Annotated in this window: 102 protein-coding genes (2 of these 102 cut by a window edge); 57 read left to right on the top strand and 45 right to left on the bottom strand. The window is 66.3% G+C overall.

What is annotated here, in order from left to right:
- The 5 genes in view from AC1DUN_RS19745 to glnE are tightly spaced (at most 48 nt apart) and all read right to left on the bottom strand, a layout consistent with a single transcriptional unit that may run on beyond the window.
- On the bottom strand, positions 1-512 hold the start of the coding sequence (locus AC1DUN_RS19745) for an efflux RND transporter permease subunit (protein WP_477715450.1). It extends 2596 nt beyond the left edge of the window; 512 of the gene's 3108 nt are visible here — the first part of the coding sequence; it begins with the start codon at positions 510-512; its stop codon lies off the left edge, out of view.
- 11 nt (positions 513-523) lie between these two features.
- Complete coding sequence (locus AC1DUN_RS19740; RefSeq protein ID WP_477715449.1) at positions 524-1693, bottom strand: efflux RND transporter periplasmic adaptor subunit; 1170 nt, start codon at positions 1691-1693, stop codon at positions 524-526.
- Between the two features lie 48 nt (positions 1694-1741).
- A complete protein-coding gene (locus tag AC1DUN_RS19735) occupies positions 1742-3271 on the bottom strand; it encodes an efflux transporter outer membrane subunit (RefSeq protein ID WP_477715448.1) in 1530 nt (509 codons plus the stop codon).
- Complete coding sequence (locus tag AC1DUN_RS19730) at positions 3258-4016, bottom strand: CerR family C-terminal domain-containing protein (RefSeq protein WP_477715447.1); 759 nt, start codon at positions 4014-4016, stop codon at positions 3258-3260. The genes AC1DUN_RS19735 and AC1DUN_RS19730 overlap by 14 nt, the downstream gene beginning before the upstream one ends.
- A 44-nt stretch (positions 4017-4060) precedes the next feature.
- On the bottom strand, positions 4061-6823 hold the full coding sequence (gene glnE, locus AC1DUN_RS19725; RefSeq protein WP_477715446.1) for a bifunctional [glutamate--ammonia ligase]-adenylyl-L-tyrosine phosphorylase/[glutamate--ammonia-ligase] adenylyltransferase: 2763 nt from the start codon (positions 6821-6823) through the stop codon (positions 4061-4063).
- A gap of 73 nt (positions 6824-6896) precedes the next feature.
- Here glnE and AC1DUN_RS19720 point away from each other — a divergent pair, with 73 nt between their 5' ends.
- From AC1DUN_RS19720 to AC1DUN_RS19705, 4 genes are read left to right on the top strand one after another with little or no spacing between them, the layout of a single operon-like run.
- Positions 6897-11141 (top strand): YhdP family protein, encoded by a 4245-nt coding sequence (locus tag AC1DUN_RS19720; protein WP_477715445.1) that lies wholly within the window; start codon positions 6897-6899, stop codon positions 11139-11141.
- Positions 11142-11143: 2 nt separating this feature from the next.
- Positions 11144-11950, top strand: coding sequence for a carbon-nitrogen hydrolase family protein (locus tag AC1DUN_RS19715; RefSeq protein ID WP_477715444.1), 807 nt, complete (start codon positions 11144-11146; stop codon positions 11948-11950).
- 13 nt (positions 11951-11963) lie between these two features.
- Positions 11964-14036 carry a two-component system sensor histidine kinase NtrB gene (locus tag AC1DUN_RS19710; RefSeq protein ID WP_477715443.1) on the top strand — a complete coding sequence of 691 codons (2073 nt, stop codon included), beginning with the start codon at positions 11964-11966 and terminating at the stop codon, positions 14034-14036.
- 12 nt (positions 14037-14048) lie between these two features.
- On the top strand, positions 14049-14675 hold the full coding sequence (locus AC1DUN_RS19705) for a response regulator transcription factor (protein WP_007870111.1): 627 nt from the start codon (positions 14049-14051) through the stop codon (positions 14673-14675).
- Positions 14676-14690: 15 nt separating this feature from the next.
- Here AC1DUN_RS19705 and AC1DUN_RS19700 read toward each other — a convergent pair whose 3' ends face one another.
- The gene (locus AC1DUN_RS19700; protein WP_477662099.1) at positions 14691-14834 is read right to left on the bottom strand and encodes a hypothetical protein; all 144 of its coding nucleotides are present in this window, start codon (positions 14832-14834) and stop codon (positions 14691-14693) included.
- Between AC1DUN_RS19700 and mltA the strand changes: the two genes are divergently transcribed.
- Both mltA and AC1DUN_RS19690 read left to right on the top strand, forming a co-directional pair.
- A complete protein-coding gene (gene mltA, locus AC1DUN_RS19695) occupies positions 14782-16029 on the top strand; it encodes a murein transglycosylase A (protein ID WP_477715442.1) in 1248 nt (415 codons plus the stop codon). The genes AC1DUN_RS19700 and mltA overlap by 53 nt on opposite strands.
- Before the next feature lie 17 nt (positions 16030-16046).
- A complete protein-coding gene (locus tag AC1DUN_RS19690) occupies positions 16047-16373 on the top strand; it encodes a hypothetical protein (protein WP_477715441.1) in 327 nt (108 codons plus the stop codon).
- Between the two features lie 8 nt (positions 16374-16381).
- Here the strand turns inward: AC1DUN_RS19690 and AC1DUN_RS19685 are convergent, their stop codons facing one another.
- On the bottom strand, positions 16382-17026 hold the full coding sequence (locus tag AC1DUN_RS19685) for a hypothetical protein (RefSeq protein ID WP_477715440.1): 645 nt from the start codon (positions 17024-17026) through the stop codon (positions 16382-16384).
- A 144-nt stretch (positions 17027-17170) separates the two neighbouring features.
- Here AC1DUN_RS19685 and AC1DUN_RS19680 point away from each other — a divergent pair, with 144 nt between their 5' ends.
- Positions 17171-17596 (top strand): hypothetical protein, encoded by a 426-nt coding sequence (locus tag AC1DUN_RS19680; RefSeq protein WP_477715439.1) that lies wholly within the window; start codon positions 17171-17173, stop codon positions 17594-17596.
- A gap of 62 nt (positions 17597-17658) precedes the next feature.
- Here AC1DUN_RS19680 and AC1DUN_RS19675 read toward each other — a convergent pair whose 3' ends face one another.
- Positions 17659-18132 (bottom strand): Lrp/AsnC family transcriptional regulator, encoded by a 474-nt coding sequence (locus tag AC1DUN_RS19675; RefSeq protein ID WP_477715438.1) that lies wholly within the window; start codon positions 18130-18132, stop codon positions 17659-17661.
- 183 nt (positions 18133-18315) lie between these two features.
- Here AC1DUN_RS19675 and AC1DUN_RS19670 point away from each other — a divergent pair, with 183 nt between their 5' ends.
- From AC1DUN_RS19670 to AC1DUN_RS19650, 5 genes are all read left to right on the top strand, one after another.
- Positions 18316-21882: an indolepyruvate ferredoxin oxidoreductase family protein gene (locus tag AC1DUN_RS19670; protein ID WP_477715437.1), complete on the top strand. Its 3567-nt coding sequence runs from the start codon at positions 18316-18318 to the stop codon at positions 21880-21882.
- Between the two features lie 209 nt (positions 21883-22091).
- Positions 22092-22433: a preprotein translocase subunit YajC gene (gene yajC, locus AC1DUN_RS19665; RefSeq protein ID WP_036839126.1), complete on the top strand. Its 342-nt coding sequence runs from the start codon at positions 22092-22094 to the stop codon at positions 22431-22433.
- A 108-nt stretch (positions 22434-22541) separates the two neighbouring features.
- Positions 22542-24419, top strand: a complete 1878-nt coding sequence (gene secD / locus AC1DUN_RS19660; protein ID WP_477715436.1) for a protein translocase subunit SecD — start codon at positions 22542-22544, stop codon at positions 24417-24419.
- 45 nt (positions 24420-24464) lie between these two features.
- A complete protein-coding gene (secF, locus tag AC1DUN_RS19655; RefSeq protein WP_477715435.1) occupies positions 24465-25418 on the top strand; it encodes a protein translocase subunit SecF in 954 nt (317 codons plus the stop codon).
- Positions 25419-25445: 27 nt separating this feature from the next.
- Positions 25446-28112 (top strand): DUF1631 family protein, encoded by a 2667-nt coding sequence (locus tag AC1DUN_RS19650; RefSeq protein ID WP_477715434.1) that lies wholly within the window; start codon positions 25446-25448, stop codon positions 28110-28112.
- A gap of 37 nt (positions 28113-28149) precedes the next feature.
- Here the strand turns inward: AC1DUN_RS19650 and AC1DUN_RS19645 are convergent, their stop codons facing one another.
- The 3 genes from AC1DUN_RS19645 to AC1DUN_RS19635 form a co-directional block, all read right to left on the bottom strand.
- Positions 28150-28665: a Smg family protein gene (locus AC1DUN_RS19645; protein WP_477715433.1), complete on the bottom strand. Its 516-nt coding sequence runs from the start codon at positions 28663-28665 to the stop codon at positions 28150-28152.
- An 88-nt stretch (positions 28666-28753) separates the two neighbouring features.
- Positions 28754-29860, bottom strand: coding sequence for a DNA-processing protein DprA (gene dprA / locus AC1DUN_RS19640; RefSeq protein ID WP_477715432.1), 1107 nt, complete (start codon positions 29858-29860; stop codon positions 28754-28756).
- Positions 29861-29917: 57 nt separating this feature from the next.
- Positions 29918-31141, bottom strand: coding sequence for a LysM peptidoglycan-binding domain-containing protein (locus AC1DUN_RS19635; RefSeq protein WP_477715431.1), 1224 nt, complete (start codon positions 31139-31141; stop codon positions 29918-29920).
- 230 nt (positions 31142-31371) lie between these two features.
- Between AC1DUN_RS19635 and def the strand changes: the two genes are divergently transcribed.
- The 6 genes from def to pyk all read left to right on the top strand — a co-directional run bounded on the left by def (position 31372) and on the right by pyk (position 36910).
- Positions 31372-31893 carry a peptide deformylase gene (gene def / locus AC1DUN_RS19630; RefSeq protein WP_477715430.1) on the top strand — a complete coding sequence of 174 codons (522 nt, stop codon included), beginning with the start codon at positions 31372-31374 and terminating at the stop codon, positions 31891-31893.
- An 84-nt stretch (positions 31894-31977) separates the two neighbouring features.
- Positions 31978-32964 carry a methionyl-tRNA formyltransferase gene (gene fmt, locus AC1DUN_RS19625; RefSeq protein WP_477715429.1) on the top strand — a complete coding sequence of 329 codons (987 nt, stop codon included), beginning with the start codon at positions 31978-31980 and terminating at the stop codon, positions 32962-32964.
- A 55-nt stretch (positions 32965-33019) separates the two neighbouring features.
- The gene (locus tag AC1DUN_RS19620) at positions 33020-33715 is read left to right on the top strand and encodes an AzlC family ABC transporter permease (RefSeq protein ID WP_477715486.1); all 696 of its coding nucleotides are present in this window, start codon (positions 33020-33022) and stop codon (positions 33713-33715) included.
- A complete protein-coding gene (locus tag AC1DUN_RS19615) occupies positions 33712-34047 on the top strand; it encodes an AzlD domain-containing protein (RefSeq protein ID WP_477715428.1) in 336 nt (111 codons plus the stop codon). The genes AC1DUN_RS19620 and AC1DUN_RS19615 overlap by 4 nt, the downstream gene beginning before the upstream one ends.
- Positions 34048-34166: 119 nt before the next feature.
- A complete protein-coding gene (locus AC1DUN_RS19610) occupies positions 34167-35360 on the top strand; it encodes a phosphoglycerate kinase (RefSeq protein WP_477715427.1) in 1194 nt (397 codons plus the stop codon).
- 116 nt (positions 35361-35476) lie between these two features.
- On the top strand, positions 35477-36910 hold the full coding sequence (gene pyk, locus AC1DUN_RS19605; protein ID WP_413326612.1) for a pyruvate kinase: 1434 nt from the start codon (positions 35477-35479) through the stop codon (positions 36908-36910).
- A 135-nt stretch (positions 36911-37045) separates the two neighbouring features.
- Here the strand turns inward: pyk and AC1DUN_RS19600 are convergent, their stop codons facing one another.
- A complete protein-coding gene (locus AC1DUN_RS19600) occupies positions 37046-37786 on the bottom strand; it encodes a phosphatase PAP2 family protein (RefSeq protein WP_477715426.1) in 741 nt (246 codons plus the stop codon).
- Positions 37787-37915: 129 nt separating this feature from the next.
- On the opposite strand from AC1DUN_RS19600, the gene AC1DUN_RS19595 reads away from it, so the two are divergent.
- The 5 genes from AC1DUN_RS19595 to AC1DUN_RS19575 all read left to right on the top strand — a co-directional run bounded on the left by AC1DUN_RS19595 (position 37916) and on the right by AC1DUN_RS19575 (position 42591).
- A complete protein-coding gene (locus AC1DUN_RS19595) occupies positions 37916-38611 on the top strand; it encodes a response regulator (protein ID WP_477715425.1) in 696 nt (231 codons plus the stop codon).
- Positions 38608-39945, top strand: coding sequence for a histidine kinase dimerization/phospho-acceptor domain-containing protein (locus tag AC1DUN_RS19590; protein ID WP_477715424.1), 1338 nt, complete (start codon positions 38608-38610; stop codon positions 39943-39945). The genes AC1DUN_RS19595 and AC1DUN_RS19590 overlap by 4 nt, the downstream gene beginning before the upstream one ends.
- A 145-nt stretch (positions 39946-40090) precedes the next feature.
- A complete protein-coding gene (gene fba, locus AC1DUN_RS19585) occupies positions 40091-41155 on the top strand; it encodes a class II fructose-bisphosphate aldolase (RefSeq protein ID WP_477715423.1) in 1065 nt (354 codons plus the stop codon).
- Positions 41156-41267: 112 nt separating this feature from the next.
- On the top strand, positions 41268-42176 hold the full coding sequence (locus AC1DUN_RS19580; RefSeq protein ID WP_477715422.1) for a phosphoribosylaminoimidazolesuccinocarboxamide synthase: 909 nt from the start codon (positions 41268-41270) through the stop codon (positions 42174-42176).
- Between the two features lie 25 nt (positions 42177-42201).
- Positions 42202-42591, top strand: coding sequence for a hypothetical protein (locus tag AC1DUN_RS19575; protein WP_477715421.1), 390 nt, complete (start codon positions 42202-42204; stop codon positions 42589-42591).
- 12 nt (positions 42592-42603) lie between these two features.
- Here AC1DUN_RS19575 and trxA read toward each other — a convergent pair whose 3' ends face one another.
- Positions 42604-43494: a thioredoxin gene (gene trxA, locus AC1DUN_RS19570; RefSeq protein ID WP_477715420.1), complete on the bottom strand. Its 891-nt coding sequence runs from the start codon at positions 43492-43494 to the stop codon at positions 42604-42606.
- Between the two features lie 179 nt (positions 43495-43673).
- On the opposite strand from trxA, the gene purE reads away from it, so the two are divergent.
- The 4 genes from purE to AC1DUN_RS19550 are packed head-to-tail and all read left to right on the top strand — an operon-like array spanning position 43674 to position 47111.
- Complete coding sequence (gene purE / locus AC1DUN_RS19565; protein ID WP_007870044.1) at positions 43674-44180, top strand: 5-(carboxyamino)imidazole ribonucleotide mutase; 507 nt, start codon at positions 43674-43676, stop codon at positions 44178-44180.
- Entirely contained in the window at positions 44177-45418 is a 1242-nt protein-coding gene (locus tag AC1DUN_RS19560) for a 5-(carboxyamino)imidazole ribonucleotide synthase (protein WP_477715419.1), read from the top strand. Before purE ends, AC1DUN_RS19560 begins: the two co-directional genes overlap by 4 nt.
- Positions 45419-45428: 10 nt before the next feature.
- Positions 45429-46427, top strand: coding sequence for an L-threonylcarbamoyladenylate synthase (locus AC1DUN_RS19555; RefSeq protein ID WP_477715418.1), 999 nt, complete (start codon positions 45429-45431; stop codon positions 46425-46427).
- 60 nt (positions 46428-46487) lie between these two features.
- Complete coding sequence (locus AC1DUN_RS19550; RefSeq protein ID WP_477715417.1) at positions 46488-47111, top strand: LysE family translocator; 624 nt, start codon at positions 46488-46490, stop codon at positions 47109-47111.
- Between the two features lie 8 nt (positions 47112-47119).
- Here the strand turns inward: AC1DUN_RS19550 and cutA are convergent, their stop codons facing one another.
- Both cutA and dacB read right to left on the bottom strand, forming a co-directional pair.
- Positions 47120-47509: a divalent-cation tolerance protein CutA gene (gene cutA, locus AC1DUN_RS19545; RefSeq protein ID WP_477715416.1), complete on the bottom strand. Its 390-nt coding sequence runs from the start codon at positions 47507-47509 to the stop codon at positions 47120-47122.
- 168 nt (positions 47510-47677) lie between these two features.
- The gene (dacB, locus tag AC1DUN_RS19540) at positions 47678-49195 is read right to left on the bottom strand and encodes a D-alanyl-D-alanine carboxypeptidase/D-alanyl-D-alanine endopeptidase (protein WP_477715415.1); all 1518 of its coding nucleotides are present in this window, start codon (positions 49193-49195) and stop codon (positions 47678-47680) included.
- A 112-nt stretch (positions 49196-49307) separates the two neighbouring features.
- Between dacB and tsaB the strand changes: the two genes are divergently transcribed.
- From tsaB to AC1DUN_RS19525, 3 genes are read left to right on the top strand one after another with little or no spacing between them, the layout of a single operon-like run.
- Entirely contained in the window at positions 49308-50060 is a 753-nt protein-coding gene (gene tsaB / locus AC1DUN_RS19535; RefSeq protein ID WP_477715414.1) for a tRNA (adenosine(37)-N6)-threonylcarbamoyltransferase complex dimerization subunit type 1 TsaB, read from the top strand.
- Positions 50057-50536, top strand: a complete 480-nt coding sequence (rimI, locus tag AC1DUN_RS19530) for a ribosomal protein S18-alanine N-acetyltransferase (RefSeq protein ID WP_477715413.1) — start codon at positions 50057-50059, stop codon at positions 50534-50536. Before tsaB ends, rimI begins: the two co-directional genes overlap by 4 nt.
- Positions 50533-51315 (top strand): uracil-DNA glycosylase family protein, encoded by a 783-nt coding sequence (locus AC1DUN_RS19525; RefSeq protein WP_477715412.1) that lies wholly within the window; start codon positions 50533-50535, stop codon positions 51313-51315. The genes rimI and AC1DUN_RS19525 overlap by 4 nt, the downstream gene beginning before the upstream one ends.
- 7 nt (positions 51316-51322) lie before the next feature.
- Here AC1DUN_RS19525 and AC1DUN_RS19520 read toward each other — a convergent pair whose 3' ends face one another.
- Positions 51323-52210, bottom strand: coding sequence for a DMT family transporter (locus tag AC1DUN_RS19520; RefSeq protein ID WP_477715411.1), 888 nt, complete (start codon positions 52208-52210; stop codon positions 51323-51325).
- A gap of 81 nt (positions 52211-52291) precedes the next feature.
- Between AC1DUN_RS19520 and pyrF the strand changes: the two genes are divergently transcribed.
- Positions 52292-53116: an orotidine-5'-phosphate decarboxylase gene (gene pyrF, locus AC1DUN_RS19515; protein WP_477715410.1), complete on the top strand. Its 825-nt coding sequence runs from the start codon at positions 52292-52294 to the stop codon at positions 53114-53116.
- Between the two features lie 39 nt (positions 53117-53155).
- Complete coding sequence (locus tag AC1DUN_RS19510; protein WP_477715409.1) at positions 53156-53686, top strand: hypothetical protein; 531 nt, start codon at positions 53156-53158, stop codon at positions 53684-53686.
- A 16-nt stretch (positions 53687-53702) separates the two neighbouring features.
- On the opposite strand, the gene AC1DUN_RS19505 is transcribed toward AC1DUN_RS19510, so the two are convergent.
- Genes AC1DUN_RS19505 through AC1DUN_RS19485 form a run of 5 tightly spaced genes read right to left on the bottom strand, consistent with a single transcriptional unit; the run spans position 53703 to position 59640 of the window.
- Complete coding sequence (locus tag AC1DUN_RS19505; protein ID WP_477715408.1) at positions 53703-54524, bottom strand: amidohydrolase family protein; 822 nt, start codon at positions 54522-54524, stop codon at positions 53703-53705.
- Between the two features lie 42 nt (positions 54525-54566).
- Positions 54567-55574, bottom strand: coding sequence for an NAD(P)-dependent oxidoreductase (locus AC1DUN_RS19500; RefSeq protein ID WP_477715407.1), 1008 nt, complete (start codon positions 55572-55574; stop codon positions 54567-54569).
- 32 nt (positions 55575-55606) lie between these two features.
- Positions 55607-56656 carry a LacI family DNA-binding transcriptional regulator gene (locus tag AC1DUN_RS19495; protein WP_477715406.1) on the bottom strand — a complete coding sequence of 350 codons (1050 nt, stop codon included), beginning with the start codon at positions 56654-56656 and terminating at the stop codon, positions 55607-55609.
- A 33-nt stretch (positions 56657-56689) separates the two neighbouring features.
- Positions 56690-58609: a TRAP transporter large permease gene (locus tag AC1DUN_RS19490; protein WP_477715405.1), complete on the bottom strand. Its 1920-nt coding sequence runs from the start codon at positions 58607-58609 to the stop codon at positions 56690-56692.
- A 2-nt stretch (positions 58610-58611) separates the two neighbouring features.
- On the bottom strand, positions 58612-59640 hold the full coding sequence (locus AC1DUN_RS19485) for a TRAP transporter substrate-binding protein (RefSeq protein ID WP_477715404.1): 1029 nt from the start codon (positions 59638-59640) through the stop codon (positions 58612-58614).
- A 441-nt stretch (positions 59641-60081) separates the two neighbouring features.
- Between AC1DUN_RS19485 and AC1DUN_RS19480 the strand changes: the two genes are divergently transcribed.
- The 8 genes from AC1DUN_RS19480 to AC1DUN_RS19445 all read left to right on the top strand — a co-directional run bounded on the left by AC1DUN_RS19480 (position 60082) and on the right by AC1DUN_RS19445 (position 67803).
- Positions 60082-61686, top strand: a complete 1605-nt coding sequence (locus tag AC1DUN_RS19480; protein ID WP_477715485.1) for an ABC transporter substrate-binding protein — start codon at positions 60082-60084, stop codon at positions 61684-61686.
- Between the two features lie 14 nt (positions 61687-61700).
- Complete coding sequence (locus AC1DUN_RS19475; protein ID WP_477715403.1) at positions 61701-62795, top strand: ABC transporter permease; 1095 nt, start codon at positions 61701-61703, stop codon at positions 62793-62795.
- Complete coding sequence (gene nikC, locus AC1DUN_RS19470; RefSeq protein ID WP_477715402.1) at positions 62792-63706, top strand: nickel transporter permease; 915 nt, start codon at positions 62792-62794, stop codon at positions 63704-63706. The genes AC1DUN_RS19475 and nikC overlap by 4 nt, the downstream gene beginning before the upstream one ends.
- Complete coding sequence (locus AC1DUN_RS19465) at positions 63703-64551, top strand: ABC transporter ATP-binding protein (RefSeq protein ID WP_477715401.1); 849 nt, start codon at positions 63703-63705, stop codon at positions 64549-64551. Before nikC ends, AC1DUN_RS19465 begins: the two co-directional genes overlap by 4 nt.
- A 23-nt stretch (positions 64552-64574) precedes the next feature.
- On the top strand, positions 64575-65339 hold the full coding sequence (locus AC1DUN_RS19460; protein ID WP_477715484.1) for an ABC transporter ATP-binding protein: 765 nt from the start codon (positions 64575-64577) through the stop codon (positions 65337-65339).
- Between the two features lie 73 nt (positions 65340-65412).
- Entirely contained in the window at positions 65413-66384 is a 972-nt protein-coding gene (locus AC1DUN_RS19455; protein WP_477715400.1) for a dipeptidase, read from the top strand.
- A gap of 28 nt (positions 66385-66412) precedes the next feature.
- Positions 66413-66859, top strand: a complete 447-nt coding sequence (locus AC1DUN_RS19450; protein ID WP_074579169.1) for an acyl-CoA thioesterase — start codon at positions 66413-66415, stop codon at positions 66857-66859.
- A gap of 23 nt (positions 66860-66882) precedes the next feature.
- A complete protein-coding gene (locus tag AC1DUN_RS19445) occupies positions 66883-67803 on the top strand; it encodes an EamA family transporter (RefSeq protein WP_477715399.1) in 921 nt (306 codons plus the stop codon).
- On the opposite strand, the gene AC1DUN_RS19440 is transcribed toward AC1DUN_RS19445, so the two are convergent.
- A complete protein-coding gene (locus AC1DUN_RS19440; protein WP_477662921.1) occupies positions 67778-68716 on the bottom strand; it encodes a LysR family transcriptional regulator in 939 nt (312 codons plus the stop codon). The two genes, AC1DUN_RS19445 and AC1DUN_RS19440, sit on opposite strands and share 26 nt — an antisense overlap.
- A 103-nt stretch (positions 68717-68819) precedes the next feature.
- Here AC1DUN_RS19440 and AC1DUN_RS19435 point away from each other — a divergent pair, with 103 nt between their 5' ends.
- Entirely contained in the window at positions 68820-69464 is a 645-nt protein-coding gene (locus AC1DUN_RS19435; protein WP_477715398.1) for an NAD(P)-dependent oxidoreductase, read from the top strand.
- Between the two features lie 696 nt (positions 69465-70160).
- Here the strand turns inward: AC1DUN_RS19435 and AC1DUN_RS19430 are convergent.
- Together AC1DUN_RS19430 and uvrA are read right to left on the bottom strand one after the other, a co-directional pair.
- A complete protein-coding gene (locus tag AC1DUN_RS19430) occupies positions 70161-71087 on the bottom strand; it encodes a DMT family transporter (RefSeq protein ID WP_477715397.1) in 927 nt (308 codons plus the stop codon).
- 69 nt (positions 71088-71156) lie between these two features.
- Positions 71157-74225: an excinuclease ABC subunit UvrA gene (gene uvrA, locus AC1DUN_RS19425; protein WP_477715396.1), complete on the bottom strand. Its 3069-nt coding sequence runs from the start codon at positions 74223-74225 to the stop codon at positions 71157-71159.
- A gap of 208 nt (positions 74226-74433) precedes the next feature.
- Between uvrA and AC1DUN_RS19420 the strand changes: the two genes are divergently transcribed.
- Together AC1DUN_RS19420 and ssb are read left to right on the top strand one after the other, a co-directional pair.
- Positions 74434-75657 (top strand): MFS transporter, encoded by a 1224-nt coding sequence (locus AC1DUN_RS19420; RefSeq protein WP_477715395.1) that lies wholly within the window; start codon positions 74434-74436, stop codon positions 75655-75657.
- Positions 75658-75711: 54 nt separating this feature from the next.
- A complete protein-coding gene (gene ssb / locus AC1DUN_RS19415; protein WP_074580455.1) occupies positions 75712-76212 on the top strand; it encodes a single-stranded DNA-binding protein in 501 nt (166 codons plus the stop codon).
- Between the two features lie 69 nt (positions 76213-76281).
- On the opposite strand, the gene AC1DUN_RS19410 is transcribed toward ssb, so the two are convergent.
- The 3 genes from AC1DUN_RS19410 to AC1DUN_RS19400 form a co-directional block, all read right to left on the bottom strand.
- Positions 76282-76677 (bottom strand): nuclear transport factor 2 family protein, encoded by a 396-nt coding sequence (locus AC1DUN_RS19410; RefSeq protein WP_477715394.1) that lies wholly within the window; start codon positions 76675-76677, stop codon positions 76282-76284.
- Positions 76678-76681: 4 nt separating this feature from the next.
- Positions 76682-77581, bottom strand: a complete 900-nt coding sequence (locus tag AC1DUN_RS19405; RefSeq protein ID WP_477715393.1) for an MBL fold metallo-hydrolase — start codon at positions 77579-77581, stop codon at positions 76682-76684.
- Between the two features lie 63 nt (positions 77582-77644).
- Positions 77645-78283, bottom strand: a complete 639-nt coding sequence (locus AC1DUN_RS19400; protein ID WP_477715392.1) for a DsbA family protein — start codon at positions 78281-78283, stop codon at positions 77645-77647.
- Positions 78284-78358: 75 nt separating this feature from the next.
- On the opposite strand from AC1DUN_RS19400, the gene AC1DUN_RS19395 reads away from it, so the two are divergent.
- Complete coding sequence (locus AC1DUN_RS19395) at positions 78359-79318, top strand: LysR family transcriptional regulator (RefSeq protein WP_477715391.1); 960 nt, start codon at positions 78359-78361, stop codon at positions 79316-79318.
- A gap of 3 nt (positions 79319-79321) precedes the next feature.
- Here AC1DUN_RS19395 and AC1DUN_RS19390 read toward each other — a convergent pair whose 3' ends face one another.
- The 3 genes from AC1DUN_RS19390 to AC1DUN_RS19380 are packed head-to-tail and all read right to left on the bottom strand — an operon-like array spanning position 79322 to position 81925.
- Positions 79322-79783 carry a DUF2917 domain-containing protein gene (locus AC1DUN_RS19390; protein ID WP_477715390.1) on the bottom strand — a complete coding sequence of 154 codons (462 nt, stop codon included), beginning with the start codon at positions 79781-79783 and terminating at the stop codon, positions 79322-79324.
- 30 nt (positions 79784-79813) lie between these two features.
- Positions 79814-81640, bottom strand: coding sequence for an AfsR/SARP family transcriptional regulator (locus AC1DUN_RS19385; protein ID WP_477715389.1), 1827 nt, complete (start codon positions 81638-81640; stop codon positions 79814-79816).
- Positions 81641-81649: 9 nt separating this feature from the next.
- Positions 81650-81925: a DUF4242 domain-containing protein gene (locus tag AC1DUN_RS19380; RefSeq protein WP_477662908.1), complete on the bottom strand. Its 276-nt coding sequence runs from the start codon at positions 81923-81925 to the stop codon at positions 81650-81652.
- A 213-nt stretch (positions 81926-82138) separates the two neighbouring features.
- On the opposite strand from AC1DUN_RS19380, the gene AC1DUN_RS19375 reads away from it, so the two are divergent.
- Positions 82139-83557, top strand: a complete 1419-nt coding sequence (locus AC1DUN_RS19375; RefSeq protein ID WP_477715388.1) for a MipA/OmpV family protein — start codon at positions 82139-82141, stop codon at positions 83555-83557.
- Here the strand turns inward: AC1DUN_RS19375 and mnmA are convergent.
- Positions 83536-84774: a tRNA 2-thiouridine(34) synthase MnmA gene (gene mnmA / locus AC1DUN_RS19370; RefSeq protein ID WP_477715387.1), complete on the bottom strand. Its 1239-nt coding sequence runs from the start codon at positions 84772-84774 to the stop codon at positions 83536-83538. The two genes, AC1DUN_RS19375 and mnmA, sit on opposite strands and share 22 nt — an antisense overlap.
- A 261-nt stretch (positions 84775-85035) precedes the next feature.
- On the opposite strand from mnmA, the gene AC1DUN_RS19365 reads away from it, so the two are divergent.
- Positions 85036-86583 carry an OpgD/OpgG family glucan biosynthesis protein gene (locus AC1DUN_RS19365; RefSeq protein WP_477715386.1) on the top strand — a complete coding sequence of 516 codons (1548 nt, stop codon included), beginning with the start codon at positions 85036-85038 and terminating at the stop codon, positions 86581-86583.
- Here the strand turns inward: AC1DUN_RS19365 and AC1DUN_RS19360 are convergent.
- Positions 86577-87101 carry an NUDIX hydrolase gene (locus AC1DUN_RS19360; protein ID WP_477715385.1) on the bottom strand — a complete coding sequence of 175 codons (525 nt, stop codon included), beginning with the start codon at positions 87099-87101 and terminating at the stop codon, positions 86577-86579. The genes AC1DUN_RS19365 and AC1DUN_RS19360 overlap by 7 nt on opposite strands.
- A 61-nt stretch (positions 87102-87162) precedes the next feature.
- On the bottom strand, positions 87163-88125 hold the full coding sequence (locus tag AC1DUN_RS19355; RefSeq protein WP_477715384.1) for a LysR family transcriptional regulator: 963 nt from the start codon (positions 88123-88125) through the stop codon (positions 87163-87165).
- A gap of 162 nt (positions 88126-88287) precedes the next feature.
- Between AC1DUN_RS19355 and AC1DUN_RS19350 the strand changes: the two genes are divergently transcribed.
- From AC1DUN_RS19350 to AC1DUN_RS19320, 7 genes are all read left to right on the top strand, one after another.
- Positions 88288-89823, top strand: coding sequence for a CoA-acylating methylmalonate-semialdehyde dehydrogenase (locus AC1DUN_RS19350; protein ID WP_477715383.1), 1536 nt, complete (start codon positions 88288-88290; stop codon positions 89821-89823).
- A gap of 236 nt (positions 89824-90059) precedes the next feature.
- Complete coding sequence (locus AC1DUN_RS19345; RefSeq protein ID WP_477715382.1) at positions 90060-91175, top strand: Re/Si-specific NAD(P)(+) transhydrogenase subunit alpha; 1116 nt, start codon at positions 90060-90062, stop codon at positions 91173-91175.
- On the top strand, positions 91172-91882 hold the full coding sequence (locus tag AC1DUN_RS19340; RefSeq protein ID WP_477715381.1) for a hypothetical protein: 711 nt from the start codon (positions 91172-91174) through the stop codon (positions 91880-91882). The genes AC1DUN_RS19345 and AC1DUN_RS19340 overlap by 4 nt, the downstream gene beginning before the upstream one ends.
- Before the next feature lie 6 nt (positions 91883-91888).
- Positions 91889-92215 carry an NAD(P) transhydrogenase subunit alpha part 2 gene (locus AC1DUN_RS19335; protein ID WP_074580127.1) on the top strand — a complete coding sequence of 109 codons (327 nt, stop codon included), beginning with the start codon at positions 91889-91891 and terminating at the stop codon, positions 92213-92215.
- Positions 92212-93636: an NAD(P)(+) transhydrogenase (Re/Si-specific) subunit beta gene (locus AC1DUN_RS19330; RefSeq protein ID WP_477715380.1), complete on the top strand. Its 1425-nt coding sequence runs from the start codon at positions 92212-92214 to the stop codon at positions 93634-93636. Before AC1DUN_RS19335 ends, AC1DUN_RS19330 begins: the two co-directional genes overlap by 4 nt.
- Positions 93637-93800: 164 nt before the next feature.
- The gene (locus tag AC1DUN_RS19325; RefSeq protein ID WP_477715379.1) at positions 93801-95489 is read left to right on the top strand and encodes a long-chain-fatty-acid--CoA ligase; all 1689 of its coding nucleotides are present in this window, start codon (positions 93801-93803) and stop codon (positions 95487-95489) included.
- A 97-nt stretch (positions 95490-95586) separates the two neighbouring features.
- Positions 95587-96363, top strand: coding sequence for a 5'-methylthioadenosine/adenosylhomocysteine nucleosidase (locus tag AC1DUN_RS19320; RefSeq protein WP_477715378.1), 777 nt, complete (start codon positions 95587-95589; stop codon positions 96361-96363).
- Positions 96364-96379: 16 nt separating this feature from the next.
- Here AC1DUN_RS19320 and AC1DUN_RS19315 read toward each other — a convergent pair whose 3' ends face one another.
- Entirely contained in the window at positions 96380-97210 is an 831-nt protein-coding gene (locus AC1DUN_RS19315) for a YecA/YgfB family protein (RefSeq protein WP_477715377.1), read from the bottom strand.
- A gap of 94 nt (positions 97211-97304) precedes the next feature.
- On the opposite strand from AC1DUN_RS19315, the gene AC1DUN_RS19310 reads away from it, so the two are divergent.
- Positions 97305-99032 carry an FMN-binding glutamate synthase family protein gene (locus AC1DUN_RS19310; protein WP_477715376.1) on the top strand — a complete coding sequence of 576 codons (1728 nt, stop codon included), beginning with the start codon at positions 97305-97307 and terminating at the stop codon, positions 99030-99032.
- Positions 99033-99047: 15 nt separating this feature from the next.
- Here AC1DUN_RS19310 and AC1DUN_RS19305 read toward each other — a convergent pair whose 3' ends face one another.
- The 8 genes from AC1DUN_RS19305 to argS form a co-directional block, all read right to left on the bottom strand.
- Positions 99048-99473, bottom strand: coding sequence for a putative toxin-antitoxin system toxin component, PIN family (locus AC1DUN_RS19305; protein ID WP_477715375.1), 426 nt, complete (start codon positions 99471-99473; stop codon positions 99048-99050).
- Positions 99470-100876 carry a THUMP domain-containing class I SAM-dependent RNA methyltransferase gene (locus AC1DUN_RS19300; protein WP_477715374.1) on the bottom strand — a complete coding sequence of 469 codons (1407 nt, stop codon included), beginning with the start codon at positions 100874-100876 and terminating at the stop codon, positions 99470-99472. The genes AC1DUN_RS19305 and AC1DUN_RS19300 overlap by 4 nt, the downstream gene beginning before the upstream one ends.
- A 140-nt stretch (positions 100877-101016) precedes the next feature.
- The gene (locus AC1DUN_RS19295; protein ID WP_477715373.1) at positions 101017-102555 is read right to left on the bottom strand and encodes an RNA polymerase factor sigma-54; all 1539 of its coding nucleotides are present in this window, start codon (positions 102553-102555) and stop codon (positions 101017-101019) included.
- 187 nt (positions 102556-102742) lie between these two features.
- A complete protein-coding gene (gene lptB / locus AC1DUN_RS19290; RefSeq protein ID WP_477715372.1) occupies positions 102743-103525 on the bottom strand; it encodes an LPS export ABC transporter ATP-binding protein in 783 nt (260 codons plus the stop codon).
- Between the two features lie 15 nt (positions 103526-103540).
- Positions 103541-104170 (bottom strand): lipopolysaccharide transport periplasmic protein LptA, encoded by a 630-nt coding sequence (gene lptA, locus AC1DUN_RS19285; protein ID WP_477715371.1) that lies wholly within the window; start codon positions 104168-104170, stop codon positions 103541-103543.
- A 151-nt stretch (positions 104171-104321) separates the two neighbouring features.
- Positions 104322-104981: a thiol:disulfide interchange protein DsbA/DsbL gene (locus AC1DUN_RS19280; RefSeq protein ID WP_477715370.1), complete on the bottom strand. Its 660-nt coding sequence runs from the start codon at positions 104979-104981 to the stop codon at positions 104322-104324.
- Between the two features lie 128 nt (positions 104982-105109).
- On the bottom strand, positions 105110-105739 hold the full coding sequence (locus AC1DUN_RS19275) for an SPOR domain-containing protein (protein WP_477715369.1): 630 nt from the start codon (positions 105737-105739) through the stop codon (positions 105110-105112).
- A gap of 54 nt (positions 105740-105793) precedes the next feature.
- On the bottom strand, positions 105794-107479 hold the full coding sequence (gene argS / locus AC1DUN_RS19270) for an arginine--tRNA ligase (protein WP_477715368.1): 1686 nt from the start codon (positions 107477-107479) through the stop codon (positions 105794-105796).
- A gap of 134 nt (positions 107480-107613) precedes the next feature.
- On the opposite strand from argS, the gene AC1DUN_RS19265 reads away from it, so the two are divergent.
- Entirely contained in the window at positions 107614-107904 is a 291-nt protein-coding gene (locus AC1DUN_RS19265) for a PsiF family protein (protein ID WP_477715367.1), read from the top strand.
- Between the two features lie 70 nt (positions 107905-107974).
- Here AC1DUN_RS19265 and AC1DUN_RS19260 read toward each other — a convergent pair whose 3' ends face one another.
- Positions 107975-108898: an HTH-type transcriptional regulator ArgP gene (locus AC1DUN_RS19260; RefSeq protein ID WP_477715366.1), complete on the bottom strand. Its 924-nt coding sequence runs from the start codon at positions 108896-108898 to the stop codon at positions 107975-107977.
- A gap of 122 nt (positions 108899-109020) precedes the next feature.
- Here AC1DUN_RS19260 and AC1DUN_RS19255 point away from each other — a divergent pair, with 122 nt between their 5' ends.
- Positions 109021-109653, top strand: a complete 633-nt coding sequence (locus AC1DUN_RS19255; protein WP_477662887.1) for a LysE/ArgO family amino acid transporter — start codon at positions 109021-109023, stop codon at positions 109651-109653.
- A 135-nt stretch (positions 109654-109788) separates the two neighbouring features.
- Positions 109789-112089, top strand: a complete 2301-nt coding sequence (locus AC1DUN_RS19250; protein ID WP_477715365.1) for a tetratricopeptide repeat protein — start codon at positions 109789-109791, stop codon at positions 112087-112089.
- A 3-nt stretch (positions 112090-112092) separates the two neighbouring features.
- On the opposite strand, the gene AC1DUN_RS19245 is transcribed toward AC1DUN_RS19250, so the two are convergent.
- Together AC1DUN_RS19245 and AC1DUN_RS19240 are read right to left on the bottom strand one after the other, a co-directional pair.
- A complete protein-coding gene (locus AC1DUN_RS19245) occupies positions 112093-112542 on the bottom strand; it encodes a DUF2214 family protein (protein WP_007872710.1) in 450 nt (149 codons plus the stop codon).
- Positions 112543-112571: 29 nt separating this feature from the next.
- On the bottom strand, positions 112572-112820 hold the final stretch of the coding sequence (locus AC1DUN_RS19240; RefSeq protein WP_477715364.1) for a LysR family transcriptional regulator. Its footprint extends 684 nt past the window's final position; 249 of the gene's 933 nt are visible here — the last part of the coding sequence; the start codon falls outside the window, past its right edge; it ends in the stop codon at positions 112572-112574.

The raw sequence follows: 112820 nt of genomic DNA, 5'->3' as shown, positions 1-112820 counted from the left end.
ACGCCGCGCACGGCCAGCAGCTTGCGCGAAACGTCGTTGTCGACGAACCAGGACAGCGCCTCCTCGTCCATGCGCGGCGAGCGGATGGTAAAGGCCAGCACGGGCTGGCCGGCCAGGTCCATCTTGGAGACTACCGGTTCGCGCACGTCGGCGGGCAGTTCGCTGCGCACCTTGGACACCGCGGCGCGCACGTCGTCCACGGCTTCCTGCACGGGTTTTTCGAGCCGGAACTCGGCCGTGATGGTGGCGCCGCCGTCCTGCACCTTGGTGTAGATGTGCTTGAGGCCCTGCACCGTGGCGATGGAGTTTTCCAGCTTGCGCGCCACTTCGGTTTCAAGCTGGGCGGGCGCCGCGCCCGGCAGCGAAGCAGACACCGTCACCGTGGGCAGGTCGATGTCGGGAAAGTTCTGCACCTTCATCGCCTTGAAGGACAGTATGCCGGCGAAGGTCAGCAGCACAAACAGCATGACCGCCGGAATCGGGTTCTTGATCGACCAGGAGGAGACATTCATGAGCCTGCTCCTTACTTGCTGGCGGCCGTCGCCGGCCTGGCGGAGGCCGCGGCCGGTGCGGCGGGGACGGCATCGCTGACCCTGACCAGGTCGCCGTCGTTCAGGAAGCCCGCGCCGCTGACGATGATGCGCGCGTCCGCGGCCAGGCCGGACGTGATCTCGACCCGGTCGCCGGCCAGCCGGCCGGTCTGCACCTTGAGCTGGCTGATGCGGTTGTCGGCATTGAGGCGAAACAGGTAGTTAAAGCCGTCGCGCACCACCAGTGCCGGCTGCGGCACGGTCAGCGCGGGCGTCTCGCCCAGCTCGAACTCCCCGCGCGCGAACATGCCGGCCTTGGCCGGTGACGCCATGCCGGCGGAAACCGGCAGGTCCACATAGACCAGCGCCGCGCGGGTTTGCGGGTCCACGCTGGGGGCGATCATGCGCACCCGGCCCTTGAGTTCGGCGCCGCTGGCGGCCACCACCCTGGCCGTGGTGCCGGCCTTGATACGGCCCAGCTCGGCCGAGGTCACCTCCGCGCGCCACTCGAGGCGACCGCCGCGTATCAGGCGGAACAATTCGGTGCCCTGGGGCACCACCGAGCCCACCGTCGCGGTGCGTGCCGAGATCACGCCGCTGTCGGGCGCCAGCACCTGGGTGTTCTTGCCGCGCAGCTGCTGCGCGTCAAGCACGGCCTTGGCCGCCTCGACACGCGCCTTGGCGGTCTGCTCGGCGGTGTTGTACTGGTTGATCTGCTGGTCGCTCAGCGCGCCCGAGCTGGCCAGGGTGCGCGCGCGCGCCGCGTTGTCGGCTGCGTCGGCCGCGTTGGCCTGCGCCTCGATCAGACTGGCGCGGGCCTGCGCGGTATCGGCCTGCACGCTGTCGCCCGAGAACACCGCGAGCACCTGTCCGGCCTTGACCTGGTCGCCGACGTTGGCCTGCACCTGCACCAGCCGCAAGCCGTTGGACTCGGAGCCGATCACGGCTTCCTGCCAGGCCGTGATGTTGCCGTTGGCGCTGAGCTTGACCGGCAGGCTCATCTGCCGCGGCAGCGCCGTGGCGACGGTCAGGGCCGGCTTGGCGGTGGGCGGGGCATCGCCTTTGGCCTCCGAGCGGGAAAGGAAAAAGGCGGCGCCTCCCGCCACCAGCACGGCAGCGGTGATCAAGGCAATGGCAAAAGGGGTGGGCTTGAGTTTGGGCATGGTGTGCAAGGGCTCTGTCAAAGGTGGCGGAGTGATGGCGTGGCGGCCTCAGGGCGCGGTGATGGCGGCGGGGGTGAATGGGGCGGGCACGTCCGACACCAGGGGCGGCACCGGCGGCTCGGCCGTCGTCCAGCCGCCGCCCAGCGCGCGGTACAGCGCGACCCAGGCGCTGCGGCGCTCGCGCTGCAGCGTGACCACATTGCTTTGCGCCGCCAGCAGCGTGCGGCGCGCGTCCTCGAGTTCGACCAGGCTGGCCAGCCCGCTCTTGTAGCGGGCCTCGGTGCCGGTGAAGGAGGCGCGGTAGCCTTGCGCGGCGACCAGCGCGTCGTCGTTGCGCTCGGCGGTGCTTTGCAGTTTGACCAGCGCTTCCTCCACCTCCTGCACGGCTTTGCGCACGCTGGCGCGGTACTGGGCCACGGCGTCCTCGTAGCGGGCCTTGGCGGCCTCCACATTGGCCTCGCTGGCGCCGCCGTCAAACAGCGGAACCGTCAGCTGCAGTGGCCCGACCGTCCAGGTGTCAAAACGCTGCGTGGAGGCGCTGGTGCGCGACTTGGTGGTGAACACCGAGCCGCTCAGGCTGAGCCTCGGAAAGCGTTGCGCGCGCGCGCTGCCCACTTCCAGGTGGGCCGCGTCCACCTCGCGCGCCGCATTGAAGATGTCGGGCCGCTGGGCCAGCACCTCGGCGGGCACGCTGATGACGGGCGCCATCGACTCGCGCGCCAGGTCGGCGGGCGCAGCGGCGAGTTTTTGCCGCAGGGCGGGCTCTTCGAGGGCCGTGAGCGCCACCAGTGACTTGATGTCCAGGTCGCACAGCGTGCGCTGCTGGATGGCGTTGCCATGCCCTTCCGCGGCGCTGGCGCGGGCCAATGCCGCCGTGGCGGGGGCCTGGAAGCCGGCCTTCGTGCTGAGGTCCGACAGCCGTGCGGTTTCGGCCCGCGAGGCGGCGTCGGCGCGCGCGACCTCCAGCAATTTTTCGCAGGCGCGCAGGCTGTAATACTGCGTCGCGACTTCGGCGGCAACCGAGACGCGCGCCGCGTGCCACAAGGCCTGCGAGCCTTCAAAGCGCTGCTGGTCGGCATCCCGGCTGGCCGCGTACTGGCCGAACAGGTCGATTTCCCAGGACGTCTGCAGGCCCGCCTCCAGCGTCGTGGCGATCGGCGGCGTTGCCCGGTTCACCGGAGCCGAGCGCCCGCGGCTGGCGCTGCCGATGGCGTCCAGCGTGGGCAGCATGGCCGCGCCGGAAGCCACGCGCGAAGCCCGCGCCTGCTCGATGTTGGAGCGCGCCGTCGAGACGCTGGGGCTGGCGGCCTCGGCCGCCATGATCAGTTCCACCAGCAGCGGGTCGTTTTGCTGCTCCCACCAGCGGGACAGCCCGGCCAGGCTGCCGCTGTGGGGCAGGGCTGCGGTGGTGCCCGCCGCCGCGGCCGGCAAGGGCGCCTGCCACTGCGTGGGCACGGGGGCGGCCGGTGTGTTGTGGGGCAGGTCCGTGGCGCAGCCGGCCAGCAGCAGTGCGCAGGCGGCCAAAAGCCCCAGCGCCGGCAGGCGGGACGGCGTGCGCCGGGAATCAGGTTTTTTCATGGCTTGCGGTTTTCAGGTGCGGCGTGTCCGCCGCGGGAAGGTCGGGAAGGTGTTTGCGCCGCGCCGCTTCGACGGCGACCATGGCTTCGGCATAGGCCACCAGGCTGGCGGCCCACTGCTCCACGGCGTCGGGCGTGCCGAACAGCTGGGGCCGGATCGCGTCCACCACCTCGCGGCTGATGAACATGTGGATGGCCAGGCCGGTGATGGAAAAAGCCAGCCTGTGCAGCTCGTCGTCGGCCTTGGCGAGCCTCAGGTGGCGGCACAGCACCTTCACCAGGGCCGCATGCGCGGGCTTGATGCCGTTGTCGATTTCTTCGGCCCACAGGCCCGTGGGCTCCAGCATCTCGCGAAAATGCAGCCGGGTCGACAGCTGTACCAGTTCCCCCTGGCGCAAAGGCTCCAGGAAACCCGAGAAAAAGCCTTCCAGCGACTGGTGCAGCGTGAAGTGCGGCTGGTCGTACAGCGCGATGTCGTCGCGCGCGCTGCCCAGCGGTTCGGTGAACACGGCGCGGTACAGCCCCGCCTTGTCGCCGAAGTAATAGCTGATGGCCGCCACGTTGGCGCTGGCGGCCTGGGCGATGTCGCGTATCGAGGTCTTGGCAAAACCCTTCTCGGAAAACAGGCGCAGCGCCGCGTGCAGCAGGTGCGCCCTGGCGTGGGCGCCGTCGGAGCGCTGCTTGCGGGTTTCGCCTTCAGTGCCGGCGGCGCGCGAAACTGTTTTGGGGCGTGGATCGGCATTCATGTGCCGCATTAGAGCACATGAGTCAAACAATTGATTGAATTAAATCAATCGTTTGATTTGAAAGTGGATATCCACAGCTGCCGGATGGCGTCGCACTCGGCCTGCAGTGCCGGCGGGCTGACCTGGGTCGGCTCCTCGTTGAGGCGCGCGCGGTGCTGCACACGCCGCAGTTCGCGGTAGGCCGCGGCCGCGCGCTGGCCCACGCCGGGCGGCAGCAAGCCGGCGGCCTCGGCGCGCTGCAGCAGGGAGATGTTGCCCACGTTGGCGACCAGCTCCGGGTGCCGCGCGGATTCGGACAGCACCAGGAATTGCACGGCGAACTCGGCGTCCACCATGCCGCCGGGGCTGTGTTTCACGTCGAATTTGTCGCCCCGCACCGGGCGCGCGCTGCGCACCTTCTCGCGCATGGCAACGATTTCCCCGCGCAGCGCCGCGGTGTCGCGCGGGGCGGTGATGACGGTCTCGCGCACCTGGTCAAAGCGCTGGCGCAGCGAATCGCCACCGAGCACGCAGCGCGCGCGCGTCATGGCCTGGTGTTCCCAGGTCCAGGCGGTGTTGCTGCCGCGCTGCTGCTGGTAGCGGGTGTAGGCCTCGAAGCTGGTGACCAGCAGGCCCGAATTGCCGTTGGGGCGCAGGGCCGTGTCGATCTCGAACAGGTCGCCTTCGCCGGTCTTGATGGTCAGCCAGTTGATCAGCTTGCGCACAAAGGCCGCATAGACCTCGGGCGCGCGTTCGTCCTCGTCCTCGTAGACGAAGACGATATCCAGGTCGCTGCCGTAGCCGAGCTCCTTGCCGCCCAGCTTGCCGTAGGCAATGATGGCGAACTGCGGTGTTTCGCGGTGGCGGTTTTTCAGGCGCTGCCAGCACCAGCGCGCGGTGATGTCCAGAATCGCCTCGGCCAGCGCGCTCAGGTCGTCGGCCACCTGCTCGACCGTGAGCACGCCTTCGAGGTCGCGCGCCAGCGTGCGAAAAACCTCGGCATGGTGGGCGCGGCGCAGCAGGTTCAGGCAGGTTTCCTCGTCGTCCTCGCCGGTGCTGCGCAGGGCCGCCAGCCGCTGCTCCACATCGCGGGCGAAGGCCGCGCCGTCAAAGCGTTCCTTGAGCAGCTCATCGCTGGCCAGCTCGTCGATCACGCCGGGGTGCTGCAGCAGGTAGCGCGCCGGCCATTTGGCCGCGCCCAGCAGGCGCAGCAGGCGTTCATGCACGGCCGGACGCTCCAGCAGCAGCGCCAGGTAGCTCTCGCGCCTGAGCAGGGGTTCTATCCAGTCGATGATGCGCACCGCGGCTTCTTCCGTCACCACGCCCTCGGCCAGCCAGGCGGCGGTGCGCTGCACCAGCCGCGTCAGGCGCGCGCGCGAATCCTCGCGCAGGCCCAGCACGCGGGGATGCTGGCGCCACAGCGCCAGGCGGGCACGGAACTGCTCGGGCCATTGTTCCGAGAGCTGCTCCAGCAGGTCGTCAAGCTGCTGCGGCGCGGCCTTGGCCTTGCCGCCGCAGCCCTTGCAGTCGGCCTTGCCGCCCAGCAGCTTGTCGAACTCGCCGGCCACCAGCTCGCGGTGCGCGTCGAGCTCGCTGAGAAAGGGGCAGCAGTTGCCGTAGCCCAGTGTTTCCGCGATCCAGGCGAGGTCGTCGTCGCGCGTGGGCAGCACATGGGTCTGCTGGTCGTCCAGGTACTGGATGCGGTGCTCAACCCGGCGCAGGAAATCGTAGGCCCGCGCCAGCGCATCGGCCGTTTCCTGCGGCATCAGGCCCGCGCGGGCCACGCGCTGCAGGGCGTCCACCGTGGGGCGGGTGCGCAGCTCCGGAAACTGCCCGCCGCGCACCACCTGCAGCAGTTGCACGGTGAATTCGATTTCGCGTATACCGCCGCGCGACATCTTGACGTCGTTGGCGCGTTCGGGATGGCCGGCGCAGCGTTTGGCCGCATGCTCGCGGATCTGCCGGTGCAGGGTGCGCAGCGCGTCGAACACGTTGTAGTCGAGGTAGCGCCTGAACACAAAGGGCAGCACCGGGCCGCGCAGCGCTTGCGCGGCGCCGCTTTGCACGCACGCCAGCGGTGCCACCACGCGGCTCTTGAGCCAGGCAAAACGCTCCCATTCGCGGCCCTGCGCCTGGAAATATTCCTCCAGCGCGCTGAGCGAGACGGCGGCGGGACCGGAATTGCCGTTGGGCCTGAGCGCCAGGTCCACCCGGAAAACAAAGCCGTGCTCGGTGGCGTCGCCGATCAGGCTGAAGACGGCCTTGACCTGGTGCGCGAAGTATTCGTGGTTCGAGATCTGCCCGCGACCGTCGCTGCGCCCGGCGGTCTCGCCGTGGTGGTCGTAGACATAGATCAGGTCGATGTCGCTGGAGACATTGAGCTCGCGCGCCCCGAGCTTGCCCATGCCGACCACCCACATCCGGGCGCGTTCCCCGCCGGGGGCTTGCGGCGCGCCGTGCTGGGCGTCGAGCATGCGCGCCGACTCCCGCATGGCCACGTCGAGGGCCAGTTCCGCGAGCTCGGTCATGGCGCAGGTCACGACTTTCAGCGGCGCCTGGTCTGCGCTGGCGCCGTCGCAATCGATCACCACCAGCCTTTCCATCACGAGCTGGCGCAGCACCCGCAGCGCGGCGCCGGTTTCCAGCCCTTGCGCCAGCAGGGCGTCCAGGGCGGTCTGCATGCTTGCCCGAACTGGTGCGCCGGGAGGCAGCAGCGGGAGCCATTCGGCATAGCGGCGGCGCACGCGCTGCACAAAGCGGGAATAACCCGACGCGGCCGGCCCGGCGGCGGAGGGAGAGTCAGGGCTGGCGGTCAGGGCAACGGTCATCACACTACTTCACAAAACTTCATGGTCCCCCGCCGGGCGGACAAGCGCCCCGGCGGTCATAATTCTCTGGTCAATGGAGCCAACGATTCCCAGCCTGTCCACCCTGCCGCCGCGCCGCCTGCACTGGCTTGCCTTGATCCTGCGCATCCTGTTGTGGCTTGTCGCCGCGGCCTGGCTGCTCTTTGGCCTGAGCTGGTTCGTGCTGCATGGCTGGATTGTGCCGCGAATCGGCGAATTCCGTCCGCGCCTGGAAATAGAGGCCAGCAAGGCCTTGGGGGTGCCAGTGCGCATAGGCGGCATCACCGCGCACTCCCAGGGCATGATCCCTTCCTTCGAGTTGAGCGACGTCACCCTGCTGGACGCGCAGGGCCGCGAAGCCCTGAGGCTGCCGCGCGTGCTGGGCGCCCTGTCGCCCTCCTCGATCTGGGGGCTGGGCTTTGAGCAGATATACATCGACAAGCCCGAACTGGACATACGCCGCGCCGCGGACGGGAAAATCTATGTGGGCGGGCTGGACGTCTCACAGGACCGGGCCGGCGGCCAGAGCGCCGCGGCCGACTGGTTTTTTTCGCAAACCGAATTCGCCATACGCGGCGGCACCGTGCGCTGGACCGACGAATTGCAGCGGGCGCCGCCGCTGGCGCTCACGCAGGTCGACTGGGTCATGCGCAACGCGCGCCGCCGCCACCTCTTGCGCCTGGACGCCACGCCACCCCCCGAATGGGGCGACCGCTTCACCGTCAGGGGCATATTCCGCCAGTCCCTGCTGTCCGGCAGCGCCGGCGACTTCGACGCCTGGACCGGGCAGCTGTTCGCCGAATTCGTCCGTGTGGACGCGTCGCGCATCCGCCAATACCTGAACATGGACACACTGGGCGTGGAGCTGGCGCGCGGCAACGGCGCGCTGCGCGCCTGGGCCGACGTGAGCAAGGGCCGCATCACCGGTGGCACCGCCGACGTGGCGTTGCAGGACGTGGATGCGCGCTTCGGCGCCAAGCTCCAGCCGCTGGCCTTCGAATCCGTCGCGGGGCGCGTAGGCGGCGGTCAGCGCGCCAACGGCTTTGACTTCAGCACCGAGGGCCTGCGCTTTCGCACCCGTGACGGCCTGCAGTGGCCGGGCGGCAATGTGGCCCTGGCGCACACCGGCGACGAGGCAGGCGTGCCGCAGCACACCGAGCTCAAGGCCGACAAGCTCGATCTGGCCGCGCTCGCGCAGATTGCCAACCGCCTGCCGCTCGATGCCGCCACGCACGGTTTCATTGCCTCCTTCGCGCCCAAGGGGCTGGTGGAGACCGTCGAGGCGCGCTGGCAAGGGCCCATCGCCGCGCCCAGCACCTATGCCGCGAAAGGCCGGGTGGCCGGCCTGAGTGTTGCGGCGCTGCCGGCACCCCAGCCGGCGGCGGCGGCCGCTCCCGCACCCGCTGCGCCGCATGCCGCGGTGCATCCCAGGACCGGCAGGCCGGGCATCAGCGGCGCCGCGATTGACTTTGACTTCACCCACGAAGGTGGGCAGGCCAAGGTCAAGATCGCCAACGGCGCGCTCGACCTGCCCGGTGTTTTTGAGGATCCGCTGGTGCCCTTCGACCAGCTGGCCGTCGAGGCCCAATGGAAGTTCTCGGGCCGCAAAATCGAGGCGCAGCTGCGCAACCTGCAGTTCGCCAATGCCGACGCGCAGGGCCAGGCGCAGGCCAGCTGGCGCACGGAGGACGTGGCCGGCCCGGCGCCCGCCGCGGGCGCACCCGACCTGCGTTTTCCCGGCGTACTCGACCTGCAGGGCAGCCTGAGCCGGGGCGACGGCGCGCGGGTGCACCGCTACCTGCCGCTGGTGCTGCCCGAGCAGGTCCGCCACTATGTGCGCGATGCGGTGGTGCAGGGCCAGGTCAGCGACGTGAAGTTCAAGGTCAAAGGCCCGCTGGAGCACCTGCCCTTCACCAACCCGGCGCAGGGGGATTTCCGGGTGTCCGCCAAAATCCGCGGCGGCCACTTCGCCTATGTGCCCAAAACCATACAGCCGGCCGGTGCGGCGCCCTGGCCGGCCCTGACCGAGCTGGGCGGCGAACTGGTCTTCGACCGCGCCTCGCTGGAAGTGAACGGCGCCAGCGGCAAGGTCGCCGGCCTGCCGGGCCTGCAATTGGCCAAGGGCGAGGCGCGTATTCCGGACCTGACCCATGATTCGACGGTCCACGTGAATGTCGAGCTCAAGGGTGCGCTGGCCGACGCGCTGGGCTTCGTCAACCAGTCGCCGGTGGGCGGCATGACCAGCCACGCGCTGGCCGGGACCAAGGCCGGCGGCACGGGCGACTATCGCTTTCGCCTGGAGTTGCCCATCCATTCGATCGACAAGTCGCGCGTCGAAGGCACGGTCACCCTGCCTGGCAATGACGTGCAGTTCGCGGCGGCCGCGCCCATGCTGGCAAAACTCAAGGGCGTGGTGAACGTCAGCGAAAAGGGCTTCTCCGTCGCCGGCGGCCAGGCCAAACTGCTGGGCGGCGATGTGCGCTTTGACGGCGGCCTGAGCACGCACCCGCGTGCCACGGGCAGCGCCGAGACGGAAACCGTCGCAACCTTCAAGGCGCAAGGCAGCGTGAGCGCCGAAGGCCTGCGCCAGGCCAGGGAGCTGGGCCCGCTGGCGCGCATGGCGCAAAACGCCAGCGGCAGCACGGCCTACACCGCGACGCTCGGGTTTCGCCGCGGCATGCCGGAGCTGGCGATTTCCAGCAACCTGCAGGGCATGGCGCTGAACCTGCCCGCGCCCCTGAACAAAACCGCCGACGCGATGCTGCCGCTGCGCTTTGAAAATGCTTTGCTGCAGGCTTCCATGGGCCCAGGGCAAAAACTTGAAGACCAGCTGTCGGTCTCGATAGGGCGCACGGCCTCGGTGGTCTACGTGCGCGACCTGAGCGGCAGCGAGCCGCGCGTGATTCGCGGCGGCATCGCCGTGGGCCTGGAGCCCGGCGAAGCCGCGCCCATGCAGGAGACCGGCGTGGCGGCCAACATCAACCTGGCCCATGTGGACCTCGACGCCTGGCAGAAGCTGCTGGGCGACTCCACGGTCGGCGGCACCTTGCAGGCGGCCCCGCCGGCGGCGTCCGCGGCGTTCAACCGCTCGGCCGCGAATGCGGCCATGAGCTATTTGCCGACCACCATGGCCATACGCGCCCGCGAGCTGGTGGTGGAAGGGCGCAAGCTCAACAACGTGGTGGTGGGCGGCTCGCGCGAAGGCCTGACCTGGCGCGCCAACATCGATGCCAGCGAGCTCAATGGTTATGTTGAATTCCGCCAGCCTGGCGGCTTGGGCGCCGGGCGCGTCTATGCGCGGCTCTCGCGCCTGAGCCTGGAACCCGGCACGGCCAACGAGGTGGAAGCTATCCTGAACGAGCAGCCGGCCAGCATCCCGGCCCTGGACATCGTCGTGGAAGACCTGGAACTGCGCGGCAAGAAACTGGGACGGGTCGAGATCGACGCCGTCAACCGCGGGGCCTCCAGCGCGGCGCGCGACGGCGTGCGCGAATGGCGGCTCAACAAATTCAACGTGATCCTCCCCGAAGCCGTGCTGACGGCCAACGGCAACTGGGTGGCCCTGAACGCGCAGGCCGTCGCTGCCGCGGGCAGCAACCGCGCCGCGCGCGCGGCCGCCGAACGCCGCCGCACGGTGATGAATTTCAAGCTCGAAGTCGCCGACTCGGGAGCCTTGCTCAAGCGTTTCGGCATGGGCGAGGTGATTCGCCGTGGCAAGGGCAAGCTCGAAGGCCAGGTGGCCTGGGTGGGTTCGCCGCTGAGCTTCGACTATCCGTCCATGAGCGGGCAATTCAACGTCAATGTTGAATCGGGGCAGTTCGTCAAGGCCGACCCCGGTATCGCCAAGCTGCTGGGCGTGCTGAGCCTGCAATCCCTGCCGCGCCGGCTGGCGCTGGATTTCCGCGACGTCTTCTCCGAGGGCTTCGCTTTCGACTTCGTGCGCGGCGACGTCAACATCAACCAGGGCGTGGCCTATACCAACAACCTGCAGATGCGCGGCGTTAATGCCGCCGTGCTCATGGAGGGCTCGGCCGACATCGCCAGGGAGACGCAAGACATCAAGGTTGTGGTGGTGCCGGAGATCAACGCCGGCACGGCTTCGCTGATCGCCACCGCCATCAACCCGGCCATAGGGCTGGGCAGCTTCCTGGCGCAGATGTTTTTACGCCGGCCCCTGATACAGGCGGCCACCCAGGAGTTCCACATCGACGGCACCTGGTCCGACCCCCGGGTCACCAAGCTGGACCGCAAGGCCCAGGCCGACAACAAGCCGAGCCAGGCTTCCACGGAGACGCGCTGACCATGAAAGTAGCCGCTGTTCAAATGGTCTCGGGCACCCGCATCGAGGACAACCTGGAGGTGGCCCGCCAGCTGCTCGGGCAGGCCGCGGCGCAGGGCGCCGAACTCGCGGTGCTGCCCGAGTACTTCTGCATCATGGGCCGCAAGGACACCGACAAGCTGCAGTTCCAGGAGTCTCCGGGGCAGGGCCCCATCCAGGATTTCCTGAGCCGCTCGGCGCGCGAACTGGGGCTGTGGATCGTGGGCGGCACCCTGCCCATGGCCACGGAAGATCCCGCACGCGCGCGCAACTGCTCGCTGGCCTACGCGCCCTCGGGAGAAAGCGCGGCCCGCTACGACAAGATCCACCTGTTTCGCTTCGCCCAGGGCCAGGAAGACTACGACGAAAGGCGCGTGCTGGAGCCCGGCGCGCAGCCCGTGCGTTTCGAGCTTGCGTCGCGCGACGGCCATGTTTACACCATAGGCATGAGCGTCTGCTATGACCTGCGCTTTCCCGAGCTGTACCGCGCCCTGCAGGCCGACGTGCTGCTGGTGCCCAGCGCCTTCACCTACACCACCGGCCAGGCGCACTGGGAAGTCCTGTTGCGCGCGCGGGCCATCGAAAACCAGGCTTATGTGCTGGCGGCGGCCCAGGGCGGTGTCCATGAAAACGGGCGCCATACCTGGGGCCACACCATGGCCGTCGATCCCTGGGGGCAGATCCTCGCCGAGCGCGAGGAGGGCGCGGGGGTGGTGATGGCCGAAGTCCAGGCCGCCAACCTGCGCGGCGTGCGCGAGCGCCTGCCGGCCTTGGGCCACCGCGTCCTGTGAGGAGCCGCAGGGCGTGAAGTTTGCGCGCATCAACGTGAGCCGGGCCAGCCGGCGATGGGCGCTGTGGGCCCTGCTGGTGGCGCTGGTCGTCGCCTTGCTGGGCATCCTGGTGTGGCTGGCGGGGCGCTATGAGTCCAGCATGGTGCAAAGCCGGCTTGAGCACGACGCCGCTGAAACCGTCACCGACATCCGCTCGGGCCTGACGCGCAACATCCAGACCTTCCAGGCGCTGCAGTCCGGCGAGCGCACGCCCGGGGCCTGGCATGCGCCGGCCGCCGAAGTGCTGCGCGAGCACCGCGAGATCATGCGGCTCGAATGGCGCAGCGAGTCGCTGGACGTGCTGGCCTTTGTCGAAACCCCGTACCGCACCTCGGTGTTCGAGCGGCTGGGCAGGGCCGGCATGCAGGCCGACGTGGCCCTGACCTGCACCACGGCCCGGCGCCTGAGCGGCTCGGCCTATTCCACCAGCTATTTCATGCCGCAACCCGACGGCCTGGGCCTGGAGGTGCTGGACATGTGCCTGCCCATCGTGGTGGGCGGCCGCCTCGCGGGCTATACCGTCGCCACCTATTCGCTGCAGGACATCCTGGGCGAGCTGGTGGGCCGGCAACTGGCGCGCGGCGTGGGCCTGTCCTTCACAGAGGCCGACGGCACGCGGCTGGCGCTGCACGGCGTGCCTTCGCGCGGCAACCGCATCTACATCGCGCAGCAGCTGCTGGACCTGCCGGGCAACACGCTGGTCGTGCGCATGGAGAGCCGGCTGGGCACGCCGGCCCTGTTTCCCAACGTGCTGACCGCGCTGGTGACCGCCATGTCGCTGGCGCTGATGGCGGTGCTCTTCCTGCTGGCCAGGGACATGCGGCGCAGGCTCAAGGTCGAACACGACCTGGGCGAGGCGCTGGCCTTTCGCAAGGCCATGGAGGACTCGGTGCTCACCGGGCTGCGCGCGCGCGACCTGCAGGGCCGCATCACCTATGTGAACCCGGCTTTTTGCAAGATGGTGGGCGTGGAAGCCAAGGATTTGCTGAACCAGAGCTTTCCCTCGCCCTACTGGCCGCCGGAACTCGCCGGCGTCTACCAGCAGCGCCAGGAAATCCGGCTGGCGGGCAGCAACCTGCCGCGCGAAGGCCATGAGTCGGTGTTCATGCGGCGCGACGGTACGCGCTTTCCGGTGCTGATCATGGAGGCGCCGCTGATCAACGCCGTGGGCAAGCACACCGGCTGGATGAGCGCCATCCTGGACGTGAGCGAACAGCGCCGCGTCGAGGAGCTCTCGCGCGCCAGCCAGGACCGCCTGCAGGCCACGGCCAGGCTGGCCATGGTCGGTGAAATGGCCTCGCTGCTGAGCCACGAACTGAACCAGCCGCTGGCGGCGATTTCGAGTTACGCCACCGGATCGCTCAACCTGCTGCAGGAGGAAACCGGCGCGGCCGCCCCGACGCCGGCCCCGCTGTCCGAAGACCTGCAGCTGGCCATGCGCCGCATCGCCGAGCAGGCCGAGCGCGCCGGCAAGGTCATCAAGAGCGTGCACGACTTCGTGCGCCGGCGCGACCAGGTGCGCGAGGCGGTCCAGCCGCGCGCGCTGCTCGACGCCATCATGCCGCTGGTGAGCCTGCAGGCCCGCAAGCTCGGCGTGCGCGTCGTCATCGAGGTCGACGAAGCCTGCGAAGCCGTGCTGTGCGACCGCACCATGGTCGAGCAGGTGCTGCTCAACCTCTCGCGCAACGGCATGCAGGCCATGCAGGCCCTGGCCGAAGGGGCGCAGCCGGCCGGCGGCGCAGCGCAGGCCGAAAAGGTGCTGACCCTGCGCATACGCCCGGCTGCCTCCAACGCGCACAGCCGCTGGGTCGAGTTCGCGGTGATCGATCGCGGCGAGGGTATTGCCGGGGATGTCGCGGAGCGGCTGTTCACGCCCTTTTTCACCACCAAGGAAGAAGGCATGGGCCTGGGGCTCAGCCTGTGCCGCACCGTGATAGAACAGCACGGCGGTTTCCTCGGATTTGAAGCGGCCGAGCCGCAGGGTACGATTTTCAGTTTCACCCTGCCCGCGGCGCCGCCCCGGGACGGCGATCCACCGCAAGCCTGAAGGACGACAGCCATGGAACCGATTCACAATGCCACGGTCTACATCGTCGACGACGACGCCAGCGTGCGCGACGCGCTGGCCTGGCTGCTGCGCTCGCGCCGCCTGCTGAGCGAGACCTTCGACAGCGCCGAGGCCTTCGACGCCCGGGTGTCCAAGGGCTTCGAGGTGCGCTCGCCCTCCTGCCTGCTGCTGGACGTGCGCATGGCCGGCCTGAGCGGCCTGGCCATGTTTGAAAAACTGATCGGCTACGGCCTGCTGCCGACCCTGCCGGTGATTTTTCTCACGGGCCATGCCGACGTGCCCACCGCCGTCGACGCCGTCAAGCGCGGGGCCTTTGATTTTTGCGAAAAACCGTTTTCGGACAACGCGCTGGTGGACCGCATCGAGCAGGCGCTCAAGCATTCCGCCGCGGCGCTGGCGCAGCACAGCGAGTCCACCGGCCTGCAGTCCCGCATCGACGGCCTCACTGACCGCGAGCGCGACGTGATGCGGCTGGTCGTGGGCGGCCTGCCCAACAAGCTGGTCGCGGACCAGCTGGACATCAGCGTACGCACCGTGGAAGTCCACCGCGCGCGGGTGTTTGACAAAATGGGTGTCAAATCGGCGGTGGAGCTCGCCAACCTGCTGCGCAACCTGTAGTGCCGCAGGCCGGGTTTAATCCTTGCGGGGCTGTGCGGCGGGCGCCGGCGGTTCCGGCTCCTTCAGCTCGCCGTTCTTGCGGCCTGAAAACATCGTCCACCACACAATGAACACCAGCAGCAGCAATGCCCCCAGGGCTTCCAGCAAAAGTAAGGCCATGACATTTCCTTGGATTCCGTCGATACGCGCCAGGCATGAAAGGCGTTCCATGCGCTCCATGCGGATGGGGACGATTATCGCCATCACGGCTTTGCTGGCCTCCTGCGCCAGCCCGCCGCTGCCACCTTCATCGGCACCGGGAGAGCCCACCGCGGCCGGCAGCCGCCCCGGCGATTCCGGCCCTTTACCCGCGCCCATGCTGCAGGGCAAAAGCCGCTGGGTCGCGGTGCGCTGGGCCGAACTGCCGGGCTTTGAGGAGGACGCGTTGTTCGAGGGCTGGAACGCCTGGCTCAAGAGCTGCGAGCGGCCGGGCCCGGTGTTTGCGCCCCTGTGTGCCGAGGTCAGGCGCCTGAGCATCGCCTCGGCCGAAGCGCAGCGCAACTGGATGGTGAGCCGGCTGCAGCCCTACCGGGTCGAGAACCTGCAGGGCGCGGCCGACGGGCTGCTGACCAGTTATTACGAACCCGTGCTCAAGGCCAGCCGCCAGGCCGGCGCCGGCTACGAGGTGCCGCTGTACCGCCCGCCGGCCTCGCTGGCTAGCCGCAAGCCCTGGTACTCGCGCCAGGAAATCGACACCCTGCCCGAAGCCAGGGCGGCGCTGCGCGGCCGCGAGATCGCGTGGCTGGCCGACCCGGTCGAGGCGATGTCGCTGCACATCCAGGGCTCGGGCCGGCTCAGCCTGACCGAGGCCGACGGCTCGCAGCGCATGGTGCGCGTGGCCTATGCCGGCTCCAATGAGCAGCCCTTTCGCAGCGTCACCCAATGGCTGCTGGACCAGGGCGAGGGCCGCATGACGGCGCCCTGGGTCGAGTCCACCAAGGCCTGGGCCGCGAGAAACCCGCCGCAGCGCGTGCAGCAGATGCTCTGGAGCAACCCGCGCTACACCTTTTTCCAGGAGCAGCCCCTGAGCGAGCTTGACGCCGCATTCGGCCCCAAGGGCGCGCAGGGCGTGGCGCTCACGCCGGGTCGCTCCATCGCGGTCGATCCGGGCAGCATTCCCTACGGCACGCCGGTATGGCTGGCCTCGCGTGGCGGGGCTGGCAGCCTGCAAAAACTGGTGCTGGCCCAGGACACCGGCAGCGCCATCGTGGGCGCCGTGCGGGCCGACTATTTCGCCGGCACCGGGCCCGAGGCCGGCCAGCTCGCCGCGCGCATGAACCAGCCGCTGCGGCTGTGGGTGCTCTGGCCGCGCTGAACCCTTCAGGAGTCATCATGAACAAGCCATGGAACATCTGTGCGGCGCTGCTGGCCGCGGTGGCATTGGGCGGCTGCGCCGGCGGCAACTGGCAGGCCGATGGCCCGCTGTACCGCTGCGAGCACGGCATAGCGTTCCGCGTCAAATTCGTCGACGACACCGCGCTGCTGGACGGCCCCGGCGGGCAGGATGTGCTCCAGCGCGACGCCGGCGGCGAAGGGCCGCGGCAGACGGTTTACAGCAACCCGCGCATGCGGGCCGAATTCGGCCTGGGCGCCAGCGGGCGGGAGGCGGTGCTGCGCTATCCCCTGTTGCCTCTCGTCGCGCGCTGCGTGCGCGACTGAATTCTTTCCTAACGTACGGAGAGGCGGACTTCGACCCGCATTCCGTCCCGCCGGGTGGATTGCCGGCTGTCGGCGATGCCGCTGCTGCTGCCGGCGCTCGCGTCGTCGGACTCCGCCACGGTGACCCATTCCCCGAGGCGCACGCTCAGCGACGTGCTGGTGGACGATGAGGACAAGGGCGCCAGCGGCGATGAGCCGGTGCGGCTGGCCTGCCCCGCGGCCAGTTCCAGTTCCACGCTGTCGCCGCCGTACCAGAGCGGCCGGGCCGAAAAACCACTGTTGGCATCGATGAACACGGTGGCGGCCTGGCGGCCCTGCACCAGCCGCAGCGGCTGGCTGTTGCCCAGGTTGATGTTGGCGGGGCGGCCGTTGAGCACCAGTACACGCTGCACCAGATCGCGCGAGTCGCTGCGCTGGCTGTCCTGGGCCGTGATGTGGGCATTGGCGCCCGAGCGGCCCGGCTGCAGCACGATACCGCCCTGCGCCCCCAGGGCGCTTTGGGAGCGCAGACTGCTGCCGGCTTGCCGCACTTCGATCTGCAGGTTGCGCATGGGCAGTGCCTCGGGGCCGGCCGGCTGCGCCATCAGGCTGCCTGGTGCCAGCATCAAGGTCATCAGGGACAGCGCGCAAATGGCATTGCGGAATTTCGTCATGGCGGGCTCCGGGGTGGCAAAGATGAACAGCGGGAAAGAGGGAAAGGGCGGCCTCACGGGGAGATAAAGTACCCGCTTGCGTCAAGGCAAGCTAACATCGTACTGAAGTCAGCCGGGCAATTGCCGTTTCACGCCATAGAGGCCATGAGCGCCACGCCCAAACCTGTGTTCCCCATGAGCCCGAAAACAAAAGTCATCGCCTGGATTTTTGGCATTGTTGCCGCGTATGCCACCAGCGTCGGCATCGGTGCCTATCGCATCGTTTCCTCGGAAATGTTTCCGCCGGCCAAAAAAGGCGTGGCGGCGTATCTGGTTGCCACGAACTCAAGTGAAGCCAATAAGCCTGTCTACTTTAAGTGGTGGTCTTCCTGGTATTTCAAAAATAGCGCCTCGGACGGGCTGGCCCAGTTTTTACTTTGCACTTCCTCGGCAAATTGCCACTCCGTCATCGCCTATATGGATTTGGGCAAATGGCAAATCAATGTTGACGGCAATATGATCAATACCGACAAGTGGCTGATTCTGCCCGACGGCAAAATAGTGAATGCCGAGAAATCGTCTCAGAAATGAAGACCTGGGCGATCTCCAGCCGTACAACCGCCTGACTTTTGCAAGCGCTTGCCGGCATGCATCTAGACTAAATGCCCCAGCGGCAGCGCGCTGCTGGCCTTGACCTCCCCCAGGGAAAAACTGGTGTGCAGGTCCTTCACATTGGGCAGGTTGATCAGGTTTTGCAGCGCGAACTTGCTGAAGGCCTCCAGGTCCTGTGCCACCACCTGCAGTTCAAACGTGCCGGTGCCGCTGATGTAGTGGCAGGAGACGATTTCCGGCAGCTTTTTGATGGCTTCCTCCAGCTGGCGCGTGGCGTCGCCGCTGTTGCGGTCGGCGTCCAGCCGCACAAAAGCCAGCACGCCCAGCCCTATCTTGTGGCGATTGATCTCGGCCCGGTAGCCGGTGATGAAGCCGCTTTCTTCCAGCGCCCGCACGCGCCGCCAGCAGGGCGCGGCCGACAGGCCCACGCGCGAAGCCAGTTCGGTGTTGGTCAGCCGCGCGTCGCGCTGCAACTCATTCAGGATGGCGATGTCAAACTTGTCTAATGTTTCCATATTTGCCATTTTGCAGCAAGATTCTTTCTGAAAGTGGGCTAAATAGGGCAAACAAAGCAAAGACATATCAGGGCCGGCGGCATACACTTTGCATGCATATAGAGGGCCCGCCCTAAGCGGGCGGTGGCCCTTTTGCAGCTGCCCACAAGGCGGTATCAAAAACAGTCCTGGAGACCCACGAACATGAACGCGCCCCTACCTGAACACATCCGCAAGGCTCTCGAAACCGTTTCGCTCGACGACAAATACAGCCTTGATCATGGCCGCGCCTTTATGAGCGGTGTCCAGGCGCTGGTCCGCCTGCCCATGCTGCAGCGCACGCGCGATGCCATGGCGGGCCTGAACACGGCGGGTTTTGTCAGCGGCTACCGCGGCTCGCCGCTGGGCGGCTACGACCAGGCGCTGTGGGCCGCCAAAAAGCACCTGGCCGCGCAGAACATCGTGTTCCAGCCCGGCGTCAACGAGGAGCTGGGCGCCACCGCTGTCTGGGGCACCCAGCAACTGGACCTGTACCCGCAAAGCAAAAAATTCGACGGCGTATTCGGCATCTGGTACGGCAAAGGCCCGGGCGTGGACCGTTGCTCGGACGTCTTCAAGCACGCCAACATGGCGGGCACCGCGAAACACGGCGGCGTGATCGCGATTGCCGGCGACGACCATGTCTCCAAGAGTTCCACCGCCGCCCACCAGAGCGATCACATCTTCAAGGCCTGCGGCCTGCCGGTGTTCTTCCCGTCCAATGTGCAGGACATCCTGGACATGGGACTGCATGCCTTTGCCATGAGCCGTTTTTCGGGGGTCTGGTCGGGCATGAAAACCATCCAGGAAGTGGTGGAGTCGTCGAGCTCCATCCTGGTCGACCCGGACCGCGTGAAGATCATCCTGCCCGAAGACTTCGAAATGCCGCCCGGCGGCCTGCACATCCGCTGGCCGGACGCGCCGCTGGAGCAGGAAGCCCGGCTAATGGACTACAAATGGTATGCGGCGCTCGCGTACATCCGCGCCAACAAGCTCAATTACAACGTCATCGCCGGCCCCAAGGACCGTTTCGGCCTGATCGCCAGCGGCAAGGCCTTCAACGACACGCGCCAGGCGCTGGCCGACCTCGGGCTGGATGAGCCCACCTGCCACCAGCTGGGCATACGCCTGCACAAGGTCAACGTGGTCTGGCCGCTGGAGGCCACCATCACGCGCGACTTCGCCGAAGGCCTGCAGGAAATCCTGGTGGTCGAGGAAAAACGCCAGGTCATCGAATACCAGCTCAAGGAAGAGCTTTACAACTGGCGCGCCGACGTGCGGCCCAATGTGCTGGGCAAGTTCGACGAACCCGAAGGCGACCAGTCGGGCGGTGAATGGGGCCGCTCCAACCCGAGCGACAACTGGCTGCTGCGTGCCAAGGCCGACCTGACGCCGGCCATCATCGCCAAGGCGATCGCCAAGCGCCTGAAAAAGCTGGGCGTGCCGGCTGATGTGGTCTCGCGCATGGACGAGCGCCTGGCCGTGATCGAGGCGCGCGAGCGCGCGCTGGCCGAAGCCAAGGCCGACACCGGCGAGCGCGCGCCCTGGTTTTGCAGCGGCTGCCCGCACAACACCAGCACGCGCGTGCCCGAGGGCTCGCGCGCCGTCGCCGGCATAGGCTGCCACTACATGGCGACCTGGATGGACCGCTCCACCTCCACCTTCACCCAGATGGGCGGCGAAGGCGTGACCTGGGTGGGCCAGGCGGCCTTCACGACCGACCAGCACATTTTTGCCAACCTCGGCGACGGCACCTACTTCCACAGCGGGCTGCTGGCGATACGCCAGGCCATCGCCTCGGGCGTGAACATCACCTACAAGATCCTCTACAACGACGCGGTCGCCATGACGGGCGGCCAGCAGGTCGGCGAGCGGCCCGAGGGCCACTCGGTGCTGCAGATCATGCAAAGCCTGCGCGCCGAAGGCGTGGCCAAGCTGGTGATCGTGACGGACGAGCCGCAGAAATACGACGGCGCGCCGCTGCTGGAGGGCGTGACGGTGCACCACCGCGACGAACTGGACCGCATCCAGCGCGAGTTCCGCGAGATCAAGGGCACGACCGCCATCATTTACGACCAGACCTGCGCGACGGAAAAGCGCCGGCGCCGCAAACGCGGCACTCTGGTGGATCCGGAAAAGCGCGTGGTGATCAACGAGCTGGTCTGCGAGGGCTGCGGCGACTGCTCGGTGCAGTCCAACTGCCTCTCGGTCGAGCCGCTGGAAACCGAGTTCGGCCGCAAGCGCCGCATCAACCAGAACACCTGCAACAAGGACTATTCCTGCGTGAAGGGCTTCTGCCCCAGCTTCATCACCGTCGAGGGCGGGCAGCTGAAGAAACCGAAGAAAGAAAAGAAGGGCGGCGTCTCCAGCCTGCCGCCGGTTCCCGAGCCGGTGTTGCCCGTGGCGGAAAACGCCTGGGGCATTGTCGTGGGCGGCGTGGGCGGCACCGGCGTCATCACCATAGGCCAGCTGCTGGGCATGGCGGCCCACATGGAAGGCAAGGGCGTGGTCACGCAGGATGCGGGCGGCCTGGCGCAAAAAGGCGGCGCCACCTGGAGCCATATCCAGATCGCCAACCGCCCCGAGGCGATCTACACCACCAAGGTGGACACCGCCAAGGCCGACCTGGTCATAGGCTGCGACCCGATCGTGGCCGCCAGCAAATACACCCTCACCGTCATGCAGCCGGGCCGCACCTACGTGGCCATGAATTCGCACGGCACGCCGACGGCGGCCTTTGTGAAGAACCCGGGCTGGCAGTTCCCCGGCGGCAATTGCGAAAGCGCCGTGACCTCCGCAGTGGGTGCTGACTTGCTGGGCAGCTTCGATGCCGAGGAGGTGGCGGTGCAACTGGTGGGCGACTCGATTTACACCAACCCGCTGATGTTGGGCTTTGCCTGGCAAAAGGGGCGTGTGCCACTGTCGCATGCCGCGCTGATGCGGGCCATCGAGCTCAACGGCGTGCAGGTCGACAACAACAAGGCGGCTTTTGAATGGGGCCGTCGCTGCGCGCACGACCTGGCCTCGGTGCGGGCGCTGTTCAAGGCGGCGCAGGTCATCGAATTCGTGAAAAAGCCGGCCCTGGCCGAAATGCTGGCCAAGCGGGTGGACTTTTTGACGGCCTATCAGAACGCTGCCTACGCCCAGGCCTACCAGTCCTTTGTTGAACAAGTGCGTGGCGCCGAGGCGGTGCTGGGCAAAACGGCGCTGACCGAAGCCGTGGCGCGCTACCTGTTCAAGCTGATGGCCTACAAGGACGAGTACGAGGTGGCGCGCCTGCATACCGACACGGCCTTCCTGGGCAAGGTCAACGCCATGTTCGAAGGCGACTTCAAGCTGCATTACCACCTGGCGCCGCCCCTGATCGCCGCCAAAAACGACAAGGGCGAGCTGCAGAAGCAGCAGTTCGGCCCCTGGATGCTGGGGGCGTTCAAGCTGCTGGCCCGCCTGAAGGGCCTGCGCGGCACGCCGCTGGATGTGTTCGGCCGCACCGAAGAGCGGCGCACCGAACGGGCCCTGATCGAGGAATACAAGGCCAGCCTTTCGGAAGTGCTGGCGGGGCTGACGGCGGAAAACCATGCCACGGCACTGGAAATCGCCCGGATTCCCGAAATGATCAAGGGTTATGGCCATGTCAAGGCGCGCCACCTGGCCGCCGCGCGGCCGCAGTGGGCCGCCTTGATGCAAGCCTTTCGTAACCCCGGATCTACCGTCCAGCGGAAAGCGGCCTGAGCCCGCCCGGGCCTTTCCTTCCCCGTGAGGGTCGCCGCGGCCGTGCCCGCAGCGGCCCTTTGCGCGTAAAGCCGGCTTGAAAAGCCCCTGGCGCGCGCCAGTTACCCCTTGGGGCGCTTGCCCCGCCGCATACAATCGTGGACTCCGTACGCCGTCCGTGCCGGACGGCGCGCGCGCCAGTGTGTTTTTATTATGTTGTGGAGTTAGCCGTGTTCATTTCTTCCGCCTTTGCCCAAACCGCTCCCGCTGCAGCCGCCGGTGGTGACATGATGTCTTCGCTGACGGGCATGCTGCCCCTGGTGCTGATGTTTGTGGTGCTGTATTTCGTCATGATCCGCCCGCAGATGAAGAAGCAGAAAGAGCACCGCGCCATGATCGACGCGCTGGCCAAGGGCGATGAGGTCGCGACGGCCGGCGGCCTGCTCGGCAAGGTGACCAAGCTGGGCGACGCCTACCTGACCCTGGAACTGGCCCCCGGCGTTGAAGTGCAGCTGCAGCGCAGCGCCATCATCCAGGTCCTGCCCAAGGGCGCGATCAGCACGGCCAAGTAAGTCTTCAAGGCCCCGTGAAGCTTCACGGGGCTTTTCGGTATATCGGGGCTGCTGCGGCTTGATGCGGGCGCCCCTTTTGTTCATTTGTCCACCAGGAACAGCCCTCCCATGAATCGTTATCCGGCCTGGAAGTACGCCATCATCGTGGTCGCGCTGCTGATCGCGGCTTTGTACACGCTGCCCAATTTCTTCGGCGAAGCGCCGGCGGTGCAGGTGTCCAGCAGCAAATCCACCATCAAGGTCGACAGCACGACGCTGGCCAAGGTCGAGCAGGCTTTGAAGGACACCGGCATCGCGGCCGACGCCATCACGCTCGAGGGCAGCTCGATCAAGGCGCGTTTCGGCGACACCGACACGCAGCTCAAGGCCAAGGATGCCATCCAGAAAGCCCTGGCGCCCGACGCGAACGATCCGGCCTATGTGGTCGCGCTCAACCTGCTGTCGCGCTCGCCCGCCTGGCTGACCTCGCTGCACGCTTTTCCGATGTACCTGGGGCTGGACCTGCGCGGCGGCGTCCACTTCATGCTGCAGGTGGACATGCAGGCGGCGCTGACCAAGCGGACCGAGTCCCTGGCCGGCGATATGCGCCTGTCCCTGCGCGAAAAGAACATCCGCCATGGCGGTATCAGCCGCAACGGGCAAACCATTGAAGTCAGGTTGCGCGATTCCGCCACCCTGGCCTCTACCAAGGCGCTGATCCAGGACCAGTTCGCCGACCTGCAGAGCGTCGATGCGCCGGACGGCACGGAGTACAAGCTGACGGCGTCCATCAAGCCTGAAGCCGCGCGCCGCATCCAGGACCAGGCGCTCAAGCAGAACATCGTGACCCTGCACAACCGCATCAACGAGCTGGGCGTTGCCGAGCCGGTGATCCAGCAGCAGGGCATAGACCGCATCGTGGTGCAACTGCCCGGCGTGCAGGACACGGCCAAGGCCAAGGACATCCTGGGCCGCACCGCCACGCTGGAAATGCGCCTGGTGGACGACAGCGCCGAAGCCCGGGCCGCCGCCAGCAACACCGGCGCGGTTCCTTTCGGCGATGAGCGCTTCTTCGAGCGCAACGGCCAGGCGGTCATCGTCAAGAAGCAGGTGATCCTGACCGGCGAGAGCCTGACGGACGCGCAGCCCGGTTTTGATTCGCAGAACCAGCAGCCCAAGGTGGACCTCACGGTTGACGCCAAGGGCGGGCGCATCATGCGCGACACCAGCCGCGAGAACCTCAAAAAGCGCATGGCCATTGTGCTGTTCGAAAAAGGCAAAGGCGAGGTGCTGACCGCGCCCGTCATCCAGGGCGAACTCGGCAACCGCTTCCAGATTTCCGGCTCCATGAGCGTGACCGAGGCTAATGACCTGGCGCTGCTGCTGCGCGCCGGCTCGCTGGCCGCGCCCATGGAAATCATCGAGGAGCGCACCATAGGCCCGACCCTGGGTGCCGACAACATCTCCAAGGGCTTTCACAGTGTGTCCTGGGGCTTTGTCGTGATCGTCGCCTTTATGGCGGCCTATTACATGCTGTTCGGCCTGTTCTCAGGCCTGGCCCTGGCCGTCAACCTGCTGCTGCTGGTGGCGGTGCTGTCCATGCTGCAGGCGACCCTGACATTGCCCGGCATGGCGGCCATGGCGCTGGCGCTGGGCATGGCCATCGACTCCAACGTGCTGATCAACGAACGCGTGCGTGAGGAGCTGCGCAACGGGTCGTCTCCGCAGGCGGCCATCCACGCGGGCTACGAGCGGGCCTGGGCCACCATCCTGGACTCCAACATCTCGACGCTGATCGCCGGCCTGGCATTGCTGGCCTTCGGCTCCGGCCCGGTGCGCGGCTTTGCGGTGGTGCACTGCATCGGCATCCTGACCAGCATGTTCTCGGCGGTGTTTTTCTCGCGCGGCCTCGTCAACCTCTGGTACGGCCGCCAGAAAAAGCTCAAGTCGGTCTCCATCGGCACCGTGTGGCGGCCCGCCGCCTCCGGCGCGGTGGCGACCAAGTAATCCCGGCCTTCTTCTCGTTTCCCCGAGTTTCCCCAAGGACCCCAGATGGAATTCTTCAAAATCCGGCGCGACATCCCGTTCATGCGGCATGCCCTGATTTTTAATGTCATCAGTTTTGCCACCTTCGCGCTGGCCGTCTTCTTCCTGATCACGCGCGGCCTGCACCTGTCGGTGGAGTTCACCGGCGGCACCTTGATGGAGGTGAACTACACACAGGCCGCCGACGTCGGAAAAATTCGCGACACCGTGGCCGGCCTGGGATTCGCCGACGTGCAGGTGCAGAACTTCGGCACCTCGCGCGACGTGATGATCCGCTTGCCCGCCCAGAAGGGGGTGAGCACCGCCCAGCAAAGCGACAAGGTGCTGGCGGCCCTGAAGGCGGCCAGCCCCGAGGTGACCCTGCGCCGCACGGAGTTTGTCGGGCCGCAGGTCGGCGAGGAACTGGCCCACGACGGGCTCAAGGCGCTGGCCATGGTGGTGTTCGGCATCATGGTCTACCTGGCCTTCCGTTTTGAATGGAAGTACGCAGTGGCGGCCATCATCGCCAACCTGCACGACGTCGTCATCATCCTGGGCTTCTTCGCGTTTTTCCAGTGGGAGTTTTCGCTGGCCGTGCTGGCCGCCGTGCTGGCGGTGCTGGGCTATTCCGTCAATGAGTCGGTGGTGATCTTCGACCGGATCCGCGAGAACTTCCGCCGCTACCGCAAGATGAACACCGTAGAGATCATCGACAACGCGATCACTTCCACCATCAGCCGCACCATCATCACCCACGGCTCGACCCAGATCATGGTGCTGTCCATGTTGCTGTTCGGCGGCCCGACCCTGTTTTACTTCGCCCTGGCGCTGACCATAGGCATCCTGTTCGGTATTTACTCCTCGGTTTTTGTGGCCGCCGCGATCGCGATGTGGCTGGGCATCAAGCGGGAAGACCTGGTCAAGGGGCCGGCCAAAAAAGGCGAGGATCCGAATGACCCCAATGCAGGGGCTACGGTGTAAGCTATAGGCTAATCACCCAGGGCGGTCGTGCCAAGCAACAAAAATAACAGTCTTCTGGTCGAGCAGGCTCGCGCGCTGTTTACGGAGCGTGCCGCACGGATATTGCCCGCGCTGGCCAAAACCATTCAAGACAAGCTGTCCGCGCTGGTCGACCAGCCGGGCAGCGCCCGCGACATGCAGGAAAGGCGCGATGGTTGGATAGCCTTCCAGAAAAGCGGCGATGCCTGGGTTCGCGGCACGACCGCCGCCTGGGCCAACGCGCAGGCCATCCCTGCTGCCAACTCGCCGGCCCGCTTCCTGGACAGCGGGAAATTCGAATTGATGGACAACGACGTGATGGAGGACAAGATCCTCGCCTCACGCCTGGCCTTGCGCCTGCTCGATTTCACGAGCTGGGAGCTCAACGACCTTCGCCTGCGCATCCAGAGCCTGGAGGGGGTTACCGAACTCCACAAGCAGGACATCCTGCGCCCCGAAGTGCTCGCCCAGCACCTAATGGAGCAATGGGGCAAGGCCGGCCTGCCGCGCGAGGTCTGGCTTGCGGTCCAGACCGGCATCCAGAAGGAGATGGGCGAGCATCTGCTCGAAATCTACCATGCCACCAACGAATTCCTGGTGCAGCAGGGCGTGATGGCTGAGATCGACCTGAGGCCGCTGGTCAAGCGCACGCCCTCGGCCGTCGGCTCCGGTGCCCCCGCCAAAACAGCGCCCGATGCGCAAAAGGGGAGGGCTCCGCAGGGCGAGGGCAGTCCGGCCGGCTCCGGCATGGGGGGTGCCTATGGTGGTGCTGGCGGCGGCAAGGCCTCTGCCTCTTATGGCGAGTCCACAGGTGGCGCGGGCCCGTCCTTATCCGGCGGCCGAGGCCCGGCTTCCATGGGTGGCGGCCATGGCGGCGTTGCCCGGGGAGGCGGCTCCGGCGCGGCTTCGTCCAGGGCCGCAGGTGCTTCGGGGGGCGGCGCGGCTTATGGTGGCGCAGGCGGTGGTCCGCGCGGCGGGCCGGGTGGCGGTCGCTTTACGGGCGGCGCGGCCGGTTCCGGCGGTGTGGGCGGCCCGGGTTTTCAGGGCGGCTTCGGCAGCGCCGGCAATGGCGCCGCAAGCACCGGCCAGCCTCATTCGGCAAAAGGCCCGGAAGCCACCACGGGTCCCGGCCAGGGGGTGTACGACGAAACCCGCCTGCAGACTGCGACCACGCCCCTGGCCCGGGCGCGCATGCGCGCCCAGGGCGTGATGGGGCAACTCAAGCGCCTGCTGTCAAACCAGGCGGCGGGCTTCGACGATACGCGGCCCAGCCAGGCCTCGCCGCAGCTGGCGCAGGCCATGGCCCATGTGGAGCGCGTACAGGAAACCGGCGGGGAACGCACGTTGCTGGTGGATGCGCCGGGACAGGTCTACGGCCAGGCGCAGGTGGACCACGCCGTCGGCGTCCTGCGCGAACGCACCACCAAGCTCAAGGAGGCCGCGTCCACGTCCTCCGAGAAAGCGACGATTGAAATCGTGGCCCTGATGTTCCAGAGCATTCTCGCGGAAGACCGGATTCCCGCGGTGATCCGCGTCTGGTTCGCGCGCCTGCAGATGCCGGTGCTGCGCGTGGCGATTTCCGAACCTGAATTTTTCGAGTCCCTGCAGCATCCCGCGCGCCGGTTGATAGACCGCATGGGTTCCTGCGTGCTCGGCTTCGACGTCACGGTGGCGGGCGGCGTGCTGGAAGCCGAGATCAAGCGCGTTGTGCAGGTGATCGAGCAATACCCCGAAACCGGTCGCCGGGTGTTCCAGCTCGTCTACGATGAATTCGACAAATTCCTGTCCCGGTTTCTTTCGGAGCACGGCAATGCCGCCCGCGTGGTGAGCGTGGCCCAGCAGGTCGAGCAAAAAGAGACCATGACCATCCAGTACACCATTGAGATGCGCAACATGCTCAATGACATGTCGGTGCGCGAGGAAATCCGCGAATTCCTGTTCAAGGTGTGGGCCGAGGTGCTGGCGATCGCCGCCATGAAGAACGGCCCGCAGCATGAAGAGACACTTACGCTCAAGCGGGCCGCCGCCGACCTGGTGTGGGCGGCCAGCGCCAAGCCCAACCGCAATGACCGCGCGCGCGTCATCGCCGACCTGCCCAAGCTGTTGCAGCTGCTGCGCCTGGGAATGTCCATGCTGGGCTTGAGTGTCGCCGATCAGGACGGGCACCTGAAAATCATCAGCGATACGCTGGCCGACGCCTTCATGTCCAAGACCGAGGCCATTCCCGTGGAGAAGGTGGAGGCCATGGCCAAGCGCTTGACCAACCTCGAGGATTACCTGTCCGATGAGGATGTCGGGGACCTGCCCCTGGATACCGACAGCCTGGTGACCATGATAGGCATAGACGCCACCGACATCGAGGTGATCGCCGACGGCGGCAGCCACCCCACCGAGGCCATGCGCGCCTGGGCCAAGGAGTTGCAGCTGGGTTCCTGGTTCAGCCTGGACCACAACGGCAAGGTCAGCCATGTGCAGTTTGCCTGGTGCAGCGGCCGCAAGCAGTTGCACCTGTTCGCCTCCGCCGACGGCCGCAATTTCCTGATCCAGGCGCGCCGCCTCGCCGCCTACCTGCAGGCGGGTTTGCTGGTGCCGACGGAAGAAGAAGCGCTGACGGTGCGCGCCACGCGCGATGCGCTGGCCAAGCTGGACGCCAATCCCGAGCGCCTGCTGGGCTAGGCCTTTAATTTCCGCATGAGGGAGCGGCCCCTGGCGCTCAGTGGGCCAGGCGGAACACCGTGTCGTCACACAGTTCGTCGAGTACCAGCGCGTCGGGCTCTTCGCCAAAGCTCCAGTACACCATGAGGACGATGATTTTGAGGTCGTCCAGCGTCACCGGGTCGCCGGGGGCCGCCATGGCACGGTCTATGACGATCTCGCGCATGTGCGGCGGCAGCACGCCGGAGGATTCGAGAAAGCTCACAAAACCCAGGCTTTGCGCGCCCAGGTGCACCTGCTCGGCGACGGAGTACACACGCAGGCTGGCGGCCGATTGCTGCTGGATGGCGGGAGCGCTTGCGGGGGATTCACCGCTTGCCTGCGGGGCTTTGGCCGGCAGGCTGATCTGCGTGCCCTGTGCCGCGACATTCAGGCCGTCGAGCCAGACAAGGGCTGCCTGGATTTCCTCGGCATCGAATCCCGCCGCGGTGAGTTTGCGGCTCAGTCGGTGGAGTTCGGGGCAAGCGTCACCTTGCCAGTAATTCTCGTAGACGTACACCAGTACTTCAAACATGCACCCAATATAACGCAGATGCCACCGGCCGTGTCAAACCTCAGGGCGGGGTTCGCGGCGCGCAGAAAATCCGCAGGCCCCGCGGACCTTAACCCGCAGCCAGGCGCTGGAACAGCCCGCCCGGCAAGCGCACCACCTGCCCGCACAGCTCAAGCTCCAGCAGGCCGGCCTGCAGCCGCGGGGTGTCCAGCCCGGTGCGCGCCTGCAAGGCGTCCAGGCTCACCGGGTCAAAACCCAGGGCCGCGACCAGCGGGTCGGCGGCGTGCGGCTGCGCCGCCGCGCCATCGCCGCCGGGCGCACGGAGCGCGGTGGAAAGATTCAGCTCTTCCAGGACGTCCTGCGCCACTTCCACCAGCTTGGCGCCCTGCTTGATCAGCGCGTGGCAGCCGCGCGACTGGGGCGAGTGGATGGAGCCGGGAATCGCAAAGACTTCCTTGCCCTGCTCGGCCGCCAGCCGCGCCGTGATCAGCGAGCCCGATTGCAGCGCCGCCTCCACGACCAGGGTGCCGCGGGACAGGCCCGAAATGATGCGGTTGCGCCGCGGGAAATTGGCCGCCAGCGGCGGCGTGCCGAGGGGAAATTCGCTGACGATCATGCCCTGCTGCGCGATCCGGTGCGCCAGCGCGAGGTGTTTTTTGGGATAGACCCTGTCCAGGCCGGTGCCCACCACCGCAATCGTCTCGCCGCCGCCCAGCAGGGCGCCGTCGTGCGCTGCGCCGTCAATACCCAGGGCCAGCCCCGACACCACACAAAGCCCTGCGGAACCAAAAGCCTTGGCGAATTGCCGGGCGTTGGCTTCACCCTGCGGCGTCGGGTTTCGGCTGCCCACGATGGCGATATGGGGCGCCGCCGGCGCTTGCCCGGCCAGCGTGCCCAACATGTAGAGCATCAGGGGCGGGTCCTCGATGTCGAGCAAGGCCACCGGGTAGGCGCTGTCGCCCAGTGTGGCGACCTGCCTGTCATCGCCGGCCCGCAGCCATTCGAGGGTGAGCTGCAACTGGGCCGCCAGCGCCGGCGGCTCCTCCAGGATGGCCTTGGCCAGCTTTTCAGTGCCGAGTTGCCTGAGGGCGGCCGAGCTCTGGCCAAAGACGGCTTGCGCCGAACCAAAAGCGGCCAGCAGCTTGCGCGCGGTGTCGTTTCCTACACCGGGGCAAAGCGTCAGCCGTATCCAGGCCTGAAGCTCTTGGGTATCCACGTCGGTCTGGACGGGCGGGGAAGCCGCTGCCGGTGGGCCGCGCCGCGGGCAGCGCCCTTATTTCGGGTTGGTGAAGCGGTCGCCGACTTTGACGCCGTCGGTGATTTGCAGGATCAGCGCGTAGGAGAGCTTGTCGAAGGTGCGGAACACCATCATCAGGCCGTTGCGCTCATTGGGCAGCTTGATTTGCGGCCGCGCGCTGTCGGTCTTGTCGGCCAGCCGCTCGCCGTCCTTGAGGATGGCCATGACATGGCCGCGCTCCAGGCCGTCCGCGGCGCCCCGGTTGATCACCACGACCTGGTTTTCCGCCGCGTTCGCCACGGCGCTGCCGTAAATCGACACGATCTGGCCCGTGACCGGGGTGGCGGGTGCGTGGGGAACGTAGCTGATCAGCTCGCGAGGCGGGTCGGGAAGCAGGCGGTCTCCAACCCGCATTTCTTCCTTGGTGGCAACGATGTCAATCGTGGCGGGCACAATTTCCGTTTGCGGCTTGCCGTCCTTGCCCGGCACCTGCGTGACGGATTCGCCGCGCATCAATTCGGCCTTGCCGATGTACTGCGCCTCGTAACCCAGGATTTGCTGGGTGGTCGGGTCTTTCAGGGGGGTGGCATTGCGGTAGACGCGGTAGTCCAGCGGCTGGTCTTTGGCATCGCTCAGGGGGGTGCCGGTGGCCACGCCGCCCACGTATTCGCCGCGCGCATAGGCGCGGTCGCCGCGGCTGAGCAGCACGCGGCCTTCCTGGGCGGCGACGATGCGGGGAGCCCTGGAGAAAGTCGCGTCGTCCACCAGGACCGCTTCCGAGAGGAAGGGCTCTATGGCGTTGGGCGACAGCGTGGGAATGGAGCTGTCGGCCAGGGACTCATAGCGGGTGCGGGGCGACACGCGCACCGTGTCGGTCGGCGGGCCGTCGCTGGAGGCCTGGCGCGTGCGCAGGGTGGCGCGGCCGCCGGTTTTGTCCAGGTACAGGTGCTGGCCCGGGTAGATGCGGTGCGGGTTGCGGATGTCCTGCAGGTTCATGCCCCACAGTTCCGGCCAGCGCCACGGGCTTTTGAGGAACATGCCGGAAATGGCCCACAGCGTGTCGCCGCGCTTGACCGTGTATTCGTCCGGCGCATTGGGCGCAAGCTCACTGAGAGGGACCCCGGCCTGGGCCACCTGGGCGGCTGTTGCTTTTTGGCCCGGTGTGATGGGGAAATTCTGGGCATGCAGGCCGCCGGCAATGCCCAGAAGGGCGGTGGCGGCTATTGAAATTTGACTGAAACGACCAAAAATTGTTTGCATCTTTGTAGGCCTTCGGCGCTTTTAGGGGATTGGCACGGCGCGATCCGCAGCGGAATCAGGCGGAAATGGCCGTGTCATATCTTGATAAATTACTAACGATTTTGTACCTAAGCCCTTGATTAAGCAACGAATACGCGATTCTGGGAACATCAGGATGCCGAAAAACCAAGAAAAGTGGCGAAAATAGCGACATCTCCCCCTCGGGCCTTCATTTCCCCTTGCTTTCCCCCATGAGCCAGCTGACCATTCTTCGTTACCCCGACCCCCGCCTGCACACGGTGGCCAAACCCGTGGCCGCCGTTGATGCACGCCTGCGCAAGCTGGCAGACGACATGTTTGAAACCATGTACGAGGCCTCCGGCATAGGCCTGGCCGCCACCCAGGTCAATGTGCACGAGCGCCTGATCGTGATCGACGTGAGCGAAGAGCGCAACCAGCCCATGGTGCTGATCAATCCCGAAATCCTCTGGGCCAGCGAGGAAAAGCGTGTCGGTGACGAAGGTTGCCTGTCCGTGCCCGGCATCTATGACGGGGTGGAGCGCTCCACGTCGATCAAAGTCCAGGCCCTGGACCTGGACGGAAAATCCCGGGTGTATGAGGCCGAGGGCATGCTGGCAGTCTGCATCCAGCATGAAATGGACCATCTGCTGGGCAAGGTGTTTGTCGAATACCTGTCCCCCTTGAAGCGCAACCGCATCAAGACCAAGATGATCAAGCAGAAAAAGGACGAGGAGCGCGAGTCCGCCGGCTGAGCGTTCGCGGCCGGCTTGCGCGGCACGCGGGGCTTTGCCGCCGCCACCCCGGGATTTCCCCAGGGGTCTTTAGAATCGGACGCCATGCGCGTCATATTTGCCGGTACCCCTGAGTTCGCCCGCGTGGCCCTCGAAAGATTGCACGCAGCCGGTTTTGAAATCTCCCTGGTCCTGACCCAGCCCGACCGCCCCGCCGGCCGCGGCATGAAACTGCAGGCTTCCCCCGTCAAACAATGGGCGGCAAGCGCCCACATTCCCGTTGCCCAGCCGCGCAGCCTGCGGCTGGACGGCAAATTCCCCGATGACGCGGCTTCAGCCCGCGAGGCCATCCTGGCCGCCAAAGCGGACGTCATGGTGGTTGCCGCCTACGGGCTGATCCTTCCCCAATGGGTACTGGATACTCCCCGGCTAGGCTGCCTGAATATCCATGCCTCCTTGCTGCCGCGCTGGCGCGGCGCCGCGCCCATACACCGCGCCATCGAGGCCGGCGATGCGGAAACCGGCATCACCATCATGCAAATGGATGCCGGGCTGGACACCGGCGATATGCTGCTGGTGGACAAGATGCGCATTGCCGCGGATGACACCACCGCTTCCCTGCACGACAGGCTGGCCGGCCTCGGCGGGCGGCTCATTGTTGAGGCGCTCGAACTGGCGGCCTGCGGCGGCCTCAGTGCCACGCCTCAGCCGGCCGAGGGCGTGAGCTACGCCCACAAGATTGAAAAACACGAGGCTATGACGGACTGGACGCAAAGCGCCACCGTGCTGGAGCGCCGGATCCGCGCCTTCAACCCCTTTCCGGGCGTCACCGGCGTGCTGGCGGGCCAGACCCTCAAGTTCTGGCGCGCCGACATCCTGGCCGGCGCGGCGCGGCCCGCCAATGCCGAGGCCGGCCAGGTGCTGGCAGCCAGCGCGGAAGGTATAGATATCGCCACGGTGGACGGCGTGCTGCGCGTGAGCCGCCTGCAGAAGGCCGGCGGCAAGGCGCTGGATGCGGCCGATTTTTTGCGCGGTTTCGACATCCGGCCCGGCATGGTGTTCAGCCAGGCGCCGGCAGATCAACAGGAATGAGGATTTTGTGAAGAGATTGTTCAAGCATCCGGATTTCCGGGCGGGCGTCAACGACATGGCGGCGGTCGCGCCCGGCATCGCAGCCTGGGGCCTGATGACGGGTGTGGCCATGGTCAAGTCGGGCATGAGCCTCGTTGAAGTGCTACTGATGGCCATCCTGGTGTTTGCCGGCAGCTCACAGCTGGCCGCTCTTCCGCTCATCGTTGCCGGCGCTCCCATGTGGGTGATTCTGGCCACCTCGTTTTGTGTGAACCTGCGCTTCATGGTCTTCAGCGCCCACTTGCGTCCTTATGTGATGCACCAGAGCCTTTGGAAGCGCATGGGCTTCGGCTACCTGATGGCCGACTTGAATTACGTGCTCTTCACCAGGCGTTTCCCGCACCCCGGCACAGACTCCGCCGTCATTGCGGCACAGGAAGCCTATTGGATAGGGAACTGTGCGACCGGGTGGGTCAGCTGGGTAGGCGCCAGCCTGCTGGGTATCCTGCTGGCCAATTCCATCCCGCTGTCCTGGGGCCTGGGCTTTGCCGGCATCCTGGCCTTGCTGGGCATCATGTGCTCGCTGGCCACCACCCGCCTGCGCGCGGTGTCGGCCGGCATCGCCGGCGCGGCCGCCGTCGCCACCTTCGCCCTGCCGCTCAAACTGAATATCCTGGTGGCCATCGCCGCCGCGGTGGCCGTCTGCCTGCTGCTGGAAAAACCGGTGGCCAAACCAGCAGCGCCCGCCCCCGGTACCGGAGATGCCGCATGAACCAGACCGACCTCTGGACCGTGGCCACCATCCTCGGCATGACGGCCATCACCGTCATCACGCGCAGCTTCTTTTTCCTGTCGGACAAGCCCTGGACCCTGCCGGCCTGGGCTCAGCGCGGCCTGCATTACGCGCCCATCGCCGCGCTGGCGGCGGTCATCATCCCCGAAATGGTGATGAGCCAGGGCCACCTGATCGCCACCTGGAAGGACGCGCGCCTCTTTGCCGTCGCTGCGGGCATGGCCTGGTATTACTGGCGCCACGGCGTGCTGGGCACCATCCTGGCCGGCATGGCGGTTTACCTGCCGCTGCATATTGGCTTGGGTTGGTAGGGCAGGTAAGCAAAAGCAAGGGCGCCCCGCAGCCGGTTTTCGGGAAAAACGCCCGCCTACAATTGCGGCAGCTCAGGCCGGCACCGGCCTGAAACTCCACTTTCCTTACGAGCCTTTCCATGAATTTCATCCGTTTTTCCGACCTGTGCGCCAGCGGCAAAGTTGCCGGCAAGCGCGTGTTCATCCGTGCCGACCTCAATGTGCCGCAGGACGACGCCGGCAACATCACCGAAGACACGCGTGTGCGCGCCTCCATTCCCTGCATACAGATGGCGCTGGACGCCGGCGCCGCGGTGATGGTGACTTCCCACCTCGGGCGGCCCGTCGAGGGCGAGTTCAAGCCCGCCGATTCGCTGGCGCCCGTGGCCACGCGCCTGGGTGAACTCATGAAACGCGAAGTGCCGGTGGTGTCCAACTGGGTGGACGGTGTGGACCTCCGACCCGGCCAGCTGGTGCTGCTCGAGAACTGCCGCCTCAACAAGGGCGAGAAGAAAAACAGCGAAGAACTCGCGCGCAAGATGGCCGCGCTCTGCGACATCTTTGTGCACGACGCTTTCGGCACCGCGCACCGCGCCGAAGCCTCCACCTACGGCATCGCGCAGTACGCGCCCGTGGCCAGCGCCGGCCCGCTGCTGGCCGCCGAAATGGACGCGATCTCCAAGGCGCTGTCCAGCCCGCGCCGGCCGCTCGTCGCCATCGTGGCCGGCAGCAAGGTATCCACCAAGCTGACCATCCTCAAGTCGCTGGCCGCCAACGTCGATCAGCTCATTGTGGGCGGCGGCATCGCCAACACCTTTATGCTGGCCGCCGGCCTCAAAATCGGCAAAAGCCTGGCCGAAGCCGATTTGCTGGCCGAAGCCAGGGCCGTGATCGAGGCCATGAAGGCGCGCGGCGCCGAAGTGCCCATCCCGACCGACGTGGTCACCGCCAAGAGCTTTGCCGCTGATGCGCCGGCCACCGTCAAAGCCGCCACCGACGTGGCCGATGACGACCTGATCCTCGACATAGGCCCGCAAACCACGGCGAAACTGGCCGCGCAGCTCAAGGCCGCCGGCACCATTGTCTGGAACGGCCCGGTCGGTGTGTTCGAGTTCGACGCCTTCGCCAAGGGCACCGAAGGCATTGCGCGCGCCATCGCCGAAAGCAGCGCGTTCTCCATCGCTGGCGGCGGCGACACGCTGGCCGCGATCGCCAAGTACGGCATCGAAAAGCAGGTGGGCTACATCTCCACCGGCGGCGGCGCTTTCCTCGAAGTGCTGGAAGGCAAGACCTTGCCCGCCTTCGAGATTTTGGAAAAACGCGCCGCGGGCTGAGCGTCTTCCTTTCCTGCCGCGCCGGCCCCGGGATGACCCCGGGCACCGAATTGGTAACGCCTCCGTAACTATTTCCGTGTGAAAATCGGAAACTAAATTACATGGAGACATTCACTATGCCGCGTCGCGCCACCAAGATCGTTGCCACCCTCGGACCCGCCTCCAGCGACCCCGCACTGCTGGAGAAAATGATCCGCGCCGGCGTCAACGTGGTGCGCCTCAATTTCAGCCACGGCACCGCCCAGGACCATGTGGACCGGGCCCAGCTGGTGCGCGAAGCCGCCCAGCGCGCCGGCCGCGAAGTCGCCATCATGGCCGACCTGCAGGGCCCCAAGATACGCGTCGGCAAGTTCGCCGAAGGCAAGGTCCAGCTCGAGCCCGGCGAGAAATTCGTCCTCGATGCCTCGCGCACCGAACCCGGCGACCTCAAGGGCGTGGGCCTGGACTACAAGGAACTGCCGCGCGACGTCAAAGCCGGCGACGTGTTGCTGCTCAACGACGGCCTGATCGTGCTTACCGTCGACATGGTGCGCGGCGAGGAAGTCCACACCACCGTCAAGCTGGGCGGCGAGCTGTCCAACAACAAGGGCATCAACAAGCAGGGCGGCGGCCTGACCGCCCCGGCGCTGACCGCCAAGGACATGGAAGACATCAAGACGGCCATGAGTTTCCAGGCCGACTATGTGGCCGTGAGCTTTCCCAAGAACGCCACCGACATGGAAATGGCGCGCCAGCTGTGCAACGTGGCCGCCGCGCCCTACAAACACAAGCCCGGCCTGATCGCCAAGATCGAGCGCGCCGAAGCGATCCCCAAACTCGAGGAAATCCTGCAGGTCAGCGACGGCATCATGGTGGCCCGCGGCGACCTGGCCGTGGAAGTCGGCAACGCCGCCGTGCCGGCCCTGCAAAAACGCATGATCAAGATGGCGCGCGCCGGCGACAAGGTCGTCATCACCGCCACGCAGATGATGGAGTCCATGATTGTCAACCCGGTGCCCACGCGCGCCGAGGTCAGCGACGTTGCCAACGCGGTGCTGGACGGCACCGACGCGGTGATGCTCAGCGCGGAGACCGCCGCCGGCAAATACCCGCTGGAGACCGTCGAGGAGATGGCCAAGATTTGCGAGGAAGCCGAGAAGGCCGAGTACAAGGAACTGGAAGGCGATTTTTCCGGCAAAACCTTCAGCCGCATCGACCAGTCCATCGCCATGGGCGCGCTGTTCACCGCCCACCACCTGGGCGCCAAGGCCATCGTCGCGCTGACCGACAGCGGCTCCACCCCCTTGTGGATGAGCCGCCACGACATCCGCGTGCCGATCTACGCGCTCACGCCGCGCCTGGCGACGCAGCGCAAGATGGCGCTGTACCGCAACGTGCGTCCCCTGCTGATGGACACCAGCGCCGATCGCGACACCGCGCTCGAGCAGGCCGAAGGCCACCTGCTGCGCCGCAACATCGTGCAAAGCGGCGATGTGTATGCCATCACCTGCGGCGAGCCCATGGGCGCGCCCGGTGGCACCAACATGCTGAAGATCTGCAGAGTAGCCTGAAAACATGGCCCCCACGGTCGCTCACTTCGTGTAGCTCCCTGCCCCCCGAGGGGGCCGCCCGCCTGTGGCCCGGCAAAGCCGGTTCCACGGCTCATGCTGGGTTGAAGAGTTCAGAGCGCTTGGACGGGGGGGGGTTTATACATCCAGTGTTGCAAGCATGGGCACCTGGGCCCGGGCCGGCGACGGTTTTTGCGAAAGCATCTGGGTGACGATGTTGTCCACCAGTGCCGCCGAGGCCCAGCACAGCCAGGCGGTCCAGAGCGTGTGGCTCATGTAATGGGCGCCGCGCACCTGCTGTGCCAGGCCCAGCACCAAACCCGCCAGCAGGGCGCCGGCCAGCCAGCGCCGCGCCGTCCGCGGCCGGGTGTGGCGGAACGCAAAAAAGCCGCCGATGAACGCAAAGCCCGCCGAGGCATGGCCGGCCGGAAAGCAGCCGCCGCTGCCGCCGTCGCGCAGGCCCCAGGCCCAGTGCGACACATAGGCCACCGTGCCGCCGAATTCGCGCAACTCCCAGGGGCAGCTCGTGAGGCTGTGCAGCTTGAGGGTGGATACCACCAGCAGCGAGATCAAGGTGGTCAGCGCCAGCTGGACGCGGCGCTCCACGGCCAGCCGCCGCAGGGCGCCGAAAGGCCGCGCCACGGCTGCCAGCAGCGCCAGCTCGACCGCCCAGGGCAGCCAGCGTATGTCGTCATGCAGCGTGCCGCGCCAGAACCAGTGGTCTTCATAGGCAAAGCCGGTGGCGGAGCCGAACCCGTGCGCCATCCACAGGTCCAGGCCTGAATGGTCCCAGGCCAGCAGCAGCGCGAGGCCGAGCAGGGTTGCCAGGAACACACGGGATAAAGCGGGTGTGTCATCGTGAAAGCGGGAGGCGGGCATGGGTGTGGCGCGCAAGCAGGTGGGCAGAGGGATGCCGCAAGGTAGTTCGGGCGTCTTAACTCACCCTTAAGGCCCTGCGGGCGGACCGTGAAAACCCCCACCGCATCCCGCAGCGCCGACAATGGCCCCATGCGAATCCTGGTGGTCGAAGACGATGCCGGCATCGCCCTGGGCCTGCGGACCAATCTGCAGCAGCGGGGCTATGCGGTCGATGTCTGCGCCAGCCTGGCCTCGGCGTGGTCGGCCCTGTCCAGCGAGCCCTTTGACCTGGTGCTGCTGGACCTGGGACTGGCCGACGGCGACGGTGGCGACCTGCTGCTGCGGCTGCGCCATACCCGCGCGGGCGCGCCCGGGGCTTTGCCCGACCCGCTGACGCCGGTACTCATCATGACCGCGCGCGACCAGGTCGCCGACCGCATCTCGGGCCTGAACCTGGGCGCCGACGACTACCTGGTCAAACCGTTTGACCTCGATGAGCTCGAGGCGCGCATGCGCGCCTTGCTGCGGCGCGCGGCGGGCCGGGCCCATCCGCTGCTGGTTCATGGCGATCTGGTGATAGACCCGGCGGCCCGCACGGTGCTGCGCGCGGGCGAGGCAGTGGAGCTGGCGCCGCGCGAATTCGCCTTGCTGCTCCTGTTGCTGGAATCGCGCGGCCGGGTGTTGTCGCGCCAGCAGCTCGAGGCGCGCCTCTACAACTGGCAGGATGCCGTCGGCAGCAATGCGGTCGAAGTCCACGTTCACCACCTGCGGCGCAAGCTGGGCGAGGGCCTGATCCAGACCCTGCGTGGTGTCGGCTACTTCATACCGCGGGAGGACGGCGCGTGAAGCCAGGAGTGCGTGCGCAGGCCTCGCTCACGCGCCGCCTGCTGCTGTGGGTGCTGGCGGCGCTGCTGCTGGTGTGGGCCGGCTTCGTGGCGGTGGGTTACCGCACCGGCATCCATGAGGCGGGCGAGCTGACCGACGGGCACCTGGCCGGCACAGCGGCCCTGATGCTCAACCTGGACCTGCCGCCCTTCGTCGATGCGGCGAGGGAAACCGTCCGCCCCGCCATTCCCACGCTCAAGAGCCATGACTACCAGCCTTCCCTCAGCGTGCTGGTGCGCGGCGCTGACGGCCGGCTGCTGGCCCGCTCGGGCGACGCGCCTGTGCCGCCTTTCAGTGAACGCTCCGGTTTCGCCGACCTCGAACTGGGCACGCCGCCGGCCACCTGGCGCAGCTTTTCACAATGGGACGGCCCGCACGCGCGGCAGGTCACCGTGTTGGTGCGCGCCGACGAGCGCGACGAGATGGCCGCCGACGTCGCCGGGCAACTGGCGGAGCCGGGCCTGTGGCTGTTGCCTGTGGTGGCGCTCGCGCTGGGCGCGGCCATCTGGCGCGGCTTGCGCCCCCTGCAGGCGCTGTCACGCGATGTGGCCGAGCTTGAAGTGGACAAGGCCGAGCGCCTGGAGGCCCGCCATCCCTACCGCGAGTTCAACTCGGTTGTGCGCTCCATCAACACGCTGGTGGGCCAGCAGCAGGCCTCGCTGGAGCGCGAACGGCAGCTGGCCAGCGAGGTGGCCCATGAATTGCGCACCCCGCTGTCTTCCATCGCGTTGCAGGCGGCCTCGCTGCGCGGCGAGCTTTCGCCCGCTGCGCGCGAGCAGGCGCTGGCGCAGATAGGCGCCGACGCGATGCGCGCCGGGCACGTCATCGCCCAGCTGCTCGCGCTGGCGCGGGCCAGCCGCGCGGACCTGCAGCAGCAGATGCAGCGCCTGGACCTGGGGACCCTGGCCGGCGGGGTGGTGGCCGGCTATGCGCAGGCTTCCTGGGAAAGCGGGCATACGCTCAGCGTGCAGGGCGAGGAAGGGCTTGAGGTGCTGGCCCATCCGCTGCTGCTGGAACTGGCCCTGCGCAACCTCGTCGACAACGCCCTGCAGCATACAGCCCGGGGCACTTTCGTCTGTGTCCAGTGGGGCCACGACGCCGACGCGGCGTGGCTGCAGGTCTGCGATGACGGCCGGGCCCGTCCCGGCGCCGTGGCACCTTCCGCCGAAAGGCTGGGCCTGGGCCACAAAATCGTCGGCCGCGTAATGGACGTGCACGGCGGCCGGTTTACGCAGCCAGCCGCGCCCGCGCCTTTTACACGCTGTTACCGCATGGTTCTGCCGCTAACTCCCTAAATAAGTGGTCTTTACGCAGCCGGTAGAATGAAGGCCTCGGTTACTTGGCGGTTACGGCCCATGCAGGCAGCCCTCGTGCTGCGCGACCCACCGCGGGGACCTCGCCTTTTTCGGCAGCATTTTTAACTTTCTGGGGATTCTGATCATGGCACTCGTTTCGATGCGCGAGCTGCTGGACCATGCGGCAGTCAACGGCTACGGCATTCCGGCTTTTAACGTCAACAACCTCGAGCAGGTGCAAGCTGTCATGGAAGCGGCCAAGGAAACCGGCGCGCCCGTGATCCTGCAGGCAAGCGCCGGCGCGCGCAAATATGCCGGTGAGCCCTTCATCAAGCACCTGATCCAGGCGGCCATCGAGATGTACCCCAGCATCCCTCTCGTCATGCACCAGGACCACGGCCAGAACCCCGACGTCTGCCAGGGCGCCATCGATCTCGGGTTTTCGTCGGTGATGATGGACGGCTCGCTGGAGGCCGACGGCAAGACCATCGCCAGCTACGACTACAACGTCGAAGTGACCAAAAAGGTCTCCCAGCTGGCCCACAAGTACGGCGTCACCGTGGAAGGCGAGCTCGGCTGCCTGGGCTCGCTGGAAACCATGAAGGGCGACAAGGAAGACGGCCACGGCACCGATGCGACCATGACGCGCGAGCAGCTGCTGACCGACCCCGAGCAGGCCGCCGACTTCGTCAAGCGCACGCAGATCGACGCGCTGGCGATCGCCATCGGCACCAGCCACGGCGCCTATAAATTCACGCGCAAGCCCACCGGCGACATCCTGGCGATTGACCGCATCAAGGAAATCCACAAGCGCATTCCCAGCACCCACCTGGTGATGCACGGCTCCTCCTCGGTGCCGCAGGAGCTGCTGGCCCTGATCCGCCAGTACGGCGGCAACATGAAGGAAACCTACGGCGTGCCCGTCGAGGAAATCCAGGAGGCCATCAAGCACGGTGTGCGCAAGATCAACATCGACACCGACATCCGCCTGGCCATGACGGCCGCGGTGCGCAAGTTCCTGGCCGAAAACCCCGAAAAATTCGATGCGCGCGAATGGCTCAAGCCCGCCCGCGAAGCCGCCAAGCAGATCTGCAAGCAGCGCTACATCCAGTTTGGCTGCGAAGGCCAGGGTGCCAAGATCAAGGGCGACACCCTGCAGGTCGTGGCCGCCAAATACGCCAAGGGCGAGCTGGCCCAGGTCGTCCATTAAGGCGGCGTGAATAAACCCGCCAGGCGCCCGCGCGGATTGGCGATAATTCAAAGCCCGCGGCTCTTGCGAGTCGCGGGCTTTTTACGTTGACTCCCCCTCCCACGCCTGCACCATGACCCAAGCACTCCATACCTCCGCCCTGACCTCCCTGCCCCTGCTCGCGCGCGGCAAGGTGCGCGACAACTACGCCGTGGGCAAGGACAGGCTGCTGATGGTGGCCAGCGACCGGCTCAGCGCCTTCGACGTCATCCTGGGCGAGCCGATTCCCGGCAAGGGCGCGCTGCTCACGCAGATGGCGCTCTTCTGGTTCGGGAAGCTGGGCCACATCTGCCCCAACCACCTGACCGGCGAGGCGCCCGAAAGCGTGGTCACGCCGGCCGAAGTGCCGCAGGTGGTGAACCGCTCCATGCTGGTCAAGCGCTTGAAGCCCATCCCGGTCGAGGCCGTGGTGCGCGGCTACCTGGCCGGCAGCGGCTGGAAGGAATACCAGGAGAGCCAGGCCGTCTGCGGCGTGCCGCTGCCCGCGGGCCTGAAGAACGCCGGCAAGCTGCCGGAGCCCATCTTCACGCCGGCCGCCAAGGCCGAAGCCGGCGAGCACGACGAAAACATCAGCTACGAACAGGTGGTCAAGGTTGTCGGCCCGGAGCTCGCCGCACAGATCAAAAAAATCAGCATAGAGATCTACAGCACGGCCGCGGCCTTCGCGCTGACCAAGGGCATCATCATTGCCGACACCAAGTTTGAGTTCGGCCTCGACGAAAACGGCACGCTGACCTTGATGGACGAAGTGCTGACGCCCGACTCCTCGCGCTACTGGCCCATAGAAGGTTATGAAGCCGCCTACGCGGCTGGCCAGAACCCGCCCAGCTACGACAAGCAGTTCGTGCGCGACTGGCTTGAAGCCGTGCGCATCAACGGCAAGCCATGGGACAAAACCCCGCCCTCGCCGCACCTGCCGGCCGATGTGGTCGCCAAAACGGCGGCCAAATACCAGGAAGCGCTGACCCGGTTGACGGCCTGAAGCCCAGGCCCCGCCCGGCACCGCGATGGAATTCCTGCTGGAACTGCTGTTCGAGTTTTTTGGCGAGCTGTTTCTGCAGCTTTTGGGCGAGATGTTCGGCGGTGCGTTCAAGGCCGCCTGGTACAAACTGCGCGGCCGCGACCACGAACTGACGGCGGCGCAGGAAGCCGCATGGTCCGTCATGACCGGCATTGGCGCCGGCATCCTGACCGTGCTGGTCGTGCCGCAGCTGGCGATACGCCTGCACTGGCTGCAAATCCTCAACCTGCTGCTGGCGCCCGTGGTGGCGGGCCTGCTGGTCGAGCGGCTGCGCGCCTGGCGCGAATCGCGCCGCGAATTCAGCCTGGAGGTTGCCGGCTACGCCGCGCTCTTCGGTTTTGCCTTCGCCCTGACCCGCTGGCTTTTCGGCTCGTGAGCGGGGCTTAGCTCAACTCAACACCACGCTGCTGAGGCGGCGGCGGTAGGTCGCCACGACCGGGTCTTCCGGCGGAATCTGCCCGTCGGCCACCTTGGGTTTAGGGGCTTCCATGATGTCGAGGACGGCGATGTAGGTCTTGCGCGCGAGTTCCTCGTTCCAGGCCTTGTCGCGCATCAGGATTTCCAGCAGCTCGTCGAGGGCGTCGGTCCAGCGTTGCTGCACCATCAGGCCGCGCGCCTTGTCAAAACGCGCCTCGAAATCGCGCTTGTTGGCTGTGATCCTGGCGTCCAGGCCGGCAGCGCTGCCCGCACCCTGCGTGGCGGCAAAATCCATGGCGTCCATCCAGCGCTTGAGCGAGTCAAAACGCCGCACCACCGTGGTCTGCGCGATCACCGGTGCAAACGCCACCTTGGCGTCGTCTTCACGACCCATCTGCAGCAGCAGCTTCACGTAATCGAAGCGTGCGTTGTCGTCGGCCGGGTTGGCGGCCACCGCGTGCTGCAGTTTTTCGAGCACGTCGGCTGGGTCCGTGCTTTCTTCCTCCAGCGCCAGTTCGGCTTCCTCGGGCTCGCCGGCCGGCGGCAGGTGCTTGTCCAGGAATTCCTTGACTTTGCCTTCGGGCAGGGCACCGGCAAAGCCGTCCACAGGCTGGCCGTTCATCATCAGGATGCAGGTCGGGATGCTGCGTATGCCGAAAGCCGCGCCCAGCTGCTGCTCCTGGTCGGAGTCGATTTTCACGAGCTTGAAGCGCCCGGCATATTCCACCTCCACCTTTTCCAGGATAGGGCCCAGCGACTTGCAGGGGCCGCACCAGGGCGCCCAGAAATCGATCAGCACGGGGGTGGTCATGGAAGCGGCAACGACTTCCGCTTCGAAATTGGCAATGGTGACGTCTATCATGATTCAGTGGAAATGGGGCTGGAACAAGGGGTTTCAACCGCCGCGGCGCGGCTGGCTAGCCCGGGGAGCAGGCCCAAACGATAGCATGCGGGCCCCGTTCGCCGCCGCCCGCGCGTCCAGCCCTTAAAATCAGGGGTTACGGGCGAACGGCCTGCAATCCCCAAGACCAGAAGGTCCCAATGACGACGACAAACAATCCGGCCGCCCTGGTGGGCGTGGTGATGGGCTCCAGCAGCGACTGGGAGACCATGCAGCACGCGGTGCAGATCCTCACGCAGTTCGGCGTGGCGCATGAAGCCCGCGTGGTGTCGGCCCACCGCATGCCCGACGAGCTGTTCGCCTACGCCGAAGCCGCTTCGGGCCGAGGCCTGCAGGCCATCATCGCCGGCGCCGGCGGCGCGGCCCACCTGCCCGGCATGCTGGCAGCCAAGACTGTTGTGCCGGTACTGGGCGTACCGGTGGCCAGCAAACACCTGCAAGGCGTCGATTCGCTGCACAGCATCGTGCAGATGCCCAAGGGCATTCCCGTCGCGACCTTCGCCATCGGCAACGCCGGCGCGGCCAACGCGGCGCTGTTCGCCGTCGCCATGCTGGCCCTGCACGACAAGGCGCTGGCCGCCAAACTGCAGGCCTTCCGCGCCGAGCAGACCGCCGCCGCCCACGCCATGACCCTGCCGCCCGCATGAGCCTTCCTTCCGGCCTCCCTGTTTTCCCCGGCACCGTTTCCGCCTCCGGCCGGCCCGCCACGCTGGGCGTGATGGGCGGCGGCCAGCTGGGCCGCATGTTTGTGCACGCCGCGCAGCGCCTGGGTTATTTCACCGCGGTGCTTGACCCCGACGCGCAAAGCCCGGCCGGCCTGGTCAGCCACCACCATATCCAGACCGGCTACGCCGACGAGCAAGGCCTCAGGCAACTGGCCGCGCTGTGCGACGCCATCACCACCGAGTTTGAAAACGTGCCCGCGGGTGCATTGCAGGCACTGGGCGCCAGCCGCCCCGTGGCGCCGGGCGCCGCCGCCGTCGCCATCGCGCAAAACCGCATCGAGGAAAAATCCCACTTCACCGCCAGCGCCGCCGAGTCGGGCGCGCTGGCCGGTGTGAGCTGCGCGCCTTATGCGGTCATTGAAACCGAGGCGCAGCTCGCTGCCGTGCCGGCCGAACTACTGCCCGGCATCCTCAAGACCGCGCGCATGGGCTACGACGGCAAGGGCCAGGTCCGCGTCAGGAACGCGGCCGAACTCGCCGCCGCCTGGGCGGGCCTCAAGCAGGCGCCCTGCGTGCTCGAAAAAATGCTGCCGCTCAAGGCCGAATGCTCGGTCATCGTGGCGCGCGGCTGGGACGGCCGCATCGTGAGCTTCGCGCCGCAGCGCAATGTGCATGTGGATGGCATCCTGGCCGTGACCCAGGCCTATGAAGGCAATATGCCGGCCACGCTGGCGCAACGCGCATTGGCCGCGACCCACGCCATCGCCAAGCACGTCGGCTATGTGGGCGTGCTCTGCGTCGAATTTTTCCTGGTCGACGACGGCAGCGCCGACGGCGCGCTGGTCGTCAATGAAATGGCGCCGCGACCGCACAACAGCGGCCATTACACGATGGATGCCTGCGATGTTTCGCAGTTCGACCTGCAGGTCCACGCCATGGCCGGCTTGCCGCTGCCGCAGCCGCGCCAGCATTCGCCGGCCATCATGCTCAACTTGCTGGGCGACGTCTGGCTCGACGCCGATGGCCGGGCGCGCACGCCCGACTGGCAGGCCGTGCTGGCCCTGCCGGGCACGCATCTGCACCTTTACGGCAAGACCGAAGCGCGCGCCGGCCGCAAGATGGGCCACCTCAATATCACCGGCGCCGACGTCGCCGCGGTCAAGGCCACGGCGCGCCAGGCGGCCGCCATCCTGGGGCTGCCCGGGCTTGAAGACATCTGATCGACCTCTGATGATTTTGTCCGGCACCGATCCACAGGCCATTGCTGAGGCCGCCCGCCGCATCCAGGCCGGCGAGCTGGTCGGCTTCCCGACCGAAACGGTGTACGGCCTGGGCGCCGACGCGTCCAGCGACACCGCCGTCGCCGGCATCTTTTCGGCCAAGGGCCGGCCGGCGGATCATCCGCTCATCGTGCATGTGGCCGACGCCGCGCACGTAGAGGCTTACGCGAGCAGCGTGCCGCCGTTTGCCGCACGCCTGATGAAAGCCTTCTGGCCCGGGCCGCTCACGGTGATCCTGCCGCGCAAGCCCGGCGTCGCCGCGGCCGCTGCCGGCGGCCAGGATTCCATAGGCCTGCGCTGCCCCGCGCACCCCGTCGCGCTGGCTTTCCTCAAAGCCTGCAACACCGGCGTGGCCGGCCCCAGCGCCAACCGCTTCGGCCGCGTCAGTCCCACCACCGCGCAGCATGTGCGCCAGGAGTTCGGCGACGGCTTGCTGGTGCTGGACGGCGGCCCTTGCGACGTCGGCATAGAGTCCAGCATCGTTGACTGCACGCGCGGCCGGCCCGTGCTGCTGCGCCCTGGCGTGCTCACGCGCGCGCAGCTGGAAGCCGCCTGCGGTGAAGCCGTGCTGGGCAAGGATGAATTCGAGCGGCAGGCCCTGGACCATGTGGGTAAAGCCCCCCGCGCCTCCGGCACGCTGGAGGCGCACTACGCCCCCAATGCCAAGCTGCGCCTGATGGAGGCCGGGCCGATCCAGACCGCACTCGATTTGCTGGGCGCCGATGCGGCCCACATCGCGGTCTATGCCCGCAGCATCGTGCGCATCAAGTCCGAAAAAGTGCTGTACCGGCGCATGCCCGACGACGCGCTGGCCACCGCGCAGCAGCTGTTTGCCGTGCTGCGCGACTTCGACGCCAAGGGCGTCAAGCTGATCTGGGTCGAGAACCCGCCCCTCGATGCCGAATGGGACGGTGTGCGCGACCGGCTGGGGCGCGCTGCCGCGAGCTGAAGCGCGGTTCGGGCGGGGCCGCTATCATGGCCGGCATACCGTCATCACAGGGCGATTCCCATGCTCTCCATCCTCCTCACCATCTGGTTTCTCCACGTCGCGGCCATGATGAGCCCGGGGGCCAACGTGCTGCTGGTCTCGCAGCTCGCGGCCAGCGACAGGGCGCGCAGCGCGGTGTTCGCGGCGCTCGGTGTGACGGCGGGGGCCGCGATCTGGGCGCTCTGCGCGGTGCTGGGCGTCAATGCGATCTTTCAGGTCTTTCCGGGGCTGCGCCTGGCGCTGCAGGTGGCCGGCGGCCTGTACCTGCTGTATGTGGCGAGCCGGCTCTGGCGTTCCGGCGGTGTGGCGCTGGGCAGTAGCGGCCCCACGGTGTCTTCGCGGGCGGCTTTCCGGCTTGGCTTGCTGACCAACATCACCAACCCGAAATCGGCGCTGTTTTTCGGCAGCGTGTTTGCTGCTTCATTCCCGGCATCGCCCAGCCCGGCGCTGCAGGCAGCGGCGGTCGCCATGATCGTGGCCAATGCGCTGTGCTGGCATACCTTGCTGGCTTACCTGTTCTCGCGGGAGCGGGTGCGGCTGGCCTATGCCCGCACGCGTGGAACGGCCGACCGTATCGCTTCGGCGGCTGTGGGCGCATTGGGCTTGGGGCTGTTGACGGCCTCCTTGCGCGAGGCGCGTTCTTAAACAGGTTTTTAAGGCAGCGCGAACTGCCCTTCGGGCTCCGGCTCGTCCGGCCCGTCCCGGGTTTCCTCGTCGAGCCATTGCAGGTAGGTCGCGGAACCCGCGCTGATCGCTATCTGCACAATCTCCGGTGTTTCGTAGCTGTGGTGCGCGCCGATGAAGCGCTCCAGCGCCGCGTAGCGCGCCTGCGGCGTTTTGACCGACAGGCGAAATTCTGTTTCGTTGCACAGCCTGCCCTGCCAGCGGTAAATGCTTTGGATGGGCTGGATCTGCACGCAGGCACCCAATCGGGCTTCGACAATGGCTTGGGCCAGGCTTTGTGCTTCCTGCGCCGTGGCCGTTGTGGTCAGCACGAGGCAGTACACCTTGTTACTGCTGGAGGAGTGGCTGGCTGCTTGCATGGTGAGGCTCCGGTTCGGCTCGCCGCGCCGGACAGGCGGCTGCCCAAATTTCAGGCATTGTGGCGCAAGCCGCGCCGGATGGGGTTTTGGCCCTCAAGCCCCGGGGTCATCAACAGCTTTGTCCACACCCCTCAGGGATAACTTGCCGGCCCCGGGCCGGGAAATTGCCTAGCGGGCCGCTTCTTTCACGGCCCATTCCAGCAGCGCGTCCAGCGCCGGGCGCGCGGCGCTGGCGTTCGGGTGGTTGATGAGCCCCACCACGATATACCGCGTGCCGCTGTGGCCGTTGGCGTAACCCGCGATCGCGCTCACGTCCCGTAGCGAGCCGGTCTTCAGGAAGGCCAGCCCCGCCACGCTTTTGCCGCGCTCGCGCAGCGTGCCGTCCACACCCGCCACGGGCAGCGAATCGGCAAAGTCCGCGGCCAGCGGGCTCCTGGCCGCATGCAGCAGCAGGGCCGACAGGGCTGCCGCCGTCACACGCTCCTGGCGGCTCAGGCCCGAGCCGTTGTCCATCAAGGGCGGCGCCGTGCCCGGCAGGTTTTTTTTCCACCAGGCGGCCAGCGCGGCATGGGCCGATTCGAGCGTGCCGGCTTTGGGCTGGCCCAGGCCGGCATGCAGGCCCAGCGTCAAAAAGACGTGCTGGGCCATCACGTTGTTCGAGTATTTGTTGATGTCGCGCACCACTTCCAGCAGCGGCGGCGAGGAGTGCTCAAAGCGTATCGAGGCCTTTTCGCCCGAGAGCGTGCCGGTGCTGCGCAGCATCGCCAGTTCCTGCGGCGTGGCGTCGCGCGCCGTGCCGGTCAGCAGGCCGCCCAGCTGCCGCCACGAGCCCTCGATGGCACGCGCGGCAAAGCTGGCCGGGTCGGCGTAGGCGCTGGGCCAGATTTTTTCGCCGCAGGCCGACGAATAGGTGCCGAGGAATTCGATGTTGAGCGGGTTCTCGACGCTGGCGCGCAGCTCGCTGCGCCAGTCGCCGCAGCGCGCCACGCGCACCAGGGGCACGCTGGCGCCCACCTGCACGCCTGCCAGCGGCGGCTCGTAGCGCACCAGCGCGCGGCCGCTGGGCAGGTCCGGCGTGAACGTCATCACGATGGACTTGAAGTTGATGAGCAGCGCATCGGGCCGCGCGTTGTAGGGCCGCAGCGGCTCGCCGTCGAATTCGCCCGGGTCGGTGGCCGGCACGCTGAAGGCGCTGCGGTCCAGCACGATGTCGCCGCGAATCACCCGCGCGCCGCCGGCCTGCACCTGGGCCAGCAGGGCCTGCAGGCGCTCCACCACGAGTTTGGGGTCTCCCCCGCCCTGCACCACCAGGTTGCCGTTCAGCAGGCCGCCCGAGGTGCTGCCGTCCAGTAGCACCCTGGTTTTCCAGGTGAAATCGCGCCCCAGCGCATCGAGCGCCGAATAGGTGGTGACCAGCTTCATGACCGAAGCCGGGTTCATGGGCGTGTCTATGCGCCAGCTCAGGCGCGGCACCGGCTTGCCGCCGGCCGCTTCGACCACCAGCATGGACACCGCGTCGCGCGGCACCTTGGCGCGCGCCAGGGCTTTTTCAATCGGGGCCGGCAGGCGCGGGGCTTGCGCCAGGGCGGTGCGGGGAATGCAGGGCAGGGCGGCGATCAGCGCGGCGGCCAGCAGGCCCCGCGCGAGGGCATGCGGCGCACGCGGGCGCGGCGGGTCTTGGGTCATGCGGGGATTATCGCGGCAGCGCGCCGGCCATTGGCGGGGATAATCGGGGTGCACCTGCCCGCCAGCCCCTTTAATCAAGCGCTGCCGGCCCTCGATACACCCGACCGACCGCATGCCTCCATTCCTCAAATTCCTCGCCTTTGACACCAGCACCGACCGCATGTCGGTGGCCGTGACCGACGGCGCGCGGACCTGGCAGCACAGCGGCCCCGGCGGCGCGCAGGCCTCGACCACGCTGATTCCGGCCGTCCTCGCGCTGCTGGCCGAAGCCGGGCTGGCGCTGGGCGAGCTGGACGCCATCGCCTTCGGCCGCGGCCCGGGCTCGTTTACCGGCCTGCGCACGGCCTGCGCCGTGGCCCAGGGCCTGGCCTTTGGCGCCAGGAACGGTGCCGGCATGCCGGTGCTGCCCATAGACACGCTGATGGCGGTGGCCGAGGAAGCGCGCTCGCAGCAGCCCGGCGCCAAGCAGCCGTCCACCATCACGGCCCTGCTCGACGCGCGCATGGACGAGATGTATGTGCAAAGCTTTGAATTCAGCAATGGCCAGTGCCGTGCGCTGGGTGAATGCGAGTTGCTGCGGCCCGAGGACTTTGTGCCCGATGCGGCGGCCGGGCTGCTGGCCGGCAATGTGTTTGCCGTCTATGCCGGGCGCCTGCCGGCCGCCATGCCGGCGCAGGCCGAAGCCCTGCCCACGGCCGCCGCCTTGCTGCGCCTGGCGCCCAGGCTGGCCGCTGCGGGGCACTGTGTGAGCGCCGAGCTTGCCCTGCCGCTTTACGTTCGCGATAAAGTAGCGCTCACCACCGAGGAGCGCGAGCGGGTCAAGGCCGCCAAGCTCCTCGCTGAGGCCCCGCCCCTTTCACCATGAACGCCATCCTCAAACCCCTGGAAGCCCAGTTCGAAGCCATGACGCCCGCCTGGCTGGACGCGGTGCTGCGGGTGGAGCAAAGCGCCTACAGCCAGCCCTGGACCCAGGGCAACTTCCTCGACTCGCTCAACGCCGGCTACCAGGCGCAGTTGCTGACCGCCGGCAACGCCCCCGACGCCCGGCTGCTGGGCTATTTCGTGGCCATGAAGGGCGTGGACGAGGTGCACCTGCTCAACATCACCGTGGCACCCGAACACCAGCGCCAGGGCTGGGCCCGCATCATGCTCGACGGCTTGGCCCTCTGGTCGCGCGCCCAGGGCGCGCAGTGGCTGTGGCTGGAAGTGCGTGTGAGCAATGCGCGCGCCAAGGCGGTGTACGAGAGCTACGGCTTTCGCCATGTCGGCACGCGCCGCAACTACTACCCGGCCGGCGCCTCCGCGCGCGAAGATGCCGTGGTCATGAGCCTGGCGCTATGAGCATGGAATTGAGCAAGCGCCACCGTGCCATGCTGCGCGAGATGGGTGTGCGCGTGTGGCTGCCGCAGGCGGCGCCCGCGGCTGAAGCGGTGATGGACGTGGCTATTGCCCGCGCCAGCGCAGTGGCAAGCCCCGCGGCAGCCCTGCCGCAAGCCACGCCGGCGGCGGCCCTCGCGGTGCGCGAAGTGCCGCCTCCTGTGCGCACCCCAGCCCCTCGCGCACTGGTGGCCGCGCCGCCCGCCGAAGCGCGTGAAGCCGCCGCACCCAATATCTCAGGTGCGTGGAGCATGGGCGCGGCCCAGGCTTTGTATGCCGAGGCCGCCCATGACCAGGGTGCGCGCTGGCTGGTGCTGGCCGAAACGCCGGCGGTCGCGCTGCAGCGCGAACCCTTCAATGCTTTCGAGGGCGATGCCGGCAAGCTGCTCGACAACATGCTGCGCGCCGCGCGCCTGCACAAGGCCGGCGTGGTGCTGCTCGCGCCGCTGGTGCGTGGCGCGGCAGCCGGCGTGGGCGCCGCCCTGCCCGAGGCGCTGCCGGCTCTGCTGGCCAGCGCGCAGCCCGACATCGTGCTGGTCATGGGCCGGCTTGCCGCGCAGGCCTTGCTGCAATCGAGTGAGCCCTTCGGCAGGCTGCGCGGCCAGGTGCACACCCTGCACGGTGCCCAGGCGGTGGTGACTTATGACGCCACCTATTTGCTGCGCAACCCATCGGACAAGGCCAAGGCCTGGGACGACCTGTGCCTGGCGATGAGCCGGGTGGCTACGCCTGCCGCAAGCTGAGACTGCTTCAGGCCTTGGCGGTGCCCCGGCTGGGCGCCAGCACCGAGGCGATCGCCGCCACCATCAGCAGCACCGCGGCCCAGTCCTGCCAGTGCAGCACCTCGCCCAGACCCAGCGCGCCTGAAAACACGCCCAGGATGGGAATCATCATCACGCTCAGCGTTGAGGCCACGGGCGGCAGCGCGCGCGCCAGCGTGAACCAGGCCGCGTGGGCAAAACCGAAGATCAGCACCGCGTTGTAGACAATCGCCGCCCAGGCCGTGGGCGAAGGCACTTTCCACTGCGGCAGCTCGAACACCGTGCCCAGCCCGCTCATCACCACGGCCGTCATCACCGTCATCCAGAACGAAATCGTCAAGGTCGCGGCCGCTATCGTGGTCTTGCGCAACAGCTGCGTGCCCAGCGCCCACACGGCGGCGGCCACCAGCGCGCACAGCACGCCCAGCGGCCGGCCCGTCAGGTTGGTCAGCTCATACCAGAGCAGCAGGGCCACGCCCAGCGCCGCGGCGGCTACACCCAGCCAGTTGCGCGGTTTTAGTTTGGCGCCGAAAAACCAGGCGCCCAGCAGCGCCGAAAAAATCGGCATGGTGTAACCCAGGATGGCGGCGCGCCCGCTGCTCAGGTTTTTCACCGCCAGGATGATGAGTGCATGCCAGACAAACATATTGGCCGCTGCCAGCCAGAACAGTTCGCGCCATTTGTCACGTGGTACCAAAAACGGCACCTTGAGCAGCACCATCGCCAGGCCCAGCACCGGAATGCCCAGCCAGATCGAGATCGCGCGAAAGGTCAGCGGCGGGTAGTCCGCGACGCCCATCTTCATCACCGGCCAGTTCAGGCCCCAGACCAGGGTGAGCAGGACCAGGAGGACGAGTTGGCGTTGGGAGAGTTGCATGCAGGGTGGTCTGATGGTTTGCGCGATTGTCCCGTTTTGAGGCAAAACTTGCTGAAGAGCCACCTTCTTACAATATGGGGTATGACTTTCCTCGACATGCTGGGCGCCGCAGAACGCCAAAACAACTCCATGCTCTGCGTCGGCCTGGACCCGGAGCCGACCAAATTCCCCGGCAAGCTCAAGGGCGACGCCAACAAGATTTACGATTTCTGCGCCGCGATCGTCGACGCCACCGCCGACCTGGTGATTTCCTTCAAGCCGCAAATCGCCTACTTCGCGGCCCACCGCGCCGAAGGCCAGCTCGAACGCCTGATGGAACACATGCGCCGCGTCGCGCCCCAGGTGCCCATCATCCTGGACGCCAAGCGCGGCGACATAGGCTCCACCGCCGAGCAGTATGCCAAGGAAGCGTTCGAGCGCTACGGCGCCGACGCGGTCACGCTCTCGCCTTTCATGGGATTTGACTCGGTCGCGCCCTATCTGAAATACCAAGGCAAGGGAGCGTTTTTGCTGTGCCGCACCTCCAACCCCGGCGGCGACGATTTGCAGAACCAGCGTTTTGCCTCCATCGAAGGCGAGCCACTGCTGTACGAACACGTTGCCCGTTTGGCGCAAGGGCCGTGGAACCTTAACGGCCAGCTGGGCTTGGTGGTGGGCGCGACCTATCCAGCTGAAATCGAACGTGTGCGCGCTGTTGCGCCGACTTTGCCGCTGTTGATCCCCGGTGTCGGAGCGCAAGGCGGTGACGCTGTGGCCACGGTGCGTGCAGGCTGGAAACCTGGCGCTCCCATCATCGTCAACTCGTCACGCGCGATTATTTATGCGTCGTCCAATGACGATTTCGCTGAAGCCGCGCGGCGTGAGGCCTTGAAGACGCGCGACATGCTGCAGGCGGCGCGCGCTTAAACAGCCGGCCAAACAACGCTCGAACCTCGCTGGCTGAGCATGGAAGATTTCCCCGAGAAGAAGCCTTTCTGGAATCCTTCCTACGCAAAACCCATCGTCTATACGAGCCTGTTTGGGATTGCGGTGTTTGTGGGGCTTAGCATGGCTGTGAAAGCCGTGACTCCCCCGGCGGAGACAAAGTTGCTGCGCGGATGGCCGGTTGCGGGCAAATACACCAATGACACCTCGAGGGGGCGCCGCAACAGTTGGGCTACCAAAATCGGCGAGGAATACGTGGTTTGCGTCGGCTCCGCTTATGGTGGAAAAACCGACTGCGCGAAAGATTACGAAGGCAAGCAGGTCGTCGCCGTAAGGGCGGTGATGCCCAGTCTCTATGGCGACGAGCTTGTCATTGCCGAGCTTCGCGAAGGCTCCAGATTGCTTTATTCCCGGTCCGATGCCGAGTTATTGACGCAATGGGAATATTTCTCTTTTTCTGAAACGAAGCTCTGGACATTTATGGTCGTCGTCCTTTCCGGGATGCTCTTTTCGGTGCTCGTGGTGCCTGCAGCTCAGGCCAAAAAGACCTGAAGCGCAGTCGCTGAAGTCATCGAAACCCGTACAACCCCGCCGGGTTGTCCACCAAAATCCTCCTCCGGCCCTCATCACTCGAAACCCACGAAAACAGCAAGTCATAGAGGTCGACCTCGGAAGGCGGCGGATTGCGCCCCGGATGCGGCCAGTTGCTGGCCCAGAGGCAACGTTCTGGAAATTTTTCGGCCAGCGTGCGCGCGATCAGGCTCACATCGTCATAGCCGGGTGCGCCGATCTTCGAGGTCTCATACGGCGCCGACAGCTTGATCCACACATTGCCGGTATCCAGCACGCGCAGCAACGACTGAAACGAAGGATGGTCCGGTTTGACGGGCTCCAGGAACTTGCCGTTGTGGTCTATCACCAGCTTGCAGGGCAGGCGCTTGAGCATCTCTTCATGCTCAGGGAAATTGCGGCCGTCCAGCTGCAGGTTGACCATCCAGTCCATGGCGGCCAGGCGCGCCGCCATGGGCTCCAGCGAACTCCATTCGAGCACCGGGTTGATCATCATGTAACGCACGCCGCAAATGCCCCCGTCGTCCAGGCGCTTGAGCTCGGCGTCGGTCACTTCGGGCGCCACCAGCGCGATGCCGCGGCCCGACTCGCCGAGCTGGGCCACGGCATCCAGCGTGCAGCTGTTGTCAAAGCCATAGGCCGAGGGCTGGACAATGACCGCGCGGCTCAGGCCCAGCGCTTGTTGCACTTCGCGGTAGGTGGACACCGGCAGATGTGGCGGCACCCAGGCCACGTTGGGCACCATGGGGTATTTGTTTTCGTAAATGTGCACATGGCAGTCGCACGCGCCGGCGTAGGTGGTGTTCTGGGTGGCTTGCATGAAAAGAGCGCTTTCGCAAAAGGGTTTGATGCGGCACCAGGCTCAGGCCGGCTGAGGTGCCTGGGTGGCTTGCTGCCAGCGCGTGGCCTGCGCCGCGTTCACCGCGCCCTGCGGCGCGCGCCCCTGCAGCAACTCGGCCACCTGTGCCACGGTTTCCATGGCCTGGTGTTCGACCGCGGGTGGCGTAAGGCCGCCGATATGCGGGGAGGCGATCACGCGCGGGTGCGCGGCCACACGTGGTGAGGGCATCTGGTCGGGCGCACGGCCCACGTCGACAGCGCAGCCGGCGATCGTGCCGGCATCCAGCGCCGCCAGCAGTGCATCGTCATCGACCAGGTTGCCGCGCGAGGCATTGATAAAAAAAGCACCGGGCTTCATGGCGGCGAAGGCCTTCGCGTCCATCATGTTTTCTGTGGCTTCCGTCGCGGCGGCCAGGCAGACCACATAGTCGGAACGCTGCAGCAAGGGCAGCAGCTCGACCTGCTCAAGTTCCTTGCGGCCGGTCGGCGTATAGGGGTCGTGCACCACGACGTGCATGCCCAACGCCAGCGCCACGTCACAGAGGTAGCGGCTGATCTGCCCGTAACCGATCACGCCCAGCGTGGCGCCGCGCAGCTCGCGGCCCATGACGGGCAGCACGGGCCGGCCCGCGTGGTAGTCGGCCGCGGCCCTGCTGATGTGGCGGCTTAAATCAATCATCACGCCGACAATCCATTCGCTGACCGAGGGGATAAAACCCGCGCTGGCCTGGGTGACCAGCACGCCGTGGCGGCTGGCGGCCGGCACGTCGATGTTGCGGATGTCGATGGCGCAGCGTACAAAGGCCAGCAGGCGCGGCAGGCCGGCGAACAGCGCCTCGTCGCCCACCGTCTGGCGGTAGGAAATGATGACCTCGCAATCGGCGGCCAGCGCGGCCAGCTCACTGGAAGAGAGGTCGGTGTCGCCCGGGTTGAAACGCACCTCGGCGACGGCCCGCAGCGCGGCGATCGCGCGGTCGCCGAAGTAGTGCCCTAGCTTGCTTTGGGGGTGGCTGACAAAAACCGTTGCCATTCAAAAACCTTGTGTTCAGTGCGCACCAAAAATCAGCGCCCGCGGGCCTGGTATCTCACGGCGGAATCGCGCGCCACCAGCGTGGGCTGGAAGATGTATTCCCGGGTCTCTATGGAAGGGTCGGCCAGCCGGCTCATCACGCGTTCGACCATGACCTGCGCCATCTCGGGCACCGGCAGGCGCACGCTGGTCATGGCCGGGTGCATCAGGGTGGAGAGGAACACGTTGTCTATGCCGATCACCGACACGTCTTCGGGCACCGCCAGGCCCGCGTCGCGAAAGCCCGCCATCAGGCCGAAAGCCATCAGGTCGTTGACGCCTATCACGCCGGTGGGCCGCTCGGGCCCTTGGGCCAGCAGGCCGGCCTGGGCACGGCCGACTTCGCTCATCATGGAGTCCCCGTACTCGTCGACCGGCGTGCCTTCGACGACGCGGGCGCTGCCTTCCAGCCCCGAGCTTTTCGCGGCGGCCATAAAGCCGGCGATTTTTTCGTTACGGCTCATGGTGCGGCCGGCCGGGGTGACAAACGCCAGGCGGCGGTGGCCCAGGTCTATCAGGTGCTGCGTGGCGATGCGCGCCGACTCGAAGCTGTCCACCGTGACGTGGTCGACGATGGAGCGCCTGTTCGGCGTGGCGCGCCTGTCGTAGCTGACCATCACCATGCCGCGTTCGGCCGCGGCCTCCACATGTTGCTCGTCGATCAGCGAGGAGATGATGATCACGCCGCGCACGCCGTGAGCCAGCAGGTCGTCGAAGAAGCGCGTCTCCTTGTCCCTGTCGCGGTAGGTGTTGCCTATCATGATGCGAAAGCCGTAGCGCTCCTGCGCCAGGGTTTCGATCTCGCGCGCGATGAAGCCGTACATGGGGTTGGCCATGGACGGCACCAAGAGGCCTATCAGCGGCGTGTAGCCGGTCTTGAGCTGGCGCGCCGTGGAGTTGGGCCGGTACTTGAGCTCGGCGATCGCGGCCTCCACGCGTGCCAGCGTCTCGGCGGCCATGCGGTTGGCACGGCCGTTGAGAACGTTGGACACGGTGCTGGTGGAAACCCCGGCCAGGCTGGCGACATCTCGGATCTTGCTCACGGCGTTTGTCTTTTCATCAAGGTTTGAAGGCGGTCACAGCCCCATGCGGGTCGGCAGCCACAGGGAAAATTGCGGCACCAGCACCAGCAGGATAAGCGTGACGAACAGCACCGCCAGGTATTTCATCATGGGCCGGGCCACGTCCTTGACGTGCGTGCCGGTGATGGCGCAGGTGGCGAACAAGCCCAACCCGACCGGCGGCGCGAACAAGCCCAATCCCATGGCAATCACCATGACGGTCCCAAAATGTAATGGATTGACGCCCAGCTGGGAGGCAATCGGCGTCAGCAGGGGCCCGAAAATGATCAGAGCCGGCGCGCCCTCCAGCACGGCGCCGAAGACGATCATGATGAGCACCGAAAGAATCACGAACATGGTGCTGCCGTAGGCATGCGCAAAACCGATCATGAAAGTCGACAGGTATTGCGGGATCTGCTGTATGGTCAGCGCAAACGACACGCTGGACGCCGCCGCCACGATAAAAAGGATGCCGCCGGCCATGGAGGCCGAGCGCACAAAGAGCTGTGCCACCGACCTCACCGTGAGCTCGCGAAACGCCATCCAGCCCACCACCAGCGCATAGACCACGGCAAAGGCCGAGACCTCGGTGGAGGTTGCCACGCCCGAGGTCACGCCCTTGCCGATCATGGCAACCATGATGAGCGCCACCATGGCACCGCCCAGCAGGCGCAGCATCGGCGTGCGCACGTCAAAGGCCTCGTCGGGGTTGATGCGGGTGCCCACGTAAACCGTTACCGCCGCCAGCGACAGCGCCAGCACGGCCGCCGGCACCAGCCCGGCCATGAAGAGGCCGGCAATCGAGATGTTGGCGACAAAGCCCATGATGATCATGTTGATGCAGGGCGGAATCGTCTCGGCCATCACGGCCGTGCAGGCCAAGAGGCCCGCGGTTTCGTTCGGGTCCTGTTTGGTCTTGCGCACGGCCGGCATGATGATGCCGCCCACTGCCGCGATGTCGGCCAGCTTGGAGCCCGACACGCCCGAGAAGAAGGCGGTCGCCGTGATGGTGATCAGCCCCAGCCCGCCGCGCACCCGGCCGAACATGCGCAGCAGCAGCTCGATGAGGCGGGACGACATGCCGTTGGACTCCATCAGCAGCCCGGCCAGCACAAAAAAGGGAATCGCCAGCAGCACATAGTGGTCGGTGCCCGCCATCACCTGCTGCGAATACACCAGCATGGGCAGGGAGGGGTCGGCCATGAAGAACACCAGGGAGGACAGGCCCAGCACAAAAGCAATCGGCACGCCCAGCAGCAGCCCGCCCAGGAAGCCGGCGGTCAGCAGCATCCAGGGCTTGACGGCCAGGCCGGGCAGCAGCATGTTCCAGCCCACCACCGCCGCCACCATGGCGATGCCGATTCCCAGGGTGGACCAGACCACGCGCGAAGGCCCGTTGACCGCGTTGGCGATGCCGAACAGGGTCATGAACAGGCTGCCGATCACGACGGGGAAGGTGTAAATCCATTGCGGCAGGCCTATGGGCGTGGTGCTGGACCAGGAGTCCACCAGCAGGCCGACCGAGGAAACGAAGAGGCAGGCCGAAACCCCCACGATGATCCAGCTCGCGAACTGGACCAGCGCCGGCTGCCAGCGCGCGGGCAACAGGCCGCGGAAGATGTCCACGCCCACATGCTGGCTGCGCGCCAGCACCGTGGCCGCGCCGAAAAACACCAGCACGATCATCAGCGCGCGCGCCACTTCCTCGGCCCAGTCGAAGGGCTCGTGCAGGAAGTAGCGGAACACCACCGAGGCAAACACCACCAGCACGTCGACGGCCAGCACCACGCCCGCGGCGTACTCGGTCATGCGCATCAACCAGGCCAGCCAGCGGCCGGGCGAATGGCCGACGCTGAAGCCGGGCGCGGACGCCTGCGCCGGGTTGTGGAACGGGGTTGCGGTATCGGGCAGGGCCGCCGACAGGCTGGCTTCCATGCTCAGCCCCGCGCCGCGCTGATGGCCGTGAACAGCGGCGCGGTTTCAGGGTACTGCTTGGCAAAGCCGGCCCAGAGTTTGGTTTCCATTTCCTTGCGCACCTGGTCGCGCTCGTTTTTGGCCATGGGCGTGAAAGTGATGCCCAGTTTTTTCAGGTCTTCAATGCCCTGCAGGCCTTTTTCGGTGCCGGTCTTGCGCAGCTGCACCGTCGAATCGGCGGCGGCCTTCATGAAGGCCGGGCGCAGCTCGGCGGGGACACGCTCTACGCCGCGCTTGCCCATGATGCAGACCATGGGGCTGAACAGGTGCTCCGTCATCCAGCAATGCTTGACCACCTCGTTGAGCTTGCTGGCCAGCACCGTGCCCGAATCGTGTTCGAAGCCGTCGACCACGCCGGTCTGCGCGGCCATGTAGAGCTCGCCAAAGGAAATCGGCGTGGGGATCGCGCCCATGATCTTGAAGGTCTCGATAAAAGCCGGCGTCGGCAGCACACGCAGCTTGACGTTCTTGATGTCGGCCAGCGACTTGACCGGCTGCTTGGTGTAGACGTTGCGGGCGCCGTAGTGCGCGCTCCAGGTGATGACCTGGCAGCCGGTGCCTTTTTGCAGCATTTCGTTGAGCTTGGCGCCCACGCCGCTGTCCAGCGCCTTGGCCACGTGCTCGTAGCTGTCGAACAGGTAGCCCAGGTCCAGCATGCCCAGCTGCGGCGTCACCGTGGCCCAGATGGACGAGCCGGTCAGCATCATGTCGATGGAGCCGACCTTGACCTGCTGCACCACGTCGCTTTCCTTGCCGAGCTGGTTGTTGGGAAAGTAGTCGATGCGTATCTTGTCGCCCACGGCCTTCTTGAGGTTGGCCTCCATGAGCTGCTGCCAGGCGAAGTGCGAGGAATTGAGGTCGGGCAGGTGCGCCGACGACAGGCGTAGCGCGACAGTGGACTGGGCCTTGGCCAGGCCCGAAAACCCCGTCGCCATGGCAACGGAGGCGGCAGAAGTGGCCTGGACAAAGCGGCGGCGTGAAAGTGAACCCATTTTTGTCTCCTGATGTGTTTTGCGGTGCGCTGGGGAATCTCGGTGTTCTTTGTAGAACGATTTACTGTATCGTTGCACCAAATTAGCCGTCAAGCCGGATGGGCGCGGTTTTGCTAGGTGTTTTCCTCCGTAAACCGGTGTGGGGCGCAGGTTTTGCCGCTGGCGGCAAAAGCGCCGCGAAATCCAGGGTGACAGACCCAACGCCCCTTTTTGGTTCGCTCGGCAATCGCGGAAAACCCGGGTCTTGACGCGAGCGGGCAGCGGCGCAGAATGCATCAGCTGCCGAGCTTGTATGTACAAGTTACGTGCGGCAACCGGCGGGGTATATGGGCACGGTTCGTGCTCTCCTCTAAAGCCTCCCAGGGCCAGGGCGCAGCCGCCACAAGCGGCGCAGCGCATTCTTTTTGAACCGTCCAACAGAAGGAAACCATCTTGAACCACATGCTCCCCCTCATCAGCCGCCGCGTGCTCTGCGCCACGGCCGCGGCCGCCATGCTGGCCTGCGGCGCCGGCGCCGCGCTGGCCGCCACGCCCAAGGACACGCTGGTGCTGGCATTCGGCTTTGACGACATCATCACCATGGACCCGGCCGAGGCCTTCGAGCTGTCCGCCGGTGAAGTCATGGGCAACACCTACGACCGCCTGCTGCGCCTGGACGTGAACGACCCGTCCAAGCTGGTGGGCGACGTGGCCAAGTCCTGGAGCGTCTCGGCCGACGGCAAGACCTATACCTTCGAGATCAAGCCCGGCCTCAAATTCGCCTCGGGCAATCCGCTGACGGCCGAAGAAGTGGCCTACTCGCTGCAGCGCGCCGTGATGCTGGACAAGTCGCCGGCCTTCATCCTCACGCAGTTCGGCTTTTCCAAGGCCAACGTCAAGGACAAGATCAAGGCCACCAGCCCGACCGTGCTGACCATGGAGACCGACAAAGCCTACGCGCCGACCTTCGTCTTCAACTGCCTGACGGCCAATGTGGCCGGCATTGTCGACATGAAGCTGGTGCAGTCCAAGGAGGTCAACGGCGACTGGGGTTATGCCTGGCTCAAGACCAACTACGCCGGCTCCGGCCCGCTCAAGCTGCGCGAGTGGCGCGCCAATGAAATCGTGGCGCTGGAGCGCAACGACAACTACTACGGCACCAAATCCAAACTCGCGCGCGTGATCTACCGCCACGTGAAGGAATCGGCCACGCAGCGCCTGCTGCTGGAAAAAGGCGATATCGACATCGCGCGCAACCTGAGCCCGCAGGATATCGCGGCGCTCTCGGCCAACAAGGACGTGAAGCTCACCTCCACACCCAAGGGCACGGTCTACTACATCAGCCTGAACCAGAAGAACCCCAACCTGGCCAAGCCCGAAGTGCGCGAGGCCATGAAATACCTGGTCGACTACGGCGCCATCGGCGACACGCTGATCAAAAACATCGGCGTGGTCAACCAGAACTTCCTGCCGCAGGGCCTGCTGGGCGCCAGCACCGAAAAGCCCTACAAACTCGACGTGGCCAAGGCGAAACAGCTGCTGGCCAAGGCCGGCCTGCCCAACGGCTTCAAGGTGACCATAGACATGCGCACCATACAGCCGGTGCAGGGCATCACCGAGGCCTTCCAGCAGACGGCCAAGCAGGCCGGCATAGACGTCGAGATCATTCCCGGCGACGGCAAGCAGACGCTGACCAAGTACCGCGCGCGCACCCACGACATGTACATAGGCCAGTGGGGCGCCGACTACTGGGACCCGCATTCGAACGCCGACACCTTCACGCGCAACCCCGACAACGCCGACGACGCCAAGGCCAAGCCCCTGGCCTGGCGCAATGCCTGGGCGATCCCCGAGCTGACCAAGCAGTCGGACGCCGCCGTGCTGGAGCGCGACGCCGGCAAGCGCAAGAAGATGTACGAGGAGCTGCAGGCCGAGTTCCGCAAGACCAGCCCCTTCATCATGCTGTACCAGCAGACCGAGGTGGCGGCCTACCGCAGCAACGTCGACGGCCTGAAGCTGGGCCCGACCTTCGACAGCAACTACGTGTTCAACGTGTCCAAGCACTGACGGCTCCACCGACTTTGGCCATCCCCGATCCCACGGCCGCCGGCGTGGCGCCGCTCAGCGCGGTGAGCACGCGCACGGCCGGCCAGCGCCTTGCACCCCACGCCAGGAGCTTTGGCAACTTCCTGGTGGTGATACTGCTCACCTACCTGGGCCTGCTCGCTGTGACCTTTTTCATAGGCCGGGTGATCCCGATAGACCCGGTGCTGGCCATCGTGGGCGACCGGGCGCCGGCCCATGTGGTCGCGCGCGTGCGTGAAGAGCTGGGGCTGGACAGGCCGCTCTACCAGCAGTTCTACATCTACCTGGGCAAGGTGCTCAAGGGCGACTTCGGCACCTCGGTGCTGACCGCCAACCCGGTGATGACGGACATCAAGCGCGCCTTTCCGGCAACGCTGGAGCTGGCCAGCCTGGGCATCTTGATAGGCGCAGGCCTGGGTGTGCCGCTGGGTGTGTGGGCGGCCGTGCGGCGCGGCAAGCTGGTGGACCAGGTGGTGCGCGTGATAGGCCTGGTCGGTTATTCGGTGCCCATCTTCTGGCTGGGGCTGATGGCACTGGTGGTGTTTTATGCGCGCCTGGGCTGGGTCTCGGGGCCGGGCCGCATCGACGTCAGCTATGAATACACGCTCACGCCCGTCACCGGCCTGCTGCTGCTGGACACCGCCATGGCCGGCGAGTGGGAAGCGTTTCGCAATGTGTTTTCGCACCTGATCCTGCCGGCCTCGCTGCTCGGTTATTTCGCGCTGGCCTACATCAGCCGCATGACGCGTTCCTTCATGCTCAACGAACTCGCGCAGGAATACGTGATCGCCGCGCGCGCCAAGGGTTTGTCGGAGTCGCGCATCATCTGGCGCCACGCGCTGCGCAATGCCATGGTGCCGCTGGTGACGGTGATCGCGCTGTCCTATGCCGGCCTGCTCGAAGGCTCGGTGCTGACCGAGACCGTGTTCGCCTGGCCGGGCCTGGGCCTGTACATCACCAACTCGCTGCAGAACGCCGACATGAATGCGGTGCTGGGCGGCACCATCATCGTGGGCTCGATTTTTGTGGGTTTAAATTTGCTGTCCGACGTTTTGTACAAATTGCTGGACCCAAGGACGCGTATCCGATGACCTCAAAGACGGCATCCTTGCGCGACTGGCTGAGCACCGACCGCCCCACCTCGCGCCGCCAGGCCTTTATGGGCCGGGTCTACCACGGCTGCCGTGATTTTTCGCGCAACCGGCTGGCCATGCTGGGCCTCTTCATCGTGCTGGGCCTGGTGGGGGTGGCGATCTTTGCCGAGCTGCTGGCGCCGTATTCGGCCTATACCGGCGACCTGCGCACCACGCGGCTGCTGCCGCCCTCGTGGACGCATTGGTTCGGCACCGACGACCAGGGGCGCGACATTTTTTCGCGCGTCATCATAGGCTCGCGCATCACGCTGATGGTGGTGATCCTGGTGGCGGTGCTGGCCGCGCCGCTGGGCCTGATTGTCGGCACCGTGGCCGGTTATGCCGGCGGCTGGGTCGATGCGGTGCTGATGCGCATCACCGACATCTTTCTCGCGTTTCCGCGCCTCATCCTGGCGCTGGCCTTTGTTGCGGCGCTGGGGCCCGGCATACAGAACGCGGTGATCGCGATCGCCATCACCTCCTGGCCGCCTTATGCGCGCATGGCGCGCGCCGAGACGCTGACGATTCGCCAGACCGACTACATCGCCGCCGTGCAGCTGCTGGGCGCCTCACCCTGGCGCATCGTGCTGGGCCACATCATGCCGCTGTGCCTGTCCTCGGTGATCGTGCGCGTCACGCTGGACATGGCCGGCATCATCCTGACGGCCGCCGGCCTGGGCTTTCTGGGCCTGGGCGCGCAGCCGCCCATGCCCGAGTGGGGCGCGATGATCGCCAACGGCCGCCTGTATGTGCTGGACCAGTGGTGGGTGGCGGCCGCGCCCGGCGCCGCGATCTTTATCGTGAGCCTGGCTTTCAACCTGCTGGGCGACGGCTTGCGCGACGCGCTGGACCCCAAGGCGGCCAAATGACGGACGCCAACGTTCCTCTGCTGGTGGTTGACGATCTGTGCGTCAGCTTTCCGCGCCGCGGCGGCGGCATGACCGAAGCGGTGCGCGGCGTGTCTTTCACGCTGGGCCGCGAGCGCCTGGGCATCGTCGGGGAATCAGGGTCGGGCAAGTCGCAGACCGGCCGCGCCATCATGGGGCTGACCGCACCGGAGGGCCGCATCAGCGCCAGGCGCCTGGAGTTTTCCGGCACGGACCTGCTTAACTGCGCGCCGGCGCAACGGCGCGCGCTGCGCGGCGGCCGCATCGCCATGGTGTTGCAGGACCCGAAGTTTTCGCTGAACCCGGTCATGACGATTGGCGCGCAGATCGTGGAGACGCTGCAGGCCCACACCCGCGTGTCGCCCGCGGAAGCCAAAAAACGCGCGCTCGCCGCGCTGGAGTCGGTGCGCATTGACGACCCGGCGCGCGTCTTCAGGCTCTACCCGCATGAGGTCTCGGGCGGCATGGGCCAGCGCGCGATGATCGCCATGATGCTGATCGCCGATCCCGACCTGCTGATCGCCGACGAGCCCACCTCGGCGCTGGACGTCACGGTGCAGCTGCAGGTGCTGTCCATACTCGACACCCTGGTGGCCGAGCGCGGCATGGGCCTGATCCTGGTCTCGCACGACCTGCGGCTGGTGTCCACCTTCTGCGACCGCATCCTTGTGATGTATGCCGGCCGTGTGGTGGAGGAGCTCGCCGCCGGCGGCCTGGCCCAGGCCAAACATCCCTACACACGCGGCCTGATGGCCTGCCTGCCCAGGCTGGGCGCGTCCACCCATCCGCTGGCCACGCTGGACCGGAAACCGGAGTGGGCGCTGTGAACGCCCCAACTGCAGCGACGCCGCTGGGCCTGGAAGTCAACGGCCTGCGCGTGGAATACGACGGCTTTGTCGCGGTGGCCGGCACCACCTTTACCGTGAACCCCGGCGAGAGCTTCGGCATCGTCGGCGAATCGGGCTCGGGCAAGTCCACGGTGCTGCGCGCCATCTGCGGGCTGGCGCCGCGCACGGCCGGCACGGTGCGGCTGCTGGGCCAGGACAGCGCGCCCGGCAGCAAGGCCTTCAGGCGCCAGGTGCAGATGGTGTTCCAGGACCCCTATGGATCGCTGCACCCGCGCCACACGGTAGACCGCATCCTGGCCGAACCGCTGGCCATTCACGGCATAACCGATGCAGAAGTGCGCATAGAGCGCGCGCTCGAGGAAGTCGGCCTGGGCACGGGTTTTCGTTTTCGTTACCCGCACCAGCTTTCGGGCGGCCAGCGCCAGCGCATCGCGATCGCGCGGGCCCTGATCCTGGAGCCGCAAATCCTGCTGCTGGACGAGCCCACTTCGGCGCTGGACGCCTCGGTGCAGGCCGAGGTGCTCAACCTGCTCGAAGAACTGCGGCGCCGGCGCGGCCTGACTTTCATCATGGTGAGCCACGACCTGGCCGTTGTCACCCATTTGTGCGAGCGGCTCATGGTGATGCAACGCGGCCAGACGGTGGAGATGCTGCCTTCGGCCGACCTGGCGGCGCACAAGGTCACCAATGCCTACACGCTGAGCCTCATGGAAGCTTCCACCGGCTTCAAGCGCCGCGCCGAGGCCGGGGCACCCACCACGGCATAGTGGTGGCCATTCTTGACTGGCGCATCGGGCGTGCGCGTGCTTTAATTTCCTTTCACCCACGGAGGCCTCCGACATGATCAACTGGGAAGCCCACGCCTGCCTGCCGCTGCACCCTAGGGCCGATTTTTCGCCCATGGACGCCTTGCGCGCCGCGGGCGTCAACTATGTGTCCATCAACGTCGGCATGGACATGAACCCGGTGTCGCAAATCATGGCGGTGATCGCCGCCTTTCGCACCAGGATCGCGGCGAACCCGGAGCGCTACCGGCTGGTCTCCAGCGTGGACGAGATCCGCGAAGCCGCCGCGGCGGGCGTACTCGCCATCGGTTTTGACCTCGAAGGCGCGATGCCCTTGCAGGAGCACACCGAGATGGTGGCGCTGTACCGCGAGCTCGGCGTGCGGCAAATCCACTTTGCCTACAACCGCAACAACAGCGTGGCCGACGGCTGCCATGACGAGGCGCGCGGCCTCACGCCGCTGGGCCTGCGCATGGTGCGGGCCGTCAACAAGGCCGGCCTGCTCATGGACTGCTCGCACACCGGCCGGCGCTGCAGCCTGGACATCATGGCGGCTTCGTCAAAGCCGGTGATCTTCAGCCACGCCAACCCACTGGCGCTGGTGGAACACGGCCGCAACATCACTGACGAGCAGATACGCGCCTGCGCGGCCACCGGCGGCGTGGTCTGCATCTCGGGCGTGTCGGCCTTCCTCGGCACCCCCACGCCGAACGCCGGCGACATGGCGCGGCATGTCGCTTATGTGGCCGGCCTGGTGGGCGCGCAGCATGTGGGCATAGGCCTGGACATCAGCTTTCGCCAGGACGAGCTCAACGACAACCCGCCCGGCGACTACGACCCGGACTACTGGTGGCCCAAGGCTGCCGGTTACGACCGCAGCGTGCAGCGCATGACTTACACGCCGGTCGAAACCTGGCGGCTGTTGCCCGCGGCGCTGCGCCAGGCCGGCCTGAACGCGGCCGAGATCGAGGGCGTGATGGGCGACAATATGATGCGTGTGGCCGGCATCGCCTGGCAGCACGCCTGAACATCCCGCAACCCACCGGCAGCTTTTCATGTCCTCCATCACGCTTCGTTTCCTGGCCGAACCCAGCACCGTCAACTTCGGCGGCAAAGTCCATGGCGGCACCGTCATGAAATGGATTGACGAGGCCGGTTATGCCTGCGCCACCAGCTGGGCCAAGCGCTACTGCGTCACCGTCTCGGTGGGCAGCATACGTTTTCAGCGCCCCATCATGATCGGCGACCTGGTCGAAGTCGAAGCCCGGCTGGCCTACACCGGCAAGACCAGCCTGAACATCTCGGTGGAAGTGCGCGCCGGCGACATGAAAATCGGCCAGATGGCGGTGATCACCGAATGCCTGGTGGTGTTTGTCGCGGTCGACCTGGACGGCAAGGCCTTGCCCGCCCAGGAATGGCGGCCCGAGACCCCCGGCGACGTCGCGCTGGCCCAGCGCGTCAAGGCGCACCTGGACGCCGCGCGCAGCATGCAGCTGTCCTGAGCCGCGCCTGTCTCGTTCCGCTGATGCAAAGTAACTCCCTGACGAGCCGCGACCTGGCGGCCGCCCTGACCGTGGTCGTGCTGTGGGGCGTCAATTTTGTGGTGATGAAGTTCGCGCTGCGCGACTTCACGCCGTTTCAGCTCGGAACGGCCCGCTATGTGTTCGCGGCGCTGCCGCTGGTGCTGCTGGTACGCCCGCCCAAGGTGGCCTGGAAATGGATCGCGGCCTACGGCTTGCTGCAGGGTGTGGGGCAGTTCGGCATCTTGTTTTTCGCGCTCAAGGTCGGTATGACGGCGGCGCTGGCCTCGGTGCTGCAGCAGACCCAGGTGTTCTGGACGGCGCTGTTTGGTTTTGTGCTGCTGCACGAGCGCGCCAGCCGCCCGCTGCAGGCCGGCCTGGCGCTCGCGGCCCTGGGCCTGGCCTGCTTCGCGCTCAACTACGTGGGCACGGACGGCAGCAGCGCCACCACGCCGCTGGGCTTTGTGCTCACGCTGTGCGCCGCGGCCATGTGGGCCATGTCCAACATCGTGGCGCGCCGCGTGCAGCAGACCTACAAGGACTATTCGCCGCTGGCTTTTGTGGTGTGGAGCAGCCTGGTCGCGGTGCTGCCGTTCGCGGCCCTCTCCTGGGCTTTCGACCCCGAGCCCCTGCGCTGGCACTGGCTGGAGGCACGCGCATCAAGCTGGGCCGCCGTGGCTTACCTGGGATGGGCCGCCACCATCCTGGGCTACGGCCTGTGGACCAATCTGCTCAAGCGCCACCCCGCGAACCGCGTCGCGCCTTTCAGCCTGGGTGTGCCTGTCGTCGGGCTGGCCACCGGCATGCTGGTGCTGGGCGAGGTCGTCACGGCCTGGCAATGGGCCGGTGTGGCTTTCGTGGTGGCGGCGCTGGCTTGTGTGATGCTGGGCGGGCGGGTGCTCAGGCCGCGCTCGCAGCAGGCTTGAGGTTGGCGGCCTGCGCCTCGCCAAACCAGGCTGCCAGCAGCTCCAGCGTGTAGCGCACCTTGGCCGGTTGCTCGCCGCGGCGCGGCGTGACGGCATACACCGGCACATCCGTCATGCGCCAGCCCGGAAGTATCGGCAGCAAACGGCCCTCGGCCAGCGCCGTGCGATCGTCCTCGCTCACCGCCATGCCTATGCCCCAGCCCGCGAGGTATAGCGCATGCAGCGCCGATACCTGCGATGCCTGCACGCGCGGCTCCAGCCGCAGGGTTTGCCGCTCCCCCTCCGGCCCCGTGAGTTCCAGCATGTCGACGCCGGCGGTTTGCGGCTTGCTCGCCAGCCAGTCGTGCTGCAGCAGGTCTCTTGGATGCGCGGGCCAGCCGCGTTCAGCCAGGTAGGCCGGGGAAGCGCAAAGCTGGCGCTTCATGACGCCGAGCTTGCGTGCCACCAGGGATGAGTCCGCCAACGAGCCGACGCGCAAAGCGATGTCTATGCGCTCTTCAACCAGGTCGATCAGCGTGTCGTCCAGCAGCAGGCACAGTGTGAGTTTGGGATGCCCGCGCAGCGGCGCCAGCGCTGCTGCCAGCAGGCTGCCAAAGCCGACAGGCGCTGTCAGGCGCAGTTCGCCCTCGGGTTCGTCGCGCAGGCGCACCAGGGCCTGCTCGGCCTCGCGCGCGGCGCCCACCATGGCCGCGCAACCGGCGTGGTAGCGCTCGCCGGCCTCGGTCAAGGTGATGCGCCGCGTCGAGCGATGCAGCAGCGCCAGGCCCAGCGCCTGCTCGAGCTGGCGCAAATGCTGGCTCACGGCCGAGGGCGTCATGCCCAGGCGGCGCGCCGCCGCCGTCAGCGAGCCCGCCGCCACCACCTCGGCAAAGACGGCCATGCGCTTGAGCTGGTCCAAGGATTTATCGCTCATTGATTAGTTGTACTTCACAGTGTTGTTGAATTTTGCCGTCTATTCAGCTGCTTGTGAAGCAATCAAACTAACAGCTTCTTTCAACCACAGGGCAATTTCCATCATGAACATCGCACTCATAGGCGCCACCGGTTTTGTAGGCGCACCGATTCTTTCCGAACTGCTGGGCCGCGGCCACCAGGTCACGGTGCTGGCCCGCAACCCCGGCAAAGTCGCGCCGCAAACAGGCCTCAAGGTCGTTGCCGCCGACGCGCTGGACGCCGGCCAGGTTGCCAGGGCCGTGGCCGGCCATGACGCCGTCATCAGCGCCTACAACCCCGGCTGGGGCGAACCCAAAATTTATGACCTGCACCTGCAGGCCAGCAAAGCCATCGTGGACGGCGTCAAACAGGCCGGCGTGAAGCGCCTGCTGGTGGTGGGCGGCGCGGGCAGCCTGTATGTGGCACCCGGCCTGCAACTGGTGGACACGCCGCAGTTCCCCGCCGAATACAAGCAGGGCGCGCTGGCCGCGCGCGAAGCGCTCAACCAGCTCAAGCTCGAAACCTCGCTGGACTGGAGTTTTGTCTCGCCTCCCATTGGGTTGGCGCCCGGCGAGCGTACCGGCAAATACCGGCTGGGGGGTGATGAGTTGCTGCCTGGCCAGGGGGAGAAGCCGGCGGGTATTTCCGTGGCCGACCTGGCCGTGGCGATTGTGGATGAGATTGAGACGCCTCGGCATGTGAGGCGTCGGTTTACGGCGGCCAATTAACGCTGATTGGCCATGCAGTGGGGGGCTTGCCGGGTCTTGCTCCGGCTTGCGCGCTCTTGCCCATTGCATAGGCTTGCTGGCCGGGTCTCGCCCCGGCGGGCGACTTACTTTCTTTTGCTTCGCCAAAAGAACGTAAGCAAAGAAAAGGCGACCCGCAGTCTGGGTCCCTCCGCTGCGCTACGGGCAACCTGCGGTGCTCGACTACGGCGGGGTCTCGCGCAAACTCGCCTTCGGCTCAAACAAGCGCGATCCCTGATCCGCCTACGTCTGCGCTCCTCGGCCCAGCCAGGACGGGGCAATCGGGAGCGGGGACAGAAAACCAAGAAGACAAATACAAACAAGGACACGCCATGGCGTGTCCTTGTTTCTTAGGTATTCGGTATTTTTCTGCCACCCCTTGTGGATGCGCCGAGGAGCGCAGGGCCAGACGGATCAGGGCAAAAACTTGTTTGAGCCGAAGGCGAGTTGTTTTTGACCCCGGCTGGACCGAGCACCGCAGGTTGCCCGTAGCGAAGCGAAGGGACGCAGACACCAGGGTCGCCTTTTCTTTTGCTTACTTTTCTTTTGGCGAAGCAAAAGAAAAGTGAGTAGCTGCCGGGCTACCCCCGGCCAACCACCCTCAGCAGAGTAAGCAGAAAGACGAGGCGAGGAGAAGGAGAGAAGGGGGAGAGCGCGCCCGCCGGAGCAAGACCCGGCTCAACCACCCTTCTCTTCTTTTGTCACCAACCAAATCCCGTAACAAACCAGCACCAGAGCCAAGCCGTTTTTCCACTCGAGGAAACGCTCGTCGAGGAACACCGCCGACAGCATGGTCCCAAAAATCGGCACCATGAAGTTGAAGACGGTGATCATGCTCACGCGGTTGTACTTCAGCAAAATCGTCCACAACGAGAACGCGGCCGACGACAGCACCACGAGGTAGACCATCAGCAAGGTGGACTTGAAGGTAAAGCCCGTCAGCGAACCACCGGTGGTAAAACCGATGAGCAGCAGGGCCAGGCCGCCTATGGCCAGTTGCCAGCCGGTCAACACCACCGAGTCCACGCGCTGCGAGACTTTTTTGCCGTAGATGCTGGCGGCCGAGAGCACAAAGGCGGCGATCACGACAAAGCCTTCACCTAGCAGCGTGAAGTCGAAGCTGAGCAGGCTCTCGCTGAAGTTCACCACCATCACGCCCGCAAAGCCCACCAGGCAGCCCAGCACTTTGTTGAAGCTGAGCCTGTCGTTTTTGTAGATGTAGTGCGCCAGCAGCACGCTGAAAAAAGTGCCGGTCGCATTCATGATGGAGCTCTTCACGCCCGTCGCGTAGGCCAGGCCGATGTAGAAGAACACATACTGCAGGCTGGTCTGTGTCAGGCCGACGATGGCGACCTGGCCGAAGGTCCGGCGGTCCAGCTGGAGCACCGGCTTGCGGCTGATAAAGGCGAACACCAGCAGCACCAGGCCGGCAAAAAGAAAACGCCAGCCCGCGAACACCAGCTTGGAGGGAATGTCGCCGGCGGTGATATGGAACAGCACATAGCCGTTCTTGATCGCCGGGTAGGCGCTGCCCCAGAGCAGGCAGCACAGCGAGGCCAGCAGGAAAACGATTTTGCGCTGGGTGAAAAAGGTGGAGCTGTTCAAAACCTGGATCCCGTGAAGAAAAGAAGGCGCGGCCCGGGCGCGGCGTGCGCCCGAGCGCATCGACGCAAATTACAGCAGGCGCGCCAGATAGCGTCCCGTATGGCTGGCCGGGTTGGCCGCGATGTCTTCCGGCGTGCCCACGCCCACCACGGTGCCGCCGCCGGCCCCCCCTTCGGGGCCCATGTCGACCAGCCAGTCGGCGGTCTTGATGACGTCCAGGTTGTGCTCGATCACGACAATCGTGTTGCCCGCGTCGCGCAGCTGGTGCAGCACCTTGAGCAACAGGTCGATGTCGGCAAAATGCAGGCCCGTCGTCGGTTCATCGAGGATGTACAGCGTGCGGCCGGTGTCGCGCTTGCTCAGTTCCAGCGCGAGCTTGACGCGCTGCGCCTCGCCGCCCGAGAGCGTGGTCGCGGCCTGGCCCAGCTTGATATAGGACAGGCCCACGTCCAGCAAGGTCTGCAGCTTGCGCGCGATGGTGGGCACGGCCTTGAAGAACTCGGCCGCGACTTCCACCGTGAGGTCCAGGATCTGCGCGATGTTTTTGCCCTTGTACTGGACTTCGAGCGTCTCGCGGTTGTAGCGCATGCCCTTGCAGACGTCGCAGGGCACATACACGTCGGGCAAAAAGTGCATCTCGACCTTGACCACGCCGTCGCCCTGGCAGGCCTCGCAGCGGCCACCGGCGACGTTGAAGGAAAAGCGCCCCGCGCCGTAGCCGCGTTCGCGGGCGGTGTTCATCTCGGCCATCAGTTCGCGTATCGGCGTGAAGAGGCCGGTGTAGGTGGCCGGGTTGCTGCGCGGCGTGCGGCCTATCGGCGACTGGTCGACGTTGATGACCTTGTCGAAGTGTTCTATGCCTTCGATGGACTCGTGCGCGGCGGGCTCTTCATGCGCGCGGTACAGCGTGCGGGCCACGGCGGCATACAGCGTGTCGTTGACCAGCGTGGACTTGCCCGATCCGGAAACACCGGTCACGCAGGTCAGCAGGCCCACCGGGAACTCGACGCTCACGCCCTTCAGGTTGTGGCCGGTGGCGTTGATGACGCGCAGCGCCTGCATGTCGCCCAGCGTGGCCTGGTGCACGGCCTCGCGCGCTGCGCGGCGTTCCGCGGCCGGGCTTTGCGGAAAGCGTGAAACTTTTTTCTTTTCCGCCGCTTCCACCGCCTTCACCGTCGGCAGCCATGGCGTGCGGCGCTTGGGTACGGCTATCTTCAGTGTCTGTGCCAGGTACTTGCCCGTCAGCGAGTCGGGGTTGTTCTTCACTTCGTCAAAGGTGCCCTGGGCCATCACGCGCCCGCCATGGATGCCGGCGCCCGGCCCCATGTCGATGACGTGGTCGGCCGCGCGGATCATGTCTTCGTCGTGCTCGACCACCAGCACGCTGTTGCCGATGTCGCGCAAATGCTTGAGCGTGCCGATCAGCCGGTCGTTGTCGCGCTGGTGCAGGCCTATGCTGGGTTCGTCGAGCACATACATCACGCCGGTCAGGCCCGAGCCTATCTGCGAGGCCAGGCGTATGCGCTGTGATTCGCCGCCCGACAGCGTTTCGGCGCTGCGGTCCAGGCTCAAATAGTTGAGGCCCACGTCGTTGAGGAACTTCAGGCGCAGGCCGATCTCGCGCACCACCTTGGCCGCGATCTCGGCCTTGGCGCCCTCCATCTTGAGGATATTGAAGTACTCAAAACTCTCGCGCAGCGTCGCATGGCTGATCTCGAAGATGGCCTTGCGCTGCGGTTGGGCGCCGCCCTCGGGCGCGCTGACCAGATAGACGTGGCGCGCCTCGGTGCGCAGCCGCGTGCCTTCGCACTCGGGGCAGGGCTGCACGCTGCGGTAGCGGGCCAGCTCCTCGCGCACAGCGGCGGAGTCGGTCTCGCGGTAGCGGCGCTCGAAGTTGGTGATCACGCCTTCGAAGGGGTGCTTTTTGCTGATCTTCTTGCCGGCGAAGTTGCCCGAGTCCATCACGTAGCTGAACTTGATTTCCTCGTCGCCCGAGCCGTGCAGCACGACCTGCTGCACGTTCTCGGGCAGCTCCTCAAAGGCCGTGTCGATGTTGAACTTGTAGTGCTTGGCCAGGCTTTCCAGCATGGCGAAGTAATAGCCGTTGCGCCTGTCCCAGCCCTTGACGGCGCCGCTGGCCAGGCTGAGCGAAGGGAAGGCCACCACGCGCGCCGGGTCGAAAAACTCCATGTGGCCCAGGCCGTCGCAGGTCGGGCAGGCGCCCACGGGCGAGTTGAAGGAAAAGAGCCGCGGCTCCATCTCGCTGAGTGAGTAGTCGCAGACCGGGCAGGAGAACCTGGCGCTGAACAGGTGCTCCTTGCCGGTGTCCATCTCCAGCGCGAGGGCCTTGCCGTCGGCCAGGCGCAGCGCGGCCTCAAAGCTTTCGGCCAGGCGCTGCTGCAGGTCGGCCCGCACCTTGACGCGGTCTATCACCACGTCGATGTTGTGCTTCTCGGTTTTCTTGAGTTTGGGCAGTTCGTCGAACTCGTAGGCCGTGCCGTCGACGCGAAAGCGCACATAACCCTGGGACTGCATTTCGGCGAACAGGTCCACGAACTCGCCCTTGCGGTCGCGCGCCACCGGCGCCAGGATCATCAGCTTGGTGTCTTCCGGCAGGGCCAGCACCGTGTCGACCATCTCGCTGACGCTTTGCGCCTGCAGCGGCAGGTCGTGGATGGGGCAGAACGGCGTGCCGGCGCGCGCGAACAAAAGGCGCAGGTAGTCGTGGATCTCGGTCACCGTGCCCACGGTGGAGCGCGGGTTGTGCGAGGTGGCCTTCTGCTCGATGGAGATCGCGGGCGACAGGCCCTCGATCATGTCCACGTCGGGCTTGTCCATCAGCTGCAAAAACTGGCGCGCGTAGGTGGACAGGCTTTCGACGTAGCGGCGCTGGCCTTCGGCATACAGCGTGTCGAAGGCCAGGCTGGACTTGCCGGAGCCGCTCAGCCCTGTGATGACCACCAGCTGGTTGCGCGGGATATCCAGGTCGATGTTCTTGAGGTTGTGCGTGCGCGCGCCGCGAATGCTGATGCGCTGCGCCGCCAGGGCCTGGGCCAGGTAGCGGGCCGGGGGCTCAGCGACGTGACGGCCTTCTGCGGCCTGGGAGGCGAGGTATTTGCTGTCGTCGGGAGAGTTCAAGATGTGGCAGCCGCAAAACTCTCCATCATAGACCGAAGCACCGTTTCAAGCACAATAGCTGTTTGAACAAGGTCCGGACGGCCGGGGCTTGTCCGCCAGAGCGGCCTAACTACCGGTTTGCCCTGGTCTGGGCCGCCTTTTGTCCGCTTTTGAGTCTTTTTTGCCTGTTTATCCCTTGTCCCAGCCCTCCGTCCCCCCGTCTTACCCCATGACCGCCACCGAGCGCCGCGCCAGCGCCTCGCTGGCGTCGATTTTTGCGCTGCGCATGCTGGGCTTGTTCCTGGTGCTGCCGGTGTTCGCGCTGGAAGCGGCCAGATACCCGGGCGGCGATGATCCGGCGCGCATCGGCCTGGCCATGGGCATCTACGGACTGACCCAGGGCCTGCTGCAGATCCCCTTCGGCATCGCCTCGGACTGGTGGGGCCGCAAACCGGTGATTATTTCCGGCCTGGTCATATTTGCCCTGGGCAGCTTTATCGCGGCCTGGGCGCCCGACCTGGACTGGCTGGTCGCCGGCCGGGCGCTGCAGGGCGCGGGCGCGATTTCGGCGGCCGTCACCGCGCTGCTGGCCGACTCCACGCGCGACGAGGTGCGCACCAAGGCCATGGCGCTGGTGGGCAGCAGCATCGCGCTGATGTTCGCCCTCTCGCTGCTCGTGGCGCCGCTGCTGGCGGCCTCCATCGGCCTGCACGGCCTGTTTTCCCTGACCGGCGCGCTGGCCTTGGGCGGCATCGCGGTGGTCCTGTGGTGGGTGCCGCCCGAGCCGCTGGAGCACGCGAATCGCCCGCGCGGCAGCGTGCTCGAAGTCCTCAGGGATCCGGCCCTGCTGCGGCTGGATTTCGGCGTTTTTGTGCTGCATGCGGTGCAGCTGGCCATGTGGGTGGCGATACCGGCGCTGCTGGTGGCGGCCGGCCTCGACAAGGCCCGCCACTGGCAGGTTTACCTGCCGGCGGTGCTGGCGTCCTTCCTGGTGATGGGCATGACGCTGTTCCCGCTGGAGCGGCGCGGCTACCTGCGCGCCGCCTTCCTGGGCGCCGTGGGCCTGGTTTTTGTGGTGCAGCTGGGCCTGCTGTGGGCGGTGTCCTCCAGCCCGGGGCCGCACGGCCTGGGCCTGCTGGCCGTCTTGCTGTTCCTGTTTTTCTGCGGTTTTAATGTGCTGGAAGCCACCCAGCCCAGCCTGGCCTCCCGTGTGGCGCCCGCCCATGCGCGTGGCGCGGCGCTGGGGGTGTACAACACCCTGCAGTCGCTGGGCTTTTTTGCCGGCGGCGCTATCGGCGGCTGGGTCACCAAAACCCAGGGTGCGGCGGGGCTTTTTATGCTGTGCGGCGGCCTGATGCTGGCCTGGCTGCTGGTGGCCTGGCCCATGCGGGCGCCCGGGCGCCATGCGGTCGCCTCTGGTCAGGCTCTGCCGGGCCGGCCAGTTAAACTGTGAGTTATTCATAAATAGCAGGGCCCCGCTCTGTAGATCAGCTCAGGAGAACCCCTCATGGCATCCGTCAATAAAGTCATCGTCGTCGGCAATCTGGGCCGCGACCCCGAAATGCGCAGCTTCCCGAGCGGCGACCAGGTCGCCAACGTCACCATCGCCACCACCGACCGGTGGAAAGACAAGCAGACCGGCGAAATGAAGGAAGCCACCGAATGGCACCGCGTGGTGTTCAACGGCCGCCTGGCCGAAATCGTCGGCCAGTACCTGCGCAAGGGCTCGCAGGTCTATGTGGAAGGTTCGCTGCGCACGCGCAAGTGGACCGACAAGGACGGCATCGAAAAATACACCACCGAAATCCGCGCCGACCAGATGCAGATGCTGGGCAGCCGCCAGGGCATGGGCGGCCCCGGTGGGGACGACGGCGGTGGCGGCGGCTACGAAGCCCCGCGCCAGTCGGCCCCGGCGCGCGCGCCGGCGGCAGCCGCGCCACGCCAGGCCCCTGCGGCCTCCAAGCAGGCCAGCGGTTTTGACGACATGGATGACGACATTCCGTTCTAAATACGGAAAAGTTCTTTTGATTAAAGCCCGCGCTCCCAGAGGAGGGCGGGCTTTTTCTTTTCTTTTTTCCTAGTTGTGGCCCATGGCCTGGCGGACCAGCAGCGTGTCGGTGAACTGCTCGAAGGCCACGATCTTGCCGTTTTGCAGATGCCAGATGTGGGCGACACGGGCCTGCAGGTCCTTGCCCGTGGCGCGGTAAGTGCCGCGGTAGCTCCCCACCCCGACGATGTGCTCGCCGCCGTCGATCAGGCTTTGCAGCTCGAAGCGATAGCCGATCCAGTCCCTGCCCAGTACGGCAAAGACGTTCTCGGCCACCGCTTGCGGCCCGACCCAGGTGCCCGCGCAGGGAAACCCCGCCATCTCGGTCCAGCGCACCTGGGGCGACACATGGGCCATCATTGCGTCGATGTTTCCCTGCGCCGACGCGGCATAGTGCGCGCGGACGATGTCGATGTTCGACATCATGGCCTCAACCCCATTTCATCTCGCCCTTGGCGACTTTGGCGCCGATTTGCAGCGCCACGCCCATGCCGGCGTTCGGGTAGCGCCGGGTCATGGCCGCGATCAGGGCGCCGCTGTCGGCGGACTTGGCCAGCACTTCCTCGAAAGCCACGAGGTAGTCGCGTGTGTATTGGATCGCGCTTGCGTCCACCGCCGCCGTGACAGCCATGTGGCCGGGGACGACCACGGCGGGTTTGCGCGCGGCCATGGCGTCAAGCGTTTTCACCCATGCGGCGCGGGCCTCCGCGCCCTGCGTGTCGGCGGTCCACACGTGAACGCCGGAGAACAGCAGCACGCCGCCGAAGATGGCGTTCAGCGAAGGCACCCAGATATAGCGGCGATTGGCAAGGCCGTCGACGTCGACGATCTCCAGGGTCTGGCCTTCCAGGGTCAGGGTCCGGCCGTCGAAGGCTTCGGGCATCACGATGTCGGCCAGGGCCTGCGGGCCGTTTTCCTTGAGCTGGGGGCCCCAGGTCGCCAGTTTCTTTTCCACATTGCCCTTGATGGCCGCTATCGTGGCCGGCGCGGCGATCACCTTGGCATCGGGAAATGCCGCCTTGATGGGCGCGAGGCTGAAGTAGTAGTCAGGGTCGCTCTGGCTGATGTAAATGGTCGTGAGCTTTTTGCCCGTGGCCTTGATGGCCTCGGCCAGCGCCTTGCCGTCGGGAAGCGTGAAGCCGCCGTCGATCAAGACGGCCTCGCGCTCGCCGGAGATTAGGACCGGGGCACGGAAGAATCCATGCTCGCCGGCGGGAAAGTGTTTCCAGGTCAGATTGGTATTGGCAGCCATAGCGCTTTTCACTCCTAAGATGGCCGTCGCGACACCCGCGGCGGCTACGGTTTTGAGGGTTTCTCTTCGTGTTGTCATGGTTCGCTTTCTCACGGTTAACTAAAAAAGATTCGCTGGCACGAGCTTCAATTCAGGCCCGGCTCAGGCTGTTTCGAGCTCGCTGATCAGCGCACGGGGGTTGGAATAGAAGGCCGCGTGATTCACGATCCAGCGCTTCGCGCCCGATTCGGCAACCAGGGTCGGCACGCCGTGGGCGCCGAACTCCCGCATCAGGGCCTGTGCCCGGCCGGTGCGCGATCGATTTGCCGCGAGCAGCGCTTCGTCGGGCTGCATGACCATGGTTGCCGCCTGCTCAAGGCCCAGCCCGCGCAGAACGTCCGCCAGTGTGGCCAAGGAGCTCACGTCCTTGCCGTCCACATAACGCGCACTTTGTATGGCCTTGAGGGCTTCGAGCTCCCTGGCCGGCGCGGTCAATGACACGGCCGTCAGCGCCACCGTAGCGGGGCCGCTGTCGAAAAGCCGCTGGCGATCGCCGAGAACCTGCTGGCGGTACTGCTCGCTGAAGCGCTGACCGGTCAGGCGTTCTATGCGCTGGTCGTTGGACCAGGCGTAGGCGGCGAACTCGCTGTCCATGGGCCTTGCGCCCGCGCCCGAGAACAAGCCGGTGGGCAGCAATTCGACGCTGACGTCGGGGATTTCCAGCAAGGCGGAGAGCACCGGCGTGGCGCCGTAGCACCAGCCGCACAGCGGGTCGAAGAGGTAATGCAGGGTCTTGGTCATGGTTTGTTGGCTCACTGACTGTGATCGTAGGCACTATCAATTGACTGTTAAAGACATCTCTGATAAACACAATGTATGTTTAAAGCAAACAATCACGACGACAGCGGCCTCGGAGGGCTGGGAAACCTGAGGCGCCTGGCCTACTTCGCGGCGGTGGTGGAAACCGGCTCCTTCACCGCGGCGGCGGATCGGCTGGGCATCACCAAGGCCGTGGTCAGCCAGCAGGTCGCGCGGCTGGAGCGCGAGTTCCGCACCTCGCTGCTGGTGCGCACCACGCGCAAGGTGCAGCCCACCGCACTGGGCCAGGCCTTTTACCTGCGTTGCGCGCTGATCCTGCGCGAGGCCGGGAATGCTTTCGACGACCTGGCTGAAACTTCGGCGGAGCCTTCCGGCATGCTGCGGCTCACCGCTCCCTTCGACTATGGCGTGGGTGTCGTGGTGCCGGCCATCGCCGCCTTTACCCGGCGCTACCCCGCGTGCAAGGTCGATGCGGTCTTAAGCGACCAGACCATGGACCTGATGTCCGGCAACTTCGAACTGGCGATCCGTGTCGGCTGGCTGGCTGAAACCAGCTTGCAGGCCCGAAAAATCGGCTCCTTCCGGCAACTGCTGGTGGCGCCGCCGGCCATGAAGGCACAGGTGGAGCGGCTCACGCGTCCGCAAGACATCGCCACGCTGCCTTTCGTCGCCAATACCGCCTTGCGTGAGCACCTTAGCTGGAATTTCTCGCTCAACGAGATAAAGCGCGAGGCCGTGACTGTGCAGGCCTCGATTTTTCTCGATGCCACACTGGCCGTGCGCGAAGCCGTATGCCAGGGTGCGGGGCTCTCGGTGCTGCCGGACTATGCGGTGGCCGGCGACCTTGCGGCCGGCCGCCTTATCGAGGTCCTGCCGCAATGGCAGCTGCCTTCGGGCGGCATCCACGCGGTGTTTCCGGCCGCGCGCTTTCGTCCGGCCAAAGTCCGCGCCTTTGTCGACCTGCTGGCGGACAGGGCGCAGCAAGGGCAGGCCGTCAGCGAGGTTAAGGAAGGCTGAGTTTCAGCAGCGCCGCCCCGGCTCCCATGACCTGCCGCCTTCCAGCGCGACGAACAGGGCATGGCCGCCGCTGATGTCGCCATGGCCGCGCGCGCGCCTGGCAGCCGCCGCGGCCTTGCGCGCCAGCGCCGCGAAGCCGCGGGCCGCCACAAAAGCCAGGAAGGCCGCGCCGCCCAAGGGCCGGGCCAGCAGGGCGCCGGCCAGGGCCGGGCGGCGGGGCTCCCAGTGCAGGCTCACACCCCGCGTGCTTTGCGCGGGCTCTATCACCGCGTTCTCGTGGTCGCCAAGGCGCACGCGTTGGCCGGCAGCGATGAAGTGGTCGCCGGGGTCCTTGCCCCGCGTGAGCCAGAGCCGGCCGCGCAGCACCGTCAATTCACCGCCGCGCCGGGGCAGGCGCAGCGCCTGGCCGGGCAGCAGGCGCCGGGCCCCGCCGCGAAACACGGCGTCTTTGGGTTTTGTCTTCATCATCAAGCTCTTGGGGTGTCGTCGCTGTCGTTAAAGCCCGGCGAGGGCGTGCAGCGCGGGGTTGTCGATCTGGCCGGCGAGCAAGCCGGCCGCGGCCGTGCTCGCGCTGTCGCCCAGCGCGCCGCGGTGCAGGCAGGCGCGCACCGTGAGCTCGCGCATGCCGCTGCGCGCGGCCAGGTCCTGCAGCTCGTTGATCCAGGCCGAGGCCTGGGGCATGGCATCGGCCACCGCGACGCCGCACAGCGCATCGAGCGCGTAGCCCTTGCCCCACAGGTAGGCGTCGGGCAGGCGCACGCAGCGCGCCAGCGCGTCGATGAGGATTTCGGCCGCGCGCCGCGGTTCGCCACGCGCCATGGCCACCCGCCCCAATCCGCGGCCGGCAATGCCTTCCCAGCAAGGGTCGCCGATCTGGCAGCCGAGCGCAAAGGCATGCTCGAAACGGTTCGCGGCGGCCTCCACGTCGCCGCGCAGCAGGTCGACCTCGGCCCGCAGCGACTGCGGCCAGGGCACAAAAGCGGTCCAGCCCGGCTGGGCCAGGGCCACCGAGCGGTCCAGGGCGTCGGCGGCGGCGTCCAGCTCGCCGTGCAGCAGCAGCGCGCGCCCCAGCATGGACAGCGCATAGGCAAGCTGTTTGGGGTCGCCGGCCGCGGCGCCCAGCGCCTCGGCTTCGCGCAGCAGGCTGATGGCGGCCGCGTAGTGCGCGGTGTCGCTGAGCGCGCTGCCGTGCACCGTGGCGATGCGCGCCCGCTCCGCGCGGTCGCTGCCCGCCAGCGGCGCGGCGCGCTGCAGCCAGGCCAGCGTGCGCTCGTAGCGGCCGCGCAGGAATTCGACATAACCGAGCTCGCGGCAAGCCGCCGCGGCGAGCGCAGGTGAGGCGTCCCGGCCCACCTCCAGGGCTTCGTGAAGCGCCGTGGCGCCTTCCTCGTCGCGGCCGCGGGCGGCATGCACCAGCGCGCCGCCCAGGGCCACGCGGGCACGCGCGCGCAGCGCCGTGTCGCCGGTGGCGTCGGCCTCGACGATGGCGCGGCGCAGGCATTGCAGGCCGGCGTCGAGCGCTCCGGCGCCTATGGCGGCCTCCCCGGCCTCCAGCTGCGCCAGTGCCGCGGCGCGCCCGGTGGCCGGCCGCGCGGTGGGCGTCGCGGTGGCGGTGCGCAGGGCGGCATCCAGTGTGGCGCCCGGCTGCACGCCGAGTTCGCGCTGGAACAATTCACGGCAGGCGGCGGCCTGGCGCGCCGCGCCCACACCGTCGCCGCAAGCGGCCAGGCTGCGCACCAGCAGCGCCTGGTAGTTTTCGTCCAGCGGGTTCTGGCGCACCAACCGGGCGGCCAGTGTGGCGGCTTCGGCCATGGCACCTGCCGCCATGCGGGCCAGCGCGGCCTCACGCAGCACGGCCTCGGCGGCGGCCTGAAGGTGGCGGCGTTCCGTGGCGAGCCAGACCTCGAAGGCCGGGCTGCCTGAAAAATTCATGCCTTCGAGCAGCTCGCGGTCCAGGCCGGGCACGCACAGGGCTTGCGCCCAGCTTCCCGACAGCACGGCCCCGAGGTCGAGGTAGGTCGCGGGCGCCAGCGCAAGCGCCAGCAGGTCGCCGCGCAAATCCGCGCTGTCCAGCAGGCGCCGCAGTTCACTGAGGTTCCAGCGCAAGGCGGCCAGCGGGTCTTCGGCATCCTCGAACAGCAGCCCCGCCAGCTGCTTGCGGCTGACCGGCGACTCACTGCGGACCAGGTAGGCCAGCAGGCCCCAGACCTTGTGGCCGCGCGGCGCCGGCAAGGGCTTGCCGTCCCGCTCCACCCGCGGCGGGCCGAGCAGGTGGATGGCAAGCCCCAAAGGCGGCATGTCGTTCGGGGCTTGCGGATCCACGGGCGGGCCTCAGGCTTCGGCGGTGGTGGGGTCTATGACGCCGGTGACCCGCGCGACGGAGTCCGCCGGGAAGCCGCCCCTGCGCGCATGTTCCCTCACGAGTTCCTCGCTGGCGGCGTTGTAGACGCAGTACATCTTGCCTCCCGTCAGGTAGCTTTGCACCCACTGCACCTCGGGGCCGAGTTCGCGCAGCACGCCGCACGATTTCTGGGAAATGGAGTGCAGCTCGGCTGGCTTGAGGGCGCCGAGTCCGGGGATGGCACGTTCGATCACGAATTTGGGCATAACAGTCTCCGTTGAGTGAATGGAGACCCGACGATAGGCAGTGTACGTGTGAGCCGGCGTGTGAGGGTAAAGCTCCGCATGAAGACATCGGCCTATCCGATCTGTGCCTGTTTTCTTACAAATCGGCCGGGGGAAATGCATTGTTCGTGGATAGCATCGAGGGTGTTTGCCACGCCTGCCCGGGCACGGCCGGCATCCCACACCTTTAAAAAAATGATGAACCGTCTCCCTTTGCTCTCTTTGCCGCGCGGCATCCTGCGCGGTTTCGCCCTTGCGCTGGGCGGGCTGTGCGCGGCCGCGACTGCCCTGGCCGGCGGCAACGTCGAGCCGATTACCGACATTCTCCCGGCCACGGGCAGCGCCGGGCTCGGCATGGTGATGCGCGTCGAGCGCTCGCCCTACAAGGACGCGGGCAGCCGCTACGACCTGCTGCCGCTCTACCTTTACGAAGGCGAGCGGCTGTTCCTGCATGCCAACCGCGGCGGCGTGAAGCTGCTCAACGGCGACGAGCGGCGGCTGGACCTTTTTGTGGAGCAGCGCCTGGAAGGCTTTCCCACCGAGCGCCTGCCGGCCAGCCTGGCCGGCATGTCGGCGCGCGACTCCGCCATCGACCTGGGCCTGGCCTACCGCTGGCGCCAGCCCTGGGGCACGCTGCAAGCCGAGCTGGTGCACGACATCGGCAACACCTACAAGGGCAATGAATTTCGCCTGGGCTACACCTATGACTGGCGCTCCGGCCCCTGGATGCTGCGCCCCAGCCTGACGGTGGCGTTTCGCGATGCCAAACTCAACAACTATTACTACGGGGTGCAGGCCGGCGAGGCCACGGCGAGCCGTCCCGCCTATGCGCCGGGCGCGGGTGTGCAGACCTCGCTGGGGCTTTACGGTTCTTATGACTTGACGGAGCGCTGGCGCCTGCTGGCCGGCGTGTCGGCGACCTTCCTGGGCAACAAGGTCAAGGACAGCCCCATCGTGCAAAAAAGCGTGCTGCCCGCGGTGTATGTGGGCGCGGCCTACGACTTCGGCGGCCACAAGCGCGAATGGGCCGAGAACGACACGCCCACCTACTTCAAGGTGCTGTACGGCAAGTCCACCGAGGACGGCTGCCACCTGGCCAAGATCATCACGGCGCAGTGCCTGTCGACGGCCAAGACCAATGCCACCAGCATCACCGGCATCCAGGTCGGCAAGCCCTTTCTCAACAACGTGAACGGCTGGCCGCTGGACTTCATCGGCTATGTGGGCTTGACGCAGCACAACGAGCGCGGCCTGCAGGCCAACGGCGTGCAACTCGATCTGTTCATGAAGGCCGTGTACTCGGGCTTCCCCTGGAGCGACCGCGTGAAGACCCGGCTGGGCCTGGGCGTGGGGGTGTCCATGGCGCAGCGCGCCCCTTACATCGAGTCTTCCAGCCTGGCGGCCAACGGCAAGCCGGCTTCGCGCATGCTCAACTTCCTGGACCCGACCCTGGACGTGAGCCTGGGTGATTTGATCGGCTACCGGCCGCTCAAGGAAACCTATATCGGCTTCGGCGTGTCGCACCGCTCGGGCATTTTTGGTTCGTCGCGCCTGCTGGGCAACGTCAACGGTGGCTCCAACTACATCTACACCTACGTCGAAACGGCGCTGTGACGCGCCGCGCCAGCGTGGGGCGGCGTGGCCGCGGGCTGGTTCTGCACATTGCTGGCGGTGATCACGCCGCCGCCCAGGCAGACCTCGCCCTGGTAAAGCACGGCCGATTGCCCGGGCGTGACCGCCCACTGAGCATCGGCAAATGCCAGCACGCAGCTGTCGCTGCCGGCCTGGCGCAGCTCGCAGGCCGCGTCGGCCTGCCGGTAGCGTGTCTTGGCGGCCATGGCGCCGGGCGCGGGCGCAAGGCCGGCTACCCAACTGCAGTCCTGCGCCGTCAACACCGTCGATTGCAGCCAGGGATGGTCATGGCCCTGCACCACCCACAGCGTGTTGGTCTCCAGGTCCTTGCGCGCCACAAACCAGGGTTCGTGCTCGCCCACGCCGCGCAGCCCGCGCGCCTGCGCGGCCTTGAGGTCGGCGCCCTTGGCTTTGACGCCGCCTATGCCCAGGCCCTGGCGCTGGCCCAGCGTGTAAAAGGACAGTCCCACATGTTCGCCGAGCACGCGGCCCTTGTCGTTCTTGATGGGGCCGGGCGCCTTGGCGATGTAGCGGTTCAGGAAATCGCGGAAGGGGCGCTCGCCGATAAAGCAGATGCCGGTCGAGTCTTTTTTCTTCGCGTTGGGCAGGCCGATCTCGTCGGCGATGCGGCGCACCTCGGTCTTGTGCAGCTCGCCCACCGGGAACAGTGTCTTTGACAGCTGCGCCTGGTTCAGGCGGTGCAGGAAATAGCTCTGGTCCTTGGCCGGGTCCAGGCCCTTGAGCAGTTCGTGCAGGCCGGTGGCTTCATTCTTGCGGACTCTCGCATAGTGGCCGGTGGCGATTTTTTCGGCACCCAGGCGCATGGCGTGGTCCAGGAAGGCCTTGAACTTGATCTCGGCGTTGCACAGGATGTCGGGGTTGGGTGTACGGCCGGCCTGGTATTCGCGCAGGAATTCGGCGAACACGCGGTCCTTGTAGTCGGCCGCGAAATTGACGTGCTCTATCTCTATGCCTATCACGTCGGCCACCGCGGCGGCGTCGACAAAATCGATGTTGGACGAGCAATACTCGCTGTCGTCGTCATCTTCCCAGTTCTTCATGAAGATGCCTATGACCTCGTGGCCCTGCTGTTTGAGCAGGTGCGCCGTCACCGCGGAGTCCACCCCGCCGCTCAGGCCGACGACGATGCGTTGCCGCTTGCCGCCGTGGCTGTGTGTGTTGATTTGCGGGTTGCCCATGGCCCCATTGTAAAAAGGCGAAGGCTTTTGCGCCGGCTTCGGGCCTTACGGCCCTGCCGGCCCTACGGCTGTAGGCCAAAGGCGGGTGCCCGCCAGGGGCAAACCACCGGCTTTGCTGAGCCATTCGGACTAATGTCGAGGGCCGCGGCGCGTCGCCGCGCATGTTTCCAGCACAATGGAAAGCCCCTTCTTGCAGGAGCTGCCACTTTGCAAAGACGTCAATTTCTTTCCCGCACCGGCCGGGCTGCCACGGCGGCAGGTATGGCCGCAGGGCTGCCATGGCTTTCGTCGCTGGCCCAGGCCGCGGGCCTCAAACCCGTGGGCAAGGCCCAGGCCTTCGACTACGCGGCGCTCAAGGGCCAGGCGCGCGACCTGGCCGCCAAACCCTACCGGAGCCGGGCTGTGGCCTTGCCCTCCGGTATTGCGGACCTGAACTGGGACCAGCACCAGGCCATCCGTTTTCGGGACGACCATGCCTTGTGGGGCGATGACAAGCTGCGTTTTGTGGCCAAATTTTTCCACCTCGGCCTGTATTTCAAGACGCCGGTGCGCATGCACGAAGTGAGCAACGGCCAGGCCCAGGAGCTGGCTTATGACCCGGCCATGTTCGACTACGGGAAAAGCGGCGTGCGCGGCGAGCAGCTGTCCGCCGACCTCGGTTTCGCCGGCTTTCGCCTCAATTTCCACACCGACCCGGTGCGTGACGTGGCGGCCTTCCTGGGCGCCAGCTACTTTCGCGCGGTGGGCGGCGAATGGCAGTACGGCCAGTCGGCACGGGGCCTGGCCATCGACACGGCGCAAACCTTCCCGGAGGAGTTTCCGGATTTCATCGGCTACTGGCTTGAAAAGCCGGACCCGAAAGCGGCTTCACTGACCGTCTACGCCCTGCTGGACTCGCCGAGCGTCAGCGGCGCCTACCGCTTTGTGATCACGCCGGGCGACACGCAGATCATGGACCTGGACGTGGCGCTGTACCCGCGCAAGACCATAGACCGCCTGGGCATCGCGCCGTGCACCAGCATGTTCCAGACCGGCGAAAACGACAGGCGCATGGGCTGGGACTGGCGCGGCGAAATCCACGACACCGACGGCCTGGCCATGCACAGCGGCGCGGGCGAATGGCTGTGGCGCCCCCTGACCAACCCGGCGCAACTGCAGTTCAACGCCTTCCAGGACGACAACCCGCGCGGTTTCGGCCTGATGCAGCGCGACCGGAACTTTGACCACTACCAGGACGACGGCGTGTTCTATGAAAAACGCCCCAGCCTGTGGGTCGAGCCCAAGGCGGGTTGGGGCGCCGGCGCGGTGCAGCTGGTGGAGATCCCGACCGTGGACGAAACCTTTGACAACATCGTGGCCTTCTGGAACCCCAGGGACAAGCCGCAGGCGGGACAGGAGTTGCTGTTTTCCTACCGGCTGCACTGGGGCGGCCAGCCGCCCGCCGCGCAAGGGCCGCTGGCGCGCTGCGTGGCCACACGCACCGGCCTGGGCGGCGTGGTGGGGCAAAAGCGCACCGCCTACTCACGGCGTTTTGCGGTCGACTTTGCGGGCGGCGACTTTGCGTTGCTGAAAGCCGAGGCCCCGGTCAAGGCCGTGATCACCGCTTCGCGCGGCACGGTTGAATTGACTTCGGCCCGGCCGCTGGACGCCATCAAGGGGTGGCGTGCCATGTTCGACCTGCGTCCCGATGGTGAGAGCACGTCACCCATCAACCTGCGCATGCATTTGCAGGTCGACGGCCAGCCCTTGACGGAAACCTGGCTCTACCAGTGGGCGCCGCCGCCCGTGGCGCAACGGATTCTTTACTGAGCCCCGGGCTGGCTCAGCGGCGCATGCACGCTGGCATCCGTGGTCACCAGCTCCAGTGGGTAGCGCTTGCCGGCCAGGTAGTCTTCCAGGCAGGTCAGCAGCAGGGGGCTGCGGTGCATGGGCACGCTGGCGCGGATCTCGTCGGCCGTCAGCCAGACGGTGCGCACAATGCCTTCGTCCAGCGCCTGGCCGGGGACGTGGTCGCCGAGCTCGCCGCAAAACGCGAAGCGCAAATAGGTGATGTCCAGCGGCTGGTCCTGGCCGGGCACGGCGCGCTCGAAGCGCGACAGGTAGACGCCGACGATGGCCGTCGGCTTGAAGTGCCAGGCGGCCTCCTCCAGCGTTTCGCGGGCACAGGCCTGAACCGGGCTTTCACCCGGGTCCAGGTGGCCGGCGGGGTTGTTGAGCTTGAGGCCGTCCCGGGTTTCTTCCTCTACCAGCAGGAACCTGGGGACGCCGTCGATTACTTTTTCTATGACCGCAGCGACCGTGACGCTGGGTTTCCATCGGTTGTTCATGGCGGTGATTATCCGTGGCGCGCGTGACGGTGCTTGTGGGTGTTTTTCCCCGCCCGGGTTGTCACGGCGCCGGCGCCGGCTGCGCGGCGCCGAAGCCGCAGGCAAAACTCTCGCGCAGGTGCTCGACAAAACATTGCACGGCCTTGGGCACCTGGGCCGACCAGGGCCTCAGGGCGTAAATGCGCTCGCCGAAGAAACCCTGCACCTGCCAGTCGGGCAGCACATGGACCAGGGGTGCTGGCTGGCCACCGCCCCGGGGCACGCTGAAGTCCGGCAGCAGCCCTATACCCAGGCCGGCCACCAGCGCCTCGCGCAGCACTTCGCTGTTGTTGGCCTTGAGCGTGCCGCTGATGCTGACGCCGACCTGCTCGCGCGACTTGCGTTTGCCGTTGCGCATAAAGGTCCAGCTGGCCGTGTTGTGGTTGCCCAGGTAAAGCAGGCAGTCGTGACCCGCGAGCTCCGCGGGCTGGGTGGGCACGCCGCGCCGCGCCAGGTAGTCGGGGCTGGCCAGCAGGATGGAGCGCGTTTCGCACAGCACCCAGGCCACATGGGTGTCGGGCGGCGTGTTGGTGTGGCGTATCGCGAGGTCAAAACCCTCGTTGGCCAGGTTCACGAAGCGGTCGGTCAGCTCGAGCTCGATGTGGATCTCGGGAAAGCGCTTGAGAAAGGCCGCCACGCAGGGCGCCAGGTGCTGGCGCCCCAGCGCCACCGGCGCCGTCACGCGTATCAGCCCGCGCGGCGTGCCCACCAGGTCTTTCACGGCCGAATAGCTTTCGCTGATGCGGGCAAAGGCCGGCTGCATGCCGTTGACCAGCTGCTGGCCGGCTTCGGTCAGGCCCACCGAGCGTGTGGTGCGCCGCACCAGCATCACGCCGGCGGCGCGCTCCAGCTCGCTGATGCGCATGCTGGCCGAGGCCTTGGAGACGCCCAGGCGGCGCGCCGTCTCGGTGAAGCTGCGGGTGGCCGCCAGCACCGTCAGCAGGTGCAGGTCGGCCACCAGGGGGGAGAGCTGGTCGGAAGACATGGTGCGGGCGCCGGGTCGCCCCAGCCCTCGATTGTTCAGGAATATGAACAATGTAATCACAAATGAGGGAGTTATCAATCCGGCCCTGCCGGCCTAGACTGCCAGCAAGCCGCCCCTTTCGGGCGCCTGCCGGCCGCCAGGCCACCTCCAGAGGATTTCCCCATGTCTTTATCCCCCGCCGCCACCGCTCCCCTGGCCACCATAGGCCACTACCTCAACGGCCGCGTCGCCGCGCCGACCTCGGGCCGCAGCCAGGAAGTCTTCAACCCCGCGACCGGCGCGGTGTCGGGCCACGTCGCGCTGGCCAGCACGGCCGAGGTCGACGCCGCTGTCGCGTCCGCGCAGGCGGCCTTCCCGGCCTGGGCCGACACGCCGCCGCTGCGCCGCGCGCGCGTGCTGTTCAAGTTCCTGGAGCTGCTCAACCAGAACAAGGACAAGCTGGCCCACATGATCACCGCCGAGCACGGCAAGGTCTTCACCGATGCGCAGGGCGAGGTTTCGCGCGGCATCGATATCGTGGAATTCGCCTGCGGCATCCCGCAGCTGCTCAAGGGCGATTTCACCGACCAGGTCAGCACCGGCATCGACAACTGGACGCTGCGCCAGCCCCTGGGCGTGGTGGCCGGCATCACGCCTTTCAACTTCCCGGTGATGGTGCCGATGTGGATGTTCCCGGTGGCGATTGCCGCCGGCAACTGTTTTGTGCTCAAGCCCAGCCCGATAGACCCCAGCCCCAGCCTGTTCATGGCCGACCTGCTCAAGCAGGCGGGCCTGCCCGACGGCGTCTTCAACGTGGTACAGGGCGACAAGGAGGCGGTCGACGCGCTGCTGGTGCACCCCGACGTCAAGGCCGTGTCCTTTGTCGGCTCCACGCCGATTGCCAATTACATCTACGAAACCGGCGCCCGCCACGGCAAGCGCGTGCAGGCCCTGGGCGGCGCGAAGAACCACATGGTGGTCATGCCCGACGCCGACCTCGAGCAAGCAGTGGACGCGCTGGTAGGCGCGGGCTACGGCTCGGCCGGCGAGCGCTGCATGGCGATCTCGGTGGCGGTGCTGGTCGGCAATGTGGCCGACAAGCTGGTGCCCATGCTGGAGGCGCGCGCCAAAACGCTGGTGGTCAAGAACGGCGTGGAGCTCGACGCCGAGATGGGCCCCATCGTCACCGCGGCCGCGCACCAGCGCATCACCGGCTATATCGACACCGGCGTGAAGGAAGGCGCAAAGCTGCTGGTCGACGGCCGCGGCTTCAAGGGCGCGCAGGCCGGCGCCGGCTGCGACAAGGGCTTCTGGATGGGCGGCACGCTGTTCGACCACGTCACACCCGGGATGCGCATCTACAAGGAAGAAATCTTCGGCCCGGTGCTGGGCTGCGTGCGCGTGAAGGATTTCGCCGAGGCGGTGGAGCTCATCAACGCCCATGAGTTCGGCAATGGTGTGAGCTGCTTTACCCGCGACGGCCATGTGGCGCGCGAATTCAGCCGCCGCATCCAGGTCGGCATGGTCGGCATCAATGTGCCCATTCCCGTGCCCATGGCCTGGCACGGCTTCGGCGGCTGGAAAAAGAGCCTCTTTGGCGATATGCACGCCTATGGCGAAGAGGGCGTGCGCTTTTACACCAAGCAGAAATCCATCATGCAGCGCTGGCCTGAAAGCATAGGCAAAGGCGCCGAGTTCGTGATGCCAACGGCCAAGTAGCACAGGGCACGAAGGGCTGCGACAGCCCCGTCGGCCGCATGGCGGCTGGCGGGGCTTTTCTTATGGGCGGCCGCAGGACACGCAAAAACTATAGACTGCCCTGACAAAAAATCGCAAAAATCTCATGTAAGCTTCATGACAGGTACAAATACAGACACGCAGAAGACAGATCACGCACAAGCCCAGCCACGGGCTGATGTCCACCAAGCCCATACCAACGTACTGAGGAGAGACCCATGCTGATTGGGGTACCCGCCGAAATCACGGCCGGAGAAACACGCGTCGCCATCACGCCCGAGACGGCCAAAAAACTCAAGGCCCAGGGGCACACCATCCGTGTGCAGTCGGGTGCCGGCGTCGCCGCCAGCGTTCCCGACGAGGCCTACACGGCCGTCGGCGCCGAGATCACCGACGCAGCGGGCGCCTACGGCGCCGACATCGTGCTCAAGGTGCGTTGCCCGCTGGACAGCGAAATGGGACTGGCCAAAGCCGGCGGCGTGCTGGTCGGCATGCTCAATCCTTTTGATGCCGCCGGCCTGCAGCGCCTGGCCGCCGGCAAGCTGACCGCCTTTGCCCTCGAAGCCGCGCCGCGCACCAGCCGCGCGCAAAGCATGGACGTGCTGTCCTCGCAGGCCAATATCGCCGGCTACAAGGCCGTGATGATGGCCGCCGACCGCTACCAGCGCTTTTTCCCCATGCTGATGACGGCGGCCGGCACGGTCAAGGCCGCGCGCGTTGTGATCCTGGGTGTCGGCGTTGCCGGCCTGCAGGCCATCGCCACGGCCAAGCGCCTGGGCGCGGTGATTGAGGCCAGCGACGTGCGCCCTAGCGTGAAAGAACAGGTCGAATCGCTGGGCGGCAAGTTCATCGACGTGCCTTATGAAACCGACGAAGAGCGCGAAGCCGCCGTCGGCGTGGGCGGTTATGCCAAGCCCATGCCGCCCAGCTGGCTGGAGCGGCAAAAGGCCGAGGTTGCCAAACGCGTGGCGCAGGCCGACGTGGTCATCACCACGGCATTGATTCCGGGCCGGGCCGCGCCGGTGCTGGTCACCGAAGAGATGGTCAAGGCCATGAAGCCCGGCAGCGTGATCGTCGACCTGGCCGCGCCGCAAGGCGGCAACTGCCCGCTGACCGAAGCCGGCAAGACCGTGGTCAAGCATGGCGTGACCTTGATCGGCGAAACCAATGTGCCGGCGCTGGTCGCGGCCGACGCCAGCGCGCTCTACGCGCGCAACCTGCTCGACTTCCTCAAGCTCATCATCACCAAAGAGGGTGAGCTCAAGGTCGACCTGGAAGACGACATCGTCGCGGCCTGCCTGATGACGCAGGGCGGCGAGGTGAAGAAAAAATGACGGGCAGGCTGCTCTCGCTGGCGATGTTCACAGCCGCAATGGCTGTTCTGCCTGCGCATGCCGAAGCCGTCAAGGTGGGCAGGGCCAACATCGAGCTGCCGGAGGGAAACTGGAAAGCGCTGACGACCAGCGACGGACAAGACAAAGTGGACGGCAATGGCACGGGGGGTGCGCTGCCTACCGAAACCCGTTCGTTTGCCTTTATCTCGGGCGGCCGCGTGATGGCCATTCTTTATGTGGACTCGTCGAAGAGCGGGGGGCTGCGTGTCAACTGGGTCAATACCTGCACGAGCAACCAGAATGTCCATGCCCTGAACCTGACGAAAGATCCCAATGCGCTCGAATGCGTCCGGGCGTCAATTCCTTTAAAGGCCGAGCAGTACCTCAAGCGCGCCATGCCTGAGGTGCTGAGTGCCATGGAAAACAGCGGCATGACCGTGCCACCGGCCTTGCAAGCCATCGGCGTGACGGTAGGCAGCTCCGGCGGCACCGGCATGCACGTTAATCTGCTTGTGGCGCCTGGCTTTCTCGGTTTGCAGGGCGAAGAAGCTTCAACCCTTCCGGCGTACCTGAAACCCGGCCAGCTTGTGTGGGCGCGCCAGCTGGCCGCGGCCGTCAAGGGCAGCGTCTACTCCATGAGCGGCAACATGACCCTCCCTCCCTTGGCCTTTGCCACTCCCCGCGTTACTTCATCAACTTCTCAATAGGCGATCATGGAAGCAGTTTCCCCCACCATCATCAACCTGATTATTTTTGTGCTGGCCATCTATGTGGGTTACCACGTGGTGTGGACGGTCACGCCGGCCCTGCACACGCCGCTGATGGCGGTGACCAACGCGATTTCGGCCATCGTGATCGTGGGCGCCATGCTCGCAGCCGCGCTGACCGAAACGCCGCTGGGCAAAACCATGGGCGTGCTGGCCGTGGCGCTGGCCGCCGTCAACATCTTCGGCGGCTTTCTGGTGACGCGCCGCATGCTGGAGATGTTCCGCAAGAAAGAAAAGAAAGCCGCCGCGCCCGCTGAAGGAGCCGCCAAATGAGCATGAACCTCGTCACGCTGCTGTACCTGGTGGCCTCCGTCTGTTTCATCCAGGCGCTCAAGGGCCTGTCGCACCCCACCAGCTCGATACGCGGCAACCTGTTCGGCATGGTGGGCATGGCCATCGCCATGCTGACCACGGCCGCGCTGATCGTCGAGATCTCGGGCGGCAAGGCCCTGGGCATGGTGTATGTCCTGGTGGGCCTGGTGGTCGGCGGAGGCTATGGCGCCTGGCGCGCCAAGACGGTCGAGATGACCAAGATGCCCGAGCTGGTGGCCTTTTTCCACAGCATGATCGGCCTGGCCGCGGTCTTTATCGCCGTGGCCGCCGTGGCCGAGCCCTATGCCTTTGGCATCGCGGCCAAGGGTAGCGCCATTCCCACCGGCAACCGGCTGGAGCTGTTCCTGGGCGCGGCCATTGGCGCCATCACCTTCAGCGGCTCGGTGATCGCCTTCGGCAAACTGTCGGGCACCTACAAGTTCCGCCTGTTCCAGGGCGCGCCGGTGCAGTTCGCCGGCCAGCACAAGCTGAACCTGGTGCTGGGCCTGCTGACCATTGGCCTGGGGCTGGTGTTCATGTTCACGGGCAGCTGGCCCGCGTTTTTTGCGATGCTGGCGCTGAGCTTCGTGATGGGCGTGCTTATCATCATCCCTATCGGCGGCGCCGACATGCCGGTGGTGGTGTCCATGCTCAACAGCTACTCGGGCTGGGCCGCGGCCGGTATCGGTTTTTCGCTGAACAACTCCATGCTGATCATCGCCGGTTCGCTGGTCGGCTCCTCGGGCGCCATCCTCTCGTACATCATGTGCAAGGCGATGAACCGCTCCTTCTTCAACGTGATCCTGGGCGGCTTCGGCGGCGAGGCCGGTGCCGCCGCCGCGGGCGCCAAGGAGCAGCGTCCCGTCAAGTCGGGCTCGGCCGACGATGCCGCCTTCATCCTGGGCAATGCCGAAACCGTGATCATCGTGCCGGGCTACGGCCTGGCGGTGGCGCGCGCGCAGCACTCGGTCAAGGAACTGGCGCAAAAGCTCATCGACAAGGGCGTCAACGTCAAGTACGCCATCCACCCGGTGGCTGGCCGCATGCCGGGCCACATGAACGTGCTGCTGGCCGAGGCCGAAGTGCCTTACGACCAGGTGCATGAAATGGAAGACATCAACGCCGAGTTCGGCCAGGCCGACGTGGCCATCATCCTGGGCGCCAACGACGTGGTGAACCCCGCCGCGCACGTCAAGGGCAGCCCCATCTACGGCATGCCCATCCTGGAGGCCTACAAGGCCAAGACGGTCATCGTCAACAAGCGCTCCATGGCGGCCGGCTACGCGGGCCTGGACAACGAACTCTTCTACATGGACAAAACCATGATGGTGTTCGGCGATGCCAAAAAGGTGATCGAGGACATGGGCAAGGCCATCGAATAAGCGCGGACTGGGAGTTTGCCCGCGGCCGTGCGCCGCGGGACTATCCACTTTAGAGGGGCTTCCCTTCTGATTTCCCGGCTTTCCTAGGGAAAACGCAATAGCCACGAAGAGGGCAGGCCGTGAGAATCCATGGCTGTAAGCAAAACGTAATGGAGAAGACAAACATGAATGCAGCGACCATTGACCGCCCGTGGCTCAAGGCCTACCCGCCGGGCGTTCCCACCGACATCGACGCGTCGCAGTACCCGTCGCTGGTGGCCTTGATGGAAGAAAGCTTCAAAAAGCACGGCAGCCGCGTCGCTTACAGCTTCATGGGCAAGGACGTCACCTTCGGCCAGACCGACAGCCTTTCGCTGGCCTTCGGCGCTTACTTGCAAAGCCTGGGCCTGGCCAAAGGCGACCGCGTCGCCATCATGATGCCCAACGTGCCGCAATACCCCGTGGCCGTGGCGGCCATCCTGCGCGCAGGTTATGTGGTGGTCAACGTCAACCCGCTGTACACCCCACGCGAACTCGAGCACCAGCTCAAGGATTCGGGTTCCAAGGCCATTGTCATCATCGAGAACTTCGCCAACACGCTGGAGCAGTGCATCGCCGCCACCCCGGTCAAGCACGTGGTGCTGTGCGCCATGGGCGACCAGCTCGGCATGCTCAAGGGCGCACTGGTCAACTACGTGGTGCGCAACGTCAAGAAAATGGTGCCGGCCTTCAACCTGCCTGGCGCCGTGCGCTTCAATGACGCGGTCGCGCAAGGCACACGGCTGACGCTCAAGCGCCCCGACATCAAGCCCGACGACGTGGCCGTGCTGCAGTACACCGGCGGCACCACCGGCGTGTCCAAGGGCGCGGTGCTGCTGCACCGCAACGTGATCGCCAACGTGCTGCAGTCCGAGGCCTGGAACGGCCCGGCCATGGCCAGCATGCAGCCGGGCCACCAGCCCACCTATGTCTGCGCGCTGCCGCTGTACCACATCTTCGCCTTCACCGTGAACATGATGCTGGGCATGCGTACCGGCGGCAAGAACATCCTGATCCCCAACCCGCGCGACCTGCCCGCGGTGCTCAAGGAACTCTCCAAACACAAGGTCAACAGCTTCCCGGCCGTCAACACGCTGTTCAACGGCCTGGCCAACCACCCGGACTTCAATACGGTGGACTGGGCGCACCTGAAGATCTCGCTGGGCGGCGGCATGGCCGTGCAAAGCGCGGTGGCCAAGCTCTGGCTCGAAAAAACCGGCTGCCCGATCTGCGAAGGCTACGGCCTGTCCGAGACCTCGCCCTCGGCCAGCTGCAACCCGACCAACAGCAAGGCCTTCACCGGCACCATAGGCGTGCCGATTCCCGGCACCTGGTTCAAGCTGCTCGACGACGACGGCAACGAAGTGCCGCAGGGCCAGCCCGGAGAGATCGCCATCAAGGGCCCACAGGTCATGGCCGGCTACTGGCAGCGCCCCGACGAAACCGCCAAGGTCATGACGCCCGACGGCTACTTCAAGTCGGGCGACATCGGCGTGCTTGATGAAAACGGCTTCTTCAGGATCGTCGACCGCAAGAAGGACATGATCCTGGTGAGCGGCTTCAACGTCTACCCGAACGAGATCGAGGACGTGGTGGCCAAGCTGGCCGGCGTGATGGAATGCGCCTGCGTGGGCGTGGCCGACGACAAGTCCGGCGAAGCCGTCAAGCTGGTGATCGTCAAGAAAAACCCGGACCTCACCGAGGCCCAGGTGCGCGAATACTGCAAGACCAACCTGACCGGCTACAAGCAGCCCAAGGTGGTGGAGTTCCGCACCGAGCTGCCCAAGACACCCGTTGGCAAAATCCTGCGCCGCGAGCTGCGGGACAAGAAATAGCCAACCGGCAAACCAGTTTTAGGACCTGCAAAGGTTTTCTAGAGGGCGGCGCGAGTCGCCCTTTTTTGCGCCCGTGCTTTATGGGCACAATCCCTTCATGCCGATTTCCCAGACCGCCTCAAACGCCCCGGCCCCCATCGCCATCCTCAGCGCCCTGCTGCAGGAGCAGCAAGGGCTGATGGAGTTGTTGCACCGGCCGCACAAGGTGACGCACGCCGGTCGCGACTTCTGGCTGGGCGAGCTGCACGGCCGGCCCGTAGTGCTGGCCTTGTCGAAAATCGGCAAGGTGGCGGCCGCCACCACGGCGACCGCGCTGATCGAGCGCTTCGGCGTGCGCCGCATGGTGTTCACCGGCGTGGCTGGCGGCCTGGGCGCAGGGGTGAATGTGGGCGACATCGTGGTGGCCAGCGATTTTGTGCAGCACGACCTCGATGCCTCGCCGCTGTTTCCGCGCTACGAGGTGCCGCTGTACGGCCGCAGCCGCTTTGAGGGCGATGCGGCGCTCACGGCCTTGCTGTTCAGCGCGGCCTCGGCGGCGCTGCATGATGGCGGCGCCAGCGCGGCCTTCCCGGGCGCGCGCGTGCACCAGGGGCTGATCGCCAGCGGCGACCGTTTTGTCTCAGGCGCCGGCGAGTCGCGAGGCCTGCATGCCGCGCTCACGGGCGCGGGCCATGAGGTGCTCGCGGTCGAGATGGAGGGTGCGGCTGTCGCGCAGGTGTGCCACGACTACGGTGTGCCCTTTGCGGCCGTGCGCACCATCTCGGACCGTGCGGACGACAGCGCGCATGTGGATTTCCCGCGCTTCATCGAGGAAGTGGCGAGCCGCTATGCGCATGCGATTGTGGAGAAGCTGCTGCTGTCGCTGGAGCCTTGACCGCGGCGGGGAAGCGTCAGCCCGCGCCGTGGCACTTCTTGTATTTTTTCCCGCTGCCGCAGTAGCAGAGGTCGTTGCGCCCCGGCGTGGCCTCGGCGCGCACGGTCTCCACTTTGGGCCCCAGCGTCTTCCACAGCTCGCGCAGGTCGTACACCGCCCAGATGGCCTCGCCGAAAGCATTGAGCCGGGCGATGCTGGTGCTGGGCGCGCCGTCTTCGCTCAGCGGTGAGACTTCGGGCGCGGCCGTGTCGTCCTCGGTCATGGCCACCACGGCCTGCAGCGCGCCGTCCAGCCATTTGGCGGCATCCTTGTCGCGCGGCGCCAGCCATTCGTCAGGCCAGCTTTCGACCGCGAACATAAAACCCAGCGCCCAGACCTGGGCAAAGGCCGGCAGGTCCTCGCGCTTGAAGGCGGCGCGTTCCTCGGGCGCCATTTCGGCCACGGCGCCGCGTATGTCCATCACCTCGGGGTGGTAGCAGTTGTCGTCTTCCAGCGAGTCGACTTCCGAATCCAGCGCGACGGCAACTTCCTGCCAGCGCCGGTTCCAGAGCGTGAGGAAGCGCTCACGTTGGCTATCGTCCGCGAAGGAGCCGCCTTCCGGGTCCGGCGCCTCGCCCTCGGCGGGCACGGCCAGCAGCACGGGCAGGTATTCGGCGGCGGCGATAGGCCGGCGCGAGCAGATCACGGCGGCCATAAAACCTTCGCAAAACTCCCACTGTGGCGTCTCGTCGTAGCGGGTGCGCAAGTCGTCGAGGATGGCGTCGAGCGCGTCAAAGTCCTCGGCTTCGAGGAAAGCCTGCTCGGGTGCGGGCGTTGAAAGTGTGGCGGGTTTGGGGGTGGGCTTCATGAAAAACAGTCCTGAGCCTCACGCGAGGCTCTTATGATGCAAAGTGTATCTGCCGCATCGCGGTTATTCTGCCCCTCCCCACGGAAGCGCCACCATGTTTCTCCAGCGTCTGGATGCCCGGTTCCCGGTTCGTTACTCCTTCATGGCCTTGTGCGCACTGGGCGTGCTGCTGGCGCTGCTCAGCCTGGCGGTCTTCGGTGTGGGCCGGCTGACCTTGCTGGCCCTGCTGGCGTTCATCGCGCTGGTTGGCGTGGGCGTGCACGACCTGCGGCAAACCCGGCACGCGGTGCTGCGCAACTACCCGGTCATAGGCCATATGCGCTTTCTGTTCGAGTTCATACGGCCCGAGATGCGCCAGTATTTCATTGAAAGCGACAGCGAGGCCACGCCGTTTTCGCGCGCCCAGCGCTCGCTGGTCTACCAGCGCGCCAAGGGCGAGCCCGACAACCGGCCCTTCGGCACGCAGCTCGACGTGGGCGCGCAGGGTTATGAATGGGTCAACCATTCGATGTCGCCGACCAAGCTGGCCTCGCACGACTTCCGCGTCTGGATAGGCGGCTCGCCCGAGCATCCCTCGCCCTCGGTCGAGCCCTGCACCCAGCCCTACCATGCCAGCGTCTTCAACATCTCGGCGCTGAGTTTCGGCTCGCTGTCGGCCAATGCCATCATGGCGCTCAACAAGGGCGCCAAGCTGGGCGGCTTCGCGCACGACACCGGCGAGGGCTCGATCTCGCAGCACCACCGGCTGCACGGCGGCGACCTGATCTGGGAAATCGGCTCGGGTTACTTCGGCTGCCGCAACGAGGACGGCAGCTTCAGCGAGGAGCGTTTCGCCGCCAACGCGCGCGACCCGCAGGTCAAGCTGGTCGAGATCAAGATGAGCCAGGGCGCCAAGCCCGGCCACGGCGGCATCCTGCCCGGCCCCAAGGTCACCGCGGAGATCGCCGCGGCGCGCGGCGTGCCGCAAGGCAAGGACTGCATCTCGCCCTCCAGCCACAGCGCGTTTTCCACCCCGGTGGAAATGATGCATTTCATCGCCCGGCTGCGAAAGCTCTCGGGCGGCAAGCCGACCGGCTTCAAGTTCTGCATAGGCCACCCCTGGGAGTGGTTCGCCATCGTCAAGGCCATGCTGGAGACAGGCATCACGCCGGACTTCATCGTGGTGGACGGCGCCGAGGGCGGCACGGGCGCCGCACCGGTGGAGTTCACCGACCATGTGGGCGCGCCGCTGCAGGAGGGCCTGCTGCTGGTGCATAACACGCTGATCGGCGTGAACCTGCGCAGCCGCATCTCCATAGGCGCAGCCGGCAAGGTCGTCAGCGCCTTCGACATGGTGCGGCTGATGGCGCTGGGCGCCGACTGGTGCAACGCCGGGCGCGGCTTCATGATGGCGCTGGGCTGCATCCAGGCGCAGAGCTGCCACACCGGCAAATGCCCGACCGGCGTCACCACGCAGGACCCGGTGCGCCAGCAGGCCCTGGTGGTGCCCGACAAGGCCGAGCGTGTGCGAAACTTCCACCGCAGCACGCTGCATGCGCTGCAGGAGCTGGTGCAGGCCGCGGGCCTGTGCCACCCGCGCGAGGTCAACGCCCACCACATCGTGCGGCGCCTGACCGACACCGAGGTGCGGCTGCTCAGCAACCTGATCATGCGGGTGGAGCCCGGCGCGCTGCTGGGCTCGCTGGAAAAACAGAACACGGTGTTCAGCTACTACTGGCCGCTGGCCAGCGCGCACAGCTTTCGCGCCAACGGCGCGGCCATGCAGGCGCCGGCCGGGCCGGACGGCGCTGCGGTTTCGGGCGCCAGCGTCGCGGCGGCCTGAACAGGCCTGCTGCCGCTAAGCCCGCAGGGCGCTCTGCGCCCTGACGCCGAGGCTGCCTAGCCGTTTGGCCATGGAGAGCACGTCGCGGTCCTTGCTCAGCAGCGTCGCTTTCACCGCAACCGCCAGGTCTATGAATTTCTGGTCGTCGGCATCGCTGCAGGTCACAGCCGCCTTCGCGGCCACCTCCGCCAAGCGTGCATGCCGGTCAAAGGCCGCGAGCACGTCGTCGGCGCTCAACTGGTAAAACGCCAGCCGCGGCGCGATCTGCGGGTAAGCCAGCACGCGCGCGAGTTCGTCGCGCATGGGCGCTGTGGCCAGCCAGTCGAGCTCGCCGGCTTGCAACGCCTGCCTCAGCGGCTGCGCGGTCGCATCGTTGAAGACAAACAGGTCAAGGACGATGTTGGTGTCCAGCACCACGGGCTGGCGCGCCACTGCGGTCACGGCGCCGGCTCGCGCGCCGCGCCCGGCTTGCCGCGCGCGGAGCCGGCCACCATGTCGAAGCGGAACAGCCGGCATTCAATCGGGCCGTTCCACATGGGCACGCGGCGCGATTCCTTCAGGCGCATCTTGCCGGGCAGCTTGAGGTCGGGCGTCAGCACGTGGGCCGTCCAGCCCGCGTAATTTTTCTTCCAGTGCGCGGCCAGCTGCGGAAAGAAGTCGGCGGCTTCCTCGCCCCAGGCGTTCTGCGCCTGTTCGCGGCCCGGGTTGGCTGAGCGGTCGCGTGAGGTCTCGAAGGCGGGCTCTTCACGCGTGTCGCCGCTGTCGGGCCTCAAGGGCTGGCCGAACTCGTCGATGGGCTGGTTGCGATGGTCGTGCTGCACGCGCCCTTCGGCATGTCCTTGCTGGCGGCGCTGGTCGCGGCCCTGCACGCCGGTGATGCCGGCCACACCGGCGACGTCGATGCGCTCGCCATAAGGCGGGTTCACCAGCATCACGCCCGAAGGCGCGGGCGGCATGCGCTGCAGCGCGTCGCCGCCGCGGAACTCCACCGCATTGGCCACGCCGGCACGTTCGGCATTGCGCTCGGCGAAGTCGACCATGCGAAAGGACACGTCGCTGCCGAACACCGGCGCCGTGGGCTCCGTGATGGCGGCTTCGGCCTGGTCCAGCAGGCCGTCCCACACATGGCCCTGGAAGGGCAGATACTTCTGGAAAGCAAAGCGCCGGTTGATGCCGGGCGCGATGTTGCAGGCGATCTGCGCCGCCTCGATGGCGATGGTGCCCGAACCGCAGCAGGGGTCGTAGAGCGGCACGCCGGTTTTGCACAGCTGGTCCCAGCCGCTGGCGGCAATCATCGCGGCGGCCAGGGTTTCCTTCAGCGGCGCGTCGCCCTTGTCCTCGCGCCAGCCGCGCTTGAAGAGAGGCTCGCCCGAGGTGTCGATGTAAATCGTGACAGTGTCCGTCGTCAGGTGCACGTAGACACGCACGTCGGGCCAGCGCGTGTCGACGCTGGGCCGCACGTCGTCGAACTTGGCGCGAAAACGGTCGGCGATCGCGTCCTTGATCTTCAGCGCCGCGAAGTTCAGGCTGGTCAGCGGGCTGTGCTGGGCGGTGATCTCGACCTTGAAGGTCTGTTTGGGCGTGAACCAGATCTCCCAGGCCACGTTGGCGGCGGCGTTGTAGAGGTCTTGCTCGCCGCGGTACTGGTTGTGCTGCAGCTCGATCAGCACGCGCTGCGCCAGGCGGCTGTGCAGGTTGAGCTGCAGCGCGTCGCGCCAGGAGGCCTGCAATTGCACACCGGCGCGCCAGGCCTTGCCCTGGATGCCGGTGATGCGCTGCACCTCGGCGGCCAGCAGGGCCTCGACGCCCGCGGCGCAGGGTAAAAATAACTGAAGTTGGTTCATGTCGGACTCTTCAAGGGACTGCTAGAAATTCGATTATCGGGATGCAGGGCAAGGCGCACGGAGCGCAGGAACCGGAATGCACTTCGGTGCATGAGGATTCCGAGCACCGCGCAACGCCGCCATGCGCCCGAGAATCGGATTTATAGGGACTTGCGTAGGTTGGCGGGGGCGATGCGCAAGGCCTCGCGGTACTTGGCCACGGTGCGGCGCGCGCATTCAATGCCCTGCTCCTTGAGCATTTCGGAAATCTGGTTGTCGCTGAGAGGTTTTTTCGCGCTCTCGGAGGAGACGAACTGCTTGATCAGCGCGCGCACCGCCGTGCTTGAGGCGTTGCCGCCGGTTTCGGTGCCCAGCGCGGAGCCGAAGAAATACTTCAGTTCAAAGGTGCCGAAGGGCGTGCCCATGTACTTGGCGGTGGTCACGCGTGAAATCGTGGATTCGTGCAGGCCCAGTTCGTCGGCGATTTCGCGCAGCACCAGCGGGCGCATCGCGAGCTCGCCGTGCGTGAAGAAACTCTTTTGCCGCTCGACGATGGCGCTGCTCACGCGCAGTATGGTGTCAAAGCGCTGCTGGATGTTCTTGATGAACCAGCGCGCCTCCTGCAGGCGCTGCTGCAGCGCCTGGCCGTCCTGGCCCTTGTGCTGCTTGAGGGCGTTGGCGTAGATGTCGTGCACGCGCAGGCGCGGCATCACGTCGCCGTTGAGCGTGACCTTGAAGCCCCGGCCCGACTTCACGACGATGACGTCGGGCACGATCAGGTTGCGCTCCACGTTCACGAAGCGGCGCCCGGGTTTGGGGTCGAGCCGGCCTATCACGGCGATCGCGCCCTTGATGGCCGCCTCGGTGAATCCGCACAGGTAGGACAGGCGCTTGACGTCGCGCTTGGCCAGCAGCTCCATGGGGTGCTTGCACACGGCGATGGCGGCGCGGGTCTCCTCGCAGTCCTTGCAGTCGAGCAGCTGCAGGCCCAGGCATTCGGCCAGGTTGCGCGCGCCCACGCCGGCCGGCTCCATGTGCTGCAGCAGCTTGAGCGCCATGGCAAAACGCTGCTCGAGGTCCTCGGCCTGTTCCAGGTCGCCGCCGGCCAGGCCGGCCGCGAGCGAGGCCAGGCTGTCCTCGAGGTAACCGTCGTCGTTGAGCGACTCGATCAGGAAATGCAGGGCCGCGCGGTCTTCCTCTGAGAGGCGCAGGCCCAGCGACTGGCGGTGCAGGTGGTCTTGCAGCGACTCATGGCCGCCCGTGAGGTCCGAGGCCTCGGCCTCGCTTTCCTCGTTGTTGTTCTTGCGCGCAGGCGCATCGCTGCCCCATTCGCTGTCATCGGGCGTGGTCTCCACCGTGCCGTCGCCTTCCCAGCTTTCCTCGAGCTTGGGTTCCGCGCTGACCTCGGCTTCGCCGGCCGCTGAAAGGCCCGCGTCTTCCGCGCCGCCGCCGGCCGTTGCATCGGCGGCGGATTCAAACTCGCGGCTGTCCTGGCTGACCGGCGTGTTGACATGCTCCAGGCCGAACTCCTCGCGCGCCGCGGTTTCGTCCGACACCTCGAGAAACGGGTTTTCGTCGAGCATCTGCTCGACTTCCTGGCTCAGCTCGAGCGTGGACAGCTGCAGCAGGCGTATCGACTGCTGCAGCTGGGGCGTCAGCGCAAGATGCTGCGAGACGCGTAGCGAGAGACCTTGTTTCAAGGACTCCCCCCCGTTGGATGCTCACTTCGTGTAGCACCCTCCCCCCTACAGGGGGCGGCGCCTGTGGCCTGGCAAAGCCAGTTCCACGGCCCCCGCTTGAAAGACGATGGCAGGCGTGTCAATGTGGCGACGGCACTCTCGGAAGCCCGCACGTTAAGCGCGATGAACAACAAGGGGGAAACCATCTCTACATCTTGAAGTGCTCGCCCAAGTACACGCGGCGCACATCGGCGTTGTTCACGATCTCGGACGGCGTGCCCTGGGCCAGGACATGCCCGTCGCTGATGATGTAGGCGTGGTCGCAGATGCCCAGCGTTTCGCGCACATTGTGGTCGGTGATCAGCACGCCGATGCCGCGCGACTTCAGGAAGCCGATGATGCGCTGGATCTCGATCACGGCGATCGGGTCTATGCCGGCGAAGGGTTCGTCAAGCAGGATGAAGCGCGGCTGGGTCGCCAGGGCGCGGGCGATCTCGACGCGGCGGCGTTCACCGCCCGACAGCGCCGGCGCCGGCGAATGGCGCAAATGGTCCACCCGCAGGTCCTGCAGCAGGGCATCGAGCCGCGACTCGATGTCGGCGCGGCCCAGCGGCTTGCCGTTCGCGTCCAGCTGCAGTTCAAGCACGGCGCGCACGTTTTCTTCCACCGTGAGCTTGCGGAAAATCGAGGCTTCCTGCGGCAGGTAGCTCAGGCCCAGGCGGGCGCGCAGGTGAATCGGCATGTGCTCGACCGACTGGCCGTCGATGGAAATCTCGCCGGCGTCGGCGCGCACCAGGCCCACGATCATGTAGAAGGAGGTCGTCTTGCCGGCGCCGTTGGGGCCCAGCAGGCCCACGACCTCGCCCTTTTGCACGGCCACCGAAACGTCCTGCACGACCTTGCGGCTGCCGTAGGATTTTTGCAGCCCCTGCGCCACCAGGCGGCTGGGGGTTGCGGCCTTGGCCGCCGAAGTGTCAGTCACCACATCCATCTGTGCAGGTTCTTTCTATTTCTTTTCACTGCCCAGCGTGGTGCTGGGGCGCAAGGCAGCGGGCGGGGCTGCGGGGGCGGGCGCGGCGCCCGGGGCCGATGCGGCGGCGCGCGGCGAGAGCATGGCGCGTATGCGCCCGCTCGGGTTGGCGGCAGTGCTGTTCTGCGCGCCGCCGTCCACGGTGAAGACGTCGGTGTTGTTGTCGTAGACGATCACGGCGCCCGTGGTTTCATCCACCAGGGTGGCGCCGTTGTAGCGGCGCACCACGGCGCGCTTGATGAATTTGACGAGGTCGGCGCGGCTGTCGTATTCGATGCGCTCGCCCTCGCCTTCGATGTATTCGTCCACGCCGTCGCGTTTCTTGCGGTAGAAAGCCAGCTTGCCGGGCGCCGCGATGGCGATCGCCTGCTGGTAGCCCTCGGGGTCCTGGCTCACGTCGACCCGCGCGCCGCGCACGATGGTCGTGCCCTTGGTGATCACCACGTTGCCGGTGAACACGCTGGTCTGCTTCAGGTCGTCATAACGCAGGGCGTCGGCCTCCGCGTTCATGGGCTTGTCCCGGTCGGCTTTTTCGGCCCAGGCCGGAAACGCCGCCCCCAGCGCCAAAGCGGCCGGCAGGACGAGGGAATAAAGGGGGTGTTTCATAAGGCACGAATCTTGCTGCGTTGGGTTGGGCCATTGTAGCCATGCAAGCTGTGGGAATGGCTTGCACGGGTGAATATTAGGGGCATAAAAAAACCCGCCTGGATCGAGGCGGGTTTTTCGGCGTGGGCCGCTGCGGCCCTGGACGGCCGCCTTATTTCCTGGTGCGCGATTGCGCGATCAGGTAATCCGTGACTTGCAGCGCGCGAGCCATGCTCTGGGACAGAGTGGCCGAGGTGTAATAACGCCCCGCAATGCCCAGCGCCGGCACGCCGTCGACCTTGTAGATGTCCTGCAGCTGCGTCGCCTTGCGGGCCTTGGTGGTGACGGTGAAGGAGTTGTACATCTCGACGAACTTGGCCTTGTCCACGCCCTGCTTTTCGGCCCAGGCCGCGATGGAGTCGGCCGTGTTGAGCGTTAGTTTTTCCACGTGGATGGCGTAAAACACCTTTTTGTGGAGTTCCTCGACCTTGCCCATGGCCTCGAGCACATAAAAAAGGCGCTGCTGGGGTTCGAAATCGGGGCGGAAGGCCACCGGCACGCGCCGCACGGTCACATCCTTGGGCGCCTGCTTTATCCAGGCCTCCAGCGTCGGCTCAAAGGCATTGCAATGCGGGCAGCTGTACCAGAAGAACTCCACCACCTCGACCTGGCCCGCAGGGACCTCGGTGGGCGCCGGCTTGTCCAGCGTCAGGTAGTCGGCGCCGTCCTTGAAGGCCCTGGCCTGGGCTTGCGCCAGCGTGGGAAGGGCGATGCCGCCCAGGCTGGCGACGGCCGCCGAGGCGGCTGAAAACGAAAACTCACGGCGTTGCATCAGATTCTTCTCCTGGTATGACGGAAATGTTGGGTAAGCCGCCCCTGCGGACGGCGGCCTCGTGGTGCGGGGCACAGGGGTTTGTACACCAGCCCCGTGAAAAGTTCAGCTTATTGGCAGCGCGGGGGTCAGCGCTGCACGCGAACCAGCGCCGTCTCAATGGAATTGTTGTCCAGCCGCTCCTTGGCCTTGTCGGCGTCTTCCTTTTTGTCGAAAGGCCCGAGGCGCACCCGGTACACAGTGCGGCCGGCCTGCTCGCGCTCGGTGACCTTGGCCTGCATGCCCAGCAGCAGCAGCTTGGCGCGCTGCTGTTCGGCGTCTTCAGGCGTGCGGAAGGCGCCGGCCTGGATGAAGTAGCTGAAAGGGTCCACGCTGGGGCCGGACGACAGGCCTTCAACCTTGGCCTTGGCCAGGTCGCCCAGCGGGTCGGCCGCGGGGGCAGGTTTGGCGGCGGCTTTGGCAGGCGCCGAGGCGGCGGCCTTGGGCGCGGCGGGATCGGGAACGGCAACGCCGGTCACCTCGCTGGCGGCCGGGGCCGGCGGTTTGGGCTGGTTCTTGCCGGCCAGCGGCGCGTTCGGGTTCCAGTCCTTGTTCTTCTTGGCTTCCGCGGCGTCGCTGTCGGGATTGCGCGCCTGACTCTTGTTCATGAAGGGCACGGGCACCTTGGTGATGTAGACCGCCACAGCCAGCGCGGCGCCCAGGCCTATCAGCGCGCCAATGATCAAACCCAGCAGCGTCCCGCCTCGTTGTGTATTCATACCCTTGCCCACGTTCATTGCCTTGTCCTGAAAATCCGGTTGCTACCGGCGTTCTTACATCTTGCGCGGGGCGCTCACGCCCAGCACCGCCAGGCCATTGTGCAACACCTGCGCGGTCGCCGCGACCAGTGCCAGCCGGGCGCGCTTGACGGCCTCGTCATCGACCAGGATGCGCTCGGCATCGTAATAGCTGTGGTAGCAGGCGGCCAGCTCGCGCAGGTAAAACGCCACGTCGTGCGGCGCCAGGCCGGCGGCCGCATTGGCCAGCATCTCGGGGTATTTGGCCAGCAGCAGCATCAGCGCCTGGGCCTGGGGGCTGTCCAGCGCCGAGAGGTCAGCAGACTTCAGGCTGGCTTCGTCGCCACCCTGCTCGGCCCAGGTGGTGAGGATGGAGCAGATGCGCGCGTGCGCATACTGCACGTAGTACACCGGGTTCTCATTGTTTTTGGCCAGCGCCAGGTCGATGTCGAAGATGTACTCGGTGTCCGGCTTGCGGCTGAGCAAAAAGAAACGCACGGCATCGGCGCTGGTCCATTCGATCAGGTCGCGCAGCGTGACGTAGCTGCCGGCACGCTTGGAGATCTTGACCTCCTCGCCGTTGCGCATGACGCGCACCATGGTGTGCAGCACGTAATCGGGGTAGCCCTGGGGAATGCCCTCGCCGGCGGCCTGCAGCCCGGCGCGCACGCGGGCGATGGTGCCGTGGTGGTCCATGCCCTGGATGTTGATCGCCTTGCCGAAGCCGCGCTCCCATTTGGCCAGGTGGTAGGCCACGTCGGGCACGAAATAGGTGTAGCTGCCGTCGCTCTTTTTCATCACGCGGTCTTTGTCGTCGCCGTAGTCGGTCGACTTCAGCCACAGCGCGCCGTCCTGCTCATAGGTCTTGCCGGCGCTTTTCAGTTTTGCCACCGTGGCGTCGACGCGGCCCGAGCTGTACAGGCTGGACTCGAGGTAATAGTTGTCGAACCTGACCGAGAAGGCCTTGAGGTCCAGGTCCTGCTCGTGGCGCAGGTAGGCCACGGCGAACTGGCGTATTGAGTCCATGTCCTCCACGTTGCCCGAGGCGGTGAACTCGCGGTCGTCCGACTTGACGGTCTTTTTCGCCAGGAAGTCGGCCGCGATGTCGGCGATGTAGTCGCCGTTGTAGGCCGATTCGGGCCAGCCGGCGTCGCCGGGCTTGAGGCCCTTGGCACGCGCCTGCGTGCTGGCGGCCAGGGTCTGGATCTGCACGCCCGCGTCGTTGTAATAGAACTCGCGCCAGACCTGCGCGCCCTGGGTGGCGAAGAGGTTGCAGATCGCGTCGCCCAGCGCGGCCTGCCGGCCGTGGCCCACATGCAGCGGCCCGGTCGGGTTGGCCGAAACGAACTCGACGATCATGCGCCGTCCGCTGCCCGCCGCTTGTGTGCCGTAGGCGGTGCCGGCCTGCAGCACCTCGCGCACGGTTTCCTGCTTGGCGGCGGGCTTGAGGCGGATGTTGATGAAGCCGGGGCCGGCGATCTCGATGGCGTCCACCCAGCGTTCGAAGGCCGGGGCCTTGAGCAAAATGGCGCGCAGGTTTTCGGCGAGCTGGCGCGGATTGAGCTTGAGCGGCTTGGCCAGCTGCATGGCGGCCGTGCAGGCGAAGTCGCCGTGGGCCGCCACCTTGGGGGATTCAAACGCGGCTTTGTCGCCCGCGCCGGGGGAAAGTTCTTCCAGGCCCGCGGCCAGGGCCGCGAGCAGGTCTTTTTTAATCGAGAGCATGGGCTGATTTTACGGTTAAGCCATGCGCCGCCCGGCGCGCGCGCATGCCCGGTCATCGAATTTGCCTGGCCCGGCGTTATGTGTTGGAATTCCAGCCGGAACTCAATCCCGATTCCCAACCCATTGGAGCCACCATGAAAAAGCTGTTATCCCTGACCGCCTTCGCTTTTGCCGCCACCATGATCCTGTCTCCGGTGGCGCATGCCCAGGACGCTCCCGCCAAGACCGCGCAGCAAACCAAGATGGGCACCTGCAACAAGGATGCCGAGGGCAAGAAAGGCGACGAGCGCAAGGCCTTCATGAAGGAATGCCTGAGCGCCAAGAAGGCCACGCAGCAAGAAAAGATGAAGACCTGCAACGCCGACGCCAAGGGCAAAAAAGGCGATGAACGCAAGGCTTTCATGAAAGAGTGCCTGAGCAAGTAAAGCCGCTCCACTTCTCACAAACCACAAAAAGCCTGCCGGGGACGACCCGGCAGGCTTTTTTTTGCCCGCCTCAGTCCTGCAGCAGCTGCGCTTTCGCCGCCTGCCTGACGGCCTGCGTAAGCCGCTGCGCCGCCAGCGGCTCGCGCGTCCAGTGCTGCCAATAAAGCCGCACGTCGACCGCGCAGCCCGGCAGCACCTCCTGCAGCGGCGGGCGGTGCGCGCGCGCCGCCAGCAGGATGTCGGGCACCATGCCCCAGCCCATGCCCAGCTCCAGCGCGAGCTCGAAGGCATCGACGGCCGGCACAAAGTGGCGCGGGTAAAGCGCGCCCTTGAGCTTGAAATGCTGGGCCAGGAAAGTGTCCTGCAGCGCGTCCTTGCGGTTGAAGATCACGGCCGGGCTGGCCAGCAGGCGGTGGGCCAGGCGGTTCGGCCCTGCCGCCTTGCCGCCCGCAGCGGGCTCGTTCCACTGCGCGAGCAGCGCCGGCGAGGCCATGCAGCGGTAGCGCATCACGCCCAGCGGCTCGGCCACGCAGCCGCGCATGGCCTGGGCCAGCGTGGTCACGCAGCCGGTGACGTCGCCGCTCTTGAGCGCGTCGTGGGTGTGGTCCTGGTCGTCCACCACCACATCCAGCAGCAGGCCGTGGCCCTGCAGCACCGGCGCCACGCCGGGCAAAAACCAGCTGCTCAGGGAGTCGGCATTCACCGCCACGCTCAGGCTTTGCAGGCGCCCGGCCTTGCCGCCGCCCTGCAGGCCCGCGAGCAGGTCGGACTCCATCAGCCGCAACTGCCGCACATAGCCCAGCAGGGCCTGGCCGGCCGGCGTGGCGCGCACCTGCTTGCCCCGCACCAGCAGGCGCTGGCCCAGCTCGCCTTCCAGCGACTTGATGCGCAGCGAGACGGCGGCCAGCGTCAGGCTCAGGGCTTTGGCGGCCTCGCCAAAGCTGCCGTGCTCAATCACGGCGGCGAGGGCATCGAGTTGTCGGGCGTCGAGCATGGTTGAGCGTAAATCAAGTATTAATTGATAAACCTGAGTTTTAGTTAATTCGGTTTAAGCATTATGGGCTTTGCCCGACACTGCGTGCAAGCCGACTTTCTTGAACCTTTGAAGCAACCACCATGAACCCGCTTGCCGCCCCCGCTTTCCTGACCGGTATGGTCCTGAGCCTCTCGCTGATCATGGCCATAGGCCCGCAGAACGCCCATGTCATACGCATGGGCCTGCTGCGCCAGCACCTGTGGCTCACGGTCGCGCTCTGCGTGTTGACCGACGTGGCGCTGATCGCCCTCGGTGTGATGGGGCTGGCGCAGCTGGGCGGCCTGTCCGACAAGCTGCTGGGCGCGATGACCGGTGCGGGCGCGCTGGTGCTGCTGGTCTATGGCGCCCAGGCGATGCGGCGCTTTTTGCAACCGGCACCGCAGGCGGCTGACGGTGCGCCGGCCGAGGCCGAGCTCATTTCGCGCCGCAAGGCGGTGGGCCTGGCGCTGGCGCTGTCCTGGCTCAATCCCCATGCCTGGCTGGACACGGCCGTGGTCATAGGCACGGCCTCGCTGGCCTATGCGCAGCCCGACAACGCTGTGTTCGGCCTGGGCGCCATCACCGGTTCGCTGCTGTGGTTCACCGGCCTGGGTGTGGCGCTGTGGTGCGTGGGCCGCAGGCTCAATTCACCGGCCGTCTGGCGTGCCATGGATTTGCTGGTGGCGTTGATGATGTGGGGCACGGCTTTCTGGCTGGTGCGAGGCTTGCTTTAAAAATCGGGGTGCGGCGCCAGCGGTTCAAAATAGGGGTTTTGCTGAAACAGCCGCCCAAGGCTTCGATGCATGGGTGGCCGCCGTGCTGCATGGGGGCACGCTGCAGCACGGGTCTTTGGTCGCAAAAGGAAGCGTATGGGGGTGTTCAACTGGTTGAGAAACGGCATCTTCACCGCGGAGAATGAAGCGAGCCCTGCTGGAGCGCCGGAAAGTGCGCGCGGCACATCGACGGCATCCGACCCAACATCCCAAGGCGATATTTTGAGGCGCCGCGGAAATGCCTTTCTTGCCGAAGGCAAGCTGGACCAGGCATCAAGCAGCTATCGCGAAGCCATTGCGGTCAACCCGCTGGACGCCGACGCCTGCCTCAATCTCGGGTTTGCCCTCGGTGAACAACAGCATTATCAAGAGGCGGAACACGCGCTCCAGCGGAGCCTGGAGATCAATCCGGCACTGGCCGACGCCTTTTATCTTCTCGGCGTCATCGCCAAGAAGCAGGGCAGGGCAGCGATCGCCATAGAAAACTTCGTTCGAGCGCTCGATCTCAAGCGGGATTTTGAGAGGGTTTATGGCGATTTGTGCCAGATGCTGCTGGAAAGCGGGCAAATCGAGCGCGCCAAGGAGATTGTGCTCAAAGGGATCGCTGCATGCCCGGAGGTGGCGGATTTTCACGCGCATCTTGGCCAGCTGTATGCATACGAGAACGATTTGCCGCGGGCAATCCAGCATTTTCAGAGCGCGTTGCGGCTCAGCCCGGATCATGCACAGGTTCATGGCAGCCTTGGGAGCGTGTTCCGCAGATCCAACCGGCTTGAGGATGCAGTGGCAAGCTACGACAAGCTGGTCAGCCTGAACCCGGCCTCCGCGGAGGCTTTCAACGACCGCGGCATTGTGCTTGGCGCGCTTGGCCGGCATGAAGAGGCCTTGGCGTCCTTTGAACAGGTATTGGCGCTGGAGCCTCGGCATGCCAATGCATTGGGGAACCTTGGTGAAATGTTGGGCTGCTTGCGCCGGCATGACGATGCCGCGCGTACCCTCGCGCGATTGATCGACATCGAGCCGGAATATCCCTATGCCGTTGGAAACCTGTTTGCCTCGAGGATGTACTCGTGCGATTGGTCGCGGCATGAGTCGGACCTGGAGCGCTTGAACAGTGCGGTCATGCAGGGAAAAAAGGCTGCCGAGCCATTCACCCTGCTGGCGGCGACAGAGTCAATGGCCGCGCTGCTGCAGTGCGCGCGGACAAATGTTGCTGATGCCTGTCCGCCCTCCGACAAGCCCTTGTGGAGCGGCCAGCGCCACGCGCATGACAAGATCCGGGTGGCCTATCTTTCCGCGGATTTCCATGACCATGCAACCGCCTATTTGATGGCTGAACTGTTTGAGCGCCATGACCACCAGCGGTTTGAGATCGTCGCGCTATCGTTTGGCCCTGATTCCAAAGGAGCGATGCGCCAGCGCTTGCTGCGTTCGTTTGACCGGTTTGTTGACGTTCGGGCAAAGAGCGACCGGGAGGCGGCCGGATTGCTCAGGGACATGGAAATCGACATCGCGATTGATTTGAAGGGATTTACCACGGATGGCCGGCCCGGCATTCTGGCCCAGAGGCCCGCTCCAGTTCAGGTCAACTATCTAGGCTTTCCCGGAAGCATGGGCGCGGAATATATCGATTACATCCTCGCGGACCGCTACGTTGTTCCCGAGGAGCACCAGCGGTTTTATTCCGAAAAAGTCGTATGGCTGCCGGATAGCTATCAGGCCAACGATACGCGGCGACAGATTGCCAAAACAACGCCCACTCGGGCGGAATGCGGGCTGCCGGCGTCCGGTTTTGTGTTTTGCTGCTTCAACAACAACTACAAAATCACGCCCGCTGTATTTGATGTCTGGATGCGCCTGCTGACCGAAGTCAGCGGCAGCGTATTGTGGTTGCTGCAAGACAATGCGGCCGTTCCGCGGAATCTGCGTTCCGAGGCACTGCGGCGCGGTGTCGCCGCGCAGCGATTGGTCTTTGCGCCGCGGCTGGACCTGGACAGGCACCTGGCGCGGCACCAAGTGGCGGATTTGTTTTTGGACACGCTTCCCTGCAACGCGCATACAACTGCCAGCGATGCCCTATGGGCCGGTTTGCCCGTTCTGACCTGTATGGGGACGACGTTTCCTGGCCGGGTGGCCGCCAGTTTGTTGAACGCGGTGGGATTGCCTGAACTGGTCACTGAAAACCTGGCGGACTATGAGGCTTTGGCCCTGAAGCTGGCAAGATGCCCAGAGCTGCTGTCAGATATTCGCGCCAGGCTGTCGCGAAATCGGTCTGAATATCCATTGTTCGACACAAAGCGCTTTTGTTCCCACATTGAGTCCGCGTACACATTGATGTGGGAAAGACATCAGCGCGGAGACCCGCCGGCCAGTTTTGCGGTTCCCTCCATGCATTAGGCCCTAGCCAAAACCCCGGGCCAGGAACACCGCCACCAGCGGGATAAAAGGCAGGATGTGCGCCTGCACCATCACCAGCCGGCGCGCTTTCTTGACCTCCACCGCGTCGGGCAGGGCGCCATTGGCGCGCAGCGCGCGCCGCCAGCGCACAAACATCAGCGTCGGCTTGATGGAGATCAGTCCAATCACCAGGAACATGGCCAGCTTTAAATAAAGCAGGGGATTGTGCGCATACCAGGCCGCGCCTTTGCTGCCCAGGAACACGCGCGCCAGGCCGGTCGCCAGGACCAGGCCCGCGGAGATGCCGTAGACCATGTCTATCTTGCCCAGCCTCTCGACCACGGCGGCGTTCAGCCATTCGACGCGGCACAGCGCCGCCTCGCTCGCGAGAAAAACCACCATGGTGAGAATCGCCAGCAGGTGGGCATAGGCCAGCAGGGCTTCGAGCGTCATCGCGGGGTCCTTTTTCCTTGTTGGGGTTATCAGGGCTTGGGTGCGGCGGTAGCCGCCGGGGTGCGCCAGAACTCGGGCTGGCTGTAATGGTGCTTGAGGAAGTCTACCCACAGCCGCACCCGCAGCGGCAAATGTTTGCGCTGTGGGAACACGGCGTAAATGCCGTTGGGCGGCGCGGCAAAGTCTTCGAGCACCGCCGTCAGCCGCCCGGCGGCGATCTCCGATTCGACCTCCCAGGTGCTGCGCCAGGCGATGCCGCAGTCGGCCAGGCACCAGTC

The sequence above is a fragment of the Polaromonas sp. P4_F6 genome, assembly GCF_056401275.1.
This window is presented reverse-complemented; position numbering and strand designations above follow the sequence as displayed.

Excerpts from the sequence above, each read along its gene's own strand:
- ssb (WP_074580455.1), top strand. The coding sequence starts at position 75,712 with ATGGCATCCGTCAATAAAGTCATCGTCGTCGGCAATCTGGGCCGCGAC.
- AC1DUN_RS19610 (WP_477715427.1), top strand. The coding sequence starts at position 34,167 with ATGAATTTCATCCGTTTTTCCGACCTGTGCGCCAGCGGCAAAGTTGCC.
- mnmA (WP_477715387.1), bottom strand. The coding sequence starts at position 84,774 with ATGGGCAACCCGCAAATCAACACACACAGCCACGGCGGCAAGCGGCAA.
- AC1DUN_RS19690 (WP_477715441.1), top strand. The coding sequence starts at position 16,047 with ATGAACAAGCCATGGAACATCTGTGCGGCGCTGCTGGCCGCGGTGGCA.
- AC1DUN_RS19465 (WP_477715401.1), top strand. The coding sequence starts at position 63,703 with ATGACGGACGCCAACGTTCCTCTGCTGGTGGTTGACGATCTGTGCGTC.
- cutA (WP_477715416.1), bottom strand. The coding sequence starts at position 47,509 with ATGCAAGCAGCCAGCCACTCCTCCAGCAGTAACAAGGTGTACTGCCTC.
- secD (WP_477715436.1), top strand. The coding sequence starts at position 22,542 with ATGAATCGTTATCCGGCCTGGAAGTACGCCATCATCGTGGTCGCGCTG.
- AC1DUN_RS19345 (WP_477715382.1), top strand. The coding sequence starts at position 90,060 with ATGCTGATTGGGGTACCCGCCGAAATCACGGCCGGAGAAACACGCGTC.
- AC1DUN_RS19740 (WP_477715449.1), bottom strand. The coding sequence starts at position 1,693 with ATGCCCAAACTCAAGCCCACCCCTTTTGCCATTGCCTTGATCACCGCT.
- AC1DUN_RS19360 (WP_477715385.1), bottom strand. The coding sequence starts at position 87,101 with ATGAACAACCGATGGAAACCCAGCGTCACGGTCGCTGCGGTCATAGAA.
- AC1DUN_RS19450 (WP_074579169.1), top strand. The coding sequence starts at position 66,413 with ATGTCCTCCATCACGCTTCGTTTCCTGGCCGAACCCAGCACCGTCAAC.
- dacB (WP_477715415.1), bottom strand. The coding sequence starts at position 49,195 with ATGACCCAAGACCCGCCGCGCCCGCGTGCGCCGCATGCCCTCGCGCGG.
- mltA (WP_477715442.1), top strand. The coding sequence starts at position 14,782 with ATGAACACCAGCAGCAGCAATGCCCCCAGGGCTTCCAGCAAAAGTAAG.
- AC1DUN_RS19620 (WP_477715486.1), top strand. The coding sequence starts at position 33,020 with ATGGCGGCGGTCGCGCCCGGCATCGCAGCCTGGGGCCTGATGACGGGT.
- AC1DUN_RS19575 (WP_477715421.1), top strand. The coding sequence starts at position 42,202 with ATGGAATTCCTGCTGGAACTGCTGTTCGAGTTTTTTGGCGAGCTGTTT.
- AC1DUN_RS19525 (WP_477715412.1), top strand. The coding sequence starts at position 50,533 with ATGAGCATGGAATTGAGCAAGCGCCACCGTGCCATGCTGCGCGAGATG.
- AC1DUN_RS19555 (WP_477715418.1), top strand. The coding sequence starts at position 45,429 with ATGATTTTGTCCGGCACCGATCCACAGGCCATTGCTGAGGCCGCCCGC.
- AC1DUN_RS19300 (WP_477715374.1), bottom strand. The coding sequence starts at position 100,876 with ATGAACCAACTTCAGTTATTTTTACCCTGCGCCGCGGGCGTCGAGGCC.
- AC1DUN_RS19615 (WP_477715428.1), top strand. The coding sequence starts at position 33,712 with ATGAACCAGACCGACCTCTGGACCGTGGCCACCATCCTCGGCATGACG.
- AC1DUN_RS19480 (WP_477715485.1), top strand. The coding sequence starts at position 60,082 with ATGCTCCCCCTCATCAGCCGCCGCGTGCTCTGCGCCACGGCCGCGGCC.
- AC1DUN_RS19730 (WP_477715447.1), bottom strand. The coding sequence starts at position 4,016 with ATGAATGCCGATCCACGCCCCAAAACAGTTTCGCGCGCCGCCGGCACT.
- AC1DUN_RS19245 (WP_007872710.1), bottom strand. The coding sequence starts at position 112,542 with ATGACGCTCGAAGCCCTGCTGGCCTATGCCCACCTGCTGGCGATTCTC.
- AC1DUN_RS19420 (WP_477715395.1), top strand. The coding sequence starts at position 74,434 with ATGACCGCCACCGAGCGCCGCGCCAGCGCCTCGCTGGCGTCGATTTTT.
- AC1DUN_RS19635 (WP_477715431.1), bottom strand. The coding sequence starts at position 31,141 with ATGCAAACAATTTTTGGTCGTTTCAGTCAAATTTCAATAGCCGCCACC.
- AC1DUN_RS19395 (WP_477715391.1), top strand. The coding sequence starts at position 78,359 with ATGTTTAAAGCAAACAATCACGACGACAGCGGCCTCGGAGGGCTGGGA.
- AC1DUN_RS19350 (WP_477715383.1), top strand. The coding sequence starts at position 88,288 with ATGTCTTTATCCCCCGCCGCCACCGCTCCCCTGGCCACCATAGGCCAC.
- AC1DUN_RS19340 (WP_477715381.1), top strand. The coding sequence starts at position 91,172 with ATGACGGGCAGGCTGCTCTCGCTGGCGATGTTCACAGCCGCAATGGCT.
- fmt (WP_477715429.1), top strand. The coding sequence starts at position 31,978 with ATGCGCGTCATATTTGCCGGTACCCCTGAGTTCGCCCGCGTGGCCCTC.
- AC1DUN_RS19720 (WP_477715445.1), top strand. The coding sequence starts at position 6,897 with ATGGAGCCAACGATTCCCAGCCTGTCCACCCTGCCGCCGCGCCGCCTG.
- AC1DUN_RS19595 (WP_477715425.1), top strand. The coding sequence starts at position 37,916 with ATGCGAATCCTGGTGGTCGAAGACGATGCCGGCATCGCCCTGGGCCTG.
- AC1DUN_RS19315 (WP_477715377.1), bottom strand. The coding sequence starts at position 97,210 with ATGAAGCCCACCCCCAAACCCGCCACACTTTCAACGCCCGCACCCGAG.
- AC1DUN_RS19250 (WP_477715365.1), top strand. The coding sequence starts at position 109,789 with ATGGGGGTGTTCAACTGGTTGAGAAACGGCATCTTCACCGCGGAGAAT.
- AC1DUN_RS19405 (WP_477715393.1), bottom strand. The coding sequence starts at position 77,581 with ATGACAACACGAAGAGAAACCCTCAAAACCGTAGCCGCCGCGGGTGTC.
- AC1DUN_RS19375 (WP_477715388.1), top strand. The coding sequence starts at position 82,139 with ATGATGAACCGTCTCCCTTTGCTCTCTTTGCCGCGCGGCATCCTGCGC.
- AC1DUN_RS19500 (WP_477715407.1), bottom strand. The coding sequence starts at position 55,574 with ATGGCAACGGTTTTTGTCAGCCACCCCCAAAGCAAGCTAGGGCACTAC.
- lptA (WP_477715371.1), bottom strand. The coding sequence starts at position 104,170 with ATGAAACACCCCCTTTATTCCCTCGTCCTGCCGGCCGCTTTGGCGCTG.
- AC1DUN_RS19560 (WP_477715419.1), top strand. The coding sequence starts at position 44,177 with ATGAGCCTTCCTTCCGGCCTCCCTGTTTTCCCCGGCACCGTTTCCGCC.
- AC1DUN_RS19680 (WP_477715439.1), top strand. The coding sequence starts at position 17,171 with ATGAGCGCCACGCCCAAACCTGTGTTCCCCATGAGCCCGAAAACAAAA.
- AC1DUN_RS19580 (WP_477715422.1), top strand. The coding sequence starts at position 41,268 with ATGACCCAAGCACTCCATACCTCCGCCCTGACCTCCCTGCCCCTGCTC.
- AC1DUN_RS19520 (WP_477715411.1), bottom strand. The coding sequence starts at position 52,210 with ATGCAACTCTCCCAACGCCAACTCGTCCTCCTGGTCCTGCTCACCCTG.
- AC1DUN_RS19670 (WP_477715437.1), top strand. The coding sequence starts at position 18,316 with ATGAACGCGCCCCTACCTGAACACATCCGCAAGGCTCTCGAAACCGTT.
- purE (WP_007870044.1), top strand. The coding sequence starts at position 43,674 with ATGACGACGACAAACAATCCGGCCGCCCTGGTGGGCGTGGTGATGGGC.
- AC1DUN_RS19265 (WP_477715367.1), top strand. The coding sequence starts at position 107,614 with ATGAAAAAGCTGTTATCCCTGACCGCCTTCGCTTTTGCCGCCACCATG.
- AC1DUN_RS19410 (WP_477715394.1), bottom strand. The coding sequence starts at position 76,677 with ATGATGTCGAACATCGACATCGTCCGCGCGCACTATGCCGCGTCGGCG.
- tsaB (WP_477715414.1), top strand. The coding sequence starts at position 49,308 with ATGCCTCCATTCCTCAAATTCCTCGCCTTTGACACCAGCACCGACCGC.
- AC1DUN_RS19505 (WP_477715408.1), bottom strand. The coding sequence starts at position 54,524 with ATGCAAGCCACCCAGAACACCACCTACGCCGGCGCGTGCGACTGCCAT.
- AC1DUN_RS19490 (WP_477715405.1), bottom strand. The coding sequence starts at position 58,609 with ATGGAAGCCAGCCTGTCGGCGGCCCTGCCCGATACCGCAACCCCGTTC.
- AC1DUN_RS19685 (WP_477715440.1), bottom strand. The coding sequence starts at position 17,026 with ATGACGAAATTCCGCAATGCCATTTGCGCGCTGTCCCTGATGACCTTG.
- AC1DUN_RS19510 (WP_477715409.1), top strand. The coding sequence starts at position 53,156 with ATGGAAGATTTCCCCGAGAAGAAGCCTTTCTGGAATCCTTCCTACGCA.
- AC1DUN_RS19390 (WP_477715390.1), bottom strand. The coding sequence starts at position 79,783 with ATGAAGACAAAACCCAAAGACGCCGTGTTTCGCGGCGGGGCCCGGCGC.
- AC1DUN_RS19485 (WP_477715404.1), bottom strand. The coding sequence starts at position 59,640 with ATGGGTTCACTTTCACGCCGCCGCTTTGTCCAGGCCACTTCTGCCGCC.
- def (WP_477715430.1), top strand. The coding sequence starts at position 31,372 with ATGAGCCAGCTGACCATTCTTCGTTACCCCGACCCCCGCCTGCACACG.
- AC1DUN_RS19275 (WP_477715369.1), bottom strand. The coding sequence starts at position 105,739 with ATGAATACACAACGAGGCGGGACGCTGCTGGGTTTGATCATTGGCGCG.
- AC1DUN_RS19335 (WP_074580127.1), top strand. The coding sequence starts at position 91,889 with ATGGAAGCAGTTTCCCCCACCATCATCAACCTGATTATTTTTGTGCTG.
- pyrF (WP_477715410.1), top strand. The coding sequence starts at position 52,292 with ATGACTTTCCTCGACATGCTGGGCGCCGCAGAACGCCAAAACAACTCC.
- AC1DUN_RS19440 (WP_477662921.1), bottom strand. The coding sequence starts at position 68,716 with ATGAGCGATAAATCCTTGGACCAGCTCAAGCGCATGGCCGTCTTTGCC.
- AC1DUN_RS19325 (WP_477715379.1), top strand. The coding sequence starts at position 93,801 with ATGAATGCAGCGACCATTGACCGCCCGTGGCTCAAGGCCTACCCGCCG.
- AC1DUN_RS19260 (WP_477715366.1), bottom strand. The coding sequence starts at position 108,898 with ATGCTCGACGCCCGACAACTCGATGCCCTCGCCGCCGTGATTGAGCAC.
- AC1DUN_RS19455 (WP_477715400.1), top strand. The coding sequence starts at position 65,413 with ATGATCAACTGGGAAGCCCACGCCTGCCTGCCGCTGCACCCTAGGGCC.
- AC1DUN_RS19735 (WP_477715448.1), bottom strand. The coding sequence starts at position 3,271 with ATGAAAAAACCTGATTCCCGGCGCACGCCGTCCCGCCTGCCGGCGCTG.
- AC1DUN_RS19675 (WP_477715438.1), bottom strand. The coding sequence starts at position 18,132 with ATGGAAACATTAGACAAGTTTGACATCGCCATCCTGAATGAGTTGCAG.
- secF (WP_477715435.1), top strand. The coding sequence starts at position 24,465 with ATGGAATTCTTCAAAATCCGGCGCGACATCCCGTTCATGCGGCATGCC.
- AC1DUN_RS19380 (WP_477662908.1), bottom strand. The coding sequence starts at position 81,925 with ATGCCCAAATTCGTGATCGAACGTGCCATCCCCGGACTCGGCGCCCTC.
- rimI (WP_477715413.1), top strand. The coding sequence starts at position 50,057 with ATGAACGCCATCCTCAAACCCCTGGAAGCCCAGTTCGAAGCCATGACG.
- glnE (WP_477715446.1), bottom strand. The coding sequence starts at position 6,823 with ATGACCGTTGCCCTGACCGCCAGCCCTGACTCTCCCTCCGCCGCCGGG.
- AC1DUN_RS19705 (WP_007870111.1), top strand. The coding sequence starts at position 14,049 with ATGGAACCGATTCACAATGCCACGGTCTACATCGTCGACGACGACGCC.
- nikC (WP_477715402.1), top strand. The coding sequence starts at position 62,792 with ATGACCTCAAAGACGGCATCCTTGCGCGACTGGCTGAGCACCGACCGC.
- AC1DUN_RS19355 (WP_477715384.1), bottom strand. The coding sequence starts at position 88,125 with ATGTCTTCCGACCAGCTCTCCCCCCTGGTGGCCGACCTGCACCTGCTG.
- AC1DUN_RS19600 (WP_477715426.1), bottom strand. The coding sequence starts at position 37,786 with ATGCCCGCCTCCCGCTTTCACGATGACACACCCGCTTTATCCCGTGTG.
- AC1DUN_RS19310 (WP_477715376.1), top strand. The coding sequence starts at position 97,305 with ATGTTTCTCCAGCGTCTGGATGCCCGGTTCCCGGTTCGTTACTCCTTC.
- AC1DUN_RS19445 (WP_477715399.1), top strand. The coding sequence starts at position 66,883 with ATGCAAAGTAACTCCCTGACGAGCCGCGACCTGGCGGCCGCCCTGACC.
- AC1DUN_RS19435 (WP_477715398.1), top strand. The coding sequence starts at position 68,820 with ATGAACATCGCACTCATAGGCGCCACCGGTTTTGTAGGCGCACCGATT.
- trxA (WP_477715420.1), bottom strand. The coding sequence starts at position 43,494 with ATGATAGACGTCACCATTGCCAATTTCGAAGCGGAAGTCGTTGCCGCT.
- AC1DUN_RS19645 (WP_477715433.1), bottom strand. The coding sequence starts at position 28,665 with ATGTTTGAAGTACTGGTGTACGTCTACGAGAATTACTGGCAAGGTGAC.
- AC1DUN_RS19715 (WP_477715444.1), top strand. The coding sequence starts at position 11,144 with ATGAAAGTAGCCGCTGTTCAAATGGTCTCGGGCACCCGCATCGAGGAC.
- AC1DUN_RS19400 (WP_477715392.1), bottom strand. The coding sequence starts at position 78,283 with ATGACCAAGACCCTGCATTACCTCTTCGACCCGCTGTGCGGCTGGTGC.
- AC1DUN_RS19330 (WP_477715380.1), top strand. The coding sequence starts at position 92,212 with ATGAGCATGAACCTCGTCACGCTGCTGTACCTGGTGGCCTCCGTCTGT.
- lptB (WP_477715372.1), bottom strand. The coding sequence starts at position 103,525 with ATGGATGTGGTGACTGACACTTCGGCGGCCAAGGCCGCAACCCCCAGC.
- argS (WP_477715368.1), bottom strand. The coding sequence starts at position 107,479 with ATGCTCTCGATTAAAAAAGACCTGCTCGCGGCCCTGGCCGCGGGCCTG.
- AC1DUN_RS19320 (WP_477715378.1), top strand. The coding sequence starts at position 95,587 with ATGCCGATTTCCCAGACCGCCTCAAACGCCCCGGCCCCCATCGCCATC.
- AC1DUN_RS19365 (WP_477715386.1), top strand. The coding sequence starts at position 85,036 with ATGGCCGCAGGGCTGCCATGGCTTTCGTCGCTGGCCCAGGCCGCGGGC.
- AC1DUN_RS19280 (WP_477715370.1), bottom strand. The coding sequence starts at position 104,981 with ATGCAACGCCGTGAGTTTTCGTTTTCAGCCGCCTCGGCGGCCGTCGCC.
- AC1DUN_RS19255 (WP_477662887.1), top strand. The coding sequence starts at position 109,021 with ATGAACCCGCTTGCCGCCCCCGCTTTCCTGACCGGTATGGTCCTGAGC.
- fba (WP_477715423.1), top strand. The coding sequence starts at position 40,091 with ATGGCACTCGTTTCGATGCGCGAGCTGCTGGACCATGCGGCAGTCAAC.
- AC1DUN_RS19700 (WP_477662099.1), bottom strand. The coding sequence starts at position 14,834 with ATGGCCTTACTTTTGCTGGAAGCCCTGGGGGCATTGCTGCTGCTGGTG.
- AC1DUN_RS19550 (WP_477715417.1), top strand. The coding sequence starts at position 46,488 with ATGCTCTCCATCCTCCTCACCATCTGGTTTCTCCACGTCGCGGCCATG.
- pyk (WP_413326612.1), top strand. The coding sequence starts at position 35,477 with ATGCCGCGTCGCGCCACCAAGATCGTTGCCACCCTCGGACCCGCCTCC.